Below are 82,190 nucleotides of genomic sequence, written 5' to 3' on the forward strand. Positions count from 1 at the left end.
TCGCCGGCGCGCTGACGGCCGGCGGGGAGTACTTCAAGCTCGCGACGTACTACCAGATGGCCACGGCCGCGCACGACCGGGTACGCCGCGGGAGCTGACCTGCGGGCGTCGGGCGGGGAACCGGACCGACGACCGGGGTCGTGCCGGGGCGCGGCGTCGAGGGCCTCATCGCCGGTGCGGCCCTCGATCGCCGCCGGCAGCACTCCGTTCACCGGGCCGAACCGCCTGGTGGCTGGCGGCCCCGGCCCGTGCCGGAGTGCGGGTGCCGGTCAGGCGGCGTTGTGCGCGATGAGGCGGTTGAGTGCGGTCAGGGCCTGGACGTCGGCCAGGACGGGGAAGTCGAAGGGCAGCGGACGCGGGCCCGCCTGGTCGGCTATCGAGCTGAAGCCGCCGTCGTCGTGCTGCTGGTCGGTCAGGTAGGCCAGCGGCTTGGCGAGATCGGTCCCGGGCGCGTGCCGGGCGAGGGTGGCCAGGGCCTGGGCGGTGGACAGCACGTCGCTGTCCTTGCCCGGTGCGTGCCCCCAGCCGCCGTCGCTGCCGCGGCTCTCGTCCAGGAACGCCACGGCCCTGGCGGTGGCTTCGGCGGCGCGCCGGTGCAGTGCCGTCTCCGCGGCCGGTACGCACGCCAGGGCGTCCAGGATGCGCAGGATGGCGCTGGACCTGCTCAGCGTCCAGCTCGGTTCGAAGCTGCCGTCCTGCTGCTGGGCGTCGACGAGGACGCCGACCGCGGGGGCGAGCATGTCACCGTAGCGGTCCCAGGGCATGGCGATCACCGCGCCGGCCGTCATGTCCAGGTCCGAGGTGTGGCCCCGCAGATACGTGGGGAAGCCGCCGGCCTCGTTGGTACGCGAGCAGAGGTACTCCTCCCCCGCCGCGATGCCGTGGCGGTACCGCCGCGCGTCGAGCATCCGCAGGAGTTCCACGCACCGGGCGGTGTCGTCGACATCCGTCTGCGTGGTCGCCTCGTTGTAACCCCAGCCGCCGTCGAAGTGCTGTCGCGAGGCGAGGTACTGCCCCATCCGCGCCGCCAGCCGCTCGTGCCCCGGCGCCGACGCCAGCGCCGTCCCGGCGAGCGACGTCACGAAGACCTCCTGCCCGTCGATGAACGGCACCCCGCCGTCCGGGCCGCGCAGCCGCGCCAGCGCCTCGATCCCCTCCCGCATCAGCTCGGATCCGGGCCGGAAGGTGTGGAGGGCGTGCAGCGCCACCAGGTGGCACAGCGCGTTCCCCTCCCACACCCGCCGCGCCGGGAAGGCCGCCAGCCGCCGTACGAGCAACTCCTGGTACTCCGCCGCCTCCTGCCCGGACTCGCCCGCGTCCGCGCCCGCACCGGCGTTGTCGTGGACGTACAGGATCGTGGCGGCGTACAGCGTCAGCTCCGTCCACACCGCCTGCGGCCGTGGAGCGATCTCCCGCGGATCGGGACGCTCACCGTCCGGCAGCAGTCCGCACAGCACCAGAATCGTGTCCAGCAGCAGCCGCTTCCGCATCCCGGACCCGTGCCGGGCCCCGCTCAGGCCCGCGAGCAGTTCGTCCGCCTCGCACGCCCGGCCGGAGAGCGCGTCCACGACCACCCGCTCCAGCGTGCCCTTCGGCTGGGCCCGTTGCAGGTACTCCTGCAGCTCCTTCTGCACCCGCGGCAGCGCACGCTCCTTGCGCAGCAGCAGCAACAGCAGCGCGGACTCGATGATCCTGCCGGCGCACCGGTCCCTCAGCGCACCCTCGCCGTCCACCTGAACCGCCAGATGCCGCGCGACTCGGCGCCGCACCTCCCGCACCCCGGGCCGCTGCCCTCCGGTGCCCCCTGTCACGGGCTGCGAAGCGGCGTCCGCCGCGGAACCAACCAGTCGATCAGTCATCAAGGACTTCCTTTCTGAATGGCAAAAGACCCGGCCCGCCGAAACAGCGGACCGGGTAGCCGGGTTATCTGGTGCGAAGGGGAAGGGCAGGCAGTCTCAGGCATTCCTGAGGAGGGCCTGAAAGCCGAAAGCCTTGCGAAATCGTGGAGCCGCGGCGAAGAGCGCCGGCAGGGTGCGGCGATGGCCGTCACCCCGAAGAGGGGGGAATCTCGCCCTCCGCAAAACCGATTTCGGACAGGGGAGACTTGCCGGAAGTGTGACACGGCGTGATCTCCGCGTCAACGGCCCCGCCGGCGGCTCGATCTCAGCCCTTCGGCCCCGCCCTCATGCCCCGTGTTCCGTGCTGTGCCGCGCCGTTCGCACCGGCGGGAGGATCGCCGCCGCCGTCTCGCGCGCGTACCGCGCGGGCTCGGTGCTGCGGGAGATGGCGGCGAAGGTGAGGGAGCCGGCGTAGAGGATCAGGAAGCGGTTCGTGACCGCGTCCGGGTCGGATATCCCGGTGGCGGCGATCAGGCCGCGGAGGTACGCGCTGACGGCGAGCTGGTGGTCGCGGACCGCGGCGGCGGCGCGGGCGCTGTCCGCGCCGATCTCGTTGAAGGCGTTGGTGAACGGGCAGCCGCGGAAGTCCGGCCGGCCGAACCACCACTCCAGCCAGTCGAAGACCGCCAGCACCCGCTCCCGCGGCAGTCCCGTGGCTTCCTTGGCGACGAAGTCCGCCAGCTCCGCGCGCACCCAGCGGTCGCGCCGCCGCAGGTACGCCTCGACCAGCTCGTCCTTGGAGGCGAAGCAGCGGTAGAGCCGCTTGAGGGAGACGCCGGCGGTGTCGCGGATCCGGTCCATGCCGACGGCGCGGATGCCGTGGGCGTAGAAGAGCCGGTCGGCGGCTTCCAGCACGCGCTCCCGGTCGACCTCGTTGCCCCCGTCGTCCATGTCCGCTGCTCCGTTCCGCCCGTGCCCGCCGTCGCGTCCCGCTGCGCCGCCCACAACGTACCGGCTGTGTTCCGATCACGTCGCGGCCGCGTCCGGCCGCTTGAGAACGACCGTTCTCGAGATTACCCTCTGGGCGGAGAACGGTCGTTCCCCGGCCGCTCCACACCGTCGGTGCCGGCGGGCCCGGAACAGGGGACCGGGTCCGCCACGCACCGCCGGCCAGGCCCGGAGCAGCAGGGTCCGGGGGACGGGGGTACGTGCCCGGAGACGGGACACGACACGGGGGAGGGCAGTTGCTGCGCGTACATTTCACCGGCGCCGACCTGGCGCGCACCCGGATCGCCGAAGGACCCGACCCGCTGTGGGAGACCGTCCTGAGCGTGCACCAGCTCACCGAGCAGCGCCCTGACCCGGCGCTGCGCGCCTGGCGTACGCGGGAGTGCCGCCACGGCAGAGCCGCCTTGCGCATGCTGCGGCCGGTGATGCCGCCCCGCGGCTACTTTCCCGACTTCCTCACCCCGGCCGCCTCGCTCGGCGGCCTGGAGTCCGGCATCGACGCCGTGCTGTCGACGCCCCGGCAGCGGCTGCGCGCCGAGCTGGCCCGGCTGGTGGAACGGGCCACGCCGCCCGCGTGGATGCGGCCGCTGGCGGAGGGGGAGCCGGACAGCCTGCGGCGGCTCGGACGGGCGCTGCGCGCGTACCACGCGTCGGTGCTGCGGCCCGCGTGGCCGTGGATCGGCAGGCGTACGGAGCATGACCGGCTGTGGCGGGCCCAGACGCAGAGCGTCGCGGGCACGGACGCGATGCTGCGCACCTTCGGCTCGCTGCTGCGCTGGCGCCCGCCGGTGCTGACGGTGGACTACCCGGTCGACCGCGACCTGCATCTCGACGGGCGCGGGCTCGTGCTGGTGCCGTCGTACTTCTGCCGCCGGCTGCCCGTCGCGCTGGCGGACGGGGCGCTGCCGCCGATCCTCGTCTACCCGGCCCGGCCGCCAGGGGTCCGGGGTACGGGCGGCGCGGAGCGGGCCGCCGGGGCCGAGGGCCTCGCGCAGCTCCTCGGGCACACCCGGGCCGCCGTGCTGCAGAGCCTCGGCGGCCTGTGCACCACCTCGGAGCTGGCCCGCCGGGCGGGGGTGTCGGCCTCCTCGGCGAGCGAGCACGCGGCGGTGCTGCGCCGCGCCGGGCTGATCACCAGCACGCGCTTCCGCAACCGGGTGCACCACTCCCTCACGCCCCTCGGCACGGCCCTGCTCGCCGGGGACACCGTGCCGGTCACGGCGTGAGCGGCACCCGTACGCCGTCATGGGGGACACGTCCGAAAGGTCTGCGGCCCGCACCGGCCGGCTCGCAGGTCGGGCCTCTGGAGAAGGAGTGGAGCGGGCGCCCGTGGCCTTCCGGCGACCCGCCCGTGTCGGGTTTGCGATAGAGCGCCCTCGAAGTCATAGCGTCCGCGGCATGACCCACACGACCACTCCGCAGCAGCGCACCGGCTCCGGCTTCGGCGCCCGGAGCACCACCGCCGACGTCCTGCACGGCGTCGACCTGAGCGGCAAGCTCGCCGTCGTCACCGGCGGCTACGTCGGTCTGGGGCTGGAGACGACCCGCGCGTTCGTACGGGCCGGCGCCCGCGTCGTCGTACCGGCCAGGCGGCGCGACGCCGCCGAGCAGGCGCTGGCCGGCCTGGCGGCCGAGGGCCCCGGCGGCGCCGAGGTCGACGAGATGGACCTCGCCGACCTGGACAGCGTCCGCGGCTTCGCCGACCGCTTCCTCGCCTCCGGCCGCTCCCTCGACCTGCTGGTCGACAACGCCGGCGTCATGGCCAGCCCCGAGACCCGCGTGGGACCGGCGGGCTGGGAGGGGCAGTTCGCCGTCAACCACCTCGGCCACTTCGCCCTCGCCAACCACCTCCGCCCCGCCCTCGTCCACGACGGCGGCGCCCGCGTCGTCGCCCTCTCCTCCCGCGGCCACCACCTCTCCGGCATCCGCTGGGACGATCCGCAGTTCCGCGCGGAGCCGTACGACAAGTGGCTGGCGTACGGCCAGTCGAAGACCGCGAACGCGCTCTTCGCCGTCCACCTCGACGCCCTCGGCCGGGACGCGGGCGTACGGGCGTTCAGCCTGCACCCCGGGATGATCTTCACCGAACTCGGCCGCCACGTCCCCCGCGAGGAGCAGATCGCGCAGGGCTGGATGGACGAGGAAGGCAATCTGAGCGGCGCCTTCAAGACCGTCGAGCAGGGCGCGGCCACCCAGGTCTGGGCGGCGACCTCGCCGCGCCTGGCCGGGCTGGGCGGCGTGTACTGCGAGGACTGCGACGTCGCCGAGCCCGCGGGCCCGGGCGGCGAGCAGGAACTGCGCCCGGGCGTACGGGACTACGCCACCGACCCGGACCAGGCCGCCCGGCTGTGGGCGCTGTCGGCGGAGCTGACGGGCGTCGACGCCTTCGGGACGGCGGCCGGCCGGGCCTGATCCGGACCCGACGGGCCTTTCGCTGCCTAGAGTTGCGTGCATGGAGATGCGACGGCTGGGGGCGGACGGCCCGCGGGTGGCCCCGATCGGGCTCGGCTGCAGTGCGATGTCCGGTGCGTACGGGCCCGCGGACGAGAAGGAGTCGGTGGCGACGATCCACGCCGCGATCGACGCCGGGGTGACGCTGCTCGACACCGCGGACTTCTACGGCATGGGCCACAACGAGTGGCTGATCCGGCAGGCGCTGCGCGCCGGGGACCGGGAGAAGGTGGTCCTGAGCGTGAAGTTCGGCCAGTTGACCGGCCTGGACGGCACGTTCGGGATCAGCGACGGGCGGCCGGCGGCGGTGAAGACCTTCCTCGCGTACTCGCTGCAGCGGCTCGGCACCGACCACGTCGACATCTACCGCCCGGCCCGGCTCGACCCCGCGGTGCCGGTCGAGGAGACGGTCGGCGCCATCGCCGAGGCGGTGCGCGGCGGGTACGTGCGCGGCATCGGTCTCTCCGAGGTGGGCCCGGAGACGATCCGGCGGGCGCACGCCGTCCACCCGATCGCGGACGTGCAGATCGAGTACTCGCTCTTCAGCCGCGGCGCCGAGGACGGCGTCCTGGAGACGTGCCGGGAGCTGGGCATCGGCGTCACGGCGTACGGGGTGCTGTCCCGCGGCCTGCTCTCCGGCAGCTACCGGCCGGTGGCCGACGCGACCGGCGCCCGCTCCCATCTGCCGCGCTTCCAGGACGCCAACGTGGCCGCGAACCTGGCGCTGGTGGAGAACCTGCGGAAGATCGCGGAGCCGCGCGGCATCACCGTCGCGCAGCTCGCGATCGCCTGGGTGCTGGCGCAGGGGCGGGCGGGGACGCGGCCGGAGGGCGACGTCGTCGCGCTGGTCGGGGCGCGGCGGCCGCGGCGGGTCACGGACGCGGTGGCGGCGGCCGGACTGACGCTGACGGACGAGGAGTTGGCGGCGGTCGGGCGCGCCGTGCCGCGTGCGGCGGTGGCCGGCGAGCGGTACGGCGCGGCGGCGATGGCGCATCTGGACAGCGAGCGGTAGGACTCCCGGCCGGTACGCGGACGGGCCCGCGGCGCGGACGCGGGCCCGCCGGCGTGTGGCCGGCCGGGGGTCCGATCGACCGGCGTGCGGCCGGCCGGTGTACGGTCTGCCGGTGTACGGTCTGCCGGCCCTCGGCGCAGTTCCGTCAGCAGCCTCGTCGGCGCAGCGCTGTCAGCAGCGCTTCTCGGACGCGCCCTGGTTGGGCAGCGCCGCCCCCTCCACGCGCAGCGTGCCGACCGCGGCCGTGCACTCGTTCGCGGTGGCCGTGCCCTGCGTCCAGAACTCCTGCTGCTTGGTGTCGTTGCGGGTGAGCTTGCCGACCACGGCGTCCCGGTCGTAGCTGAACACGCCGAGGGTCACGTCGTACGGCTTCGCCCCGGTGTGGAAGCTGTCCCACACCCACAGGTAGCCGTAGTTCTCCTTGCACGAAGGCGAATAGAACTGCTTCACCGAGGCGAGGGTCGCGCCGCTCCGCTTGATGTAGCCGGTCGCCCCGACCTGGTAGGCGTCTTCGCAGACGCCCGCGGCCTGCGCCCGCTTGCTCTCGGGGTTGCCCTTGGCGGTCGGCGCGGTGGCCGCGGCCCGGTCGCTCTTGCCCGAGGGCGCCGGCGCGGGCCCGCTGCCCGCGTAGGCGGCGCCGGCGGGGGTGAGGACCAGCACGGTGGCCGCGGCCGCCAGAGCGAACTTCCTGACTCGGGTGGAACGCATAGCTGTACTCCCTTTTCTGGACACAGAGGGATTTCAGAAGCATACGGCTCATGCCCCGGATACCCGGTAAGACCGGTGACGCCCCCGGGGGGTTGTAGAAGCAACCGGCGCAAATCCCCCGGCCTTTCAGGCCCCGGGCGGGGATCGCACGACGCGTATCGGGGCGCGGGCGCGCCTGGCCCGGCGGCGGCGTACGCGGGCGGCGCTACAGTGAGCGCGTGACTTCCCCTCCGGACGACGCATCCACGCTGGTCGGCGACGGCGAACGGGACGACGGCGCCCGGCGGTTGCGGGACGCGTACGCCGAAGGGCGGCTGACCCACGAGGACATGGACGCGCGCCTCGACCGCGTGCTCACCGCCGCCACCCGCGGCGAACTGGCCGAGGCGCTGGCGTCGTTGCCTGCGGCCGACCCGGGCACGTCGGCCGCGATCGGGGCCGCGACCGGGCGGGTGAAGCGGAGCGGCGTGTGGCGGGTGCCGCGGACGCTGAAGGTGGACTCGGCGCTGGGGCGGGTGCGGCTGGACCTGTCGCGGGCGGTCATCGAGCACCCGGTGGTCGACATCGTGCTCAACGTCGGCACCGGCAGGGCCTCGATCACCGTTCCGCACGACGCCGTGGTCGACCTCGACGGCGTGCAGACCGGCATGAAGGACTCCGTCTACAAGGCCCCGCGCCGGCCCGCCTCCGGCGGGCCGACGATCCGGATCACGGGCGTCATGGGCTTCGGCCGGCTGACCGTACGGCACGCCCGCCGCTGACCGGACGGGGACCGGGCGTCAGCCGTCGAGGTCCACGTGCACGAAGAGGTCGCCGCGGCCTTGGCCTTCGAGGCGGGTCATGCCGAGATTACGCAGCCGGAGGGCCTGGTCGTCGCGCATGCCGGCGGGGATGCGGACGAGCTTCTCGCCGTCGATCAGGGTCGGTACGAAGGCGGTGGTGCCCCCGGCCACCTGCTCCGGGGGCAGCAGGACGTGGACGTGGAGGTCGTCGCCTTCGCGGGTGAAGCGGGGGTGCGGCCGCTGGGTGACGTCGACGTAGAGGTCCGCCGGAGGGCCGCCGCCGGGGCCGACCTCGCCCTCGTCGGCGAGCCTGATGCGGCTGCCGTCGCCGATGCCCGCCGGGATCCGGACGCGGAGCGTACGGCGGGTGCGTACCCGGCCGTCGCCGTCGCACGTGGGGCACGGGTGCGGCAGGAAGGTGCCGAGTCCCTTGCACGGTCCGCATGCGGCCGATGTCCGGACCTGGCCGAGGAAGGAGCGCTTGACCTTCATCACCTGGCCCGTACCGTCGCAGTCCCGGCACTTCTCCAGCGTGGTCCCCGCCGCCGCGAGCCCGCCCGAGCAGGCCGGACAGAGGACCGCCGTGTCGATCACGAACTCCTCGACCGTGCCCCGGGCCATGTCCTCCAGGTCCAGGTCGAGCGGGAGCGTGGCGTCGGTGCCCCGGCGGGAGCGGCCCGGCCCCGGCGGCGTGCCCGCCGCGCCGAAGAAGGCGTCCATGATGTCGCTGAAGTCCGTGTTCTCCGCCGCCGGTACGGACTCGTCGACCCTGTCCGCGCCGGCCGCCGCTGACGCGCCGCCCACGGGCTCGTGGTCCGCGTGCTCCGGTGGCGGCACCCGGGCGAGGACGACCTGGTACTCCACGTCGGCCCACATCCGGGGCCGCTGCCGTACGCCGGCGCGGTGCAGCGACTCGTAGACGTAGTCGTACAGCTCCGTCACCGTGATCCGGCCGTCGCCGTCGAGGTCCGCCGCGCCGGTGGCCAGCCCCTCGATGAGCGCGCCGGTGAACCGGGACGGCTGCGGGGCGGCGGCCTCCAGGCGCTCGCCCTCCCAGGCGTACTCGGTGCGGCTGGTGGCGGTGAGCACCACCCGTCCGGAACCGGCGAGTTCCTCCCGCAGATGCACCTGGTCGTCGCCCTTGGCGCCGGTCAGGAACGCGCCGCTGTAGCAGCAGTCGAGCAGCACGACGACCGTGCGCGCCCGGCAGCGCTCCAACTGGCCGCGCAGGAACGCGGCGGGCATGGCGGTCGAGGCGGGCAGGTCGCGGTCGGTGTCGCGGGCGGCGAAGTGGAGGTGTCCTTCGTCGTCCTTGATGCCGTGGCAGGAGAGATGGAGAAGCAGGAGGTCGTCGCGGCTGCGGTCGCGGAAGAAGCGCTCGACGGCGCGCATCACCCGGTGCGCGGGCGCGTCCTTCACCTGCTCGGCCCGGAAGCCCCCGATCGCCGGGTCGGCCAGCGCCCGGGCGAGGCCGGCGCAGTCCTGGCCGGGCGAACGGAGCGGGCGGAAGGCGCCGTCGTCGTACGTGTCGGTGGCGATGAGCAGCGCGTCACGGCTGCCGGAGCCGGGTTCTGCCACGGCTAGTCCCGCGCGTCGAGGAACGCCTCGATGAGGCGCTGCTTCTCGGCGTCGGTGGCGTCGCCGAGCTCGATGCTGCGGCCGTCCAGCTCCAGCCGTACGGACCGGACGGGCCGGTTCTGCAACCACGCCTCCACCAGCCGCACGACGGACCGCAGCACGACCGGCGCCACCGTCACGGCGAGCACCCCGAGGGCCAGGCCCTCCCCGGACTTGGCCCCCTCGGGCGCCCGGCCGCCGGCCGGCCCGGCCCGTACGTCGCCGACCTCCAGCTCCAGCAGCGACCGCCGCAACTGCCCGGTGAGCGAGTCCAGTTCCTCGTCATCGACGTCCGCCCCACCGACCACGGTCAACCGCACCGCACCGGCGCTCTCCCCACCCCTGTCCGCCATGGGCACGAGTCTATTCAGCCCCCGTCCGCGAACGGCCCTTCCCCGCGGGGAGGTTGCTCATCCGTGCAGAGGGGCGGGTCCTCGGGAAACCCGAAGAACCGCCGCAGCGCGTCGGCCTCCTCCTTCCTCTCCGACGCCTCCATGGCCTCGGCCACCCGCGAGATCAGCAGGATGGTCTCCGGGTCCCTGCGCCCGAGCCTGAGCCAGTCGGCCGTCAGGTCGGCGAACTGCTCCTCCGGCGGCACGACCGCCGCCTCCTCCTCCGGCTCGGGCGCGGGCTCGTATTCCGGCTCGGGATCGGGTTCCGGTGCGTACAGCAGGTCGCGGAAGGGCGGGGCGACCTCGCTGTTGTTCGCCGCGGCGGAGAGCTGGGCGAGCAGCCCGATGCGCTCGACCGTGCCCTCCACCTGCTCGTCGTTGCGCGCGAGCCACCAGACGACGGCGCTGCCGGGGTCCTTGAGGACGTCGTCGGAGAGGTACATGCGCTTGTTCCGCTCGTAGTTGCGCTCGTGCTCCCAGACGTCCTCGTCCTTCCGTACGTTCGACAGCTTGCTCAGCCGCTCCCGGTCGGAGTCCGACAGCGCCAGGCCCACGTCCTTCGCCATGGCCAGCACACGGCCCGAGGCATCCGGCTCCATGACGCTCAGCACGCCGTTGAGCTGGTGCTGGGCCATGGCCGCCGACCGCGGCGACTGCCGGGCGGCGAACTCCCGGGCGCGCAGCAGGACGGCGTGCACGGCGAGGCCGCAGGGGTCGAAGTGCGGGCTCTCGCAGTCCTCGGGGATCCAGCGCACGGTGGCGGAGAACAGGAAGTCGTAGTCGGGCACGGCGCTGGGCAGCGACACGTTCGTGACGCGGTGCTCCTGGCGCGGCGGGGGCGGGATCGGCAGGTCGGGCTCCAGGGTGTTCTCCGGCGGGATCCGCCCGCCGCGGTACGCGCCCGCGCGAGCGGCGGCGACGGTGCCCGTCAGCGCTACGGCACCGAGGGCGGGCCAGAGCCACGAGGGCCAGTCGGCGGCGAGGCCCGCGATGGTGAGCACGAGCAGGCAGATGACGGTGAGGAAGACCGTCAGGATGCGATGGCCGGAACTCATCGGGGGGCCTCCGGAGGGGCGTCGGTGTCGGGGGGTTCGGGCTCCGCGGCCCGCCGGCCGATGCCCTGGGCGGCGTCGAGGCGGCGCCGGTAGCGCTCCGCCACGTCACGGCGCTGCGCGCGGTCGGAGCCGGCGGCGAGGGCCCACCCCTGCGAGAGGACGTAGGTGCGGCCGGCCGCAGCGGGGTACGGGGCCGCGGCGGCGGCCAGCGTCGCGAGCAGCGCGTCGCGGTGGGCGGGAGTGCGCGCTGCCTGGGCGGCGGTGAGCCAGGCGGGGACGTGCGGCGCCCACTCCGCGTGCGGCCGGTGCGCGAACACGGCGGCCCAGCACTCGGCCAGCCGTCTGCGGGCGGTGGTCCCGGTGCACAGGTCCGGATCGCGGGCCGCCGCGTCGGCGAGGGCGAGGAAGATGCGGTCCTCGGGGGCACGGAACCCCCTGGGTCCGATGCCGTATGCGGTGAGGCGGTAGAGCAGCCGGCCGCACAGGCGCGGTTCGCTCGTGACGAGGGTGAGCAGGGCGTCGAGCGCGGGGCGGCGGTCGCCGTCATCGTCCGCGCGGGCCAGGTAGTGCAGCCTGACAAGGGCCTCGTCCGGATGGCTCACGGCGATGACGTCGGAGCAGACCACGGTCAGCGCCAGCCGGTACGTCCGGGAAAGCGTCTCCTTCTTCAGTTGGGCGAGGATCTCCTGCCGTACGGCGCGGCCGTGGACGTCGTCGCGCAGCGCGGCCGCCAGGGCCTGCACGGCGTCGGGCATGAATCCGCGCGTCCCCTGGGGGGTCCACTCGCGGGCGAGCGCAACCAGTTCCTCGGGGCGGCCGGTGCGCAGCGACTGCTCGGCGAAGTGGTCGATGAGCTGGTCCCGTTCCTGGCGGTTCAGCCGCAACTTCTGCCCGCAGTACGCGACCCAGGTGCGGAAATGGGGCCGCAGGTCGGGGAAGTAGGACCAGAAGTGGCCGAGCACGGCACGGACGTGGCCCGGCTCCGTGAATCGCACCCGGCCCTGCCCGACGACGCATTCGAGGTTGCTCAGTTCGGTGTTGAAGTCGGCCCGGTCGAGCCGCGGGCGTTCGTCCTCGGGGTGGTCGACCACGGCCAGGAGGGCCGTCGCGGCGTGGTAAATGGTGTCCGGCGCGCAGCCGTGGAGCATTGCGACGGTCAGTGCCAGTGCCCGCTGCCGGCCGTTTGCCAGTCCTCGGACGAACTCGGGCCCCTGCGGGTCGTCCTCGACAAGCTGCGCCAGCCGGTCAGGCCACCAGGTGCTGAAGGACCCGGCGGGCGAATCATTCCGTGACCGTCGAATGAGATCCGCCAGCCGCGCGACATCGCGCATCGGCACGGCTGTCAGGAAGTGAGCCAGGGCGGGTGCGGCGAGTGCGGCCGGGGGCGGTGTGATGCCCTCCCGGCGCAGGTGGCGCATCAGCACGTCGGCGGAGCGTGGCCGGCCGAGGGGTACCGTGAGCCGCTGCAACTCCGCATTCAAAGAGCCTTCGAGGCGCGGGGACACCACGACTACGAGTCGGGCGCCGCGCTGCTCGACGACCGCCCGAAAGGCGGAGAGCTCGCTCTGCACCCCCAGGAAACGGTTCGTCTCACACGCCGACAGGTCGAGCAGCAGGCGGTCGCCGTCGGCGACGGTCCGCCGATCGAGCGTCACCCGGCCGTCCTCGTCGTCCTCCGGATCGACCTCGTGGATGCCGCTACCGGCGGCGGCACGTTCGTACAGCAGCATCTGCGCCGCGGATCGGCGGCCGACGCCTGGCTCTCCGGACAGGACGACGGTGCGGTTGCCGTGCAGCAGGTGGCGAGCCTCGCCGAGCCGCCGAGGCGGTACGAAGCGCTCATACAGGAAGCCGAGTTGCCGCTCGGCGATGGCGCGTCGGTCCTTGCCGTGGGTGCCAAGGCGCTGGGACGCCTCGGCCATCTCCGCAAAGAAGATGTATTGATCCCCGGCCCCGGTGTGGAACGGGGCCCGGGCCTCGCCGACGAACGTGCCGAAGTCCGTCATCGGTCGTTCTCCCGGCGGCGGCGCGCGGGGCCGAAGTTCTGGTCGATACCGCCGTGGTCGCCGCCGCCGACGATGTTGCCGTCGCCGGTGACCTGGGGGCCGTTGATCTGGTCGCCGTCGACGCGGTCGCCGCTGACCAGGTCGCCGGAGCCGCTGTGGAACGGGGCGTTCGCCTCGCCGACGACGGTGCCGATGCGGCCGCTGACGTTGCCGATGCCGCCGCTCTGGCCGGTGTTGTGCATCCCCGGGGCCGTGTCGTCGGCCCCGGGACCCTGTTCGGCGGGCGGCGCCGCCGCCGTCACGGCCGGGTCCGGGCCGCGGTCGGCGGCGGCGAGTTCGGGGACCTGCTTGGCGAGCTGGTCGCCGATGAGCGCGAGGTCGTGGCCGGCGGTGCGTAACGTGAAGCGCATGTACTGGCAGTCCGCCAGCGCCACGATGCTCTCGGGCAGCCGGCGCGGGTCGAGCTGTTCGGTGTGGCGGCCGATGAGGACGGGCAGCACGGCGACGCCGTGCGCGAACGCCTCCTCGATCTCGCGGCGCACCCAGTCGTCCTCGTGGTCGAGCGCCCTGGTGCCCGGCCGGGCGGGGTGGACGGTGTCGGTCCAGCCGTGGCCGATCAGCGCGAGCAGGATGCTGCTGCGGCGTACGCCCTTGGTCAGCGCGTCGTTGTAGTTCTCGCCCGCGGGGATGGACTGGGCGGCGAGGAAGACCATGCGGTCGCCGAAGCGGCGGGTCAGCTCGTGGTAGAGCGCGTAGGCGGCGTCCTTGCCGTCGCTGGTGCGGTAGTTGATGAAGATTTCGGGCATGGCGGAGCGTCCTCTCGTACGGGTGGTGGTGGAGCGGGGCGGTCGGTCAGCGGTTGGTGGTGCGTGGCGCGGTGGCGGTGAGGGCCGCGGTGAGGTCGGGGCTCAGGTCCCGTACCGCGGCGTTGCGCGGGTGGCGGCCCAGGATGCGGGCCGTGCGGCGGAGGTCGGCGCCGATGGTGGCGGAGTGGACGACGGTGGCGTGACCGAGGAGCGGGCGCAGGAGGCCGCAGGCGTGCTCGACCTGGCCGGACGCGGCGTGCGCGAGGGCGAGGCGGACGCCGGAGCGGGTGCGGCTGCGTAACGCGTGGAGTGGCATGCGGTCCGTCTCCCGGGCGAGGTAGTCGGCGGCGCGCTGGGGGCGGCCGAGGTGGTACAGGCACCAGCCGGTGTAGAGCGACACCACGTCCGGGACGTGGGAGGCGCCGATGACAGGCTCCCCGGGGTCCGGCCGGTCGAGGGCGAGGAGTTCGCGGGCCCGGTCGAGGCTGTGCATGGACGCGCTGTAGTTGCCGTCGAGCGCGTGGCCCTGGGCTTCGTGCTGGGCGGCGAGGCCGCGGATACGCGGTGGGCCGTCGCCGTCGCGGGCGTGCCCGGCGAGGCCGACGGCCTGCGCCACGTCGCCGCGGAGGAGGCTGACGAGGGCGCGCCGGACCAGGCCGTACGCCGCCAGGTGGCGGTCGTCGCCGGCCGCCGCCAGCTCCACGGCCCGGTCGGTCCACCACAGGGCGGCCTCGTCGTTGCCGGCCTCCTGGGCCATCCAGCCGGTGTACTCGGCGAACCGGGCCGCCAGCACCAGCAGTTCGCGCCGGGTGCGCGGGCCGGAGCGCAGGGCGAGTTGCTCGGTGGTGTGCGTCTGGGCGATCAGCGCGGGCAGCAGCAGCGCGGGGTCGGCCGTCTGGCCGAGGCGGCGGAACTGCGCGAACACCGCGCGGGACGCCTCGATCAGCGTCGTCCCCCCGGCGTCGGCGGCCGCGCGCAGACCACCGGCGCCGAGCGCGGCGCCGGGGCCGGCGCGGTCGGTACCGGCGCCGGGACGTGCGTCGCCACCGGCGTCGAGCGCGAAGACCGGAGCGGTGTCGCCGCCGCTGCCGGCCGCGGCGGGCTGCTGCCCCGCCGTCGGCTCGAACCGGCTCGACCCGTCCTTGTGCATGCGCAACGTCCACACCTCACCGTCGTGGCTTGCAGGAGAGCGCCGGGCGGACACGGCGCGCTCGGGTACGAGGGCGGCGAGCGCGCCGCCCGCGCCGAGCGCTGTGTCGCACCACCGGGCGAGCTCCGGAGTGGGGCTCTTCTGCCCGGTCTCGACCTTGCTCAGATGGCTCTTGCTGTAGTGCACCTGCGCGGCGAGACGATCGAGCGTGAGCCCCGCCGCCAGGCGCCGCCTGCGGAGTTCGGGGCCGAACCCGTGCGTGCGCTCAGGCATCCGGCCTCCCGTGACCGGGCCGCTGTCGCGGCCTTCGATCGCCGGCACCAGTCAGCGTGCGGCAGTGGACTCGGGTCGGACAAGGCGAAGGTGGCTGTTTCCCGTTTCCCATACGGAGAGTGAACGAACGGGGCTCCCCGGCTGTCGAGAGGCGCCTCCGCCAATCGTCAGGAGACCGCCGTGGTGGCCGGGGTGTGGGTGGCCCGTTGGAAGGCGGCGTAGGGGCCGTTGCGGGACAGGAGGGTGTCGTGGGTGCCCTCTTCGGTGATGCGGCCCCCGTCGAGGAAGACGATGCGGTCCGCACGGCGGACCGTGCGCATGCGGTGGGCCACGATGACGAGCCCCGGAGGACGAACGAGACCGCGCGGCAGAGGTCGGGGCCCGCCATGTCGCGCAGGTCGACGCCGCCGAGGAGGACCGCGCCCCGGTCGGGGTCGAAGAACCGCGGCAGCAGCCGGACCAGGGTCGACTTCCCGCTGCCCGACGGGCCGACGACCGCGGTGACGGTGCCCGGTTCGAGGACCAGGTCGACCCCGGGCGCCGCCGACCTCGCGTTCGGCCTGCGCCGTCTCGACCCGTCCCGCCAGCCGCAGTTGGCCGCCATCGGCGACCTGTGGCCGGAGCGCTCGGCCCTCGACCTGTATCCGCAGGTGCTGCGGATCATCGTCGACGGACTCCTCGCCGAGGCCGGCCGGACCGTCTGAACCCACCGCCACCCCACGACCTCGGCGCCGTACGCCAAACAATTTGAACAAAACAACAACTAGAACTATCGTTCAAGAAGGAGGCCAGTCGTCCGCACCACCGAGGGAGCCCCGTATGACCACGTCCGTCGCCCGCCGCGCCGGCCCCCGGGAGTGGGCGGGGCTCGCCGTGCTCGCCGTCCCGACCGTGCTGCTCGGCCTGGACGTCACCGTCCTGTACCTCGCGCTCCCCGCGCTCGCCGCCGAGTTGCACCCCAGCGGCACCCAATCCCTGTGGATCATGGACGCGTACGGCTTCCTGATCGCCGGATTCCTGGTCACCATGGGCACGTTGGGCGACCGCTTCGGCCGCCGCCGGCTGCTGCTCGTCGGCGCCGCCGCCTTCGGCGCCGCGTCGGTCGCCGCCGCGTACGCCCCCAGCGCGGAGGCGCTCATCGCCGCCCGCGCGGCGCTCGGGGTCGCCGGGGCGACGCTCATGCCGTCGACGCTCGCGCTGATCAGCAACATGTTCGCCGACGCCCGCCAGCGCGCGCTCGCCATCGGCGTCTGGGCGACGATGTTCGCGCTGGGCATGGCCGCGGGGCCGCTCGTCGGCGGGGCGCTGCTGGAGCGCTTCTGGTGGGGCTCGGCGTTCCTCGTCGCCGTGCCGATGGTCGCGGTGGTACTGGTCGCGGCGCCGTTCCTGCTGCCCGAGTACCGCGCGCGCCAGGACGGGCCCTTCGACCTCCCCAGCGTCGCGCTGTCGCTCGCCGCGATCCTGCCCGTGGTCTACGCGGTCAAGCACGTCGCCGCCGAGGGCGCCGGCGGTCTCGGGGGTGCGACGGTGCCGGCGCTGGCGGCCGGGGCGGCCGCGGGGGTGTGGTTCGTACGGCGGCAGCGCACGCTCGCCGCGCCGCTGCTGGACCTGCGGCTCTTCGCCGAGCGGACGTTCGGGGTGGCGCTGGGGCTGCTGCTGGTCGGGCTCGTCGGTGTCGGCGGGGTGATGTATCTGGTCACGCAGCACCTGCAGTTGGTCGAGGGCATGACGCCACTGGCCGCGGGGGTGTGGATGGGCCCGCCGGCGCTGATGATGTTCGTCGCCGCGATCGGGGCGCCGCTGCTGGCGCGCAGGGTCCGCCCTGGGTACGTCGTGGGGGCCACGCTCGGCGCGTCCACCATCGGGTACGGGCTGCTCGCCACCGTCGACCGCACGGACGGCGCGGCCCCGGTCGTCACCGGCTTCGCGCTCGTCTACCTCGGGCTCGGCGCCCTCGCCGCGCTCGGTACGGACCTCGTCGTCGGCTCGGCGCCGCCGGCGAAGGCGGGTTCCGCGTCGGCGCTGTCCGAGACGGTGCAGGAACTGGGGCTCGCGGTGGGGGTCGCGGTGCTGGGGAGCGTCACGACGGTGATCTACCGCGCCCGGATGGAGGGGTGGATTCCGGCCGGGCTGCCGGACGGGGCGCGCGCGGCGGCGGGCGACAGCCTCCCGGCCGCCGCGGGGGCGGAGTTGCCGGGGCAGGTGCTGCGGCGGTCGGAGGAGGCGTTCGTCTCGGGGCTGAACGTGGCCACGGGGATCATGGGGGTCGCGGTGGCGGCGCTCGCGGTGGTGGCGGCGGTGGCGCTGCGGGGGGTGGGGCCGACGCAGGGGGCGGAGGAGGACGGCTGAGCGGGGCGGCCGGTCGCGGAGGGGCGCGTCCCGTGGCGCGGGGCCTCCGGTCTCGTACGGGCCGCACCCTCCGCCGCGTACGAGCCTCGCCACCCGCGTCGTGCGGTCCTCTCCTCCCGGCCCCTACGAACCCGCCGGCCGCCCGCCCCCCGACTACCCTGGTCCCACCCACCACCCCGACGGGAGGCCCGCATCGTGGAGCACGGCGTGACGCGCCGCAAGGCCGAGCCCGTCGCCGACGGCCGCCGCGCCCGCGGCGTGCGCCGCCGGGCGGAGATCATCGAGGCCACGCTCCGCGTCGTCCAGCGCGACGGCGCCGGCGGCGTCACGCACCGCACCGTCGCCCGCGAGGCGGACGTCACCACCAGCCTCACCGCGTACTACTTCGCGACCCTCGACGACCTGCTGGTCGCGGCGCTGTCCACGGTCGCCGACGAGTACACCCACCGGCTGCACGAGATCATCGAGAGCGACACCGACGACCTGGAGGGACTCGCCGCCCTGGTCGCCTCCGCGGGCGGCGAGGGCCGCCGGCGCGCGCTCGCCGAGCGCGAGTTGTCCACGATGGCCGCCCGCCGCCCCGCCCTGCGGCCGGTCGCGCGGCGGTGGCGGGAGGTGGTGGCGCAGATCGGCGAGCGGCACTCCACCGACCCGCGGGCGGTCGACGCGCTCGTCGCCGCGACGGACGGGCTGTGCGCGGACATCCTGCTCACCGACGCCCGCCCGGACGTCCGCCGGATCCGGGCCGTGCTCGCGCACAGCCTGCGGACCGGCGGGGACTAGCGGGCCGGAAGGCTAGTCGACCACGGCGGCGACGGCCTCGATCTCCACGAGCTGGTCGTGGTAGCCGAGGACGGTGACGCCCATCAGCGTGCTGGGCACGTCGTGTTCGCCGAAGGCGTCACGTACCACCTGCCACGCCGTCACCAGATCCTCCTGGCGGGTGGAGGCGACGAGGACGCGGGTGCTGATCACGTCCGGCAGTGCGGCGCCCGCGTCCGCGAGCGCGGTGCGCAGGTTCTCGACGGACTTGGCCGCCTGCCCGGCGTAGTCCCCGACCGCGGCGGTGGAACCGTCCGCCTGCAGCGGACAGGCGCCCGCGAGGAAGATCAGCCGGGCCCCGGCGGGCGCCGTGGCGGCGTAGGCGTACTCGGCGACGTCCGACAGGGACGCGGAGCGGATCAGCGTGACGGCACGGGGCACGGGCAACTCCTTCTGAGCTGGGGGCGGACACCACGACCCTCGCAAGGATCGGCCCCGCCCGCCACGCATTTCTTTCCCGCCCCGAGAGCCCCCGCAGCACCGTGCGTCACACGGGGCAGGGGTGGTAGTGCAGGCTCAGCGCCTCGTCGACGGCCGCGCTGGTGCGGGTGGAGGCGGCGATGACCTCCGGCCAGGAGCCGTACTTGGCGTAGAGCTGGTCGGCCGTCGGGCCCAGGGGATTGCCGTACTTGGCCTGGTTGCGCTCCTCCAGGACGCGCACCTCCGCCGGCGTCATGCCGGCGCGGGTGATCTCCTTGGCCTGGTTGCGCATGTCGACCAGCTTCCTGGCGACCTCCTCGTCGGACGCGCCGTCCGCCCGCATCCGGGCCTCCGTGCGGCGCATGTCCTCCAGCAGCCCGTGGTAGCGCATCCGCGTCTGCTGGGCCTCGGCCTTCTCGTCCCACGGCAGCACCCGGATCCGGCACACGACGGGATCGGGGCTGGGGCAGGGCTCGGTGGCCGGGGCGGGCGGTGCGAGCGGGGCGGTGACGACGGAGCCGCAGGCTCCGGCCGGGCACGCGGCGGCGCGGTCCGCGGCCGGGCCCGCGAGCAGGGCGGCGGCGGTGAGGAGGGGCGCGAAGAGGAGCGTGAGGGCGCGCCGTAGACGGAATGCGCCGTGGGGAACGTATGCAGACATACGCGGAGTTTTGCCTCGTGTACGCGCACGGTCCCGCAGGCGCACCGGCGACCACCCCGCCCGGCGGACGCCCCTCCGGCCCCCGTCCCGCCGGCCGCCCGCACTCCCGCCGCCCCTTCCCCGGCGGCCGCCGGGGTCAGATCACGCCGTCGAGGTCCCGCAGGAGGCGGGCCCTGGAGCGGGCGCCGACCACGGACCGCACGGGCTCGCCGCCCTGGAAGACGAGCAGCGTCGGCACGGCGAGGACGCCGTGCGCGACGGTGGTCCCCGGGTTGTGGTCGACGTCGAGGCGCACGGCCCTGACCCGGTCGCCCAGTTCGGCGGCGAGCGCGCCGAGGACCGGGGTGAGCTGCTTGCACGACGGGCACCACTGGGCGGTGAACTGCACCAGCACCGGCACGTCCGCGCGCAGCACCTCCTCGGCGAACGTCTCGTCCGTCACGTACGGAACGCCCTGGGCCGCCGTCTGCGGTGTCGTTCCCGGTGTCGTCATGTGGCCTCTCCCGTCAGCCGCCGCACAGCGGCACGTCTCCGTCGGTCCCGCCCGCCGCGCCGCAGGGCGCCGGCAGCGCCTCCGCACGCGCCAACTGCGCGGTCAGGTGGTCGCGCGCCGCGCGCAGTCCGGCCATCAGCCCGTCCAGCTCGGCGATCTTCCTGCGGTACACCGCGCGCGCGTCGGGACACGAGTCGCCCGCCGGATGGCCGGCGCGCAGGCACTCCACGAACGGACGGGTGTCCTCCAGCTCGAAGCCGAAGTCCTGCAGCGTGCGGATCTGCGCGACGAGCCGCAGGGCGTCGTCGCGGTACACGCGGTGGCCGTTGGCGCCGCGGTCGGCGGCGGGCAGCAGCCCGCGCGACTCGTAGTAGCGCAGGGTCCGCGTGCTGACCCCGGCTCTCTCGGCGAGTTCCCCGATGCGCATACGGCCGACGTTAGACGTTGACGCCGACGTCAGGACAAGCGCGGGACGCTACGCCTCCGGCCGCCGGGCCAGGACGTAGGCGCGTGTCGTCTCGGGCTCCTGGGGGTAGTGGGCGCGCTCCAGCGTCGCCTCGACCTCGAAGCCGGCCGCCCCGAGCAGGGCGGCCACCGCCGCCGGCTCCAGGAAGCGGAAGTCCACGTCTACCGGGTGCCCCCACCAGTCGTCCAGGTGCCGCACCTCGGTGCCGGCGTGGAACGAGACCAGCAGCCGCCCGCCGGGCCGCAGCACCCGGCGGGCCTCGGCGAACGCGGGCGCCAGCTCGTCCGGTTCGAGGTGGATGACCGAGTACAGCGCGACCGCCGCGCCGAACTCGCCGTCCGCCGCGGGCAGCCGCAGCAGGTCGCCCTCGCGGAACTCCGCCGCCGGATGCTCGCGCCGGGCGAGCGCGAGCATGCCGGGCGACAGGTCGATCCCGACCGCCCGCGCCCCGTGGGCCGCGAGCCACCCCGTGACGTGCCCGGGCCCGCAGCCCAGGTCGGCGACCGGGGCGCCGTCCCCGGCCTGCTCCAGGAGGGCCGCGAGCAGCGCCCGGTCCAGCGGCTTGTGCGCCAGCTCACCGCCGACGGTGCCGAGGTAGGTCTCCGCCACGGTGTCGTAGCTGGTCCGGGTCCTGTCGTGGTCTCCCGCGCGCGCCATGGGGGACAGCATCCCACCACGGCCGCGCGGTCACCCCGGCACCGTCACCCCGGCACGTCACCTCGGCGCCGTCACCCCGGCGCCTCACACCCGTACGGTCACGTCCGTGCCGGAACCGCGGCCTCCGAGGCGTCGTCAGGCAGCGGCATCGAGTCCATGAAGGAGCTGACCGAGAACACCGCCCGCCCCGCCCCCGGCGGCCCGTACCCCGGAGGGGACGACAGGCCGTGGGTATCCAGCGCGTCCTGGTACGTCTCCAGCAGCCGGATGTGGTACTCCAGCGGCGCGCCCTCGGGGTTGGCCTTGCCCAGCGGCGTCGTCGGCTCCGGGCACCAGGTCGTGAACCGCGGCACGACCCCGTGCGACATGAAGAAGTCCAGCCCCTCGCGGGTGGACGCGATGGCCTCGTCGACCGTCGTGAACCCGAACGGCTCGGCCATCTCCACGCCCGCGACGAAGTTGGGGATGACGTTCGAGGGCCCGAAGACCTCCGCGGAGTCGAGGATGCGGCGGTGCCACTCGTCGCGGCCGACGTAGCGCTCCTTGCCGGGGCAGTACAGCTCGAACAGCCGCCGGTCCCACACCTCGAAGTTGGGGTGGTAGATCTGCGCGCCGTAGTCGTGGAAGCGCTGCACGTCGGCCTTGGGCAGCGCCTGGGCGACGACCTTGCCGATCCAGCGGCCCGGGAAGCGCTCCTCGATGGCCTTGGCGTACTGGCCGTAGAAGTCGGCCTCGTCCTTGCCGCCGATGTGGGAGGTGACGGCGCCGCCGGTGAGGGTGTACGCGGTGGAGGTCTTCGCGGTGTCGTACCGGTCGATGATCTCCAGCGCCTCCAGCACCTCCTCCACCGGCTTCACGCCCGTGTACGGGCGGCCGGCGGCCTTGTGCTGGCGCCAGTTGTGGTTGATGTCGCAGTACTGGCACTCCTCCTTGGCGCCGAAGTACTGGCAGACGCGGAAGACCGTCAGGTAGATCAGGTAGCCCCACTGGATGGTGGGCGCGACCTCCATCACGGACTTCCCGTTGGCGAGCTTGTGCCGGTAGTAGTCCGGCATCGGCGGCAGCCCGACGTCGGCGATGCGCACGCCGTCGAGGTAGAGCCCGAGGGCGCCGTCGTCGCCGGGCTTCACGCGGTACGGGGACGAGGGGTTGACACGTACGGAGACGACCGTGCGGCGCAGGTCGTACGGGCCGCCGGTGAGGACGACCTCCTCCGGCGGCCGGTTGAGCGCCGCGGCGCCCAGCTCGGGGAGCGTGCCGTGGTCGAAGGAGAAGATGAAGTACGACTTCGGCTTCACCTCGCCGGAGCCGTCCTCGCCCGCGCCGCTGAGCGCGGAGTCGTCGAAGGCCATCCCGCCGCGCAGCAGGTCTTCCTTGATCACGGCCTCTCTGGGCACGTTCGGGAAGCGGGCCATCAGGCCCTCGACGAGGTCGGTCCGGCTGCGGCCGGCTGCCGTGGCTGCGGTGGCCATGTAACTGCTCCTTCCCGGCGTCCGTGGCGGAGCGACGCCGCACCCTCCATTGAACACGGACGGCCTCCCGTCCCGGGCGCCGGGGGAGCGGACGTGGCGCGTCAGCGGGAACCGGCGGGCGCCCCGGGGTCGGTCGTCCCCGCGGCCGGTACGGCTCGTACGGCCACGGCGTCGACCTCGAAGAGCATCTCCGGCAGCGCCAGCGACGCCACTCCGACGAGGGTCTGCGCGGGCAGTGAGCCGCCCCACACCCGGCGCAGCGCGGCGAGGACGGTCTCCAGCCGCTCGCGGTCGTGGCCGACGACGTACGTGCCGAGGCGCACGACGTCCCCGACGCCGAGGCCGGCGGCCGCCAGGGCAGTACGGAGGTTGGCGAAGGACCGCTCGACCTGGGCGGCGAAGTCGGCGGAGACGACGGCCCCGGTCTCGTCGGAGGCGTACTGGCCGGCGATGAAGACCGGCCGGCCGGGGGCGGTGGCGACGTGGCTGTAGCCGTATCCGGTCGGGTCGTGGAGCTGCGGGGGGTTGTGGAGCGTGCGGGTCATGGCCGGGGTGTCCTTTCGGGTGAATCCGGAACGGGTGCGGGGGTGTTCGGGGTGGTTCCGGGCGGGCTCACGGCGTCCCGGCCGGCCCGGCGGCAGGGGCGGCGGCGGGCGGTATCCGGGTCGTACGGGTGCACAGGACTACCGCCGCGAGGGTGAGACCCGCCCCCGCGGCCGGCGCCGCCCCCAGCGCGACCGCGTCGACGAGCACGCCCCCGAGCGCCGCCCCCGCCGCGATGGAGAGGCAGAAGGCGGCGACGTACAGCGAGGTGGCCGCCTCCGCGGCCTGCGGCGCCGCGGCCAGGAACCACGACTGCAGGCCGACCGAGACCCCGCCGTACGCCAGCCCCCAGCCGCCGAGCAGCAGCACTGCGGGCACCGCTCCCCCGCCGGCCGCGGAACCGGCCGGGCCGGGCAGCGCGGGCAGCAGCGCCGTCGCGGCCAGCGCGGCGGCGAGCCCGGTGGCGACGGCGAGCACGATCCGCCGCGGGTTGCGGGCGGCGGCGGCGCCGGCCAGGAAGTTGCCGGCCAGCCCGGCGGCGCCGTAGCCGAGCAGCAGCACGCCGACGAGGCCGTCCCCGATGCCGTGGCGCTCCTGGAGGACCGGCCGGACGAAGGTGTACGCGAGAAAGTGCCCGGTGACGAGGAGCACCGTCAGGGCCAGGCCGGCCCGTACCGCCGCGCTCTCCCGCGGCAGGCGGGCCAGGTCGGCGGGGCGCAGCCCGCGCTCGGCGGGCAGCGGCGGGAGCAGCAGCACCAGGGCGGCGATCACCGCGAGCGCCAGCGCGCCGACGACGGCGAAGGCGACGCGCCAGCCGCCGAGTTCGCCGGTGAGCGTGCCCGCCGGGACGCCGAGCACGGAGGCGGCCGAGACGCCGCCGAAGATGACGGCGGTGGCCCGCGGCACCTCGCGCTCCGGCACGAGCCGCAGCGCGAGCCCGCCCGCGAACGCCCAGAAGCCCCCGATGCTCACGCCCAGCAGCACGCGGGCGCCGAGCACGACGGCGAAGTGCCCGGCGAGCGCGGAGGCCGCGTGCGCGGCGACGACGAGGGCCATCAACCCGGCCAGCACCAGGCGCCGGTCGGCCCGCCCGGCGGCCACCGCGAGCAGCGGGGCGGAGACGGCGGCGACGAGGCCGGGCACGGTGACCATGAGTCCCGCGGTGCCGGCGGAGACGCCCAGGTCACGGCCGACGGGGGTGAGCAGGCCGACGGGCAGCAGCTCGGCGGTCATCACGGTGAAGATGCCGAGCGTGACCGCGGCGACGGCCAGCCGGCCACGGACGGCGGAGCGCGCGGGCGCCTGCGGCGCTTGCGGCGTCGTGGCGGCCCCCGCCCCGCTTCGGTCCTGGATATTCGACATCCAGAATCACTCCCTGCCCCGGCACCGGCCGGTCCGTGTCGGAAAAGTCCGTCAGCCGTTCGCGAGCCAGCGCCGCAGCCGCTCGGGCGCGGCGGGCGCCTGCGCCTCCGCCTGCTCCCGGACGTCGTCCAGCGTCTGCCCGGCCAGCTCCCGGCGCCACGCCAGCTCGGCGCGCGCCATCGCGTGCGCGAAGGCGCACGGCAGCCGATAGCTCCCGGGCGCCCCGCCACCGGGCCCCTGCTGCCGGATCTCCGTGCAGCGGAACGCCTCGTCGGGGCCCTCGACGGCGGCCACGACGTCCATCAGCGTGATCTTCGCGAGCGGCCGGGCGAGCCGGAACCCGCCGCGCGGCCCGGAGGCGGAGGTGACGATGCCGGCCCGGACGAGGGTCTGGAGCTGCTTGTTGAGGTACGGGGCGGGGAGTTCGTGGTACGCCGCGAGGCGGGCCGCCGTCACCGGGCGGTCGGGCCCGGCCCACGCGAGGTTCAGGCAACTGTGCAGCGCCCACTCGACGCCCTCGGTCATCCTCATGATTCTGGATATTAAACCTCCAGAATTACCAACGCAAGCAGGAGAACTGCGGAGCAGTGGATACGCACAGCAGACCGTCCGACATCGCGACTAAGCGCCCAAGTCGGTTACTTTTCAGCACAACTGACTTTAGCGGCACACACTCAAATGGCGGATCAAATCCGGATACTCCGGCTACTGTTCTCCTCAAGTCGCAGTAGCTAGAGGGGAGTAGTGCGGATGGGGCCGATGAAGAAGATCCCGGGACAGCGCAGTCCGGTGGAGTGTGCGCGCGCCTTGGACCAGGCACTTGAGGCCCAGCGAGCCCGGACCGCGCTGGTCCGGGCGATCAAGAACGGGGAGGTCGACTGCGTCCAGGCGCTGGAGCGCGCGGCGCGGGACGCCCTGGCCGGGGACATGCTGGCGAAGGACTTCCTGCTGGCGCTGCCGGGGGTGGGTCCCGCGCAGACGGCGAAGCTGATGGCGAAGCTGGGCCTGTCGGACACCCGCAGGCTCCGCAGCCTGGCGCCGGTGCAGCGGGAGCTGATCGGCGCGGCGGTCCGGAGCTGACTCCCGTCGGGGGAGGCGGGGTGAGGTCGTACGGGGGCGTGCGGGGGCCGGGCGGCGCCCGCTGAGGCCCGCGCCCAGGCCGCGGGCCGGGACCCGGCCCACGGCGCCGGCGTCCGGCGCCGTGCCCGAGCCGGCCCTTTCCGTGCGAACCCGCCCCACGACGTACCCACCCGGCGCGGGCCCCTCGGCCCGCAACGGCCGCACGCGCCGCCGGCCCGCGCCCCCGGGCCGCCGCTACGCGTGGGGGCCCACTTCTATCCGGTCGAGCGTCAGCTCCGCCCGGCCCTCCATGATCCGGGCCAGTCGTGCCCCCCTCCCCCTCCAGCGCCCGGCGCTGCCGGGCCGGGAGGGGGTCGAGGGGTTCGACCGTGACCGTGATCCGGCGGCCCGAGCGGCGCTGGTGCCAGACGCCCGCGACCTGGCCGTCGATCAGCAGCACCGGGAAGTTGCCCGCCTGGCCGCCGGCGAGCGCGCGCTCGTAGGCCCGCCCGGGGAAGAGGAGTTCGCGGGGGCGGCAGGCGATCGCGTACGCGTCGAAGTACGGCAGCAGCCGCACCCCGCGCGGCTCCTCCGCCGGCGCCGCCGCGTCGCCCGCCACCACCCACGACGGCACCCCCGCCAGCTCCACCGGCTCGATCTCGGCCGCCTTCGCCCGCGCCGCGAAGAGGTCCCGGGCCCAGCCCGCGGGGGCGGCGAGCCAGCGGGCGAAGTCCTGCGGGGTGGCGGGCCCGTAGGCGTACAGATAGCGGCGTACGAGCGCGCTCAGCGCCTCCTCCGGGGGCGCCGGGGCGAAGCCCGGCAGCCAGCGCTGCGGGCTCGTGTACGTGACCTTGCGGCCGCGGTTCGGCCCGAAGCACAGCGCGCCGCGGTGGGCGGCCAGCGCGGTGGCGGCCCGCCAGCGCGGCCACTTCGCCTGGAACGCCTCCATCACCGGGTCCGCCGCCCACGACCCGACCCGCTCGGCGAGGGCGTCGGTCAGTTCGTCGACGGTCAGCTCCGCGTCGGCGAGGGCGTCGCCCGCGGCGGCGGCGACGGCGTCGGCCTGGCCGGGGGTGAGCAGGCCGAGGGTGCCGCCGCCGTTGCCCGAGCCGGTGGGGAGCGCGCCGAGCGCGCCGGTCCACAGGGGCAGGTCGGCGGCGGGGAGGAGGTGGATGGTGCCGCGGGGGCCGAAGGTCTTGACGACGGTGCGGTCCTCCCACAGCGCCCGGCGTACGTCGGCGCGGGTGGCGTCGGCGAGGCGCATGCCGACGGAGAGTTCTGCGGCGGAGAGCACCTGGGCCTGGGCCCCGCAGAGGGCGCGGAGGACGGCGGCGGGGGTGCCGGCGGGTACGTCGCCGGCGGATACCTCGCCGGCGGAGGCAGCGCCCGTACGGCCACCGCCCGCGGACGCGCCCGCCGGGGTGCCGGCCAAAGCGCCGCCGGCCACCGCCGCGGAGTCCCCCGCGACGCCCTCCGGCGCCGTCTCCGCCAGCCCGCTGCGCGCCAGCCGGCGCGCGCTGGCCTGCGCCCACGTCATCGTCCGCGTACCCATCCGCCGTCTCTCCTCACCGCCGCCGACCCGGATACCGACGACCCGGATGCCGCCGACCGTAGGACGACTTCAGGTCGGATTCCGTCCGCAACTCCCCCACACGGCACCCAGCCGACCGTCCTTTACCACCAGCCCCACCCCCACACGGCGGTTTCCCGCGGAATCGGCCCGCGCCCCCGCCCTCCCCTTCACACTGGGAGCACGGTCGGCGCACGGGGCAGAGGCGCGGGCCGAGGAGGTGGTCGCCGATGGCATGTGGCTCGTGGAACTCCCGCCGTTGCAAGACCAGGCGCTACTGGCGCACGCCGGCGCCGAGGCGCTGCGCCACGCGGCCCAGACCCCCCGTACCCAACCGGCACTGCTCCGCGCGCGCCCGCCGCCGGACCGCCTGCCGCTGACCAGCGGGCGCGTACCCGGTCAACGCGGTGGAGGGACCGGACCTCCACCGCATCATGTTCGACGCGGGCTTCGGCCCGCGGCGTCCGTCAGTCGGGGCAGTGCGTCCCGCGCGGCAGTTGGTACGGAGCCGAGATGCGGTACGTGCCGGGGCGCGGGGCGTGCAGCCGGGTCCATTCGCCGGCCCTCGTCACACAGCCCTCCAGGTTGACGTAGAGCTGCCCGCTCTCCGACCACTCCCGGACCCCGTCGACGTCCGCCCCGTCCGAGCCGTCGCCCTCCAGCACCTGCGGCGCCTCGACGCCCTCGCCGTCCTCGTCGACGAGCCCGAGCCACGGCGAGAACGGCACCCGCACCAGCACAGGACCCGCGTACTTCACGTCGATGACCAGCTCGCCCTCGTCCGCCCGCCGCACCTCCGCGGGCGCCTCGACCAGCGGCGTGGGGTCGTTGACCCGGAACAGCCGCCAGTTCGCGTCCGCCCAGATCTCCGTCAGGTACGGCTGCCCCTTGGCGACGATCTTCGCTTCCTCGTGCGCCCCGGTGTCCGGCCGGTCCTCCACCGGCAGCACCACATACCGCACGGCCCAGTTCTTCAGCCAGGCGTGGTACGTCTTCGGGGTCAGGCTGCCGTCGTAGAAGATCTCGTGCCGGTCCAGGTCCGCCTGCCGGTTCCAGCCGCGCGCCAGGCTCACGTACGGCTGCAGCGCGGACGCCTCCCGGTGGCTGCGTACGGGCACGACCTCGACCCGCCCCGCCTCCGCGTCCACCTGCTGCAACTGGTCCACCAGCGGCGCCAGCTCGCGCGTCCAGGCCGCGGTCGGGCTGGTGAGCACGAGGTCGACCACGGGCTTGACGACCACCCACACGGTGATGGCCGCGAACGCCAGATACGCCGCCCCGACCGAGCGCATCAGCCGCGGCGCCGCCTGCCGGGTCCCCGTCTGCGCGATGACCAGCAGCACGGTGCCGCCGAAGATCAGCGCGAGCCGCTCGATGTTGCTGCCGACCGGCGAGGGGATGATCCACGCGCCGAGCGTGCCGAGGAAGTAGATCGCCGCGACGATCCGGACCGTGCGCCACGACTCCGGGGCCATCAGCCAGATCAGCGCGGCGGTGATCATCGGCGCCACCGCGGAGATCCACGGCATCGGCATGTTCCCCTGGAACGGGAAGAGCCAGCTCGACAGTGCGACGACCACCGGCGGCGCCGCCCCGAGCAGATACGCCTCGGTGCGCCGCTTCTGCAGGAACAGCCCGGTGGCGACCACCCCGGCGAAGAGACCGGCCACAGGGCTCGCGGCCGTCGCCAGCATGCTGGACAGCACGACCGCGGTCCCCCGCCAGCCGCCCACCCGCCGCCGGCCCTTCTCGCCCTTTCCTTCCCCTTCTCCGTCTTCTCCGTCTCCTTCCTCGTCGTCGTCGCGGTCGTCGCGGAAGACCAGGGCGATCGCGACCAGCGCGAAGAGCAGCCCCAGCGCGAACGTCACACGGCCGGAGGCGGCGTTCCCGACGAGCGCCACGGCGCCGAAGAGCGACGGCACCAGCGGCCGCGGCACGTACCGGCAGCGGGCGAGGATCAGCGCGAGCACGCCGGCGGAGAGCGTGCCGGCGAGCACCATGGTCGTCCGCACGCCGAGCACGGCCATCAGATAGGGCGAGACGACGCTGTACGAGACCGGGTGCATGCCCCCGTACCAGGCGAAGTTGTACGCCGTGGAGGGATGCCGGCCGGCGAACTCGGCCCAGGCGTCCTGCGCCGCCAGGTCGCCGCCCTCGTTGGCGAGGAGCAGCAGCCACAGGATGTGCAGGATGCCGGCGGCGACGAGGGTGGTGAGCACGGGGCGCTGGGCGAGCCAGCGCAGGTGCGGCCGGAGACGCTCGGGCGGGGTGAAGCGCGACCGGGCGGCGAAGGGGGCGCCAGGGGCGGCGGCCTCCGTACGGAGGGTGCCGTCCTTGGAGATGCCGTCCGCGGGGGTGCCGCCGCTGTCCTTCACGTCCGTACGGACAGCGCCGGCACTCGCCTCGGCGGCACCGGAGAGGGCCGCGCCGTCCCCGCTCACGGCCGTACCGTCGCCGCCTTCTCCGCCTTCGTCCGCTCCGCCGTCGTCCGCCGTGCCCTGCCCCGCGGGACCCGCCGGATCGTCGGAGCCGGCGGACGCGGGCGCGGGCGCGCCCCCGTCGGCTCGTGCCGCGGCTCCATCTGCTGATCGGCTGCCGGCCGCGGCTTCGCGGTCCGGCTGCACGGTGGTCACTGCGACGACTCCCCGTCTTCCCTTGACGTCCCCGGGGGCGGTGCCAGCGACGCTAGCACGGGCGTACGACGCCCCCGGGCGCTAACCGAGCCTGCTGAGCTTCGCCCCTATGCCAGGCTCCGCCATGTCCTCCGCCAGCGCCACCGGCACCCGGACCTCCCCCTGTCCCGAGCCCATCGTCAGCACCCCGACCGGGTCACCCTTCGCACCCTCGTGCGGCACCTCTCCGGTGCGGTCGGTGCCGAGTTCCAGGCCGACCTTCAGGCCGCCCCAGCCCGGCGCCACGACGTCCTCGGTCGCCACCACCGGCGTCGTACCGCCGAGGCCGTCTTCGACCTCGCCGACGACGTCGCCCTTCTTCACGACGGTCATGTCCGTGAGGGCCTTCTCGCCCTCCGCCATCAACTGCCGGCCGAACTCCATGGCGGTCGGAAGCTGCGGCACCGCGTACTGCCCGAGGACCGCGCCGACGATCAACTGCTGCTCGCCCGCGACCTTCTTCTCGGTGGCGAAGAGGAAGTTGCCGCCGGCCTTGGTGGTCGAGCCGACCTTGATGCCGATGCCGTGCAGCGGAACCATCTTGTTGCTGTTGTCGTGGTCGTCGCCGCGGCTGTCGGTGTAGACGGGCATGGCGACGATCTGCTTGAACAGCGGGTCCTTCATCGCCGCCTTGCCGAGGATCACCTGGTCCTCGGCGGTCGAGACGGTGGACTCCTTCAGGCCGCTGGGGTCGCTGTAGGTGGTGCCGTCCATGCCCAGTTCTTCGGCGGTCTTGTTCATCTCGTCCACGAACGCCTGCATGTCGCCGTCCGAGTGCCAGCGGGCGAGCAGCCGGGCGACGTTGTTGGCGGAGGCGATGAGCAGGGCCTGGAGGGCTTCCTTCTGGCTGAGCTTGGAGTCCGGGTCGAGCTCGACGGTCGTCTCGCCCTCGGAGCTGAGGGCGGCCTCGTCGACGGCGGTGTCGTCGACGGGGATGCTCGCGCCCTTGCCGCCGGGCTTCATCGGGTGGTCGCGCAGGATGACGTAGGCGGTCATGACCTTGGCGACGCTGCCGATCGGCACGGACTTCTGCTTCCCGTACGAACCGAGGCTGCCGAGCCCCGCCACGTCTATCGACGCCTGCCCCTCACTGGGCCACGGCATCTCGGGGGTGCCGCCCTCGAAGGAGTAGCCGGAGGCGGCGGTGAGGGTGAGCGTGGGGGCGGGCAGCGGGCGGAGCATCTGGACCACGCCGAGGATGATCGCGAGCAGGATGACCAGCGGCGTCCAGATCTTCACGCGCCGTACGAGCGTACGGGTGAGGGTCTCGGGCGGCGGCGGGGTGTTGGTCAGCTCGGCGAGCAGGTCGAGCGGCCGCTTCTCCTCGTACGGCGGGAGGGGCTGCTGCTGCGTCCGCTCCCACCCGGGCGGCGAGTCGGGCCCGGCGGGCGGCTTGGGGGGCGCGGAGTCGGGGGCGGCGGCGGGCGCGGGGACCGCCGGAGGCGCGGCTGGGGCCGCCGGGGGTGCGGCGACCGCCGGAGGCGTGGTGGGGGGCGGCGGCGGGGCGGCGGGCTTGGGGGGCAGGTCGGCGTCGGTCTTGAGCGGCACGAAGGTGCTGCCGGGGGGCCCGGCGAGCTTCCCGGCGGGCGGGGTGTCGGCGGGCTCGTCGTCGCTGCCGGCCGTGTCGGGCACGGCGTCGGCGGGCTCGTCGGCCACGGACACGTCGTCGACGTCACCGGCCACGGCGGCGGCATCGCCGGGCCCGTCGTCACCGGTCTTCGTCACCCAGGCGGCGACGGCGGCCCGCAGCCGGTCGTCGCCGCCGGCCTTGGCGGCTTCGGCCTCGGCGACGAGCCGGAAGCTGGCGGTGGCCGAGTCCTTGCCGCGGGAACTCGCCGCCGGGAAGCCGGCGGAGCGGTCCGGAGCGTCAGCGGGGGACCCGGAACCGGAGCCCGAACCGAGGCCGGACCCGGAGCCGGAGCCGGAGTCCGGGGCGGCGTCGGAGACGCCGGTGCCGGAGCCGGGACCGGAGTGCGCGGTGTCCTCTGCGGCACCGGAGGCGGAGTCCGAACCGGAGTCCGGGGCGTCGTCGGCGGCACCGGAGCCGGCGCCCGCGGCCTCCCGGGCACGCCCGGGGGCGGAATCGCCCTCCACACGCGCCTCAGCGGCCTCAGAGCCCCCGGAGGCGGCCGAGCCCTCACGACCCCCGCGAGAGGCGCCCAGAGCCCCCTCAGAGCCCTCTCCGACCCGAGCCCCGGGCACGGCTCCGCCGTCGGCCTGAGACCGAGCAGAACCCGACGCACCCGAGCCACCGCCGCCGGAAGCAACGTCCGCAACCCGGAACGTGGCGGTCGCGGTGTCCCCCTGGGCGCCCGAGGCACCGGGGGCCGAGCGGGGCCTGCCGGATGCCGTGGCACCGTCGGCCGCCGCGTCCGCGGCCTCCGGCCCGGAGGCGGGGCGCGGACCGGAACCGGCCGACCCCCCGGCCTTCGGCCGCGAGGCGCTCGGCGGGGCGCCGGTGCCGGTGCCATCGGAAGCCGAGCGGGGCTTGCCGGGCGTCGTACCGCCCCTGGCCGCCCCGCCCGCGGCCTTCGGCCGCGAGGCACCGGGCAGGTCATCGGTGCTCGGGGCACCAGGCAGGTCACCGGTGCCCGCGGCACCGGGGACCGGGCGGGGCTTTTCGGATGGCGTGGCGCCCGCCGGCGCCTCACCGCGCCGCGCCGCAGGCGCGTCCGCGGCCTTCGGCCGGGGCGCCGGCCGCGCGTCGGAAGCGTCCGCCTCGGGCGCGTCGCCCTCCGCCTTCGGCCGCGGCGCAGCGCCGGCGGCCGGCGCCTTGGGCGTCGCGGCGCCCTTCTCGGCGGCGTCGCCCTGCGGCTCAGGCGGGGTGCCGGACTTCGGGCGGGGCTTGGCTCCCGTGCCGGAACCCTTCGCGCCTGCCGACGGCCCGGCTTCAGCAGCAGCCCCCGCGGCCTTCGGCTCGGGCGCGGCAGCGTCCTTCGCCGCCGAGTCGCCGCCGGGCTTCGGGGCGGGCGCCGTAGCGGCGCGCTTCGCGGCGGGTGCGGGCTTGGCCGGGGAGTCGGTCTCCGGCGTCCGCTCGGGCGCCTTGGCGCTCTCCGGTGCGGTGTCGCTCTTCGCCTTGGGCGCGGCCTTCGCCTTCGGGGCGGGCGCCGCCTTCTCGCCGGAGCCCTCCCGGCTCTGCGACCTGCCAGGCGGCTTGCCGCCGTCGCTCGCCTTCCCGGCCCCGGCCCCGTCGTCGGCCTCAGCGGAGGTCTGGTCCGCCTTCGGGCGGGATCCGCTCGCCGCCTCGCCGCCGCCCGTCGTGCGCTTCGCGCTCGCCGCGGGCTTCGGCTTCGGCTTCGACTCGGACGCCGAACCCGATCGCGAACCCGATCCCGCGTCCTTGCCCGACGTCTTGCCGCCCTCGCCCGCATCCGCGTCCGCCGGCTTCGCCGCCGCGCCCTTCGGCTTCGGCCCGGAGCCCTCGCCGCCTGCCGGCGCCTTGCCGTTCTTGCCCGCGGGCTTCGGTCCCGGCTTCGTCCGCCCGTCCTCCGGCCCGTCCGCGTCGTCATCCGCCGCCGCCCCGGGGGCAGTTCGGTCCTCGCCGCCCTGCGTGGGAACCGGCGCCGGGACGGGGGCGTTGTCGGTGGGGGACGTGAACGCCAGGCGTGGGTCGCGTCCGCCGTCCGGATCGCGAGGTTCGTGTTCGTCCACGGTCGCCGACCCCGACGGTTGCTGCTCCTCGGGCCTCCCGGGGGACTCGACCGCCACCGACTTCCTCCTCCTGAGTCACAACCGCACAACCGCGTCAACCATGGGGTGGCCACCCACCCTACGGGGACGCAGCCGTCTCTCGCCCGCATCTGAGAGACGAGAACGACATACCTACAGGTTCCCGATCAAAGCGCCCACGCACTCTCGACAGACCAATGTGAGAGGCGTCACCCTGTCATTCATCCACGCGGGGAGGCATGGATGGGCAGGAGCCGCAGAACACTTCCGGAGGAGCTTCTGCTGCTGGCACTGGACCCGGCCACGGGTACCACTGCGCAGCCGCAGTCGCTCGACCTCGGCCTGGCAGGAGCACAGCTCGTCGAGCTCGCTCTGGCCGGGCGAATAGCCCCGGACGGGGATCGTATCGCCGTGATACTTCCGCGTCCGACCGGGGACCCCACTTTGGACACAGCGCTCGAGTTGCTGCGTCGCCGGGGCAGTCCCGTGCGCGCTGTGAACTGGATAGGTGGGCCACGTCTGGGGTTGCGCCAGACGTATCTCGCTCATCTGGAGCGCTGCGGCATGGTGCATGCCGTGGAGAGCCAAATGTGCGGGGTACTCCCGACCACTCGATATCAGGCAACCGACACCGCCATCAGCCGGGAGATACGTGCCCGGCTGGACAGCGCGATCCGCACCGGCGTCCCGCCGGACCCGCGGACCGCGGCGCTTGCCGCGCTGGCCCACGCGGTCGGACTCGGCAAGCATCTCTACCCCGGGAACGAGGGGCGCTCCGCGCGCTCCCGGCTCCGGGACCTGATCAGGCACGACCCGATGGGCGGTCTGGTGGCGCACGCCGTGATGGACGTGCAGAACGGCGTCACCGCTCAGCCGCGGCGCACCCCCGGAGGCGGCCGTCCCGCGGCCCGTCCGCCGGCTGTCGCGCAGCCTGCCGGAGTTCCCGCGGGGTCCCGCCGCGCGGGGATGATCCGGACGGCCGCGGTGCGCTGAGCCCGCCCGGCGGTCGTCGCACGCGACGCCGCGTCCGTACGCACGCATCCGCGTACGGGCGAGGCGTGGCGCGCGGCGGTGCGCCGGACCGGGAACGGGAGCCGCAACGCAGGGCCCCGTCCCGTCGAGACCACTCGACGGGACGGGGCCCTGTCCTGCGTTCCGGACGACTCCGGCCGCTCCGGCGACCCCGCCGGCCACGGCCCGGCACCCGGCGGTTCCGGCGGCTCCACGCGCTCTCCCGGCCCCGCGGCTCCGGCGCCCCCGTGGCCACAACCGGCCCCCGCCGCCCCGTGCCGCGCACATTGTGGGCCAAACCTTCGCCCTCTGCGGCGATTTCGCGACGATCGCAGCGGCACACACTCCGTCGGTGGCAGGCTGCACCCAGTAATGAGATACGTCCGCACGCGGATTACGCACCCGGAGGTGCAACTCCCTTGGCGTCCAACGTCAACCCCACGGTCAGGCGGCGCCGCCTCGGCCAGGAGCTGCGCAGGCTGCGCGAGCAGAAGAACATGACCGCGGAACAGGTCGCCGACCGGCTGCTGGTCTCGCAGTCCAAGATCAGCAGGCTGGAGAACGGCCGGCGCAGCATCAGCCAGCGCGATGTCCGCGATCTGTGCGGCGTGTACGAGGTGGAGGACGAGCGGATCGTCAGCTCCCTGATGCAGATGGCGCGGGAATCCCGCCAGCAGGGCTGGTGGAACGCCTTCGGGGACGTGCCGTACAGCGTCTACATCGGCCTGGAGACCGCCGCCGCCTCACTGCGCATCTATCAGTCGCTCGTCGTGCCCGGGCTGCTGCAGACGCGCGCGTACGCGGCGGCCGTCATCGCCGGCAGTTCGCCGGAGGTGACCGACGCGGACGTCGAGAAGCGGGTGAACGTGCGGATGCGGCGGCAGGACCGGATAAAGGGCACCGAGCAGCCGCCGCTGCGGCTCTGGGCGGTGTTCGACGAGGCCGCGCTCCAGCGGGTGGTGGGCGGCGCGCACATCATGCGCGAGCAGTTGGAGCACCTGATCGAGGTGTCGCGGTTGCCGCATGTCACGGTGCAGGTGCTGCCGTTCGAGACGGGTGCGCACCCGGGGGTCACCGGGCAGTACGCGATTCTGGAGTTCCCCGAGGAGTCCGACTCCAGCGTGATCTATCTGGAGGGCGTCACCAGCGATCTCTACCTGGAGAAGAGCGACGACGTCCACAACTACAGCTTGATGTACGAGCATTTGCGGGCGCAGGCGCTCAATCCAGAACAGACCCGGAAATTCATCGCGGATACGGCTAAGAAGTACGCCCGCTGATAATCGGGGGCGCGGCCGGGTATCCCGAAACGGAGGCACGGTACACCCGTAGCCGGACGCTCCGGAAGAGCAGCGGCCTTTCGCCATCCGGTTGAGTGAAAGCCCCCTGACCGGTGGGTTGTTGAGCGGTAGCGTCTCGGCGTCGGGCCGGGGCGTCGACAACACTCCGGCCTGCAACGGGCAGGAAGAAGTTGAGTCCCTCAGCAACCGGAGAAGAACATGGCAATCGAACTCGGCGCCACCGGCGCCTGGACCAAATCGACCCACTCCGCGGGCAACGGCGAGTGCATCGAGGTGCGTTCGACCGCACCCGGGCTGGTCTCGGTGCGCGACTCGAAGGTCCCGGACGGGCCGGTCCTGGACTTCACCCCCGAATCCTGGGCCGCATTCGTGGCCGAGGCGGCCGGCGGCGCTTTCCGTACGGCCTGACCGACGGTGAATCCGTGAGTTGACCGGAATCTGCACCACCGCAAGTCCGAACGCCCTCTCGACTGGCTCGCCGTCCCGGCCGAGAGGGCTCGGCCTTTTCCACCCGGGCCCGCCGCCCGGCCTCCCGCCTAGCCGGCCACCGGGCCGGTCACCGGGCCGAAGACCGCGCCGGGCTGCCGTCCCTGGCGCCACACGCCCGCCGCGAAGGCCGCCGCCGCCTCCAGCAGCCCGGCCCGCGCCAGCCCCCCGCCGTCCGCCGGCTCGCCTCCCGCGTCCCGTACGAGGGTCCGCACCACCGCCAGCGCGCCCTCGTCGTCCCCGCACAGCGGCACGGTGACCCGCGCCTCCCCGGGCCCGGGCGGCCTGCGCCGCCAGACGTCGGCGGGGGCGAGGTTGAAGCCCTTGACGACATGGGCCCCTTCGGCGAGGCCGGCGACCCGCCGGGCGGCGCTGGGACCCCCGGCCAGCAGGTCCGGGTCGGGCTCCATGGTCGCCGTGTCGAGGGCGTTGGTGCAGTCGACGACGGTACGTCCCCGCAGTACCCCCTCCCCCGCGCCCGCCTGCCGCAGCGCGTCCGCCAGCGCCGCGTACGGCACGGCCAGCAGCACGACCGTCCCGAACCCGGCCGCCGCACGCAGGCTTCCGGCCCGGCCGCCGGCCCGCTCCGCCAGCTCCGCCGCCTTCGCCGCGCTCCGCCCGCCGACCAGCACCTCGTGCCCCGCGCGCGCCCACGAGCCGGCCAGCGCGTCCCCCATGGCCCCGGTGCCCAGCACTCCGATACGCATCGTCGCTCCTCCATCTGTTCGCGGTGTCCCAAGCGACACTAGGAAGACCGAAAGGCACCGATCGGTGCGTAACGGATGCGCTAGAAGGACGACAGGAGCAGCAAGCAGGAGGAAGAGGAGAGGAGGAGCGGAATGAGCGAGACGCTGCCGGCCGTCCCGGTGCACACCAGCCCCTTTCTCGCGGACTGCCGCGCCCGCGTGGGCATCGACGTGCTCGCGCACGCCTGGAACGGCATCGTCATCTTCGCGCTGAGCGAGGGGCCGCGGCGCCCCGCCGAGATGCGGAAGGCGATCGGGGGGATCAGCCCGAAGGTCCTCAACCAGACGCTGCGGCGGCTGGAGGGCTACGGGCTGGTGGAGCACCGCCGCTACGCCGAGGCCCCGCCGCGCGTCGAGTACCGGCTCACGGACAGCGGGCAGTCGCTGCTCGGGCCGCTGTGGGCGCTGGCCGCGTGGTCGCGGGAGCACGGGGACGGGGTGCTGGTCGCGCAGGAGCGCGCCGAGCGGCAGCAGCGCGGCTAGCGGCGGGCGGCGTCGGCGCGGACAGGGGCAGCGGCCGGCGCGGGACAGCGCGGCCGCCGGCGCGACGCAGGGCGGCCGTCGGCGCGACGCAGGGCGGCCGTCGGCGCGGGACAGGGCGGCGGTCAGCGCGGATAGCGCAGCAGCCACGCCTCGTTGGGGGCGCTCTCGCCGTGCAGCGCCGGGCCGAGGGTCATCTCCAGGGCGAAGTCGTCCGCCAGTTGGAGGATCGTGCCACGCCCCTCGACCTCCGCCACCCACGCCGGCGGCAGCGCCGTCTCGCCGTGCTGCGCGCCGAGCAGGCTGCCGCACAGCGAGCCGGTGGCGTCGGAGGCGCCGCCGTGGTTGACGGCGAGGAGCAGGCCGTGGCGTACGTCGGTCGCGGCCAGCGCGCAGTACAGGGCGAGGGCGACGGCCTCCGCGGCGCTCTCGCCGGTGCCGAGCTGTTCCACCTGCTCCGGGCCCGGCTCCGGTCCCTGGCGGGCGTCGAGCGCGTCGCGCAGGGCCGTCGCGGTCTCCTCGTGGCCCGGGCGCCCGGCGAGGATCTCCAGCGCCCTGCCCACCGCCTCCTCCGGCGCGTCGCCGCGGGCGAGGCCGTGCACCACGACCGCGTACGCGCCCGCCGCCAGATAGCCGGTCGGGTGGCCGTGGGTCTGCGTGGCGCACTCGGCGGCGAGCTGGAAAACCAACTGCGGCTCCCAGCCCACCAGCAGCCCGAACGGCGCGGAGCGCACCACGGCCCCCGGGTCCTTCGCCTCCGGGTTGCGGGGCTCCTGGAGCGTGCCCATGCGGTCGTCGGCCAGGCCCCGCAGACTGGCGCGGGGCGCGCCGCGCTGCGAGTACAGCCACTCCTCGCGGGCGAGCCAGCCGTCGTCGGCCTTGCGCTCGTCGGGGCCCCAGTCCTTCTGCGTGGCGTACCAGCGGCGGTACGCGGTGTGCACGTCGGTGGGCGGGTGCCACCGGCCGCCGTCGCGGCGCACCTGGGCGCGGATGAGGCCGTCGACGGTGAACAAGGTCGTCTGGGTGTCGTCGGTGACCGCGCCGCGGCGGCCGTAGGCGGGGGCGAAGTCGGCGGCGCCCTCCGGTCCGTGCTCGGCCCGTATCTCCGCCAGGGAGGCATCCGCGATGCCGGCGCCCAGTGCGTCGCCTATGGCGCCGCCGAGCAGGCAGCCGCGCACTCTGCTGCGGAAGTCCTGCTGCTCGGCGCGGCCCCAGGTGCGGCGTGCGGTCGTCACTCAGGGCCTCGGGGTACGTCCCGGTCTTCGGGCCGGGGTCGAATCGGGCTCAACTGTCGGTCCTCCCAGGTAGGTTCGTGGTCATGACGACGGACACAACGGCCTACGCCCGGTACGCGTACCGGCTGCGCGTGTCCGCCGGCGCGATCCGCGCCCTCGAAGCCGAGTGGGCGCGCTGCCGCTGGGTGTGGAATGAGTCGGTGGCCCGATCGAAGAAGGCCCGTGGCGACGGGGAGAAGTGCGGACCGGCGCGCCCCCGTTTCCTGGCGAGGTCGCCCATGGCCCGAAAGGCGGCGGACGCCGGTATCCGGGCCACGAAACACGCCCTGGTGGAGACAGCCCGCAAACACGGGCGCATCGTCCATCCGGTCCACCCCGCGCACACCACCATGGACTGCGCACAGTGCGGAGCGAGAGCCAAGCACGCACTTCCCCTTTCGGAACGTACCTACGCCTGCACCTCGTGCGGAGCCGTGTCCCCCAGGGACAAGAACTCGGCGCGCGTGATGCTGGTCCGGGCTGGTCTCGACCCGGCTGGTGCCGATCGTGTAAGACCTCGCGACCCGCCGGGCAGCAGGCAACGTGAGCCAGGAATCCCCGCCACCAGGCGAGGGGGAGGAGTCAATCGGCCACCTCAGTCCGGACGTTCGGTCTCTCGCGGTCAGGTCTCGCTGCGGGTCTCGCTGTCTGGTCGCGCCCCGTTCGGCACGTGCTCCGGCCCAGCACTGTAATCGAGGGAAACCGAGAGGCCAGCGGGTGTATCCGCGTCACGCGCCCGGCAGTTCGCGGAGCAAGTCGTCGATTGTGCGCAGATATCCCTCGATCCGGGGCAGGTCCGCGGCCGCCGTGGCCGGCGTGGCGGCCAGCATGGAGAAGAGCGCGCGTACGTCCTTGAGCAGCAGCCAGTACGTCCTCGCGGTCGCCAGCTCCGCCAGCGCCGCGTCGGCGGCGGCCCAGTCCCCGGCGGCGGCGCGGCACATCAGCCGCGCCTCCACCCGGTCCGCGTCGGTGACGGAGTCCGCCAGCATCGCCGCCTCCACCGCCGCCCAGCGCTCCGGGGGCGGGGTGTTCCCGGTCAGCCGCCCCAGCAGGAGGTCGTCGAACCGGGTGTAGCCGTCGTCCGGGTTGGCCGCGAGCGCCTCCGCGACGTGCGGACGGGCCTCCTCGTACCGGCCGAGTTCCATCAGGGTCTCGGCCTTGTCGCCGTAGAGCGACTTGTCGTCGGGGTCGGCCGCGAGCGCCGCGTCGAGCGCGGCGAGTGCCTCCTCGTGCCGTCCCTCCAGGGACAGCAGCCGGCCCTTCAGGCTCAGCCCGTCGGCGTGGTCCGGCCACGCGGCGAGGACCGCGCCGACTTCCGCGTACGCCTCGGCCGTCCGCCCGATGTGGCCGAGGGTACGGGCCCGGCCGATCCGTGCCCACCTGCGCGTGGCGTCGATCTCCAGGGCGCGGGCGTAGTCCGCGAGCGAGTCGTCGAAGCGGTCGGCCATCCGGAGGTAGACGCCCCGTGTCTCCAGCACCCACGTGAGCCGCGGATCGATCTCCAGCGCCCGGGTGAATTCGGCGAGCGCCGCGTCGACTTGCCGCTGCGCCGCCAGGCACTGCCCCCGGCCGGCGATCGCCCAGGCGTAGTCGTGCTCCAGCTCCACGGCCCGGTCGAAGTTCGCCAGCGCCTCCTCGATCCGCCCGGCGAGCCGGTGCACCTCCCCGCGCTCGCCCCAGCACCACGACCACTCCGGCTTCAGCTCCAGCGCCCGGTCCACGTCCGCCAGCGCCTCGTCCAGCAGGTTCAGCCGGCGGTAGGACTCGCCCCGGTTGGCGTACGCCCAGTCGTAGTCGGGCGACAGCTCCAGCGCGCGGGTGTAGTCGGCGACGGCCGCCTCGAACCGCTCGGCGTCCTGGTGCAGCCGGCCGCGTTCGACCCAGCACCACTCCCACTGCGGGTCGACCGCCAGCGCCCGGTCCAGATCCGCCAGCGCCTCCTCGGGGCGGCCGAGCGCGGCGTGGCACTGGGCGCGGCTGGCGTACGCGTAGGCGTAGTCTCCCTCCGCCGCCTCCAGGGCCCGGTCGAAGTCGGCGATCGCCTGTTCCGGGGCGCCCGTGACCCGCCGCACCTCGCCGCGCATCGCCCAGCTCATCGGGGACGGGTCCAGCTCCACCGCCTGGTCCAGGTCGGCCCTCGCGTCGTCGTGGCGCTCCAGGTAGAGCCGGGCCCGGCCGCGGTGGGTCAGCGCCCAGGCGCGGTCGGAGTCGGCCTCGATGCAGCGGGTGAAGTCCGCGTCCGCCTCGGCGTAGCGGTCGAGGAGTACGTACGCCTGGCCGCGGCCCGCGTACGCCCGGGTGAAGGCCGGGTCGAGCGCCAGCGCCCGGTCGAAGTCCGCGACGCTCGCGTCGAGTTCGTCGGCGTTGCGGAACTCCCGCCCGCGCAGGGTGTGCGCGAGCACCCGCTCGGGATCCGTCAGCTCCGCCTCCCGCAGCAGGAACGTGCACACCTCGACGACGCCGCGCGGGCCCTCCCCCATCACCGCAAGCAGCCGCCGGCCCCAGTCCCGTACGGGCTCGCTGTCCGCGTCCGTGCCCGCCTGCTCCATGGTCTGCGCCCACCGCCGGGTCTCGGCAGGGCCGACGTCGGCGGCCTGGAGGGCGTCGCGGCGGGCGCGGCGCAGCGCGCCCTGGGGGTCGGCGCACAGCAGGTGGTACGTCTCGTTGCGGCGGTGGCCGAACCACCGTTCGTCCAGCCAGCGCTCCTCCTGCACGTCGGTTCCGGCCGGCAGGGTCGCCTCCAGCTCCGCGCACCAGCCGGCGTGCGCCGCCGCGAGCGCGCGGTGCTGTTCGCGCCAGCGCTGCGGCGACTGCGCGCGCTGCACCCGCAGCATCGCCGAGCGGACCACGCCGTGGTACTGCACCCGGCCCGCCTCGTCGCTGACGAACGGCAGCGCGCGCAGCCACCCGTACAGCCCGGCGGCCGCGGGGGCGACGGCGACCCGGAACACGTCCTCGTCCAGCGACGGCGGCAGCGCGGCGGCCTGCGCCGCGGCCTTCTGCACCGGGTCCGCCACCCACTTCAGGAACCGCTCCACGGCCGTGCCGCTCGGGTCCCCGCCACCGGGGCGGACCGGCGGCGTCTCGGCGAGCATCGAGGTGAGCACCGGCAGCCGCCCGGACAGGTGCAGGATCTCGTCCACGACCCGGGCGTCGGCGATACCCCTGGCGGCGATGAGCGCGCGGGCCTCCTCCTCGGTGAAGAGCGCCAGCTCCAGTTCGGCGGCGAAGTCGCCGGCCGGCCAGCGGGCGGGGTCGAGCCGCTGCTGCCCGGCGCGGGTCACCACGACGTTGGCGGGCAGCGCGCCGTAGCGGTCGCTGGTCATGACGTCGCACAGCCAGGCGTCGAGGACGGGTCCCGTGCGCTCGTACGTGTCGAAGAAGAGCGCGAGCCACGGGACGGCGGTGCCGACGCCGCGCAGGTCCTCCAGGAAAGCGGGGGTGAGGGCCTGGAGCGGGGAGAGGACGAGCTGGACGTCGTCGTGGCTGCGCAGCCGGGTGGAGAGCGCGGCGCGCCAGCGGTCGAGGCTCTGCGCGACCTGCTGCGGGTCCATGGCGCCGGCGACGGCGCCGAGTCCTGGCACCAGGCCGAGTCCTGCCAGGCCCGCCTGGGCGGCGATGCCGGCGGCGGGCGAGGCGGCGGCGGGCGCCTGGGCGGCGGGCGCGGCGCCCGCGGCGTCCACGGGACCCGCCTGGTGCGGCACGCCGGGGGTCCCGGCGCCGGGCTGGCCGGGCACGCCGTCGAGGGTGGCGACGACGGAGTCCGCCTCGTGGCGCCGCTGGCGGTAGCGCTGGAGCAGCCGGTCGAAGCCCTTCAGCGGGTGGCCCTGGCGGGCGAGTTGGGCGCTGATCGCCTCCATCGCCTCGGGCACGCTGGCCGCCGACTCGTCGACCTGCGCGGTCAGCGCGCCCTGCTCCCCGGCCAGTTGCAGCAGGCGGCGCAGCAGCGACGTCTTGCCGACGCCGGCGACGCCGTGGAAGTGGAAGAGGAAGCGGTGCGCCGGATCCTCGGGGGGACAGCGGAAGTTGTCCCGGTACGCGGTGATCTCGCGCTGCCTGCCGACGAATCCCGACCGGCGGCGGTCGCGGATCAAGTCCTGCATGGACGGACGCACTTCGGGCACGGCGCCACCTCCCCCGGGGGCGAGCTTAAAGCCTCGGGGCGGCGGCGGGGGCGGGCCCGGACGGGTTCGGCCCGGGCGCTCCCGCCCGTGCGGTACGGGCGGCCGCCCGGCGCGCCGCGCGCGCCCCGTTCCGTACGCGCCGGGCGCCCGTTTCCCGTACGCACCGGGCGCCCGTTCCGTACGCGTCGGGCTCCCCGTTCCGTACGCACCCGGTGCCCCCTTCCCGTACGCGCCGGGTGCCTCCCTTCCCGTAGCGGCCGCTACTGCCCCAGCACCGGGAGCAGTTCCGGCAGCCGGCCGTCCGCCGCCTCCGCCGCGCGCAGCCGCTCCTCCGGCACCTCCCCGTACGTCGTCGTCCGCGGCCGGGCCGGGCGGCCCGCGGCGGCGGCGATGGCGACGAGGTCCTTCACCGAGCGGTACGACCCGTACGAAGACCCGGCCATCCGCGAGATCGTCTCCTCCATCAGCGTGCCGCCCAGGTCGTTGGCGCCGGAGCGGAGCATCTGCGCGGCGCCGTCCGCGCCGAGCTTGACCCAGCTCGTCTGGATGTTGGTGATGTGCGGGTGGAGCAGCAGCCGGGCCATGGCGGTGACGGCGCGGTTGTCGCGCATCGTCGGGCCGGGCCGGGCGATGCCCGCCAGGTAGACCGGCGCGTTGGTGTGGATGAACGGCAGCGTGACGAACTCGGTGAAGCCGCCCGTGCGCTGCTGGAGCTCCGCGAGCAGCCGCAGGTGGCCCAGCCAGTGCCGCGGCTGGTCCACGTGCCCGTACATCATCGTGGACGAGGACCTCAGGCCCAGCTCGTGCGCCGTGGTGACGACCTCGATCCAGTCGGCCGCGGGCAGCTTGCCCTTGGTGAGGATCCAGCGCACCTCGTCGTCCAGGATCTCGGCGGCCGTGCCCGGGATGGAGCCGAGCCCCGCCTCCTTGGCGGCGGTCAGCCAGTCGCGTACGGAAAGGCCGGTGCGCGCGGCGCCGTTCATGACCTCCATGGGCGAGAACGCGTGCACGTGGATGCCCGGCACCCGCTCCTTGACGGCACGGGCGATGTCGAAGTACGCCGTGCCGGGCAGGTCGGGGTGGATGCCGCCCTGCATGCAGACCTCGACGGCGCCCACGTCCCACGCCTGCTTGGCGCGGTCGGCGACCTGCTCGACGGAGAGGGTGTAGGCGTCGGCGTCGGTGCGGCGCTGGGCGAAGGCGCAGAAGCGGCAGCCGGTGTAGCAGACGTTGGTGAAGTTGATGTTCCGGGTGACGACGTACGTGACGTCTTCGCCGACCGTGGCGCGGCGGAGGTCGTCGGCGATGCCGCAGAGGGCGTCGAGGGCGGGGCCTTCGGCGTGCAGCAGGGCGAGGGCCTGGGCGTCGGTGAGCCGGGTGGGGTCGTCGGCGGCGCGGGCGAGGGCGGCGCGCACGTCGGCGTCGAGCCGGGCGGGGACGGGGCCGTCAGTGGCGGTGCCGTCGGCAGGGCGGTCCGGGGCGTCCGTGGCGGCGCTGCCGGTCGCCGCGGTCGCTTCGGACGCCGCGGTCGCTTCGGACGCCGCCGGGTCGCCGGACAGTTCCCTGGCCGTCTCGCGCAGGGCCTCCCAGTCCCCGTACACCGCGTCGAAGTCACCCCGCCGGTCGCCCGTGCGGCCCTCGGTGTCGATGGTGCGGTGCAGGTCCGTACGCCCCCCGGCGGCGAAGCCGCCGTCCGGCTCCTGCCAGGGCAGCCCCCGCGGCCGTACGTCACGGGCGAGGCCGGTCTCCGGGTCGGCCAGCGCGCTGACGTGCGGCAGCACCCGCGGGTCGAGCCACGGCTCGCCCCGGCGCACGAACTCCGGGTAGACCGCGAGCCGTTCGCGCAGCTCGAACCCGGCCGCCGCCGACTGCGCCGCCAGCTCGTCCACCTGCGGCCAGGGCCGCTCCGGGTTGACGTGGTCCGGGGTCAGGGGCGAGACACCGCCCCAGTCGTCGATCCCCGCCGCGATGAGCTTGCCGTACTCCGCGTCCACCAGGTTCGGCGGCGCCTGCACCCCGATCGCCGGGCCCAGGATGAGCCGGGTGACGGCGACGGTGGCGGCGAGGTCGTCCAGCTCGGCGTCGGGCATGCCGCGCATCGCCGTGTCCGGCTTGGCGCGGAAGTTCTGCACGATGACCTCCTGGAGGCCCTGGTACGCCCGCTGCACCCGGCGCAGCGCGAACAGCGACTCGGCGCGCTCCGCCGGCGTCTCACCGATGCCGATGAGCAGCCCGCTGGTGAACGGCACGGAGGAGCGGCCCGCGTCCTCCAGCACCCGCAGCCGTACCGCAGGCTCCTTGTCGGGCGAGCCGTGGTGCGGCCCGCCCGGCTCGCTCCACAGCCGCTCGGCGGTGGTCTCCAGCATCATCCCCATCGACGCGGCCACGGGCTTGAGCCGCTGGAAGCCGGCCCAGGTCACCACGCCCGGGTTGAGGTGCGGCAGCAGGCCGGTCTCCTCCAGCACGCGGACGGCCATCGCGCGGACGTACGCCTGCGTGTCGTCGTACCCGTGCGCCTCCAGCCACTCGCGCGCCTCGGGCCAGCGGTCCTCGGGGCGGTCCCCGAGCGTGAACAGCGCCTCCTTGCAGCCGAGCGCGGCGCCGCGGCGCGCGATGTCCAGCACCTCGTCGGGCGACATGAACATCCCGTGTCCCTCGCGGCGGAGCTTGCCGGGGACGGTGACGAACGTGCAGTAGTGGCAGCGGTCCCGGCAGAGCCGGGTGAGCGGCAGGAAGACGCTGCGCGAGTACGTGATGACGCCGGGCCGGCCGGCCGCCGCCAGACCGGCGTCGCGCACCCGGGCGGCGGAGGCGGAGAGGTCGGTCAGGTCGGCACCGCGCGCCTGGAGGAGCACGGCGGCCTCGGACACGTCGAGGGCGACGCCGTCGCGGGCACGCTTCAGGGCGCGGCGCATGGCGTTGGCGGGCGGGGCGGGGACGGGCGGGGGCTTCATCTTTCCGAGCATACGAGGCAGGTCGGACACCGGTGCGGGCCGCGGGGCGCGGGGGGCGGCTGCGGCGGGCGGGTTTCCGGCCTGGTCAGAGGAACCGGGCGTACGCGTCGAGCGCGCGCAGCACCTCCGTCTCGCCGGCGGGCGGCAGTTGGACGACGGTCTCCCGTACGCCCTGCGCGGCGAAGTACGCGAGCTTGCCCTCGCTCGGCCGCACCGCGTACGGCACCACCTCCAGCGCCGCCGGATCGCGCCCGGCGTCCTCCCACACCTGGCGCAGCCGCGGGATGCTGTCGGTGAGCCCGCCGCCGCCGATGGGCATCCAGCCGTCGGCGTACTCCGCGACGTGCGCGAAGAGCTTCGGCCCCGGCCGGCCGCCGAGCAGGGTGCGCGGGCCGTGCAGCGGGGACGCGCCCTTGCGGGGGCGCGGGGCCTGGACGGGCTTGGGGTGCGCCTCGGAGGCCCGTACGGCGGTGCGCGGCCCGGAGCCGCCCGCCGCATCCCCTCCGCCCTTCGCGCCCTTCGCGCCCTTCGTACCGGTCGCGTCCGCCGCCTCCGCCTCCCCGTCGTACGCCGTGGGCTCCGGCGCCCAGAGCGCGTTCATCAGCCCCATCCGCCGCCGCCCCAGCTCCCGCCGCCCGCGCCAGTCGACGCCGTGGTCGTCGGCCTCCTCCTCGTTCCAGCCGAAGCCGACGCCGAGCGTGAACCGGCCGCCGGAGAGGAAGTCGAGCGTCGCGACCTGCTTCGCCAGCACGATCGGGTCGTGCTGGGCCACGAGCGTGATGCCGGTGCCGAGCGCCAGCCGCTCGGTGACGGCGGCGGCCTGGCCGAGGGCGACGAAGGGGTCGAGCGTGCGCCCGTACTCGCGGGGCAGCGGTTCCCCCATCGGGGCGGGGGTGTCGCGGCTGACGGGGATGTGCGTGTGCTCGGGGAGGTAGAGCCCGTGGAAGCCGCGCTCTTCCAGCTCACGCGCGAGGGCCGGGGGGCGGACGGTCTCGTCGGTGAGGAAGACGGTCACGGAAATACGCATTCGCGCAGTATCCAGCGCGAGTCGTACGCTGGGAACAACCCCCGCGGCGATTCCCGCCGTGAGACGGGAGGCCCATCATGTCTGTCCGGCCGCGTCGTTTCTCCTCTCTTGTGGTGCCGGTCCTGTGCGCCGCCTCGTTATGCGTGCTCTTCCAGCCCGCGGTCGCCTCGGCGCAGTCGTCGGGCGGCGGAGTCGGCTCGGCGAGCGGCGCCGCGGGCCGGTACATCGACCCGGGCATGAGCGCGGGCGCCTCCATGGGCGCGACGACGACGGTCTCCGGCGGGTTCTCGGCGAGTACGGGAATCACGACGGGGGTCACCACCACGTCCGGCGGCACGGGGCCCACGACCACGGGCGGGGGCGGCGGCGGCTGGGGGTCGGTGCTGTTCGTCGCCGGCGTGGTCCTGGTCTGCTTCCTCGCCGGGCGGGCGATGCGCCTGATCGGCGCCGTACGCCGCCGCCGCGGGCACTGACGGCGGGTCCCGGCCGTACCGTCCGCCGCTCACGACCCACGCGTCCCGCAGTGTTCCCTTCCGCGTCACCCGCGTATAGGACCCGTGTAGCACCGTCTCAGCGATGAACCGACGCGAAGGGACCGCACCCGTGGACAGACGCGACCTGTTGAAGCTCTCGGCGGCCACCGCCGGAGTGATGACGCTCGCCCCCGTCAGCTTCGCCAGCGCGGCAGACGACGCAGAAGGCTCCGCCACCGGCGCCGAGGACAGCCGGACCGTCACCGGCCATCTGGAGCCGGGCGCACCGGACTTCGTCTACCTGCCGGTCGACGTGCCTCGCGGAGTGCGCGAGATCCACGTCTCGTACCGCTACGACCGCCCCCAGGTGCCCGCGGGCACGACGGGCAACGCCCTGGATATCGGCATCTTCGACGAGCGCGGCACCCGCGACGGCGGCCGGGGCTTCCGCGGCTGGTCGGGCGGCTTCCGCACCGAGTTCGCGATCAGCGCCGACCGGGCGGCGACGACGCCCGCGTACCTGCCGGGGCCGGTACGGGCCGGCCGCTGGCACGTGGTGCTCGGCCCGTACACGATCGCCCCGCAGGGTCTCGACTACGAGGTGACGATCACCCTGCGCTACGGCCCGGCGGGCGAGACCGCGCCGCCGCGGTTCCCGCCGGAGCGCGCCAAGGGCCGCGGCCGGGCCTGGTACCGCGGGGACTGCCACCTGCACACGGTGCACTCCGACGGCGCCCGTACGCCCGCGGAGACCGCGGCGGCGGCGCGGGCGGCGAAGCTCGACTTCATCACGACGACCGAGCACAACACGTCCTCCGGGCACGCCGCCTGGGACGGGCTGTGGGGCGACGACCTGCTGGTGCTGTGCGGCGAGGAGGTGACGACGCGCAACGGGCACTACCTGGCGGTCGGCACGGAACCGGGCGTGTTCGTCGACTGGCGCTACCGGGCGCGGGACGACGCCTACCCGCGCTACGTGCGGCAGATCCACGCCGCCGGCGGGCTGGTCGTGCCGGCGCACCCCAACTGCCCGTTCGTCGGCTGCCAGTGGAAGTTCGGCTACGAGGGCGCCGACGCGGTCGAGGTGTGGAACGGGCCGTGGACGACGGACGACGAACTGGCGGTGGCCGCCTGGGACAACGCCCTGACGGCGGGCCGCGAGGGCGGCGGCCACGGCGCGATGGACTGGCTGCCGGCGGTGGGCAACAGCGACGCGCACCGCGACGGCCAGGTCGTGGGCCTGCCGCAGACGGTGGTGCTGGCCGACGACCTGTCCCGGCAGGCGCTGCTGGCGGGCCTGCGCGCGGGGCGGAGCTGGCTGGCGGAGTCGGCGGACGTGGACGTGGAGTTCACGGCGTCGGGCCCGCGGGGCGAGCACGCGGGCATCGGGGAGCGGCTGCGCACGGCATCGGACGCAAAGGCGACGGTACGGCTGAAGGTCACCGGCGGCCCGGCGAAGGCGCAGGTCCGCTTCATGACGGACGAGGGCCAGTTGTACGCGACGACGCTGGCGGACGGCGCGGGCACGGTGGAGTGGCAGACGACGCCGTCGTACGCGGCGTTCGTCCGCGCGGAGGTACGCCACCCGGCGGCGGACGGCGGGGCGAGCGGGCTGCCGGGGGCGATGTCGGCGATGACGAACCCGATCTGGCTGGGCCGCTGAGGCGGGGGCCGGGGCGTAGCGGAAGACGCTCCGGCCGCAAGGCGGCGCCCTCCGGTGGATCGGCCCCGGAGGGACGCCGCTGCCGCTCGGGTCAGGCGGGTGTGGGGCCTTCCCGGGCAAGGCGGCAGGCGAGGTCGCGGGCGAGGCGGCGGGCGAGGAACCGTGCGGACCTGTCGGAACGAGGTCCTTACCGCAGCCCCGTAGCACGCCTTCCGGTTTCGGACACCCCTGATTCGGCCCTGCCCGAACGGGCACGGCCTCTTCAGGACATATAGAATCCAGCCGAACTGACGCGTACGGCAGGTTTGGCCTATGTGGTCCTTCCTCGTGATCGTCTTCGCCAAGGTGGTCGGCAGGAGCACACCGCAGCACCTTCCTGACGAGGCGTCAGCTCACGCGCGGTGCGTGACTGGGGGCGCACGGCGAGGATCACGCGCCGCGCCGCTGCGCGGGGTGTGCTCCCGAAGGCCGAAAAACGTCCACTTACTGGGCCATTGGCCCAGCCAGAGCGCTGTCGTTGCTGACTAAAACACCCCCGGCAGGGCAGACTTGGCTATCTGGAATCACCGGGACCGGGGAGGGGGCGGCCATGGCCCACGAAGACGAGACGAGTGCGCTGCGCTTCGCCGTGCTCGGCCCCGTCCGTGCCTGGCGCGGCGAGGAGTCCCTCCCGGTCGGTACGCCGCAGCAGCGCGCGATGCTCGCGGCACTGCTGCTGCGCGGTGGGCGTACGGCCACGGCCCAGGAACTGGTCGACGGCATCTGGGGCGAGGAATCCCCGCCGCGCGCGGTGTCCGCACTGCGCACCTACGCGTCCAGGCTCCGCCGGAGCCTCGGCGCCGACGCCCTGGTCAGCGAGGCCGGCGGCTACGCGATCCGGACCCACGGCACCGAGGTCGACATCGCCACCGCGGAGGAACTGGCCCGCTCGGCCGAAACCGCCGCCGCGGCGGGCGACTCCACCAAGGCGCGCGAGCTGTACGCGGGCGCGCTCGCCCAGTTCACCGGTGAACCCCTCGGCGGCGTGCCCGGCCCGTACGCCGACTGGCACCGCGACCGCCTCGAAGAGCTGCGCCTGTCCCTGCTGGAGCACCGCATCGAGCTGGACCTCGACGCCGCCCGGCACGCGGAGGCCGTCTCCGAACTGACGGCGCTGACCGCGGGCCACCCGCTGCGGGAACGGTTCCGCGAGCTGCTGATGCTCGCCCTCTACCGCAGCGGCCGGCAGGCCGAGGCCCTGGCGGTCTACGCGGACACCCGCCGCCTGCTCCAGGACGAACTCGGCGTCGACCCCCGCCCGGAGCTGGCCGACCTCCAGCAGCGCATCCTCCAGGCCGACGAGGACCTGGCCGCCCCGAAGACCGAACCCCTCGCGGGCGACGCCCCCTTCCGCGTCGTACGCCCGGCGCAACTGCCCGCGACCGTCTCGGACTTCACCGGCCGCGTCGGCGTGGTGGAGGAACTGGGCAAGGAGCTGGCGAACGCGCCGGACACGGTGATGGCGGTGTCGTCGGTCTCCGGCATCGGCGGCGTCGGCAAGACGACCCTCGCCGTCCACGTGGCCCATGCGGCGCGGGAATCCTTCCCCGACGGCCAGTTGTACGCGGACCTCCAGGGCTCGGGCCCGTCCCCGGCCGAACCGGCCGCCGTCCTGGGCGCGTTCCTGCGCGCCCTGGGCACCCCGGACGCGGACATCCCCGAGCCGGTGGACGAACGCGCCGCGCTCTACCGCTCCGTGCTCGCGGGCCGCCGCATACTGACCCTGCTCGACAACGCCCGCGACGCCGCCCAGGTACGCCCCCTCCTCCCCGGCACGGAGGGCTGCGCGGCCCTGATCACGTCCCGCACGCGGATGACGGACCTGGCCGGCGCCCACCACGTCGACCTGGACGTGATGGCCCCGGACGAAGCGCTGCTGCTCTTCACCCGCATCGTCGGCGCGGAACGCGTAGACCTGGAACGCGACGCGGCCATGGACGTCGTAGCCGCCTGCGGCTTCCTCCCCCTGGCCATCCGCATCGCGGCCTCCCGGCTGGCCGCCCGCCGCACGTGGACGGTCTCCGTCCTGGCCCGCAAACTGTCCGACGAACACCGCCGCCTGGACGAACTCCGCGTAGGCGACCTCGCGGTCAAGGCCACCTTCGAACTCGGCTACGGCCAACTCGAACCCGAACAAGCCCGAGCCTTCCGCCTCCTGGGCCTGGCCGACGGCCCGGACATCTCGGTGACGGCGGCGGCGGCGATCGTGGACCGCACGACGGAGGACGCGGAAGAACTCCTGGAAGCCCTGGTGGACGCCAGCCTCCTGGAGTCGGCAGCCCCGGGCCGCTACCGCTACCACGACTTGGTCCGCCTCTTCGCCCGCGACTGCGCGGACCGCGAAGAGCCCCCGGCGGAACGCGAGGCGGCGCTGTCGCGCCTGCTGGACTTCTACCTGGCGACGGCGGCAAGGGTGTACGAGCTGGGCCGCCCGGGCGACACGCTGACGAAGCACCTTGCAACGCTGCGCGAGTTGCAGCTTGACTTCGACAGCCAACAGGCGGCGCAGGACTGGCTATTCAACGAGGCCAGTTGCATGCTCGCTACCGCCCGGCAACTTGCCCACGGAGAGACGCTGGGCCGCACGGCCGACCTGCTCATGGCGACCAAGGATCTGGCAGAGTCCGGTGCGTACTCGCTGCAGTTCGTACCCGCCGCCACCACCGTACTTGAGGCGGCTTACAAAGCCGACGACACCCGCAGCCAGGGCCGTGCCAACACGATGCTGTCGTTCTCGCATCTCCAGACCGGCCGATTCGAGGAGGCCGACGAGTACGCGACGCGGGCCATGCTGCTCAGCCATGCCTCCGACGACATCCTCGTGACCGGCGAGGCGGCCTCCGACCGCGGCGTAGTCGCCTCCATCCAAGGCCGACACGAAGACGCCGACGCTCATTTGCAGCAGGCTCTCTCTGCGTACCGTTCGGACGGCAACCTCGACTGCGAGGCCAGCACGCTGAACAATCTCTCGCGCGCCCACACCGATATGGGCCGCATGGGGACCGCGGTTGAACTCGCGGAGCAGGCATTGTCGATCTACAAGAACCTCAACACAGCGACTTTCCGCATGGCCAACAGCATGTACGCCCTGGGAATCGCTCTGACGGGCGTCGGCCGACACGAAGACGCGCTGCTCCAACTGAGCCAGGCGCTCGATCTCTTCCGTACCCACCGCATGCCCCTGTGGGAGGGCATGACGCTGTTCCGGCTTGCCCAAGTGCACTGTGCCGCGGAGCAGTCAGCGCTGGGAGCAGCGAAAGCGGAACAGGCTCTCACGTGCCTCCAGGGCATCGGCGGGGACTGGCACCGGGCCAATGTCCTGACAGTGCTCGGCCGCGCACTCACGCAGCTAGGGCAGACTGGCAGGGCGCGGGCCTGCTGGAACGAGGCCGTCTCACTGCACGAGAATTCATCTCCCGGCGAAGCCGAACGGGTACGCGAGTTGCTCGCCCTGGCACCGGCCACCTGACTCGGGATCGGTTCTGTAACCGGCCCCTGACCGGCTCGTGACCGTTCAACGAAGTCGTTCATCGAACGTTTATCACGACTCGCCATGCTCCTTGTCATAGGCCCGACAGCCGGGGGAGGCCGGGCCGAGGGGGCTGGCCGCCAGCTGAGATCGTTAGGCTAAGCGGCCACGTGGCGCCCGACCCGGCGACCCGCGGGGGAGTCGCTGGGCCGGGTCGCCAACTAGCACACACTGAACAGGGGAGTTCAAGTGCCGAACGAGAAAGAGCAGGAGCCGACAACTCTCGGGTCCAACAGGCCTGCGCCGCCCAAGGATGAGACCACCGACGCCAACGAGCCGACCAAGACCGTCGAGTCGCCGAAGAAGGATGACGACTCGGAAGGCCCTGTAAAGCCGCTTGGCAGCAACAGGCCCTAGAACCGAAGGACGGCCCGAGGGGGGGCCAGACGGCCCGGTCGCGGCAGCAAGATGGGGACTGCTGCGGCCGGGCCTTTCTCCTACCTAGGAACAGAACACACGTGCTCTCTATACCGTTCGCCCCGGTGTCAAGCCGCCACGGAGCTTCCTCCCCTTTGCCGGCCAGAGCCTGTGCCAGCCACTTCAGCCGTCGATATCAGGCCGCGCAAACGGGCGTTGCTGACCGCACTCCGCTCCACGGCAGACTGCCGAACAGGGCTGCGAGGACCGGGGGGGCTGGGGCATGGCCGAGCGTCTGCGGACATCGTCGGCTTACGAGGCCGACGATGCTCACGGGTGGCTGTACTTCAGCCTGCTCGGTCCGCCAGCGGCGTGGCGCGGCACCACCCCGATCAACGTCGGCCCGCCGCAGCAGCGCACCGTCCTCGCCGCCCTGCTCATCGGCTCCGGCCACCACGCCACCACCCACGAACTCGTCGACGCCCTCTGGGGCGACGACCCGCCGTGCGATGCCGTCGGGACGGTACGTACGTACGTCTCCCGGCTCCGCAAGGCACTCGGTCCCGACGCCCGCCTCATCACCGGCCAGGCCGGCGGCTACGTCCTGCGGCCCGGAGCCGGCGCCGTGTCGGACCTGGCGATTGCCGAACAGGCCGTCGCCCTGGCCGACTCGGCAACGCGGGACGGCGACGCCGAAAGGGCCCGGTCGCTGCTCCGCGAAGCCCTCGGCCTCTGGGACGGCGAGCCGCTCGCCGGCCTGCCCGGGGCGTTCGCGGAGACCGAGCGCACGCGGCTCACCGAGTGGCGGCTGTCGCTGCTGGAGCGCCGGCTCGCCCTCGACATCGAGGCTTACGACTGCGCGGAGGCGATCTCCGAACTGACGGCGTTGACGGCGGCGTATCCGCTGCGGGAGCGGTTCCGGGAGCTGCTGATGCTCTCGCTGTCCCGCAGCGGCCGGCAGGCCGAGGCGCTGGCGGTCTACACGGACAGCCGGCGGCTACTGATCGATGAGCTGGGCGTCGAGCCCGGCCCGAAGTTGGCGGAACTGCAGCAGCGGATCCTCCGGGGAGGTGAGCAGCCCGTGGCACCAGCGGCCACCGCGACCGCGCGGTTGTCGCCTGCTCAGTTGCCGGCGAGATTGGCGGATTTCACGGGCCGGGACGCGTTCGTCGACGAGCTGGGCAAGCAGTTGGAGCAGGCGTCCGGCATGGTGATGGCGGTGTCGTCGGTCTCGGGCATCGGCGGCGTCGGCAAGACGACGCTGGCCGTGCACGTGGGGCACGCGGTACGGGATTCGTTCCCCGACGGGCAGTTGTACGCCGACCTCCAGGGCGCCGGTGCGTCACCGGCGGAACCGGCCGCCGTCCTCGGCTCGTTCCTCCGCTCCCTGGGCACCCCGGACGCCGAGATCCCCGAGCCGCTGGAGGAACGCGCCGCGCTCTACCGGTCGATGCTCGCAGGGCGCCGCGTCCTGGCACTGCTCGACAACGCCCGCGACGCCGCCCAGGTACGCCCCCTCCTGCCCGGCACCGAGGGCTGCGCCGCGGTGATCACCTCCCGCGCCCGCATGACGGACCTGGCCGGCGCCCACCACGTGGACCTGGACGTGATGGCCCCGGACGAAGCGCTGCTGCTCTTCACCCGCATCGTCGGCGCCCACCGCGTCACCCCGGAGCGCAACGCGGCGATGGACGTCGTCGCGGCCTGCGGCTTCCTGCCCCTGGCGATACGCATCGCCGCCTCCCGGCTGGCCGCCCGCCGCACGTGGACGGTCTCCGTCCTGGCCCGCAAACTGTCCGACGAACACCGCCGCCTGGACGAACTCCGCGTAGGCGACCTCGCGGTCAAGGCCACCTTCGAACTCGGCTACGGCCAGCTCGAACCCGAACAGGCCCGCGCGTTCCGCCTCCTGGGCCTGGTCGACGGCCCCGACATCTCGCTGAGCGCGGCGGCGGCGATCCTGGACCGTACGGAGGACGACGCCGAAGACCTCCTGGAAACCCTGGTCGACACCAGCCTCCTGGAGTCGGCGGCCCCGGGCCGCTACCGCTACCACGACCTCCTCCGCCTCTTCGCCCGCGCCTGCGCCCGCCGCGAGGAACCGGACGCAGAACGGGACGCCGCGCAGTCGCGGCTCCTGGACCACTACCTCGCCGCCGCCGCCCGCGTGTACGAACTCGGCCGCCCCGGGGACACCCTGACCAAGCACCTGAGCCCGGCGGCCCACGCCGGTCCGCGTTTCAAGGACCATCAGACGGCGCAGGACTGGCTCTTCAGCGAAGCGGAATGCCTGCTTGCCGCGGTGCGCCAGTTCGCCCACGGCGACTCGCTGCCGCGCACCGTCGGTCTGCTGCTCACCACCAAGGATCTCGCGGAGTCCGGCCTCTACTCCCCGCGGTTCGTGTCCCTGGCCACCGCCCTGGTCCAGGCGGCGGAGCAGCGCGGCGACATCCGCAGCCAGGCCCGTGCCCACGTCGTCCTGGCGGCGGCCCATCAGTTCACGGGCAGGTTCGAGCTGTCGTACGAGCATGCGAGTGACGCGTCCCGCCTGGCCGGTGCCTGCGGCGACATCTGGGTGGCCGGCGAGGCCGCGAACGACCGCGGGGTCACGGCTTCCGTGCTAGGGCGACTGGAGGACGCCCGGCGCTACCTGGACCAGGCACTGGTCGCCTACCGCGCGGATGGAAATCTGGACGGAGAGTCCTACGCGCTGGGGAATCTCGCGCGTGTCCACCTCGACACAGGGGCTACGTCAACGGCGATCGAATTGGCCCAGCAGACCCTGGAGGTCGACCGGAAAGCCGGTGCGCTGCTCCGTATGGCCTGCAACAGATACCAGCTGGCCATGGCGTTCAGCCAGGCCGCCCGGCACGCGAGCGCCCTGGTCCAACTGGACTTGGCGGTCGCCGCCTTCCGCGAGGACCGCATGAGCCTCTGGGAGGGCCTGGCGCACTTCCGTATCGCGCAGGTTCACCTCGCCATGCGTCAGCCGGCCGAGGCCGCTTCGTACGCCGAGAAGGCCCTCTCCCGGCTCCGCGGCATCGGCGGCGACTGGCACCGCGGCAGCGCGCTCACCGTCCTCGGCCGCGCCCTCGGCGAGCTCGGCCAGCGCGACCGGGCACAGGCGTGTCTGTCCGAGGCGCGTGACCTCCAGGAATCGGGCTCGACGCGGGCACCGCAGGGCTGAGCGCGCGGGGCGGGAAGCGGCCGCAAAGCTGACGGCCGCGGGAATTCTTCGGGTCCGACGCGCGCCGTCGCAGTGTCCTTCAGCGTGCGCGCCGTGGTCGCGGGAGACAATCCGGACTTCCGGATTCCGTACCACCGAGGTGAGGTCCTGCATGCCGGCCCCATCGCCTGCGGACCTGCGGGTCCTGTCGACTCCGCGCCCGCTCCCGTCCGTTCCGTACGCGCTCCAGGCGGTGGCGGCGTACGCGGCCGTGCGCCTCACCGGCCTGCTCGCGCTCTGCGCGGGCGCGGCGCTCCGGGGCGAGGACCCGTGGCACCGGCTCGACGGCCGCTGGGACGCGGTCTGGTACCAGCGCATCGCCCGCGACGGCTACGGCCACGAGATCCGCCTCCCCGGCGGCAGCGTCCACCCCGACCTGGCCTTCTTCCCGCTGCTGCCGCTGCTCGAACGGGGCCTGTCGGCGGTCTCACCACTCGACGCCGCAGACGCCGGGCTGCTCGTCGCCGGCACGGCGTCCTTCGCCGCCGCCGCGGGCATCTACGCGGTCGGCGCCCACGTGGCGGGGCACCGGACCGGGGCGTTCCTCGCCGCGCTGTGGGGGGCGGTGCCGGTGGGTTACGTGCAGTGGATGGCGTACACGGAGTCGCTGTACACGGCGCTGGCGGCGTGGTCGCTGTACGCGGTGCTGACGGGCCGGTGGCGCGCGGCGGGCGGGCTGGCGGCGGCCGCGGGGCTGTGCCGGCCGAGCGGGGTGGCGCTGATCGCGGCGCTGGCGGTGGCGCCGCTTGCGGTACGGGGCGGGGAGCGCCGGCGGGCGGCGGCGGGGGTGCTGCTGGCGCCGGTGGGGTGGCTGGCGTACGTCACGTACGTGGGCGTACGCCGCGGAAGCCCCACGGGCTACCTCGACGTACAGGCGGAATGGGGCAACAGGGTCGACTTCGGCGCCGCCCTCGCCCGCTTCACCTGGGCCCGCCTGACAGGCCCCTGGCCGTCGCCGCTCACGGGCGTCGCGCTCTGCGCGGCGTTCGCGGCCCTGGCCCTCCTGATCCGGCACACCGTCCGCGACCGCCAGCCACCCCCGCTCCTCGCCTACAGCCTCACCACGGTGGCCCTCTCCCTCGCCGGCTCCGCCTACTTCGGCTCCCGCCCCCGCCTGCTGCTCCCGGCGTTCCCGCTGCTCCTGCCGGTGGCGGGGTGGCTGGGGCGGTGGCGCTGGGGGGCGGGGACGGTGGCGGGATGCGCGCTGGCGTCGGGGGTGTACGGGGCTGTGGCCCTGCTGGGGACCGGACCGCCGTGAGGGTTTCTCAGCCCGGCGGTCTCAGCCCTGCGGTGCCTGCGTCGAGCCCGATTCCTGGAGGTCGCGCGCCTCCGACAGACACGCCCGCGCCCGGTCCGCCTGCCCGAGTTCGTCGAGGGCCCGGCCCAGCACGGTCAGCGCGCTCCCCCGGTGCCAGTCGCCGCCGATGCCGCGGAGCTGGGAGAGGGCCTTCTCGGCGTACGAAGCGGCCTCGGCCGGCCGCCCCATGGAGAGGTGGACCTGCGCGACACGGAAGTGGGCCAGCCCCACCCACAGGCCCATGCGGTCCTCGCCGAAAGCCGTGACGGCGAGGTCCAGTTGGGCGAGGGCGTCCGCGTGCCGACCGGCCTGGTTCAGCGCGATGGCCAGGTGGTACCTGCTGCATGCCATGCGGAGCAGTGCGCCGGCCCGCCTGTCGATCTCCACGGTCTGCTCGGCCAGCTCGATCGCGGTGGCCGTCGCACCCGCGTCGAGGTGGACGCGCGCGAGGTTGCTCAGCGCACGGGACTCCCCGTCCAGGTTCCCGTCCGCGCGGTAGGCGACCAGGGCCCGTTCCAGGTAGTACCGGGCGTCGTCCAGGTTTCCCAGAACGGAAGCCGTGACCCCGCGGTCGTTCGCGGCCTCGCCGGACTCCCGGATGTCCTTGCGGGCACCGGCCGAGCCATGGGCGTCGCCCGCGTGCTGGTACGACAGTTCGAACCGGCCCGTGAACTGGTGAGCCGACGCCGGCACGACATGCGCCCGCGCCTGGCTACGCACGTCGCCCGCCTCTTCCGCCGCCGCCAGCAGGGCCGTGGCCAGGCGTAGGAACCGCGGGGAGTGCAAACCGGACTCCGCGAGGTCCTTGGCCGTGAGCAGCACGTCCACGGTGCGCGGGAGCGAGTCGCCGTGGGCGAACTGGCGGGCGGCGGCGAGCAGGCACTCCACCTCGGTGAAGAGCCAGTCCCGTGCCGTGTGCTGGTTGTCGAAGTCGAGCCCGGCGTGGGTCACCGGGGCCAGGTGCCTGATCAGGGTGTCGCCCGGGCGGCCCAGCTCGTACACCCGTGCCGCCGTGGTCAGGTAGAAGTCCAGGAGGCGGGATACGGCTGCCTCACGTTCCGCCTGCGGCTCCTCGCGGGTCGCGCAGGTGCGGGCGAAGAGGCGGAGGAGGTCGTGGTAGCGGTAGCGGCCCGGTGCTACGGATTCGAGGAGGCTGGTGTCCACCAGGGCCTCCAGCACGTCTTCGGTGTCCTCCTCCGTACGGTCCAGGATCGCCGCCGCCGCGGTCAGCGAGATGTCCGGGCCGTCCACCAGGCCCAGGAGGCGGAACGCGCGCGCCTGTTCCGGTTCCAACTGGCCGTACCCCAGCTCGAACGTCGCCTTCACCGCCAGGTCGCCGACCTGGAGTTCGTCCAGGCGGCGGTGTTCGTCGGACAGTTTGCGGGCCAGCACCGCCACCGTCCACGTACGGCGCGCCGCCAGGCGGGAGGCGGCGATGCGGATCGCCAGGGGCAGGAAGCCGCAGGCCGCCACCACGTCCATCGCCGCCGGGCGGTGGGGGGCCACGCGGTCGGCGCCGACGATGCGGGTGAAGAGCAGCAGGGCCTCGTCCGGGTCCATCACGTCCAGGTCGACGTGGTGCGTTCCGACGAGGTGGGCCATGCGGGCGCGGGAGGTGATCAGTGCCGCGCAGCCCTCCGTGCCGGGGAGGAGGGGGCGTACCTGGGCGGCGTCGCGGGCGTTGTCGAGCAGGGCCAGGACGCGGCGGCCCGCCAGCACCGAGCGGTAGAGCGCGGCGCGTTCGGTCAGCGACTCGGGGATGTCGGCGTCCGGGACGTTCAGGGCGCGCAGGAACGAGCCGAGGATGCCCGCCGGGTCGACCGGGGACGGGCCCCAGCCCTGGAGGTCGACGTACAACTGGCCGTCGGGGAAGGACTCCCGCGCCGCGTGCGCGACGTGCACCGCCAGGGTCGTCTTGCCCACCCCGCCGATGCCCGAGACCGACGACACCGCCACCACCATGTGCGGCGCCTGCACCAACTGCTTGCCCAGCTCCTCCACAAGGTGGTCCCGGCCGGTGAAGTCCGGCAGTGTCGCGGGGAGTTGCGCCGGGGCGACCGAGGCGGTGACCGGTGCGGGGGCCGGCTGGTCCGTGCCGCGCAGGATCCGCTGCTGGAGCGCCACCAGCTCCTGGCCCGGTTCGACGCCCACTTCGTCCGTGAGCTGGCGCCGCGTGTCCGTGTAGACGGCCAGCGCCTCGGCCTGCCGCCCGCTGCGGTACAGCGCCAGCATCAGCAGCTCCCGGAACCGTTCCCGCAGCGGGTACGCCGCCGTCAGCGCCGTCAGCTCCGAGATCGCCTCCGCCCGCCGCCCCGTCTCGACGTCCAGCTCCAACTGCCCTTCCAGCAGCGACAGCCGCCACTCCGCCAGCCGCGTGCGCTGCCGCTCCGCGTACGGTCCGGGCAGCCCGGCGAGCGGTTCGCCGTCCCACAGGTCCAGCGCGCCGCGGCGCAGCTCCCGGGCCCGTTCCACGTCGCCCGCGGCGCGGGCGGTGTCGGCGTCGGCCGCCAGCCGGGTGGCGGCCTCGACGTCCAGTTCCGCGCCCGCGCGCAGGTGTACGGCGTAGCCGCCGGCCTCGCCGCGCAGCAGGTCCGCGTCGGGGCCGAGGGCGCGGCGCAGCCGGGAGACGTAGGTGCGTATCACGCCGGTCGCGTCCCGCGGCGGGTCCTCGCCCCACACGGCGTCGACCAGCTCGTCCACGGCCACGTGCCGGCCGCCGCGCAGCAACAGCACGGCGAGCACGGCCCGCTGCTGCGGCGAGCCCATGCTCAGCGGCCGTCCGGCCTGCCTGACCCGCACCGGTCCGAGCAGGGCGAAGCGCACCGACGCGCCCTCCGCCGGGCCCTCTCCGGATAACTCCGCGCGCTCACCCTCGGACATCGCCACCCCCTGTCCAGTCCCGCGCACACAGTCTGCCGCACCCCGGACACCCCCGCCACCGGCCCGTTTCCCGACAGCCGGCCGGGCCGATTGACAGCGGATTGACGGCCTCCGACACACCGTCCACAGCATGTCCATGGCCGTCCGTTTCGCTGGACGGCATGAGCGACTCGACTCCCCGGAAAGAATCGCACGCACACGGTCTCCGTCTCGTCGTCGGCGCGTTCCCGGACGAGCTGGTCGACCCGCGGCCCGTAAGGCAGCTCCCCGCACCGCCGCCGCCTCATCTGGTGCCGGTGCTGGCCGAGTTGTCGCGCGGTACGCCCGACACGGTCGCCTGCCGCAATCTGCACATGTCCCCGCGCACGTACAGCAGGCGGGTGGCCGAACTGCTGGAGTGCCTGGGCGCGGAGAGCAGGTTCCAGGGCGGGGCGCAGGCGGTACGGCGGGGGTGGCTCGTCGGGGCGTGCCTCGCCGATTCGGCGGAGGGGGGCTGAGGCTGCGGCTGAGCGGCGGCCGGCATCGGAGTGGCTTCGCGGCTCGCCGTCTCAAGTCCCGTATCGGCTAGGGGCCCTGCCCCCCGCAGCGCGCGCAGCGGCACGGCGGCCAGCGACCCGGCAGCGGCACCGGGTCCCCGTCCGAGAGCCGGTAGCGAACACGGCTCGCGGGGCCGCGGCGGCCGGACCGCGAGACGTGGTAGACGGTGAGCGTCAGGCCCGGGTGGTCCGGCGGCGGGCGCAGCGGCTTCGATGCCATCGGGACGCCCTCACCTCGGTTCCGCGGCCGCCGGGATGTCGACGAGGTCCAGATAGGCGAACGCGAAGACCGCCGCCTCCGCGCGCGAGCGGACCCCGATCTTGCGTACGGCGTTGCTGAGATGCGCCCGTACCGTCCGTTCCGATATCCCCAGCCGGCGCGCGATCAGCCGGTTCCCCGCGCCCGTGCCGACGAGAAAGAGCGTCTGCCGCTCACGCCCGGTCAGAAGCGGGATGCCGTCCGGGTCCCCCGGAGCCCGTAAACGCCCTTGCGTGGCGGCCTCGCACAGGCTCGTCCTCATCTGGCCCACGACAGTCAGTCCTCCCAGCCCCCCGTTTCGCAGTGGTATGGCAGCCGCGAAAGTATTCCGGCGGCCGGACGCGGGTCAAGGAATACGGACGTCCGCGCGCAATGCTGGCGATTACTCGCCAATGTCCCCGCGACTCCCATGCGACGGCGCCCCGTACGCCACGTCCGCCCCGCCCGCGCGCCTGCCCCGGAAGGCGCTGAACGAAAGCTTGACGTGGGCATTAACCAAACGTTGATCGGCCCCTGCCATTCTCTTTTCAGGCCCGCAACAGGGGGAAAAGCCGGGCCGAGCGGTCGGCCGCTTTCTACACCGATGAGGTGAGCGGCCTACACGGTGCCCGTCCGATGACCATCAGGGGAAGTCGTCGGACGGGCACCGTCCTCGTTTCCGGACGCGGTCACGTACGGTCGGGCTCCTCGGGCGGGAAGGGACGCGCGCATGGAGCGGGACATACGGTCCGTGGAGGACGTACTGCGACTGCTGGACGGGCTGTTCGACCCCGGCGCGGACCGGTGGAGCGCCCGCGGCGGCGACTGGTGGGACGGCTTCTACGCGGACCAGGAGTCGGAGGCGTCGGTGCGCTTCCGCTGCCTTGACGCCTCCGGCCTCGTACGCGCCGAGTTCCCTGCCGTACGCGACGAGCCGGCGAAGGCCGGCGCGGCGAGGTGGCTGACTGCCACAGGTCCCCGCTGGATTCGGTGTCCGGGGGCGGTTTCGGCGGGCCGCCTCAGTCCTCGCGTGCCGCCTCGCGCGCCAGCTTCCCCGCCTCCGCCCCGATCTCCCGCAGGCTGCCGCTCGCCGGTCCCGTGAACCCCACGAAGTGCAGTCCCTCGGCCCCCTCCGGCGAGCGCCACCCCCGTGCCCGCGGCAGGCCGCGGGCGTCCAGCACGTCGAGGTGGCCGACCAGGTCCTCCAGTCCCCGCCGCCAGCCCGTCGCCGCGATCACCACGTCCGGTTCCGCGCGGTCGCCGTCCGCGAGGACGACGCCGTCGCCGTCCAGCCCCGCCACCGCCGGGACCGGGAGCACCCGGCGGTCGCGTACCGCCGCGACCAGGCCCGTGTCGACGACCGGGACCGCACCCTCCCGGAGCCGGGTGTAGAGGCCGCTCGCCGGGCGCGGCAGCCCGTAGTCGCCGAGGTCGGGGATCCCGATCCGGCCGACCCTGCCCGCCAGCCGGTCCACCGTCCCGGCCGGCAGCGTGCCGCTCAGCCGCCGGCCCGCCACCGCGCACCAGCCGGCGGCCGGCCTGCGGACGACGTGCGGCAGCGTCCGTACCGCCAGCCGCACCCGCTTCGCGCCGCCTGCCGCCAGCTCCACGGCTATCTCCGCGCCCGTGTTGCCGCCGCCGACGACGAGGACGTCCTTGCCCTCGTACGGGGCGGGGTTGCGGTAGTGCGCGGCGTGCAGGAGTTCGCCGCGGTACGTGTCGCGCCCCGGCCAGTCCGGTACGTACGGGGTGTGGCAGTACCCGGTGGCGACGACCACCCGGCGGCCGTCGAGGACGCGGCCCCCGGTCGCGGCCACCGTCCACCCGGACCCGGACCCGGACCCGGCCGCGGTTCCCGACCCCGAGCCCGCCCTGTCGACCCGCGCCACCTCCACGTTGTGCACGATCTCCAGCTCGTGGCCCTCCGCGTACTCCTCCAGGTAGTGCGCGAGCTCGTCCCGCCCCACCCACCGCCCGTACCGGCGCGGGAGCGGCGTGCCCGGCAGCCCCGACATCCCCCGCGGCGTGTGCAGCCGCAGTCCGTCGTAGTGCCGGCGCCACGAGTCGCCGACCCGGGCGCCCCGCTCCAGGACCACGGCCCGCACCCCGGCCGCCCGCAGCCCCGCCGCCGTCGCCAGCCCGGCGGGGCCGCCGCCGACGACGAGCACGGGACGCTCGTCCCGGCCACCCGGCTGCCTGCCACCCGGCCGCTGCCCGCCCGGCGGCCGCCCGCGATCTGATGGGACACGGTCATGAGACATGCGGGTGAGCGTAGCGCCGCGAGGGCCGCCGTCCGGCGGCTTGCCCGGCTCCCTGCACTAACGATTCAGCAGCCGCTACGCTGCGCGCTCACACCTGCTTCGGCGGCTTCCGCCCCGTCACCCCGAGGTGCACCAGCAGCGCCAGCGACGGCTTCAGGTCCGCCTGCTTCACGCCCCACGTCTGGAACGCCTTCTGGTGCGCCGCCACCCCGGCGAGCATCACCACCATGGAGCCGGCCACCGCGGCCGGGTGCACGGCCGCGTCGACCTTGCCCTTCGCCTGCAGCTCCCTGATCGACTCGGTGAGGGACTTGGTGACGGAGTTGAGGATCTTCATCCGGATCTTGTAGAACCGCTTGTCGCCCTCGGCTGCCCCGAGGTCGACGACCCGCAGGATCGCCTCGTTCCGCCGCCAGAACCCGAGGAATCCGTCGACCAGTTCCTCCGCGGCCTGGGCCCCGGACTTGCCCGTCCACGAACGCCCGGCCACGAGCCCGGTCAGACCGGCGCCCTCCTTGGCCATCTGTTCCGCCAGCTCCAGGACCGCGCCCTCGACATCGGGGAAGTACTGGTAGAAAGTCGCCGGTGAGGTGCCCGCCCTGCGGGCGACGTCGATCACCTTCACGTCCCGGTACGGCGAGGAGTCGAGCATCTCGCCGAGGCATTCGAGCAACTTGGTGCGGGTCGCCTGGCCGCGCCGGCCGGCGACACGGCCGTCGACCGTCCGAACTTGACCTGTCATGCCGTCAGCTTACCGACGCGTGATCGAACCGCGATCTGACGAGGGCAAACGGGGAGGTCACGCGGTCGGAAGTGCGCGAATTGTCACTCTCGAACAGAATTGACGCGACGTTCGGGGTATTTTCGCAAGAGCCCATGTCCGCACCGGATACGTTGGCGATGCGACCCATCGCGCGATCCCCGTCCCGCCAGTCCCCCATCACGCCTCTCCCCGCACGGTCCCATGGAAGGACGACGACGGTCATGGCCGCATTCGCCGAGGGCTCACCCTGCTGGGCCGACGCCACACTGCCCGACCTCCGCGCCGGTGAGCGCTTCTACGGTGAGCTGTTCGGCTGGACGTTCACGGAGGGCGGCGCGGGTACGGACGCCGGCCCCGGCTTCCCCCGGCACTCCCGGGCGTACCTCGACGGCAGGCCGATCGCGGCGCTCGTCGCAAAGCGCGACGGCCGGATGCCCACCGCCTGGGGCGTCCACCTGGCCACCCCCGACCTCGCCGGCACCCTGGAGAAGGTCCGGCGGGCCGGCGGCACGGTGCTCACCGAGCCGGTGGCCGCCGCGGACGCCGGCCGCTCGGCGACCGTCGCGGACCCGGACGGCGCCGTGTTCGCCGTCTGGCAGGCGGGCGAGCGGCCGGGCTTCGGCGTGACCGACGTGCCGGGCTCCTTCTGCTGGACCGAGGTCTACGTACGGAACGCGGACGCGGCCGACGCCTTCTACCCGGCGGTTTTCGGCTACGAGTTGCAGGCACCCCCGTTCGACGCGGGCGACTTCAAGGCGTGGACGCTGCCGGAGTCCGGCCGCCAGGTGGCGGGCCGGGCGATCGTCGGCGACGTGCTGCCGCCGGAGATGCCGCCGCACTTCCTCGTCTACTTCCGGGTCGGCGACGTCGGCGACGCGCTGCGGACCGTACGGCGCGGGGGCGGGCGGGTGCTCGTGGACCGGCAGGAGATCCCTGGGGCGACGTTCGCGGTGGTGGTGGACAACCAGGGGGCGGCGTTCGCGGTGATGGACGGGGCCGCGGCCGGGGACGGCGAGCCGGCGGGAGCCGGGGCGGCGCGGGACGAGCCGGCGCAGGACGAGCCGGCACAGGGCCGGCCGGCCGCCACCGGGGACGGCGAGCCGCCGCGGGGCGGGTCGGCCGCGGCCGGCGGCGGCGCCTCCGGCGAGCGCGCGGCGGAGCCGCCCTCCGCCCCCGCCACCAGCGCCGACGGGACCTGACCCGGTGCTGTCCCGCACCCCGCGCCCCGCGCGGCCCGCGGGGCTTCACCGGACCCGGCGGTTCCAGGGGCGGCGGTGTCCTGAGCCGCCCCCCGGGTTAGCCCCGGCACGTTCCGGAGTGGAGAATCGGCAGGCGTACTTTCGGGACTGACGGCCGTACGCCTGCGGTGAGAGGCTGCAGGGGGGCCCGGTTCCGGGAGCCCCCCACGGGGAGGTGGATGGTTACGTGGTCGAGCAGCTTGCGCAGCACGACCCGAGGCGGATCGGTCCTTTCGAGGTGCTCGGCAGGCTGGGCGCCGGCGGGATGGGTCTCGTCTATCTCGCGCGGTCGGCCTCCGGCCGCCGCGTAGCGATCAAGACTGTCCGCACCGAGCTCGCCGAGGACCAGCTCTTCCGCGTGCGCTTCACCCGCGAGGTCGAGGCCGCCCGGGCCGTCAGCGGCTTCTACACCGCCCCCGTCGTCGACGCCGACCCGCGGGCCGCCGTGCCGTGGCTCGCCACCGCGTACATGCCCGCGCCCTCGCTCGAGGAGATGGTCAACGACTGCGGGCCGCTGCCGCCGCAGGCCGTGCGGTGGATCGCCGCGGGCGTCGCGGAGGCGCTCCAGTCCATCCACGGCGCCGGGCTCGTCCACCGCGACCTCAAGCCGTCCAACGTGCTGGTCCTGGAGGACGGGCCGCGCGTGATCGACTTCGGTATCGCGTCCGGGGTCTCCAACACCCGGCTGACCATGACCAACGTCGCCGTCGGCACGCCCGCGTACATGTCGCCGGAACAGGCGCGCGACTCGCGCAGCGTGACGGGCGCGAGCGACGTCTTCTCGCTCGGCTCCACCCTCGTCTTCGCCGCTACGGGCCACGCGCCGTTCCACGGCGCGAACCCCGTCGAGACCGTGTTCATGCTGCTGCGCGAGGGGCCCGACCTGGAGGGGCTGCCGGGCGAGCTGCGGCCGCTCATCGAGGCGTGCATGCAGATGACCGCCGACCACCGGCCCTCGCCCGAGGCGCTGCAGTCCGACCTGGCGCCGCACCTGTTCGGTGCCGCGGGCGACGACAGCGGTACGGCGTCGGCGTGGCTGCCGCGTACCGCGATCCGGATGATCGAGACACGCCGGGGGGCCGCGGCCACGCTGGGCGGGGCCGGGGCGCACGGGGGTTCCTCCGGGCGGCACGGGGGGTCGCGGGGGTCCTCCGCGTCGCGCCGGTCGATGCCTCCGCGGCCCGCGCACCCGCCGTCGGCGGGTCCTGGGGTGGGGGGCGTACCGCAGGCGCCGCCGCAGTCGGCGCCCCACTCCGCACCCCAGTCGGCGCCCCACTCCGCACCGCAGTCCGCTCCGCACTCCGCCCCCGGGCGGCACGCCGGGCCACCCGGGGCCGGTCCCGCCCACGGCCCCGGCGGCGCGGGACCCGCCCATGCTGCGCCCGGCGGCGCCCCGGCCGCACCCCCCGCGGCGCCGCCGGAGCGCGTGCCCCAGCAGCAGGCCCCCGCGTCCGCCGCCGCGCCGCCGCAGGCCCCCGGCGCCGACGTCCAGTTGGCCGGCGCCCCCGTGCCCATCGGCCCGGGACCCCGCGTCGTGGACGCCCGCGCCGCCCGCGCCCGCGCCGCCGCTGACGGCGGGCTCGACCTCGGCTGGGCCCGGCCCCGCGGCTCGGCGCCCGGCACCCAGCAGGCGCCCGCCGCGCACGCCGGCGGCCACCCGCCCGCCGCCTCTCCGCCCACCACCGCACCCACGCCCCCGGCCGAGGCGGCTCCGCAGGAGCCGGCGCGGTGGCGGCCGTGGCGGTTCCGGATGTCCAACGACGTGTGGGGCAAGCCGGTCGTCTCCGGAAACCTGCTCTACGTCACCTCCTTCGAGGTTCACGCCCTGGATGTGACCAGCGGCAGGCGGCAGTTCAAGACCCGCGAGGTCGCCTGGTCCATGGCGCTGGCCGAGGGCCTGATCCACGCCTCGGACGGCCCCAGCCTGTACGCCCTGGACGCCGCCGACGGCCGCGAGCGCTGGCGCCAGGGCACCGGCGGCTGGGTGTACTCGCTCCAGGTCGCCGCCGGCACCGTCGTCACCGGCACCCGCGGCGGCGGCCTCCAGGCCCGGCACGCCGCCACCGGCGAGCCGCTGTGGGAACACAGCGGCTCGCAGACCGAGTTCGAGACCCAGGAAGCGGGACCGGTGGCCCACGACGGCACGGTCTACGTCTGGGGCGACGGCCGGCTGCGCGCCCTGGACACCCGCTCCGGCGCCGAACGCTGGTCGTACCCCATCGGCGACGCCGCCGCGTGCGGCGGCGTACCGGTGCGGCTGCACCCCGCCGACGACGTGGCCGCAGGACCCACGGTCTTCGCCGCGGCCGGCAAGCGGGTCCTCGCCCTGGACGCCGCGTACGGCACGCTGCGCTGGACGTTCGAGGCGCCCGCGGTGATCCTCAGCCCGCCCGCGTACGCCCCGGGCGCGGCCCTCACCGGCGGCGGCGTCTTCGTCGCCGACCACCTCGGCACCGTCTACGCGCTCGACGCCGCCGACGGCCGCGAACGCTGGCGCATCGCCACCGAGGCCCGCCAGTCCATCGAGCCCGTCCTCGTCGCCGACAACCACGTCCACGTCGGCAGCGGCGCCGCCCTCTACACCCTGGACGCCGTCGCCGGCACCCCGATGTGGCGCTTCGCCACCCGCGGCGACCTCATCGGCGCCCCCGTCGCCGCCGACGGCCGCGTCCACTTCGGCTCCGCCGACCACTGCATCTACGCCGTCGACGCCGTGGGCGGCCAGCTCCGCTGGAAACTCGCCACCGACGGCGAGATCACCGGCTCCCCCGTCGTCGCCAACGGCGTCGTCTACGCCTGCAGCAAGGACCGCTGCGTCTACGCCCTCGACGCCGAGAAGGGCACCGCCCGCCGCTGACTCCCGCGGGCGGGGGCGGTGTTCAGCGCAGGAGGAGGTCGACCAGGCCGGTCAGGCCCTCGTCGGCCTTGCCCTCCGTGAGGCGGCGGCGCATCAGTTCGAAGTACGGGGTCAGGAGCTCGGGGCTCACGCCCTGCCGGCGGGCCGTGTCGAGGAACGTGGGCGTGCCGGCCACCTGCATGGCGAGGTTGGAGACGACGCCCTCCGTGTAGTCGCCGTCGCGGAGCTGGGCGGCGGTCTGGTGGACCGACTGGGCCATCGCGGTGAGCCAGCCGGCCAGCAGCGGGGCGAAGTCCACCGGGTCGACGGCTTCGCGCCGGAGCAGGGCGAAGGCGTGGGTGGAGCCGGCGTGCATGCCGTACATGGCGCTCAGCAGGGCCACGTCGTGCAGCGCCGCGAAGCCCGGGTCCTCGCCGACGTAGGTGGCGCCGGTCGGGACGGCCAGGGTGTCGCGGTGGTCGTCGAAGACGTCGAGCGGGCCGCTGTAGAGCACGTAGCCGCCGGTCTCCGGGACGCCGATCATCGGCGGTACGGCCATGATCCCGCCGTCCAGGTAGCGCGCGCCCCGCTCGCCCGCCCACGCCGCGCGGTCGCGGGCCTGGGCGGGGGTCGAGGTGGTCAGGTTGACCACGTCCTTGCCGGCGAGGTCCGTGCCGGCCAGGACCTCGCCGACCGACACGTCGTCCAGCAGGCAGACGACGACGAGGGTGTTCGCCGCGACCGCCGCCGCCGGGCTGTCCGCCCTGCGGGCGCCCTCGGCGGCCAGCGCCTCGGCGCGGGCGGGGGTGCGGTTCCAGACGGTCGTCGGATGGCCCGCGGCGAGCCAGGTGCGGGCCAGCGCGGTGCCCATCGCGCCGAGGCCGAGGAGGGTCACGGGGGTCTTGTCAACAGTGTGCGGTGTCATGACGACAAGGCTGGTCACAGGCCCGTAAATGATCAAGTACGCACTTCGGAGTGGGTGGTTACCCTGGGGTGAGCGAGCACGTCGGCGGGGGTCCCGGGGTGCGGAAGTGGGAGGGGAGAACATGACCACGCTGAACCGGCCCGGTGCGCCCGACGGCCACGTCTGCGGCATCGACGCCGCGATGGAGATCATCGGCGGAAAGTGGAAGGTGCTGATCCTCTGGGCGCTCGACGACCGCCCCGCCCGCCGCTTCGGCGAACTCCGCCGCCTGCTGCCCGGCATCACGGAGAAGGTCCTCGCCTCGCACCTGCGCGAGATGGAGGCGGACGGGATCGTCCGGCGGGTGTCGTACGAGGAGGTGGTCCCCCGCGTCGAGTACTCGCTGACGGCCTCCGGCGCCCGGCTGAACGCCGCGCTGGTGCCGCTGGCGGACTGGGGCCGGGAGCGGGTCGCGGCGGCGGGGAGCGCGGATACCCGAGCGCCCGGCGGGCAGGCTGCCCCTGTGCCGCCCGCAACCAGCGCACCGGCCTCCGGTGCCCGACACCCCGCCCAGTCCGACCGCGTGCCGTCCGCCGGGCCGCCGCCCGTCCGCGTACCCGAGCCGGATCCCGTCACCGCACCCGTCCCCGCGCGCGGCGGCGCCGAGCGGGCCCGGTAGATGCGTCGTCGCCCCCTCGCGCCGCCCGCTCCCGCCCGCCTCACCGTCCGTCCCTACACGCCCGCCGACGAGTCCGCCGTACTCGCACTCGTCAACGCCGACCGGCTCCCCGGGCAGCCGCCCGCCACCCCCGCCATGCTCGCCGACGCCCTCGCCGGGCGGTCGCGAGCCGACGCCGACTGGTGGGCCGAACTGGACCCGCCCGTCACCGCCGTCGCCGAGAGCCCCGGCGGCGGCGTACACGGCGTCGTGTCGTACGCGCTGCGCCCCCACGACGACACCGGCCTGATCCTCTGGGCCCACTGCCCGCGAACAGGCCCCCGTCGCCCGCGCGCTGGCGGATCACGCCGTCGCCGCCCTCGCGCCCCGCGCCGTCGACGCCTTCCACATCACCTCCGCCCTCACCCTCGGTCTGGAGTGCCTGCCCGTACGCCACCGGCCCGCCACCCGCGCCGCCCTCGTCGGCGCCGGCTTCGCCGACCACCGGCGCTGGCGCTACCTCCGCCGCGGGCTGCCCGCCCCCGAACTCCCCCGCGTCCCGGGCCTCCTCGTCGGCCCCGGCCCCGACGGCGACCCGCGGAAGCGGCAGTTGACCGTACGGGACGCGCGGGGCGACGCCGTCGTCGCCGAAGCCCTGATCGGCGGCCACGGCGGCTACGGCGCCCTGTGGTGGATCGGCGTCGAGGAACACGCCCGCGGCCGCGGTCTCGCCCGCCGCCTCCTCGGCTCCGCGCTCGCCACGCTGACGGACGACCTGCGCGCGACGCAGGTCATCCTGCTGCTGGACGACGACGACACCGACGCCACGGCCCAGGACATCCGGGACCGTACGGCCGCGGGCGCGCTCTACGACCGCGCGGGCTTCACCGAGATCGACGTCCTGCACGCCTTCATCCGCCCCCGCGCCGACGGCCCGTGAGGGCCGCGGACGAGTGGTACGCCCGCACGACAGGCCGCAGACTCCGCGGCGTTCCGTGACCGACCGGGGCCCCGCCCCCCGTACGGGGCCCCTGCCGGCGCTCACCGCCTGCGTCGGGTCCGGGGCCGCCGCGGTTGTCCCGCGCGACGGCCCCGGCCCGTGCCGGTCCCAGGGGCCGGGACCGCCCCGCCGTACGCCCGGCGTAGCGCGGCCGGCCCCCGTATCCGGCCCCGCCGCCGAGCGGTTGCGGCGACTGGGACCGAGAATGTGTGCCGCGGCGCGGACCTGACAAGGCGGATCGGCGTTCGTGTCCGTTCGGAACGGAGCTCACCCGTTCCGAACGTGCGCGAACGCGCCGCGAACAAGGCCGATTTCAAGGTCGCGGGCGATCGCCCGTACCGCCATGCTGGGGTCGTGATCCACGAGGAGGACGGCTTGCCAGGGCAGCGGCCGGTGCAGCCGGAGTCCCCGCGGGCGCCCCGGCCGGGGCAGCTCCGTACGCGCGCCGAGTACCTGGCCGCGCTGCGGGAGTTGCGCACCTGGTCCGGGCTGACGTATCGCGAGCTGGAGGCCAAGGCCGGCACGCACGCCGACTCCCTCCCGGCCAGCACCATCGCCACCACCCTCGGCCGGACCACGCTCCCCCGGGAACGTTTCGTGGACGCCTTCACCCGCGCCTGCGGCCTGGCAGAGCAGGACGTCGGCCCGTGGCTGGAGGCACGCCGCCGCATCGCCACCCACGAACAGGCGGGCCCGCCGCCCGGGAAGGACGACGACACCGAGCCAGAGCCCCCTCCGGCCGGGCCCGTCCCGCGGTGGCGAAGGGCCGCCGCGCTGCTGGCGGCGGTGGGGATCGGCGCCGGAGGCGCGCTGGGCGTACAGGCGCTGCTGTCGGAGCCCTCCGGCCCCGGCGAGCCGCGCGCGGCGGTCGGCAACCACGCGGTGCCCGGTCTCGGCCTGAAGGCCGTGGGCAGTTGGGCCGAGATCCGGCCGTCCCGCAGCCCCGAGTTCTGCGTCACGGAGGGTACGGACCGCACGGGCCGCTACCGCACGGCGGTCGCGGCCCAGCGGCCCTGCGCGGAGGCGGCCCTGCCGCGGGTCTACCTCGAACCGGTCGGCGAGGGCGCCGTACAGATCCAGTGGCACCACCCGGAGCACGGCATCGGCTGCCTGACCGCCATGCGCGAGGGCCCCGGCCGCGGGCTGCTCGAACCGCGCGAGGCGTGCGCCGACGACGACCCTGCGCAGCGCTTCCGCCTCGAAGCGGCCGGCCAGGGAGCCGACAGGCGCTTCCGCATCCGCCCGGGCGGCGGCGGGTGCCTGGCGCCGCGCGACGAGGACACCGCCCCCGGCGCCGCGATGGCCCAGACCCGGTGCTCGGACGCGGCGGAGCAGGAGTTCACGATCAGCCTGACCCCGCCGCCGTAGCGGACCGCCTCAGTCGAGGACCGTCCAGGTGCCCCTGTTCTGCTTGTCGTCGGGCTGCAGGATGGGGTCCATCTGGTACGTCACGCTCGTGATCTCCGCGTCCTCCGGCACGTCGAAGATCATCCAGCCGGTGGTCTCGTCGCCCGGCGGGAGGTACAGGTTGAGGGGCAGGGACGCCCCGGCGGTGGGGTCGCCGGGCTTGGAGGGGTAGGCGTTCCCGTCCGCGTCGACGACATGCGCTCCGATGTTGCCGGTCTCGTCGTAAGCGGTGTCGCCGGTGCTGAGGATCGTGAACTCCGCCGCGACCAGGCGCTTGCCGGGGCCCGCCCCGAAGGTGGCCATCGCCGGTTCCGCGTCGTCCTCGTAGGCGTTCAGCGTGGTGTCGCTCTGTACGCTCCCGGAGCCGCCCAGGCCGGCCGCACCCTCCAGCGAGAGGGTGTCGCCGACCTTGGCGCCGAACGGCTCCGTGCTGCTGGGCGCGGCGGTCGGCGTCTGCTCGGTGCCGGACGGCACGGCGCCGGCGTCCGCGGCGGCGCCGGCGTCGGCGGCGGCGCCGGCGTCCGGGCCCTGGCTGGATTCGGCGTCGGCGCCGTCCCCGACGGAGAGGTCGGAACCCCCGCACGCCGTGAGGACGGTGGCGAGTGCGACGGCTGCGGCGGTGGACACGATGGTGCGGTGCATGTGGTTTCCCCGTGGTCGGCCCGTAGTCAACCGGGCGTGAAGTCACAGGGATTATGGGGTCTGGACATGCGCGCCGGGTGCCGTTTCTGTCACCGAACGGCATCAGAGTGGGCGGCCCGGCGGCGGTCCGGGTTCAGGACGGCGACGCGTAGTGGGCGGCGAGGGCCGCGGCGCGGTCGCGCAGGGCCGTACGCAGCCACTCGGGGGTCAGCGCCTCGGCGTCCGTCGCGAGTTGCCACACCGCCCACTCGGCGTGCCGCGCGTCCTGGAAGGCCACCTCCAGCCGCAGCCGCCCGTCCGGCTCCACGTCCTCGGCGAGTACGGCGAGCGCGGTGCCCACCAACTCCTCGCGGCGCCGCGGCGTGATCCGTACCGCCACGGCGACCTGGTCCCCGCCGCTACGGAACCGGGCGCTCCGCTCCTGCCACGCCCGGTCGAGGTCGACGCGCTCGGGGCGCTGCGCGGGTTCGGGGAGTTCCTCCGCGGCGCGAACCCGCGCGAGGCGGTAGGTGCGGTCGGCGCCGTCGCGGGCGGCGAGCAGGTAACCCTTGTCCCGCACGGTCACCAGGCCGATCGGGTCCACCGTGCGCCACGCGGCGGCCCGCCCCTCGGGGGCGTAGCGGATCCGCAGCTTCCGCCCGGCGAACACGGCGCCGCGGATGGCGGCCAGCACCTCGTCCGGTACGTCGTCGGCGGTGAGCGGGCGGGCGAGGAGGTCGGTCTCGGGGTCGACGAGAAGCCGTTCCGCGACTCCCGCGGCGGTGTCGCGGTAGCCGGGCGGCAGCGCGTCGACCACCTTGAGCATCGCCGACGCGAGCGCCGAGCCGAGCCCGAACGCCTGCGCGCCGCGCCGCGATCCGGCGATGAGGAGGGCGAGGGCCTCGTCGTGGTTGAGCCCGGTCAGCTCCGTACGGAACCCGGGCAGCAGCGCGAACCCGCCGTGCCGCCCGCGCTCGGAGTGCACCGGCACCCCGGCCGCGGACAGCGCCTCGATGTCGCGCAGCACGGTGCGGGTGGAGACCTCCAGCTCCCGCGCGAGCGTGGCCGCGGAGAGCCGCCCGCGCTGGCGGAGCAGCAGGACCAGCGAGACCAGGCGATCGGCGCGCATACGAAAAAATCTAGCAGGATATACGACACAGGATGTCGTCATTGGTTGCCAGGCTGACGCCCATGGAACGTACAGCGATAAACCCGGTCACCTGGTCGACGGAGATGGGCTTCAACCAGGGCGAACTGGTCTCCGGCCACACCCGCACCCTCTTCGTCTCCGGCCAGACCGCCATGAGCCCCGAGGGCCGGCCGCGGCACGAGGGCGACATGGCCGCGCAACTGAGCCTCAGCCTCGACAACCTGGAGGCGGTCCTCGCCGGGGCGGACATGTCCCTGGACAACCTCGTCCGCCTCAACGTCTACACCACCGACGTCGACGCCCTCTTCCCGCACTACGGCGAACTCGCCGCCCGCCTCGCCGCGGCGAAGGCGGCCCCGGCGACGACGATGCTGGGCGTCACCCGCCTGGCGATCCCGACCCTCCTGGTCGAACTGGAAGCCACCGCCGTCGCGTAGCGCGCCCCGGGGCCCGGCCGGCGGGTGCCGGCCGGGCCCCGGGGTCCCGGGTGCGGGTTTCAGCGTTTGAGGGTGAAGGTGAAGTCGCCGGTCTGTCTGGCGTTGAGGCGGATCGCCGAGATGAGCCTCCCCTCGTCGATCAGGCGTTCCGCCTCCGCCCGCGTGAGGGCGCAGCCGTCGGCGATCAGCCGTACCGGGCGGACCGGGATCCGGGCCGCGAAGCGCACCGTGACGTCGATGACCTCGCGGTGCAGGTGGTCCGTGCCGCCCGTGTCCAGGCGCCAGGCGCCCGTCCAGTCCAGCGCGACGCGGTTGCGGCGCTGGAGGGCCGGGTCCTGGAGCAGGGTGGCGGCCAGGTGGATGTCGTCGTGGTGGAACCGGGCCAGGAGTCCGGGGCGTACGGAGCGTACGTTCACCCGCTCCAGGACCGTGAGCTTCGCCGTCGCCCCGCAGCCCGTACAGAGCGCGAGGAGCCAGACGTCGAGGAGCTTGTGGTGGGCGTTGACGCGGAACTTGCCGTTCGCCCGGAAACGCTCCGACGCGCACGCGTGACAGCGGCGGCGGACGAGCGGCAGGCAGGTGGGCATGACCAACCAGTCTGTGAGCACAGAAGTACACCGGTAACTGTGTGAGAAAACCGCAGCAAGAAGCAGCGCGACGGCGCCTGCACGAAGCGGCGCACGGCGCGCGACCAATCAGCGCCTGGGAGGTCTCACACGGTGTACAACGGCACGCCCTTGCCTGGGGGACTCGGTCGGCGGACACGGTACGGGCGCGGGGCGGCGCTCCTCAAGGGATTTCCCCAGGTCGTAAAAGTGTGGACGACTCCGCGGGCGATCACCTACTGTGTGACGGCACGCCCTGAGACGGTCGGAAGGAGGCGAGTGCCGTGAAGTTCACCCTTACCCAGCGCTCCCCTCGTCCGCAGTCCGGCGTGGTTCGTATGTCCTGACGGGAGCGCGCCGCACAGCACGTATCCCGGAGGAATCCATGACCGATACGGTCATCCGCGCGCTCACCGAGAGCGACGCCCATCTTTTCGACGCCCTGCCCGACCCCCTCGCCGCCTGCGAGACGCACCGCCGCACCCGGTTCCGTACGGAGTGGAAGCGCGTCGCCCTGCGCGACGGCCGGGTCGTCGCCCGCGGCGCCTGGTGGGGCGGCCCCGACGACGCGGAACCCCTCAGCGTCAACTGGTTCGACGTGGCCGAGGGCGAGGAGGAGGCGGGAGTCCAGCTCCTGCGCTCCGTGCCCTGGCGGGTCGGACTCGAAATCAACCTGCCCGGCGACTGGCGCGACGACCCCGCCCTGCGGGCCGCCGCCGACGCCCGTTTCGCCGCTGCCCGCGCCGCCGGGTACGAACTGCTCGTCGAGCGGTACCTCTACCGTTGGACCCCCGGCCACGGCCTCCCCGAGCGCCCCGGCCGGCTGCGCTTCAGCGCCGAGCCCGACGACAGCGTGTTCTACGACGCCCTGCGCCGCATCCACTCCGCCACCCTGGACGCCCACGCGCTCAAGGCCATCGAGGAAGGCGGCCTGGACCAGGCGGCGCAGGAAGAACTCGACTTCTTCCACTGGTGCCCCTCCCCGAGGGAGTGGTGGCAGACCGCGTACACGCCGGAGGGCGAGCTGGCGGGCATCCACATCCCCGCCCACAACCCCTCGGGCCCGATCGTCGGCTTCATCGGCGTCGTGCCCGAACACCGCGGCCACGGCTACGCCTACGACCTGCTCGCCGAGTGCACCCACTTCCTCGTCGAGCAGGGCGCGGAGTTCATCAGCGCCGCGACGGACCGGGGGAACTTCCCCATGGCCGCGAACTTCGCCAAGGCCGGCTATCCCGTCGTCAGGGAGCGCGTCAACTTCCACCCGACGGACCTGAAGGCGTAGCGCGAGGGGCGAGGGGCCCGGCGGCGCGCCGGGCCCCTCGCCCCTTCGGCTCCGGGCACCGCGGGGTTCAGGCGCCCACGGTGCCGTCGATGCCCTCCCGCAGGAAGTCCGCGTGCCCGTTGTGCCGCCCGTACTCCAGGAGTACGTGCACCATCACCATCCGCAGCGACACCTCCTCGTCCCACCGCGGCTGGTACCCGGCCAGGTCGAGGGACTCCGCCTCCCGCTCGATCCGGCGCGACCGCTCGACCTCCGCCTCCCAGGCGCCGAACGCCTCGGCCCTGGTCGACCCGCTCGCGTCGTACGCCGCCTGGAAGTCGGTCCGGTCGGACCAGACCATGGGCGCGTCGTGGTCCTCGAACACGCGCCGGAACCAGGCCCGTTCCACCTCCGCCATGTGCCGCACCAGGCCGAGCAGCGAGAGCGTGGACGGCGGCATCGAATTCCGCCGCAGTTCCTCGTCGCTCAGCCCCTCGCACTTCCTGGCGAGAGTGGCGCGGTGGTAGTCGAGGGAGGCCCGCAGCGTGTCGCGCTCGCTGCCCAGCCGCGGCGGTCCCACACGGTTGTCGACGGTCACGTGCCGTACCCCTCAGTCGTGCATGCGGTTCGGGACCAGTATCCCTTCGGCCGCGCGGCCGCCGGAGCCGCTTCCCGACGGGAGCGGTCAGTCGACCGGGGGTGCCTGCCCGGTCCCGGCCGCGATCAGGTCCGCGAGCCGCCGGGCGGTGTCGAGGTGGGGGGTGAGCCGGGTCTTGGTCATGGCGAAGGAGACACCGGTGTCGGTGTCGGCATACACGTAGCTGCCGCCGCCGCCGACCCAGCCGAACGTGGCGGGTGTCTCGTCCGGCGGGGTGCCGATGCGGCCGAGCGGATAGCCCAGGGCCAGCCGCGCGTGGTTGCCGAAGACCCGGTCGGTGCCCTCGAAGGCCGGCGCCGTCAACTCCGCGAGCTGGTCTGCGCCGACGAGCCGGCCGTCGAGGACCGCGGCGTTCATGGCGGCGATTCCCCGCGCGGTGAAGGTACCGACCGAGGGGATGTCCGCTTGCAGGATCTCGTGGCTGTTGCCCATGGCCGCGGTCGGCCGCAGTTCCCACGGCGCAAGAACGGCGTCGTCGCCATCGCCACCGCCGTCGCCACCGTCGTCGGGCGGGGCGGCCGGGGGCGGTGCGGCGTCTTCGAGTCGTGCCAGCCGGGACAGGTCGGCTCGGGGCACGCCGAAGTACAGGTCACCGTCGATGCCCAGGGGCGCGGCGACCCACTCGTGCAGGAGCTGTCCCATGGGTTTGCCCGTGGCCCGGCGTGCGACCTCGCCGACGAGGAAGCCGTAGGTGAAGGAGTGGTACCCCGTCTCGGTCCCGGGCGGCCACCGCGGCTCGGCGCCGGCGATCGCGGTGCAGACCCGCGACCAGTCGGCCAGGCCGGCGGGGCCGATGCCCCGGGGCATCGCCGGCACGCCGGCCGAGTGTGTCAGCACGTGCCGAAGAGTCGCGGCCGCCTTCCCGCGGGCACCGAACTCCGGCCACACGTCGGCCACCGGTGTGTCGTACCCGACGGCACCGGTCCTGACGAGCAGGTGGGCGATCAGCGACGTCATGGCCTTGCCGGCGGAGAAGCTGAAGAACGGAGTCTCCGGGGTCACCCTGCGCCCGGTCCGGCCGTCGGCGACACCGGCGACGGCGTCGACGACGAGGGCGCCCCGATGGTGAACGGCGACCTGCAAGCCGGTTTCCGCGCCGGCAGCGACGAGTTCGTCGAGGACGCCTTGGACCTGCTGCTGGAGTGCGGGCATCATCGCCACCGGCTCGGCCAGGTCACTGTCCCACACCTCACACCCGTCGACCGGGGCATGTTCAGCCATGCCGGACTCATCGAACCACGGCGTCACCTGAAGCAACGGGGCCGGGGTGAAGCCGGGCTAGGCGGCGCGCGGCGGCTCCTCGGGGCGCTCGTCGGGGGCTTCCGCCTCACCGGGCCGCGCGGGCCGCCCGGAACGACCGGGCTCACCCGGCTTACCGGTGGTGGAGACGGAGCGGAGGCGGGGTTCCGGCGCGGGTTCTTCCGCGGGCGGCGTGAGGGGGCGGCGCTCCTGCTTGCCCCAGACGCCCACGCCGACCAGCATCAGCGCGGCGCCGATCACGGCGTTCGCCGTCCCGACGTCCAGCCCGGTGCCGTCGGTGCTGACCTTCAGCCCGCCGACCGCCTGGCTCTGCCGGAGCATCCACAGCGCGGTGATGAAGAGCACCAGCAGCGCGGCGAGGATGACCAGGCGGCGCGAGCGCGTCAACGTCCCGTAGATGGCCACCAGCGCGGCGACCGCGAAGGGCAGGAAGATCGAGCCGAAGAGCTGCGCCCGGGTCCCGGAGATCCCGTCGAAGACGCTGCCAAGCCCGTAGAAGCGACCGTCCCGGCCGTTGTACCAGGGCCGCCAGACACTCCAGACCACGCCCACCACACCGGCGAGGACGAGGACGGATCCGGCGATCCAGCGCTTGTTGTGCGCGGTGTTCTCCAGCATCTTCGTACTCCTCCGATGCCGTAGTCCCCCATCCGACGCTACGTCCCACGTGCCTCTCCCGCCACCGGAAGAACAAAAGGCGCACCTGCGGCGAACAACTAGAGTCGGATTCGACTACTTCTGGGGGGCACGGACCACGCATGCGCATTTCCTTCCTGCTGCACAATACGTACGGAATCGGGGGCACCATCCGTACGACCTTCAACCTCGCCCAGGCGCTCGCGGAGCGCCACGACGTCGAGCTGGTCTCCGTCTTCCGGCACCGCGACGAGCCCATGATGGAAGCCCCGCGCGGCATCCCCATCCGTACGCTCGTCGACCTGCGCCGAACGAGCCCGCACTACGCGGGCGACCTGCCGGACCACCGAAAACCCGCCCGCGTCTTCCCGCGCGGCGACGGCCGGCACAAGCAGTACAGCAAGCTCACCGACGACCGCATAGGCGCCTATCTGCGCACCGTGGACGCCGACGTCGTCATCGGCACCCGCCCCGGACTCAACGTCCACATCGCCCGCCAGACCCGCCGCGGCCCCGTCCGCGTCGCCCAGGAACACCTCACGCTCGACGGCCACGGCGGGCGCCTGCGCCGCGAACTCGGCATCCGCTACGGCCTCCTCGACGCGGTCACCACCGTCACCGAAGCCGACGCCCACGCGTATCGCACCCGCCTGCACCTCCCCGGCGTCCGCATCGAGGCGATCCCCAACAGCGGGCCGACACCGGCGGCCGCCCCCGCCACCGGCACCGCGAAAGTCGTCGTCGCCGCCGGCCGGCTGACCAAGGTCAAGCGCTACGACCTCCTGATCGAGGCGTTCCACAAGGTCGCCGCCGCGCGCCCCGACTGGACGTTACGGATCTACGGCAGCGGCGACCGAACGGGCAACGAGCGCGACGCCCTGCGGGCGCAGATCGCGGATCTCGGGCTCGCGGAGCACGTCTTCCTGATGGGCAACGCGAACCGCATGGAGAAGGAGTGGGTCAAGGGCTCCATTGCGGCGGTGACATCGAGCAAGGAGTCGTTCGGCATGACGATCGTGGAAGCGATGCGCTGCGCGCTGCCGGTCGTCGCCACGGACTGCCCGCACGGGCCGAGCGAGATCATCGCGGACGGCATGGACGGCCGCCTGGTCCCCGTCGGCGACGCGAACGCCGTGGCGGACGCGCTACTTGAGCTGATCCAGGACGACGACCTGCGCCGCCGCATGGGAGCCGCGGCCCTCATCGCCTCCGAACGCTTCGACCCGTCACGGATCGCGGCCCGCCACGAGGCGATCTTCACGGAACTGAGGGAGCACCCCCACCCCCGAGGCCCCCTCCGCGACCTGGCCCTACGCTCCCGCGCCACGGCCTACGGCAGCGCCTGTTCGGCACGGCACTTGGCCGCTACCGCGCTGCGCCGAGCCCGGAGGCGAAGTCGGTGAACGCGTGCCAGGCGTCGGCGGAGAAGGTGAGCGTGGGGCCGTCGGGGTCCTTGGAGTCACGGACGTGAACGGCGGCGGGGGTGGCGGCAACCTCGACGCAGTTGCCGCCTTCGCTACCGCTGTAGGACGACTTGCGCCAGTCGAGGGCGATTTCGATGCAGTTGCCGCCTTCGCTATCGCTGTAACTGCTCTTGAACCACGCCAGCGTGCTCACAGCTCTCCCAAGACCTGCTCGATCAAGTCGAGTGATTCGCGAGGCGCCAGCGCCTGCGCCCGGATGATGCCATAGCGCCCCTCGATCTCGCGGACCCTTTCCCGCTCCATGATCAGTTGGCTGGTGCCCTGCACCTCCACGTACGCAATCCTGCCCTGGTCCTCGGCCTCAAGCAAGGTCAGCGCCCCGTCCAGGCAGGCGTGGTCTTCCCGGTCCGTGGGCATGACCTGGATCTCGACATTCGGCCGCTGTCCGGTCAGAAGGAGGTGCTCCAACTGGCCGCGCAGCACGCCTTTTCCACCGATCGGCCGTCGCAGCACAGTCTCTTCAAGCACGAAGCTCAGAATGGGCACGGGCTGGCGATCGAAGATCGCCTGTCGGTCCAGTCGAGCGGCAACTCGTTGCTGGATGATGTCCTCATGCACCGGCGGACGACGGGCCTGTAGGACAGCGCGGGCGTATTCCTCGGTTTGCAGCAAGCCCCAGACCACCTGCGGGTCGTACGCGTGCAACTCCACCGCCGCCTTCTCCAGAGCGGCGAAGTCCTCGAAGAACGTCGGGTACCGGACCCGCGCCAGTTCCTCCTTCATCACCTTCAGCAACCCGCCCGCGTCCACTGCCACATCCGCCTGATCGACATACTCAGAACGCGGAATCCGCCGCCCCTGCTCGACCGCCCCGACCATGAACTCGCTGTACCCGATCCGCCCGGCCAATTGCGGCTGTGTGATACCAAGTCGTTCGCGCAGGATCTTCTGCTGCCGCCCGAACGTGCGCAGGATCGCGGCCCCCTCACCCTCGACCGGTCGACTCGGACGCTTGGATTCCGCCATACTGAATCGCCTCCCCACTTGCGATACGTGTCCGGTACAGCACTCTCCGTAGGCGCTGTACGCCTGGCCAGGGTATTCGCCTCACCGGCACCGTGGGGATCCATGAATCCCCCAACGATTGCACGAGAACCGGAACGCGCCCCAGGCGCACAACCAACCGCGCTCGCCCGGACGTTCGCGATGCAGTTCACGTCCAGCCGCCGTGGCGCCCGCCTCGCTCGTCTGCTTGCCGTTCAGCGGCTGGAGACGTGGGGCTTCCCCCGCGACGAGGAGGTGTCGCTGGCGCTGGAGACGGTGGTCGCGGAGTTGTCCGCGAACGCCGTGCAGCATGGGCGGGTGCCCGGGCGGGACTTCCACGTGGCGATGCGGCTCCGCGTCGACGGCGTGCTCCGTATCGAGGTGGCCGACGCACGACGCGAACGGGTGCCGGTACGGGAGCGGCGGTACGACGTGGAGGACGAGCGCGGGCGGGGGCTGCTGCTCGTGGAGGCGATGGCGGACCGGTGGGGGGTGGCGGAGCGCAAAGCCGTGGGAAAGATCGTGTGGTGCGAGCTTGATACCTGACGCCGCCCTACGCGGCCTTCGTGCTCGGAGACGGAGAAATTGCGCCGTAACTCGCGGTAACACCCCCCAATCCGCACCGAATCAGGCCCCCAGCGCCGACTTTCGCCCCTCCAGGCGCACTCACCCACCGGGCAGCCGCCAGATCCGCCCCAGGCCACCCGGAATGCGCGCCACCGCTACAAAGTCGCCGCAACGGCAGCCAGAAACCCGGGCAAAACCCCCACTCAGCCCGGGTTTCGCCCCATCGCCACCCGCCAAGCCGCACCCGACCAGAAGCCCCACGGGGACCACCCCGCCGGTGGCGCCGACAAGCGGGCGGGCCCCGGTGCCATCCGCCGCCGGCGCCGGGGCCGTCCGCGCCCGGGGCGGGCCGGCTCCGGTGGGTCGGCCCCCGTCGCGGGATGACCGATCCGTACGCCGCTTCAAGGGGCGCCGCTCCCTCCGGGCCACCCATAGCCGCCGGTCTTTCGGGCCGGAGTCCGGTGTCAAGGGTGGGGCGAAGCCCCATCGCGAAGCGACGCTCCTCG

At 74.1% G+C, this 82,190-nt stretch carries 67 protein-coding genes and 4 pseudogenes (1 of these 71 only partly in view); 29 read left to right on the top strand and 42 right to left on the bottom strand.

Translation table 11 applies throughout. The annotated features are described in order from the left end of the window. Positions 1-98: the 3' end of an aromatic prenyltransferase gene (locus tag ACFYVJ_RS08440; RefSeq protein ID WP_388887790.1), read on the top strand. The gene continues 802 nt to the left of window position 1, outside the view; only the last 98 of its 900 coding nucleotides appear in the window; the start codon falls outside the window, past its left edge; the stop codon is at positions 96-98. A 171-nt stretch (positions 99-269) separates the two neighbouring features. Here ACFYVJ_RS08440 and ACFYVJ_RS08445 read toward each other — a convergent pair whose 3' ends face one another. Beyond that, positions 270-1,769: a prenyltransferase/squalene oxidase repeat-containing protein gene (locus tag ACFYVJ_RS08445; RefSeq protein ID WP_388887792.1), complete on the bottom strand. Its 1,500-nt coding sequence runs from the start codon at positions 1,767-1,769 to the stop codon at positions 270-272. A gap of 414 nt (positions 1,770-2,183) precedes the next feature. After that, positions 2,184-2,789: a TetR/AcrR family transcriptional regulator gene (locus tag ACFYVJ_RS08450; RefSeq protein WP_388887794.1), complete on the bottom strand. Its 606-nt coding sequence runs from the start codon at positions 2,787-2,789 to the stop codon at positions 2,184-2,186. 293 nt (positions 2,790-3,082) lie between these two features. On the opposite strand from ACFYVJ_RS08450, the gene ACFYVJ_RS08455 reads away from it, so the two are divergent. From ACFYVJ_RS08455 to ACFYVJ_RS08465, 3 genes are all read left to right on the top strand, one after another. Next, positions 3,083-4,072, top strand: a complete 990-nt coding sequence (locus ACFYVJ_RS08455; RefSeq protein WP_388887796.1) for a helix-turn-helix domain-containing protein — start codon at positions 3,083-3,085, stop codon at positions 4,070-4,072. A gap of 172 nt (positions 4,073-4,244) precedes the next feature. Then, a complete protein-coding gene (locus ACFYVJ_RS08460) occupies positions 4,245-5,258 on the top strand; it encodes an SDR family NAD(P)-dependent oxidoreductase (protein ID WP_388887798.1) in 1,014 nt (337 codons plus the stop codon). 40 nt (positions 5,259-5,298) lie between these two features. Continuing rightward, the gene (locus ACFYVJ_RS08465; protein ID WP_388887800.1) at positions 5,299-6,309 is read left to right on the top strand and encodes an aldo/keto reductase; all 1,011 of its coding nucleotides are present in this window, start codon (positions 5,299-5,301) and stop codon (positions 6,307-6,309) included. Between the two features lie 171 nt (positions 6,310-6,480). Here ACFYVJ_RS08465 and ACFYVJ_RS08470 read toward each other — a convergent pair whose 3' ends face one another. Further along, a complete protein-coding gene (locus tag ACFYVJ_RS08470) occupies positions 6,481-6,969 on the bottom strand; it encodes a hypothetical protein (RefSeq protein ID WP_388887911.1) in 489 nt (162 codons plus the stop codon). Between the two features lie 266 nt (positions 6,970-7,235). Here ACFYVJ_RS08470 and ACFYVJ_RS08475 point away from each other — a divergent pair, with 266 nt between their 5' ends. Continuing rightward, positions 7,236-7,778, top strand: coding sequence for a DUF1707 domain-containing protein (locus ACFYVJ_RS08475; protein WP_388887802.1), 543 nt, complete (start codon positions 7,236-7,238; stop codon positions 7,776-7,778). An 18-nt stretch (positions 7,779-7,796) separates the two neighbouring features. On the opposite strand, the gene ACFYVJ_RS08480 is transcribed toward ACFYVJ_RS08475, so the two are convergent. The 8 genes and pseudogenes from ACFYVJ_RS08480 to ACFYVJ_RS08515 all read right to left on the bottom strand — a co-directional run. Then, complete coding sequence (locus tag ACFYVJ_RS08480) at positions 7,797-9,377, bottom strand: DnaJ C-terminal domain-containing protein (RefSeq protein ID WP_388887804.1); 1,581 nt, start codon at positions 9,375-9,377, stop codon at positions 7,797-7,799. 2 nt (positions 9,378-9,379) lie between these two features. Next, positions 9,380-9,769 carry a hypothetical protein gene (locus tag ACFYVJ_RS08485; protein WP_388887806.1) on the bottom strand — a complete coding sequence of 130 codons (390 nt, stop codon included), beginning with the start codon at positions 9,767-9,769 and terminating at the stop codon, positions 9,380-9,382. A gap of 14 nt (positions 9,770-9,783) precedes the next feature. Continuing rightward, complete coding sequence (locus tag ACFYVJ_RS08490; protein ID WP_388887807.1) at positions 9,784-10,863, bottom strand: hypothetical protein; 1,080 nt, start codon at positions 10,861-10,863, stop codon at positions 9,784-9,786. Then, positions 10,860-12,869: an ABC transporter substrate-binding protein gene (locus ACFYVJ_RS08495; RefSeq protein WP_388887808.1), complete on the bottom strand. Its 2,010-nt coding sequence runs from the start codon at positions 12,867-12,869 to the stop codon at positions 10,860-10,862. Before ACFYVJ_RS08495 ends, ACFYVJ_RS08490 begins: the two co-directional genes overlap by 4 nt. Further along, positions 12,866-13,675, bottom strand: a complete 810-nt coding sequence (locus ACFYVJ_RS08500) for a toll/interleukin-1 receptor domain-containing protein (RefSeq protein ID WP_388887809.1) — start codon at positions 13,673-13,675, stop codon at positions 12,866-12,868. The genes ACFYVJ_RS08495 and ACFYVJ_RS08500 overlap by 4 nt, the downstream gene beginning before the upstream one ends. Positions 13,676-13,721: 46 nt before the next feature. Next, positions 13,722-15,098 carry a helix-turn-helix domain-containing protein gene (locus ACFYVJ_RS08505; RefSeq protein WP_388887810.1) on the bottom strand — a complete coding sequence of 459 codons (1,377 nt, stop codon included), beginning with the start codon at positions 15,096-15,098 and terminating at the stop codon, positions 13,722-13,724. Between the two features lie 167 nt (positions 15,099-15,265). After that, positions 15,266-15,418, bottom strand: a complete 153-nt coding sequence (locus ACFYVJ_RS08510; protein WP_388887920.1) for a hypothetical protein — start codon at positions 15,416-15,418, stop codon at positions 15,266-15,268. A gap of 23 nt (positions 15,419-15,441) precedes the next feature. Beyond that, positions 15,442-15,633: pseudogene (locus ACFYVJ_RS08515) on the bottom strand (ATP-binding cassette domain-containing protein); the annotation flags it as partial. 284 nt (positions 15,634-15,917) lie between these two features. Between ACFYVJ_RS08515 and ACFYVJ_RS08520 the strand changes: the two are divergent. Beyond that, positions 15,918-17,447 carry an MFS transporter gene (locus ACFYVJ_RS08520; protein WP_388887811.1) on the top strand — a complete coding sequence of 510 codons (1,530 nt, stop codon included), beginning with the start codon at positions 15,918-15,920 and terminating at the stop codon, positions 17,445-17,447. 207 nt (positions 17,448-17,654) lie between these two features. Next, a complete protein-coding gene (locus tag ACFYVJ_RS08525) occupies positions 17,655-18,230 on the top strand; it encodes a TetR/AcrR family transcriptional regulator (RefSeq protein WP_388887813.1) in 576 nt (191 codons plus the stop codon). A 12-nt stretch (positions 18,231-18,242) separates the two neighbouring features. Here ACFYVJ_RS08525 and ACFYVJ_RS08530 read toward each other — a convergent pair whose 3' ends face one another. The 9 genes from ACFYVJ_RS08530 to ACFYVJ_RS08570 form a co-directional block, all read right to left on the bottom strand. Further along, positions 18,243-18,650 (bottom strand): RidA family protein, encoded by a 408-nt coding sequence (locus tag ACFYVJ_RS08530; RefSeq protein WP_388887815.1) that lies wholly within the window; start codon positions 18,648-18,650, stop codon positions 18,243-18,245. 106 nt (positions 18,651-18,756) lie between these two features. Continuing rightward, positions 18,757-19,347, bottom strand: coding sequence for a hypothetical protein (locus tag ACFYVJ_RS08535; protein WP_388887817.1), 591 nt, complete (start codon positions 19,345-19,347; stop codon positions 18,757-18,759). Positions 19,348-19,483: 136 nt separating this feature from the next. Beyond that, positions 19,484-19,840 (bottom strand): thioredoxin family protein, encoded by a 357-nt coding sequence (locus ACFYVJ_RS08540; RefSeq protein ID WP_388887819.1) that lies wholly within the window; start codon positions 19,838-19,840, stop codon positions 19,484-19,486. A 13-nt stretch (positions 19,841-19,853) separates the two neighbouring features. Continuing rightward, positions 19,854-20,267, bottom strand: coding sequence for a MerR family transcriptional regulator (locus ACFYVJ_RS08545; protein ID WP_388887821.1), 414 nt, complete (start codon positions 20,265-20,267; stop codon positions 19,854-19,856). A 48-nt stretch (positions 20,268-20,315) separates the two neighbouring features. Beyond that, positions 20,316-20,963 (bottom strand): class I SAM-dependent methyltransferase, encoded by a 648-nt coding sequence (locus ACFYVJ_RS08550; protein ID WP_388887823.1) that lies wholly within the window; start codon positions 20,961-20,963, stop codon positions 20,316-20,318. A gap of 98 nt (positions 20,964-21,061) precedes the next feature. After that, a complete protein-coding gene (locus ACFYVJ_RS08555; RefSeq protein ID WP_388887825.1) occupies positions 21,062-22,435 on the bottom strand; it encodes a radical SAM protein in 1,374 nt (457 codons plus the stop codon). Positions 22,436-22,536: 101 nt separating this feature from the next. Beyond that, the gene (locus ACFYVJ_RS08560) at positions 22,537-22,980 is read right to left on the bottom strand and encodes a RidA family protein (protein WP_388887826.1); all 444 of its coding nucleotides are present in this window, start codon (positions 22,978-22,980) and stop codon (positions 22,537-22,539) included. A gap of 67 nt (positions 22,981-23,047) precedes the next feature. Next, positions 23,048-24,340: an MFS transporter gene (locus tag ACFYVJ_RS08565; protein ID WP_388887828.1), complete on the bottom strand. Its 1,293-nt coding sequence runs from the start codon at positions 24,338-24,340 to the stop codon at positions 23,048-23,050. A 51-nt stretch (positions 24,341-24,391) separates the two neighbouring features. Next, on the bottom strand, positions 24,392-24,865 hold the full coding sequence (locus ACFYVJ_RS08570; RefSeq protein WP_388887912.1) for an RrF2 family transcriptional regulator: 474 nt from the start codon (positions 24,863-24,865) through the stop codon (positions 24,392-24,394). Between the two features lie 234 nt (positions 24,866-25,099). Here ACFYVJ_RS08570 and mihF point away from each other — a divergent pair, with 234 nt between their 5' ends. Further along, positions 25,100-25,420, top strand: coding sequence for an integration host factor, actinobacterial type (gene mihF / locus ACFYVJ_RS08575; RefSeq protein WP_388887914.1), 321 nt, complete (start codon positions 25,100-25,102; stop codon positions 25,418-25,420). Positions 25,421-25,654: 234 nt separating this feature from the next. Here mihF and ACFYVJ_RS08580 read toward each other — a convergent pair. The 3 genes and pseudogenes from ACFYVJ_RS08580 to ACFYVJ_RS08590 all read right to left on the bottom strand — a co-directional run bounded on the left by ACFYVJ_RS08580 (position 25,655) and on the right by ACFYVJ_RS08590 (position 33,349). Then, positions 25,655-26,951 (bottom strand): annotated as a pseudogene (locus ACFYVJ_RS08580) (winged helix DNA-binding domain-containing protein). 485 nt (positions 26,952-27,436) lie between these two features. Then, positions 27,437-29,602, bottom strand: a complete 2,166-nt coding sequence (locus tag ACFYVJ_RS08585) for an MFS transporter (protein WP_388887829.1) — start codon at positions 29,600-29,602, stop codon at positions 27,437-27,439. Between the two features lie 81 nt (positions 29,603-29,683). Next, positions 29,684-33,349: a D-alanyl-D-alanine carboxypeptidase gene (locus ACFYVJ_RS08590; RefSeq protein ID WP_388887831.1), complete on the bottom strand. Its 3,666-nt coding sequence runs from the start codon at positions 33,347-33,349 to the stop codon at positions 29,684-29,686. Positions 33,350-33,553: 204 nt separating this feature from the next. On the opposite strand from ACFYVJ_RS08590, the gene ACFYVJ_RS08595 reads away from it, so the two are divergent. From ACFYVJ_RS08595 to ACFYVJ_RS08605, 3 genes are all read left to right on the top strand, one after another. Then, the gene (locus tag ACFYVJ_RS08595) at positions 33,554-34,303 is read left to right on the top strand and encodes a GPP34 family phosphoprotein (protein WP_027770634.1); all 750 of its coding nucleotides are present in this window, start codon (positions 33,554-33,556) and stop codon (positions 34,301-34,303) included. Positions 34,304-34,740: 437 nt separating this feature from the next. Beyond that, positions 34,741-35,601: a helix-turn-helix domain-containing protein gene (locus ACFYVJ_RS08600; RefSeq protein ID WP_388887833.1), complete on the top strand. Its 861-nt coding sequence runs from the start codon at positions 34,741-34,743 to the stop codon at positions 35,599-35,601. Between the two features lie 219 nt (positions 35,602-35,820). Then, entirely contained in the window at positions 35,821-36,030 is a 210-nt protein-coding gene (locus tag ACFYVJ_RS08605; RefSeq protein ID WP_101424018.1) for a DUF397 domain-containing protein, read from the top strand. A 128-nt stretch (positions 36,031-36,158) separates the two neighbouring features. On the opposite strand, the gene ACFYVJ_RS08610 is transcribed toward ACFYVJ_RS08605, so the two are convergent. Further along, positions 36,159-36,815: an NADPH-dependent F420 reductase gene (locus ACFYVJ_RS08610; protein ID WP_388887835.1), complete on the bottom strand. Its 657-nt coding sequence runs from the start codon at positions 36,813-36,815 to the stop codon at positions 36,159-36,161. 132 nt (positions 36,816-36,947) lie between these two features. Here ACFYVJ_RS08610 and ACFYVJ_RS08615 point away from each other — a divergent pair, with 132 nt between their 5' ends. Beyond that, positions 36,948-37,337, top strand: coding sequence for a winged helix-turn-helix transcriptional regulator (locus tag ACFYVJ_RS08615; RefSeq protein WP_388887837.1), 390 nt, complete (start codon positions 36,948-36,950; stop codon positions 37,335-37,337). Between the two features lie 122 nt (positions 37,338-37,459). Here the strand turns inward: ACFYVJ_RS08615 and ACFYVJ_RS08620 are convergent, their stop codons facing one another. Then, positions 37,460-38,569 (bottom strand): ADP-ribosylglycohydrolase family protein, encoded by a 1,110-nt coding sequence (locus ACFYVJ_RS08620; protein WP_388887838.1) that lies wholly within the window; start codon positions 38,567-38,569, stop codon positions 37,460-37,462. A 251-nt stretch (positions 38,570-38,820) separates the two neighbouring features. On the opposite strand from ACFYVJ_RS08620, the pseudogene ACFYVJ_RS08625 reads away from it, so the two are divergent. Continuing rightward, positions 38,821-39,156: pseudogene (locus ACFYVJ_RS08625) on the top strand (zinc ribbon domain-containing protein); the annotation flags it as partial. 180 nt (positions 39,157-39,336) lie between these two features. On the opposite strand, the gene ACFYVJ_RS08630 reads toward ACFYVJ_RS08625, so the two are convergent. The 3 genes from ACFYVJ_RS08630 to ACFYVJ_RS08640 form a co-directional block, all read right to left on the bottom strand. After that, a complete protein-coding gene (locus ACFYVJ_RS08630; RefSeq protein ID WP_388887840.1) occupies positions 39,337-42,711 on the bottom strand; it encodes a tetratricopeptide repeat protein in 3,375 nt (1,124 codons plus the stop codon). A 281-nt stretch (positions 42,712-42,992) separates the two neighbouring features. Next, positions 42,993-45,698: a bifunctional FO biosynthesis protein CofGH gene (locus tag ACFYVJ_RS08635; protein ID WP_388887842.1), complete on the bottom strand. Its 2,706-nt coding sequence runs from the start codon at positions 45,696-45,698 to the stop codon at positions 42,993-42,995. A gap of 73 nt (positions 45,699-45,771) precedes the next feature. Continuing rightward, positions 45,772-46,713 carry a TIGR03619 family F420-dependent LLM class oxidoreductase gene (locus ACFYVJ_RS08640; RefSeq protein ID WP_388887844.1) on the bottom strand — a complete coding sequence of 314 codons (942 nt, stop codon included), beginning with the start codon at positions 46,711-46,713 and terminating at the stop codon, positions 45,772-45,774. 77 nt (positions 46,714-46,790) lie between these two features. Between ACFYVJ_RS08640 and ACFYVJ_RS08645 the strand changes: the two genes are divergently transcribed. From ACFYVJ_RS08645 to ACFYVJ_RS08665, 5 genes are all read left to right on the top strand, one after another. After that, on the top strand, positions 46,791-47,186 hold the full coding sequence (locus ACFYVJ_RS08645) for a hypothetical protein (protein WP_388887846.1): 396 nt from the start codon (positions 46,791-46,793) through the stop codon (positions 47,184-47,186). 178 nt (positions 47,187-47,364) lie between these two features. After that, positions 47,365-48,849: a CehA/McbA family metallohydrolase gene (locus ACFYVJ_RS08650; RefSeq protein ID WP_388887915.1), complete on the top strand. Its 1,485-nt coding sequence runs from the start codon at positions 47,365-47,367 to the stop codon at positions 48,847-48,849. A 589-nt stretch (positions 48,850-49,438) separates the two neighbouring features. Next, on the top strand, positions 49,439-52,357 hold the full coding sequence (locus ACFYVJ_RS08655; protein ID WP_388887848.1) for a BTAD domain-containing putative transcriptional regulator: 2,919 nt from the start codon (positions 49,439-49,441) through the stop codon (positions 52,355-52,357). Positions 52,358-53,057: 700 nt separating this feature from the next. Beyond that, on the top strand, positions 53,058-55,961 hold the full coding sequence (locus tag ACFYVJ_RS08660; RefSeq protein WP_388887850.1) for a BTAD domain-containing putative transcriptional regulator: 2,904 nt from the start codon (positions 53,058-53,060) through the stop codon (positions 55,959-55,961). 151 nt (positions 55,962-56,112) lie between these two features. Further along, on the top strand, positions 56,113-57,258 hold the full coding sequence (locus ACFYVJ_RS08665; protein ID WP_388887852.1) for a hypothetical protein: 1,146 nt from the start codon (positions 56,113-56,115) through the stop codon (positions 57,256-57,258). Positions 57,259-57,279: 21 nt separating this feature from the next. Here the strand turns inward: ACFYVJ_RS08665 and ACFYVJ_RS08670 are convergent, their stop codons facing one another. Further along, positions 57,280-60,177: a BTAD domain-containing putative transcriptional regulator gene (locus tag ACFYVJ_RS08670; RefSeq protein WP_388887853.1), complete on the bottom strand. Its 2,898-nt coding sequence runs from the start codon at positions 60,175-60,177 to the stop codon at positions 57,280-57,282. A 161-nt stretch (positions 60,178-60,338) separates the two neighbouring features. Here ACFYVJ_RS08670 and ACFYVJ_RS08675 point away from each other — a divergent pair, with 161 nt between their 5' ends. Then, entirely contained in the window at positions 60,339-60,674 is a 336-nt protein-coding gene (locus ACFYVJ_RS08675) for a hypothetical protein (RefSeq protein ID WP_388887854.1), read from the top strand. Positions 60,675-60,741: 67 nt separating this feature from the next. On the opposite strand, the gene ACFYVJ_RS08680 is transcribed toward ACFYVJ_RS08675, so the two are convergent. Both ACFYVJ_RS08680 and ACFYVJ_RS08685 read right to left on the bottom strand, forming a co-directional pair. Then, a complete protein-coding gene (locus ACFYVJ_RS08680) occupies positions 60,742-60,933 on the bottom strand; it encodes a hypothetical protein (RefSeq protein ID WP_388887856.1) in 192 nt (63 codons plus the stop codon). A gap of 10 nt (positions 60,934-60,943) precedes the next feature. Further along, positions 60,944-61,234 (bottom strand): helix-turn-helix transcriptional regulator, encoded by a 291-nt coding sequence (locus ACFYVJ_RS08685; RefSeq protein WP_388887858.1) that lies wholly within the window; start codon positions 61,232-61,234, stop codon positions 60,944-60,946. 447 nt (positions 61,235-61,681) lie between these two features. Between ACFYVJ_RS08685 and ACFYVJ_RS08690 the strand changes: the two are divergent. Beyond that, positions 61,682-61,807: pseudogene (locus tag ACFYVJ_RS08690) on the top strand (SAM-dependent methyltransferase); the annotation flags it as partial. A gap of 163 nt (positions 61,808-61,970) precedes the next feature. Here the strand turns inward: ACFYVJ_RS08690 and ACFYVJ_RS08695 are convergent. Together ACFYVJ_RS08695 and ACFYVJ_RS08700 are read right to left on the bottom strand one after the other, a co-directional pair. Continuing rightward, positions 61,971-63,119 carry a flavin-containing monooxygenase gene (locus ACFYVJ_RS08695; RefSeq protein ID WP_388887917.1) on the bottom strand — a complete coding sequence of 383 codons (1,149 nt, stop codon included), beginning with the start codon at positions 63,117-63,119 and terminating at the stop codon, positions 61,971-61,973. Between the two features lie 181 nt (positions 63,120-63,300). Further along, positions 63,301-63,954: a TetR family transcriptional regulator gene (locus ACFYVJ_RS08700; protein WP_388887860.1), complete on the bottom strand. Its 654-nt coding sequence runs from the start codon at positions 63,952-63,954 to the stop codon at positions 63,301-63,303. Between the two features lie 242 nt (positions 63,955-64,196). Here ACFYVJ_RS08700 and ACFYVJ_RS08705 point away from each other — a divergent pair, with 242 nt between their 5' ends. Then, the gene (locus tag ACFYVJ_RS08705; protein ID WP_388887862.1) at positions 64,197-65,174 is read left to right on the top strand and encodes a VOC family protein; all 978 of its coding nucleotides are present in this window, start codon (positions 64,197-64,199) and stop codon (positions 65,172-65,174) included. Between the two features lie 226 nt (positions 65,175-65,400). Continuing rightward, entirely contained in the window at positions 65,401-68,070 is a 2,670-nt protein-coding gene (locus tag ACFYVJ_RS08710; protein ID WP_388887864.1) for a serine/threonine-protein kinase, read from the top strand. A 22-nt stretch (positions 68,071-68,092) separates the two neighbouring features. On the opposite strand, the gene ACFYVJ_RS08715 is transcribed toward ACFYVJ_RS08710, so the two are convergent. Continuing rightward, the gene (locus tag ACFYVJ_RS08715; RefSeq protein WP_388887865.1) at positions 68,093-68,974 is read right to left on the bottom strand and encodes an NAD(P)-dependent oxidoreductase; all 882 of its coding nucleotides are present in this window, start codon (positions 68,972-68,974) and stop codon (positions 68,093-68,095) included. A gap of 121 nt (positions 68,975-69,095) precedes the next feature. Here ACFYVJ_RS08715 and ACFYVJ_RS08720 point away from each other — a divergent pair, with 121 nt between their 5' ends. The 3 genes from ACFYVJ_RS08720 to ACFYVJ_RS08730 all read left to right on the top strand — a co-directional run bounded on the left by ACFYVJ_RS08720 (position 69,096) and on the right by ACFYVJ_RS08730 (position 71,979). Further along, on the top strand, positions 69,096-69,632 hold the full coding sequence (locus ACFYVJ_RS08720; protein WP_388887867.1) for a winged helix-turn-helix transcriptional regulator: 537 nt from the start codon (positions 69,096-69,098) through the stop codon (positions 69,630-69,632). A gap of 589 nt (positions 69,633-70,221) precedes the next feature. Continuing rightward, positions 70,222-70,551, top strand: coding sequence for a GNAT family N-acetyltransferase (locus ACFYVJ_RS08725; protein ID WP_388887869.1), 330 nt, complete (start codon positions 70,222-70,224; stop codon positions 70,549-70,551). Between the two features lie 414 nt (positions 70,552-70,965). Beyond that, on the top strand, positions 70,966-71,979 hold the full coding sequence (locus tag ACFYVJ_RS08730) for a helix-turn-helix domain-containing protein (RefSeq protein WP_388887871.1): 1,014 nt from the start codon (positions 70,966-70,968) through the stop codon (positions 71,977-71,979). Between the two features lie 9 nt (positions 71,980-71,988). On the opposite strand, the gene ACFYVJ_RS08735 is transcribed toward ACFYVJ_RS08730, so the two are convergent. Together ACFYVJ_RS08735 and ACFYVJ_RS08740 are read right to left on the bottom strand one after the other, a co-directional pair. Continuing rightward, the gene (locus ACFYVJ_RS08735) at positions 71,989-72,660 is read right to left on the bottom strand and encodes a hypothetical protein (RefSeq protein WP_388887872.1); all 672 of its coding nucleotides are present in this window, start codon (positions 72,658-72,660) and stop codon (positions 71,989-71,991) included. A gap of 133 nt (positions 72,661-72,793) precedes the next feature. After that, on the bottom strand, positions 72,794-73,768 hold the full coding sequence (locus ACFYVJ_RS08740) for a helix-turn-helix transcriptional regulator (RefSeq protein ID WP_388887873.1): 975 nt from the start codon (positions 73,766-73,768) through the stop codon (positions 72,794-72,796). 62 nt (positions 73,769-73,830) lie between these two features. On the opposite strand from ACFYVJ_RS08740, the gene ACFYVJ_RS08745 reads away from it, so the two are divergent. Then, positions 73,831-74,226, top strand: coding sequence for a RidA family protein (locus ACFYVJ_RS08745; RefSeq protein ID WP_388887875.1), 396 nt, complete (start codon positions 73,831-73,833; stop codon positions 74,224-74,226). Positions 74,227-74,285: 59 nt separating this feature from the next. On the opposite strand, the gene ACFYVJ_RS08750 is transcribed toward ACFYVJ_RS08745, so the two are convergent. Beyond that, positions 74,286-74,813, bottom strand: a complete 528-nt coding sequence (locus tag ACFYVJ_RS08750) for a DUF1062 domain-containing protein (protein WP_388887877.1) — start codon at positions 74,811-74,813, stop codon at positions 74,286-74,288. Between the two features lie 403 nt (positions 74,814-75,216). Between ACFYVJ_RS08750 and ACFYVJ_RS08755 the strand changes: the two genes are divergently transcribed. Further along, positions 75,217-76,116: a GNAT family N-acetyltransferase gene (locus ACFYVJ_RS08755; protein WP_388887879.1), complete on the top strand. Its 900-nt coding sequence runs from the start codon at positions 75,217-75,219 to the stop codon at positions 76,114-76,116. Between the two features lie 67 nt (positions 76,117-76,183). Here ACFYVJ_RS08755 and ACFYVJ_RS08760 read toward each other — a convergent pair whose 3' ends face one another. The 3 genes from ACFYVJ_RS08760 to ACFYVJ_RS08770 form a co-directional block, all read right to left on the bottom strand. Then, complete coding sequence (locus tag ACFYVJ_RS08760; protein WP_388887880.1) at positions 76,184-76,693, bottom strand: DinB family protein; 510 nt, start codon at positions 76,691-76,693, stop codon at positions 76,184-76,186. 87 nt (positions 76,694-76,780) lie between these two features. Continuing rightward, positions 76,781-77,905: a serine hydrolase domain-containing protein gene (locus ACFYVJ_RS08765; protein ID WP_388887918.1), complete on the bottom strand. Its 1,125-nt coding sequence runs from the start codon at positions 77,903-77,905 to the stop codon at positions 76,781-76,783. A gap of 126 nt (positions 77,906-78,031) precedes the next feature. After that, positions 78,032-78,631, bottom strand: a complete 600-nt coding sequence (locus ACFYVJ_RS08770) for a hypothetical protein (protein ID WP_388887882.1) — start codon at positions 78,629-78,631, stop codon at positions 78,032-78,034. A gap of 140 nt (positions 78,632-78,771) precedes the next feature. On the opposite strand from ACFYVJ_RS08770, the gene ACFYVJ_RS08775 reads away from it, so the two are divergent. Then, positions 78,772-80,052, top strand: coding sequence for a glycosyltransferase family 4 protein (locus ACFYVJ_RS08775; protein ID WP_388887884.1), 1,281 nt, complete (start codon positions 78,772-78,774; stop codon positions 80,050-80,052). Here ACFYVJ_RS08775 and ACFYVJ_RS08780 read toward each other — a convergent pair. Together ACFYVJ_RS08780 and ACFYVJ_RS08785 are read right to left on the bottom strand one after the other, a co-directional pair. Then, positions 80,015-80,266 (bottom strand): DUF397 domain-containing protein, encoded by a 252-nt coding sequence (locus ACFYVJ_RS08780; protein ID WP_388887886.1) that lies wholly within the window; start codon positions 80,264-80,266, stop codon positions 80,015-80,017. The two genes, ACFYVJ_RS08775 and ACFYVJ_RS08780, sit on opposite strands and share 38 nt — an antisense overlap. Continuing rightward, the gene (locus ACFYVJ_RS08785; RefSeq protein ID WP_388887887.1) at positions 80,263-81,099 is read right to left on the bottom strand and encodes a Scr1 family TA system antitoxin-like transcriptional regulator; all 837 of its coding nucleotides are present in this window, start codon (positions 81,097-81,099) and stop codon (positions 80,263-80,265) included. Before ACFYVJ_RS08785 ends, ACFYVJ_RS08780 begins: the two co-directional genes overlap by 4 nt. A gap of 180 nt (positions 81,100-81,279) precedes the next feature. Here ACFYVJ_RS08785 and ACFYVJ_RS08790 point away from each other — a divergent pair, with 180 nt between their 5' ends. Then, complete coding sequence (locus tag ACFYVJ_RS08790) at positions 81,280-81,663, top strand: ATP-binding protein (protein WP_388887888.1); 384 nt, start codon at positions 81,280-81,282, stop codon at positions 81,661-81,663. Positions 81,664-82,190: the final 527 nt, after the last annotated feature.

The organism is Streptomyces sp. NPDC004134 (assembly GCF_042874195.1).
GTDB lineage: Bacteria > Actinomycetota > Actinomycetes > Streptomycetales > Streptomycetaceae > Streptomyces.

Excerpts from the sequence above, each read along its gene's own strand:
- ACFYVJ_RS08450 (WP_388887794.1), bottom strand. The coding sequence starts at position 2,789 with ATGGACGACGGGGGCAACGAGGTCGACCGGGAGCGCGTGCTGGAAGCC.
- ACFYVJ_RS08460 (WP_388887798.1), top strand. The coding sequence starts at position 4,245 with ATGACCCACACGACCACTCCGCAGCAGCGCACCGGCTCCGGCTTCGGC.
- ACFYVJ_RS08465 (WP_388887800.1), top strand. The coding sequence starts at position 5,299 with ATGGAGATGCGACGGCTGGGGGCGGACGGCCCGCGGGTGGCCCCGATC.
- ACFYVJ_RS08485 (WP_388887806.1), bottom strand. The coding sequence starts at position 9,769 with ATGGCGGACAGGGGTGGGGAGAGCGCCGGTGCGGTGCGGTTGACCGTG.
- ACFYVJ_RS08490 (WP_388887807.1), bottom strand. The coding sequence starts at position 10,863 with ATGAGTTCCGGCCATCGCATCCTGACGGTCTTCCTCACCGTCATCTGC.
- ACFYVJ_RS08495 (WP_388887808.1), bottom strand. The coding sequence starts at position 12,869 with ATGACGGACTTCGGCACGTTCGTCGGCGAGGCCCGGGCCCCGTTCCAC.
- ACFYVJ_RS08500 (WP_388887809.1), bottom strand. The coding sequence starts at position 13,675 with ATGCCCGAAATCTTCATCAACTACCGCACCAGCGACGGCAAGGACGCC.
- ACFYVJ_RS08505 (WP_388887810.1), bottom strand. The coding sequence starts at position 15,098 with ATGCCTGAGCGCACGCACGGGTTCGGCCCCGAACTCCGCAGGCGGCGC.
- ACFYVJ_RS08510 (WP_388887920.1), bottom strand. The coding sequence starts at position 15,418 with ATGCGCACGGTCCGCCGTGCGGACCGCATCGTCTTCCTCGACGGGGGC.
- ACFYVJ_RS08520 (WP_388887811.1), top strand. The coding sequence starts at position 15,918 with ATGACCACGTCCGTCGCCCGCCGCGCCGGCCCCCGGGAGTGGGCGGGG.
- ACFYVJ_RS08535 (WP_388887817.1), bottom strand. The coding sequence starts at position 19,347 with ATGTCTGCATACGTTCCCCACGGCGCATTCCGTCTACGGCGCGCCCTC.
- ACFYVJ_RS08540 (WP_388887819.1), bottom strand. The coding sequence starts at position 19,840 with ATGACGACACCGGGAACGACACCGCAGACGGCGGCCCAGGGCGTTCCG.
- ACFYVJ_RS08545 (WP_388887821.1), bottom strand. The coding sequence starts at position 20,267 with ATGCGCATCGGGGAACTCGCCGAGAGAGCCGGGGTCAGCACGCGGACC.
- ACFYVJ_RS08550 (WP_388887823.1), bottom strand. The coding sequence starts at position 20,963 with ATGGCGCGCGCGGGAGACCACGACAGGACCCGGACCAGCTACGACACC.
- ACFYVJ_RS08555 (WP_388887825.1), bottom strand. The coding sequence starts at position 22,435 with ATGGCCACCGCAGCCACGGCAGCCGGCCGCAGCCGGACCGACCTCGTC.
- ACFYVJ_RS08560 (WP_388887826.1), bottom strand. The coding sequence starts at position 22,980 with ATGACCCGCACGCTCCACAACCCCCCGCAGCTCCACGACCCGACCGGA.
- ACFYVJ_RS08565 (WP_388887828.1), bottom strand. The coding sequence starts at position 24,340 with ATGTCGAATATCCAGGACCGAAGCGGGGCGGGGGCCGCCACGACGCCG.
- ACFYVJ_RS08570 (WP_388887912.1), bottom strand. The coding sequence starts at position 24,865 with ATGACCGAGGGCGTCGAGTGGGCGCTGCACAGTTGCCTGAACCTCGCG.
- mihF (WP_388887914.1), top strand. The coding sequence starts at position 25,100 with ATGAAGAAGATCCCGGGACAGCGCAGTCCGGTGGAGTGTGCGCGCGCC.
- ACFYVJ_RS08595 (WP_027770634.1), top strand. The coding sequence starts at position 33,554 with ATGGGCAGGAGCCGCAGAACACTTCCGGAGGAGCTTCTGCTGCTGGCA.
- ACFYVJ_RS08605 (WP_101424018.1), top strand. The coding sequence starts at position 35,821 with ATGGCAATCGAACTCGGCGCCACCGGCGCCTGGACCAAATCGACCCAC.
- ACFYVJ_RS08610 (WP_388887835.1), bottom strand. The coding sequence starts at position 36,815 with ATGCGTATCGGAGTGCTGGGCACCGGGGCCATGGGGGACGCGCTGGCC.
- ACFYVJ_RS08615 (WP_388887837.1), top strand. The coding sequence starts at position 36,948 with ATGAGCGAGACGCTGCCGGCCGTCCCGGTGCACACCAGCCCCTTTCTC.
- ACFYVJ_RS08630 (WP_388887840.1), bottom strand. The coding sequence starts at position 42,711 with ATGCAGGACTTGATCCGCGACCGCCGCCGGTCGGGATTCGTCGGCAGG.
- ACFYVJ_RS08635 (WP_388887842.1), bottom strand. The coding sequence starts at position 45,698 with ATGCTCGGAAAGATGAAGCCCCCGCCCGTCCCCGCCCCGCCCGCCAAC.
- ACFYVJ_RS08640 (WP_388887844.1), bottom strand. The coding sequence starts at position 46,713 with ATGCGTATTTCCGTGACCGTCTTCCTCACCGACGAGACCGTCCGCCCC.
- ACFYVJ_RS08645 (WP_388887846.1), top strand. The coding sequence starts at position 46,791 with ATGTCTGTCCGGCCGCGTCGTTTCTCCTCTCTTGTGGTGCCGGTCCTG.
- ACFYVJ_RS08650 (WP_388887915.1), top strand. The coding sequence starts at position 47,365 with ATGACGCTCGCCCCCGTCAGCTTCGCCAGCGCGGCAGACGACGCAGAA.
- ACFYVJ_RS08655 (WP_388887848.1), top strand. The coding sequence starts at position 49,439 with ATGGCCCACGAAGACGAGACGAGTGCGCTGCGCTTCGCCGTGCTCGGC.
- ACFYVJ_RS08660 (WP_388887850.1), top strand. The coding sequence starts at position 53,058 with ATGGCCGAGCGTCTGCGGACATCGTCGGCTTACGAGGCCGACGATGCT.
- ACFYVJ_RS08665 (WP_388887852.1), top strand. The coding sequence starts at position 56,113 with ATGCCGGCCCCATCGCCTGCGGACCTGCGGGTCCTGTCGACTCCGCGC.
- ACFYVJ_RS08670 (WP_388887853.1), bottom strand. The coding sequence starts at position 60,177 with ATGTCCGAGGGTGAGCGCGCGGAGTTATCCGGAGAGGGCCCGGCGGAG.
- ACFYVJ_RS08675 (WP_388887854.1), top strand. The coding sequence starts at position 60,339 with ATGAGCGACTCGACTCCCCGGAAAGAATCGCACGCACACGGTCTCCGT.
- ACFYVJ_RS08680 (WP_388887856.1), bottom strand. The coding sequence starts at position 60,933 with ATGGCATCGAAGCCGCTGCGCCCGCCGCCGGACCACCCGGGCCTGACG.
- ACFYVJ_RS08685 (WP_388887858.1), bottom strand. The coding sequence starts at position 61,234 with ATGAGGACGAGCCTGTGCGAGGCCGCCACGCAAGGGCGTTTACGGGCT.
- ACFYVJ_RS08700 (WP_388887860.1), bottom strand. The coding sequence starts at position 63,954 with ATGACAGGTCAAGTTCGGACGGTCGACGGCCGTGTCGCCGGCCGGCGC.
- ACFYVJ_RS08705 (WP_388887862.1), top strand. The coding sequence starts at position 64,197 with ATGGCCGCATTCGCCGAGGGCTCACCCTGCTGGGCCGACGCCACACTG.
- ACFYVJ_RS08715 (WP_388887865.1), bottom strand. The coding sequence starts at position 68,974 with ATGACACCGCACACTGTTGACAAGACCCCCGTGACCCTCCTCGGCCTC.
- ACFYVJ_RS08720 (WP_388887867.1), top strand. The coding sequence starts at position 69,096 with ATGACCACGCTGAACCGGCCCGGTGCGCCCGACGGCCACGTCTGCGGC.
- ACFYVJ_RS08735 (WP_388887872.1), bottom strand. The coding sequence starts at position 72,660 with ATGCACCGCACCATCGTGTCCACCGCCGCAGCCGTCGCACTCGCCACC.
- ACFYVJ_RS08740 (WP_388887873.1), bottom strand. The coding sequence starts at position 73,768 with ATGCGCGCCGATCGCCTGGTCTCGCTGGTCCTGCTGCTCCGCCAGCGC.
- ACFYVJ_RS08745 (WP_388887875.1), top strand. The coding sequence starts at position 73,831 with ATGGAACGTACAGCGATAAACCCGGTCACCTGGTCGACGGAGATGGGC.
- ACFYVJ_RS08750 (WP_388887877.1), bottom strand. The coding sequence starts at position 74,813 with ATGCCCACCTGCCTGCCGCTCGTCCGCCGCCGCTGTCACGCGTGCGCG.
- ACFYVJ_RS08755 (WP_388887879.1), top strand. The coding sequence starts at position 75,217 with ATGACCGATACGGTCATCCGCGCGCTCACCGAGAGCGACGCCCATCTT.
- ACFYVJ_RS08765 (WP_388887918.1), bottom strand. The coding sequence starts at position 77,905 with ATGCCCGCACTCCAGCAGCAGGTCCAAGGCGTCCTCGACGAACTCGTC.
- ACFYVJ_RS08770 (WP_388887882.1), bottom strand. The coding sequence starts at position 78,631 with ATGCTGGAGAACACCGCGCACAACAAGCGCTGGATCGCCGGATCCGTC.
- ACFYVJ_RS08775 (WP_388887884.1), top strand. The coding sequence starts at position 78,772 with ATGCGCATTTCCTTCCTGCTGCACAATACGTACGGAATCGGGGGCACC.
- ACFYVJ_RS08785 (WP_388887887.1), bottom strand. The coding sequence starts at position 81,099 with ATGGCGGAATCCAAGCGTCCGAGTCGACCGGTCGAGGGTGAGGGGGCC.
- ACFYVJ_RS08790 (WP_388887888.1), top strand. The coding sequence starts at position 81,280 with ATGCAGTTCACGTCCAGCCGCCGTGGCGCCCGCCTCGCTCGTCTGCTT.